99 protein-coding genes, 2 riboswitches and 1 other annotated feature (1 of these 102 running past the window's edge) are annotated in these 115,343 nt (G+C 34.5%); of the genes, 67 read left to right on the top strand and 32 right to left on the bottom strand.

Going from position 1 to position 115,343, the window contains the following annotated elements:
* The 3 genes from RT412_RS00490 to RT412_RS00485 form a co-directional block, all read left to right on the top strand.
* Positions 1-651, top strand: partial view of an ABC transporter permease gene (locus RT412_RS00490; RefSeq protein ID WP_313339212.1) — the 3' portion only. Its footprint begins 528 nt before the window's first position; only the last 651 of its 1,179 coding nucleotides appear in the window; its start codon lies off the left edge, out of view; it ends in the stop codon at positions 649-651.
* Positions 652-732: 81 nt separating this feature from the next.
* Entirely contained in the window at positions 733-945 is a 213-nt protein-coding gene (locus tag RT412_RS17135; protein ID WP_398438627.1) for a putative holin-like toxin, read from the top strand.
* A 129-nt stretch (positions 946-1,074) separates the two neighbouring features.
* On the top strand, positions 1,075-3,537 hold the full coding sequence (locus RT412_RS00485) for an ATP-binding protein (protein ID WP_313339210.1): 2,463 nt from the start codon (positions 1,075-1,077) through the stop codon (positions 3,535-3,537).
* Between the two features lie 23 nt (positions 3,538-3,560).
* On the opposite strand, the gene RT412_RS00480 is transcribed toward RT412_RS00485, so the two are convergent.
* Positions 3,561-4,817, bottom strand: coding sequence for a competence/damage-inducible protein A (locus RT412_RS00480; RefSeq protein WP_313339208.1), 1,257 nt, complete (start codon positions 4,815-4,817; stop codon positions 3,561-3,563).
* 172 nt (positions 4,818-4,989) lie between these two features.
* Positions 4,990-6,018 (bottom strand): M14 family zinc carboxypeptidase, encoded by a 1,029-nt coding sequence (locus RT412_RS00475; RefSeq protein ID WP_313339207.1) that lies wholly within the window; start codon positions 6,016-6,018, stop codon positions 4,990-4,992.
* Between the two features lie 134 nt (positions 6,019-6,152).
* On the opposite strand from RT412_RS00475, the gene RT412_RS00470 reads away from it, so the two are divergent.
* The 3 genes from RT412_RS00470 (at position 6,153) to RT412_RS00460 (ending at position 10,064) form a co-directional block, all read left to right on the top strand.
* Positions 6,153-6,647 (top strand): hypothetical protein, encoded by a 495-nt coding sequence (locus RT412_RS00470; RefSeq protein WP_313339205.1) that lies wholly within the window; start codon positions 6,153-6,155, stop codon positions 6,645-6,647.
* Positions 6,648-6,890: 243 nt separating this feature from the next.
* Positions 6,891-9,323: an S-layer homology domain-containing protein gene (locus tag RT412_RS00465; RefSeq protein WP_313339204.1), complete on the top strand. Its 2,433-nt coding sequence runs from the start codon at positions 6,891-6,893 to the stop codon at positions 9,321-9,323.
* 399 nt (positions 9,324-9,722) lie between these two features.
* Positions 9,723-10,064, top strand: a complete 342-nt coding sequence (locus tag RT412_RS00460) for an FMN-binding protein (RefSeq protein WP_313339202.1) — start codon at positions 9,723-9,725, stop codon at positions 10,062-10,064.
* 51 nt (positions 10,065-10,115) lie between these two features.
* On the opposite strand, the gene RT412_RS00455 is transcribed toward RT412_RS00460, so the two are convergent.
* A complete protein-coding gene (locus tag RT412_RS00455) occupies positions 10,116-11,609 on the bottom strand; it encodes a 2-thiouracil desulfurase family protein (RefSeq protein WP_313339200.1) in 1,494 nt (497 codons plus the stop codon).
* Between the two features lie 172 nt (positions 11,610-11,781).
* On the opposite strand from RT412_RS00455, the gene RT412_RS00450 reads away from it, so the two are divergent.
* Together RT412_RS00450 and RT412_RS00445 are read left to right on the top strand one after the other, a co-directional pair.
* Positions 11,782-12,444: a hypothetical protein gene (locus RT412_RS00450; RefSeq protein ID WP_313339199.1), complete on the top strand. Its 663-nt coding sequence runs from the start codon at positions 11,782-11,784 to the stop codon at positions 12,442-12,444.
* Between the two features lie 18 nt (positions 12,445-12,462).
* A complete protein-coding gene (locus tag RT412_RS00445) occupies positions 12,463-13,353 on the top strand; it encodes a polysaccharide deacetylase family protein (protein WP_313339197.1) in 891 nt (296 codons plus the stop codon).
* A 108-nt stretch (positions 13,354-13,461) separates the two neighbouring features.
* On the opposite strand, the gene RT412_RS00440 is transcribed toward RT412_RS00445, so the two are convergent.
* From RT412_RS00440 to RT412_RS00425, 4 genes are all read right to left on the bottom strand, one after another.
* A complete protein-coding gene (locus tag RT412_RS00440; protein ID WP_313339195.1) occupies positions 13,462-14,601 on the bottom strand; it encodes an HD-GYP domain-containing protein in 1,140 nt (379 codons plus the stop codon).
* A 710-nt stretch (positions 14,602-15,311) separates the two neighbouring features.
* Positions 15,312-15,842: a ribosome hibernation-promoting factor, HPF/YfiA family gene (gene hpf, locus RT412_RS00435; RefSeq protein ID WP_313339193.1), complete on the bottom strand. Its 531-nt coding sequence runs from the start codon at positions 15,840-15,842 to the stop codon at positions 15,312-15,314.
* A 135-nt stretch (positions 15,843-15,977) separates the two neighbouring features.
* Positions 15,978-16,475, bottom strand: coding sequence for an HD domain-containing protein (locus RT412_RS00430; RefSeq protein WP_313339191.1), 498 nt, complete (start codon positions 16,473-16,475; stop codon positions 15,978-15,980).
* Between the two features lie 238 nt (positions 16,476-16,713).
* Positions 16,714-18,432: a peptidoglycan DD-metalloendopeptidase family protein gene (locus RT412_RS00425; RefSeq protein ID WP_313339189.1), complete on the bottom strand. Its 1,719-nt coding sequence runs from the start codon at positions 18,430-18,432 to the stop codon at positions 16,714-16,716.
* A gap of 252 nt (positions 18,433-18,684) precedes the next feature.
* Between RT412_RS00425 and RT412_RS00420 the strand changes: the two genes are divergently transcribed.
* Genes RT412_RS00420 through RT412_RS00410 form a run of 3 tightly spaced genes read left to right on the top strand, consistent with a single transcriptional unit; the run spans position 18,685 to position 22,368 of the window.
* A complete protein-coding gene (locus RT412_RS00420; RefSeq protein WP_313339187.1) occupies positions 18,685-19,755 on the top strand; it encodes a DnaD domain protein in 1,071 nt (356 codons plus the stop codon).
* Entirely contained in the window at positions 19,748-20,731 is a 984-nt protein-coding gene (locus RT412_RS00415) for an ATP-binding protein (protein ID WP_313339185.1), read from the top strand. Before RT412_RS00420 ends, RT412_RS00415 begins: the two co-directional genes overlap by 8 nt.
* A gap of 14 nt (positions 20,732-20,745) precedes the next feature.
* Positions 20,746-22,368: a putative manganese-dependent inorganic diphosphatase gene (locus tag RT412_RS00410; RefSeq protein WP_313339183.1), complete on the top strand. Its 1,623-nt coding sequence runs from the start codon at positions 20,746-20,748 to the stop codon at positions 22,366-22,368.
* Here RT412_RS00410 and RT412_RS00405 read toward each other — a convergent pair whose 3' ends face one another.
* Complete coding sequence (locus RT412_RS00405; protein ID WP_313339181.1) at positions 22,369-22,914, bottom strand: putative ABC transporter permease; 546 nt, start codon at positions 22,912-22,914, stop codon at positions 22,369-22,371. It abuts the gene before it with no gap.
* Positions 22,915-23,122: 208 nt separating this feature from the next.
* Positions 23,123-24,658 (bottom strand): polysaccharide biosynthesis protein, encoded by a 1,536-nt coding sequence (locus tag RT412_RS00400; protein WP_313339179.1) that lies wholly within the window; start codon positions 24,656-24,658, stop codon positions 23,123-23,125.
* A 253-nt stretch (positions 24,659-24,911) separates the two neighbouring features.
* Here RT412_RS00400 and RT412_RS00395 point away from each other — a divergent pair, with 253 nt between their 5' ends.
* From RT412_RS00395 to ilvB, 6 genes are all read left to right on the top strand, one after another.
* On the top strand, positions 24,912-25,460 hold the full coding sequence (locus RT412_RS00395) for an XRE family transcriptional regulator (protein WP_313339178.1): 549 nt from the start codon (positions 24,912-24,914) through the stop codon (positions 25,458-25,460).
* A gap of 111 nt (positions 25,461-25,571) precedes the next feature.
* Positions 25,572-27,941: a formate C-acetyltransferase/glycerol dehydratase family glycyl radical enzyme gene (locus RT412_RS00390; protein WP_313339176.1), complete on the top strand. Its 2,370-nt coding sequence runs from the start codon at positions 25,572-25,574 to the stop codon at positions 27,939-27,941.
* Complete coding sequence (locus RT412_RS00385; protein ID WP_313339174.1) at positions 27,928-28,680, top strand: glycyl-radical enzyme activating protein; 753 nt, start codon at positions 27,928-27,930, stop codon at positions 28,678-28,680. Before RT412_RS00390 ends, RT412_RS00385 begins: the two co-directional genes overlap by 14 nt.
* Positions 28,681-28,769: 89 nt before the next feature.
* Positions 28,770-29,014 (top strand) — a binding site (T-box leader).
* A 116-nt stretch (positions 29,015-29,130) separates the two neighbouring features.
* Complete coding sequence (locus tag RT412_RS00380) at positions 29,131-29,367, top strand: ACT domain-containing protein (RefSeq protein WP_313339172.1); 237 nt, start codon at positions 29,131-29,133, stop codon at positions 29,365-29,367.
* 28 nt (positions 29,368-29,395) lie between these two features.
* Positions 29,396-30,406: a ketol-acid reductoisomerase gene (gene ilvC, locus RT412_RS00375; protein WP_313339170.1), complete on the top strand. Its 1,011-nt coding sequence runs from the start codon at positions 29,396-29,398 to the stop codon at positions 30,404-30,406.
* 9 nt (positions 30,407-30,415) lie between these two features.
* On the top strand, positions 30,416-32,068 hold the full coding sequence (ilvB, locus tag RT412_RS00370) for a biosynthetic-type acetolactate synthase large subunit (protein WP_313339168.1): 1,653 nt from the start codon (positions 30,416-30,418) through the stop codon (positions 32,066-32,068).
* A gap of 156 nt (positions 32,069-32,224) precedes the next feature.
* Here ilvB and RT412_RS00365 read toward each other — a convergent pair whose 3' ends face one another.
* Entirely contained in the window at positions 32,225-33,358 is a 1,134-nt protein-coding gene (locus RT412_RS00365; RefSeq protein ID WP_313339166.1) for an aldo/keto reductase, read from the bottom strand.
* Between the two features lie 180 nt (positions 33,359-33,538).
* Here RT412_RS00365 and RT412_RS00360 point away from each other — a divergent pair, with 180 nt between their 5' ends.
* The 12 genes from RT412_RS00360 to RT412_RS00305 all read left to right on the top strand — a co-directional run bounded on the left by RT412_RS00360 (position 33,539) and on the right by RT412_RS00305 (position 49,128).
* On the top strand, positions 33,539-33,805 hold the full coding sequence (locus RT412_RS00360) for a metal-sensing transcriptional repressor (protein WP_313339165.1): 267 nt from the start codon (positions 33,539-33,541) through the stop codon (positions 33,803-33,805).
* 4 nt (positions 33,806-33,809) lie between these two features.
* Entirely contained in the window at positions 33,810-36,380 is a 2,571-nt protein-coding gene (locus RT412_RS00355; protein ID WP_313339163.1) for a heavy metal translocating P-type ATPase, read from the top strand.
* 346 nt (positions 36,381-36,726) lie between these two features.
* A complete protein-coding gene (locus RT412_RS00350) occupies positions 36,727-37,902 on the top strand; it encodes a DUF819 family protein (protein ID WP_313339161.1) in 1,176 nt (391 codons plus the stop codon).
* A gap of 120 nt (positions 37,903-38,022) precedes the next feature.
* Positions 38,023-38,352 carry a DUF3870 domain-containing protein gene (locus RT412_RS00345; RefSeq protein WP_313339159.1) on the top strand — a complete coding sequence of 110 codons (330 nt, stop codon included), beginning with the start codon at positions 38,023-38,025 and terminating at the stop codon, positions 38,350-38,352.
* Positions 38,353-38,524: 172 nt separating this feature from the next.
* A complete protein-coding gene (gene pepV, locus RT412_RS00340) occupies positions 38,525-39,898 on the top strand; it encodes a dipeptidase PepV (protein ID WP_313339157.1) in 1,374 nt (457 codons plus the stop codon).
* A gap of 46 nt (positions 39,899-39,944) precedes the next feature.
* Positions 39,945-41,036, top strand: a complete 1,092-nt coding sequence (locus RT412_RS00335) for a dipeptide epimerase (RefSeq protein ID WP_313339155.1) — start codon at positions 39,945-39,947, stop codon at positions 41,034-41,036.
* A gap of 112 nt (positions 41,037-41,148) precedes the next feature.
* Positions 41,149-42,210, top strand: coding sequence for a DUF3810 domain-containing protein (locus RT412_RS00330; protein ID WP_313339153.1), 1,062 nt, complete (start codon positions 41,149-41,151; stop codon positions 42,208-42,210).
* Between the two features lie 109 nt (positions 42,211-42,319).
* Positions 42,320-42,640: a DUF1540 domain-containing protein gene (locus RT412_RS00325; RefSeq protein ID WP_313339151.1), complete on the top strand. Its 321-nt coding sequence runs from the start codon at positions 42,320-42,322 to the stop codon at positions 42,638-42,640.
* A 206-nt stretch (positions 42,641-42,846) separates the two neighbouring features.
* Complete coding sequence (locus RT412_RS00320; RefSeq protein ID WP_313339149.1) at positions 42,847-45,054, top strand: beta-propeller domain-containing protein; 2,208 nt, start codon at positions 42,847-42,849, stop codon at positions 45,052-45,054.
* Between the two features lie 252 nt (positions 45,055-45,306).
* Positions 45,307-47,628, top strand: a complete 2,322-nt coding sequence (locus RT412_RS00315) for an FMN-binding protein (protein ID WP_313413077.1) — start codon at positions 45,307-45,309, stop codon at positions 47,626-47,628.
* A gap of 172 nt (positions 47,629-47,800) precedes the next feature.
* Positions 47,801-48,898, top strand: coding sequence for an FAD:protein FMN transferase (locus RT412_RS00310; RefSeq protein WP_313339145.1), 1,098 nt, complete (start codon positions 47,801-47,803; stop codon positions 48,896-48,898).
* Positions 48,898-49,128: a DUF3343 domain-containing protein gene (locus RT412_RS00305; RefSeq protein WP_313339143.1), complete on the top strand. Its 231-nt coding sequence runs from the start codon at positions 48,898-48,900 to the stop codon at positions 49,126-49,128. Before RT412_RS00310 ends, RT412_RS00305 begins: the two co-directional genes overlap by 1 nt.
* Positions 49,129-49,284: 156 nt before the next feature.
* Here RT412_RS00305 and RT412_RS00300 read toward each other — a convergent pair whose 3' ends face one another.
* Positions 49,285-50,022 (bottom strand): ZIP family metal transporter, encoded by a 738-nt coding sequence (locus RT412_RS00300; RefSeq protein ID WP_313339142.1) that lies wholly within the window; start codon positions 50,020-50,022, stop codon positions 49,285-49,287.
* A 213-nt stretch (positions 50,023-50,235) separates the two neighbouring features.
* Here RT412_RS00300 and RT412_RS00295 point away from each other — a divergent pair, with 213 nt between their 5' ends.
* The 23 genes from RT412_RS00295 to RT412_RS00185 all read left to right on the top strand — a co-directional run bounded on the left by RT412_RS00295 (position 50,236) and on the right by RT412_RS00185 (position 72,144).
* Entirely contained in the window at positions 50,236-51,309 is a 1,074-nt protein-coding gene (locus tag RT412_RS00295) for an L-threonylcarbamoyladenylate synthase (protein ID WP_313339140.1), read from the top strand.
* A gap of 74 nt (positions 51,310-51,383) precedes the next feature.
* Complete coding sequence (locus tag RT412_RS00290) at positions 51,384-51,866, top strand: low molecular weight protein arginine phosphatase (protein WP_313339138.1); 483 nt, start codon at positions 51,384-51,386, stop codon at positions 51,864-51,866.
* Between the two features lie 79 nt (positions 51,867-51,945).
* Positions 51,946-52,398, top strand: a complete 453-nt coding sequence (rpiB, locus tag RT412_RS00285; RefSeq protein WP_313339136.1) for a ribose 5-phosphate isomerase B — start codon at positions 51,946-51,948, stop codon at positions 52,396-52,398.
* 1 nt (position 52,399) lies between these two features.
* On the top strand, positions 52,400-53,428 hold the full coding sequence (locus RT412_RS00280; RefSeq protein WP_313339134.1) for an MraY family glycosyltransferase: 1,029 nt from the start codon (positions 52,400-52,402) through the stop codon (positions 53,426-53,428).
* A 17-nt stretch (positions 53,429-53,445) separates the two neighbouring features.
* Positions 53,446-54,561 (top strand): non-hydrolyzing UDP-N-acetylglucosamine 2-epimerase, encoded by a 1,116-nt coding sequence (gene wecB, locus RT412_RS00275; RefSeq protein WP_313339972.1) that lies wholly within the window; start codon positions 53,446-53,448, stop codon positions 54,559-54,561.
* 203 nt (positions 54,562-54,764) lie between these two features.
* Complete coding sequence (acpP, locus tag RT412_RS00270) at positions 54,765-54,995, top strand: acyl carrier protein (RefSeq protein ID WP_313339133.1); 231 nt, start codon at positions 54,765-54,767, stop codon at positions 54,993-54,995.
* Between the two features lie 199 nt (positions 54,996-55,194).
* Positions 55,195-56,154 (top strand): enoyl-[acyl-carrier-protein] reductase FabK, encoded by a 960-nt coding sequence (gene fabK, locus RT412_RS00265; protein WP_313339131.1) that lies wholly within the window; start codon positions 55,195-55,197, stop codon positions 56,152-56,154.
* On the top strand, positions 56,147-57,088 hold the full coding sequence (gene fabD / locus RT412_RS00260) for an ACP S-malonyltransferase (protein WP_313339129.1): 942 nt from the start codon (positions 56,147-56,149) through the stop codon (positions 57,086-57,088). Before fabK ends, fabD begins: the two co-directional genes overlap by 8 nt.
* 32 nt (positions 57,089-57,120) lie before the next feature.
* Positions 57,121-57,852, top strand: a complete 732-nt coding sequence (gene fabG / locus RT412_RS00255; protein ID WP_313339127.1) for a 3-oxoacyl-[acyl-carrier-protein] reductase — start codon at positions 57,121-57,123, stop codon at positions 57,850-57,852.
* Between the two features lie 8 nt (positions 57,853-57,860).
* Positions 57,861-59,099: a beta-ketoacyl-ACP synthase II gene (gene fabF / locus RT412_RS00250; protein WP_313339126.1), complete on the top strand. Its 1,239-nt coding sequence runs from the start codon at positions 57,861-57,863 to the stop codon at positions 59,097-59,099.
* 3 nt (positions 59,100-59,102) lie between these two features.
* Positions 59,103-59,528: a 3-hydroxyacyl-ACP dehydratase FabZ gene (gene fabZ, locus RT412_RS00245; protein WP_313339124.1), complete on the top strand. Its 426-nt coding sequence runs from the start codon at positions 59,103-59,105 to the stop codon at positions 59,526-59,528.
* Between the two features lie 290 nt (positions 59,529-59,818).
* Entirely contained in the window at positions 59,819-60,223 is a 405-nt protein-coding gene (locus tag RT412_RS00240; protein WP_313339122.1) for a helix-turn-helix domain-containing protein, read from the top strand.
* Positions 60,224-60,536: 313 nt separating this feature from the next.
* Positions 60,537-60,863 carry a hypothetical protein gene (locus tag RT412_RS00235; RefSeq protein ID WP_313339120.1) on the top strand — a complete coding sequence of 109 codons (327 nt, stop codon included), beginning with the start codon at positions 60,537-60,539 and terminating at the stop codon, positions 60,861-60,863.
* The gene (locus tag RT412_RS00230; RefSeq protein ID WP_313370044.1) at positions 60,850-62,832 is read left to right on the top strand and encodes a V-type ATP synthase subunit I; all 1,983 of its coding nucleotides are present in this window, start codon (positions 60,850-60,852) and stop codon (positions 62,830-62,832) included. The genes RT412_RS00235 and RT412_RS00230 overlap by 14 nt, the downstream gene beginning before the upstream one ends.
* On the top strand, positions 62,833-63,315 hold the full coding sequence (locus RT412_RS00225) for a V-type ATP synthase subunit K (protein ID WP_313339116.1): 483 nt from the start codon (positions 62,833-62,835) through the stop codon (positions 63,313-63,315). It begins immediately after the preceding gene.
* Between the two features lie 34 nt (positions 63,316-63,349).
* Positions 63,350-63,931: a V-type ATP synthase subunit E family protein gene (locus RT412_RS00220; protein ID WP_313339114.1), complete on the top strand. Its 582-nt coding sequence runs from the start codon at positions 63,350-63,352 to the stop codon at positions 63,929-63,931.
* Positions 63,932-63,958: 27 nt separating this feature from the next.
* Positions 63,959-64,966 carry a V-type ATP synthase subunit C gene (locus RT412_RS00215; protein ID WP_313339112.1) on the top strand — a complete coding sequence of 336 codons (1,008 nt, stop codon included), beginning with the start codon at positions 63,959-63,961 and terminating at the stop codon, positions 64,964-64,966.
* Positions 64,959-65,279 (top strand): V-type ATP synthase subunit F, encoded by a 321-nt coding sequence (locus tag RT412_RS00210; protein ID WP_313339110.1) that lies wholly within the window; start codon positions 64,959-64,961, stop codon positions 65,277-65,279. The genes RT412_RS00215 and RT412_RS00210 overlap by 8 nt, the downstream gene beginning before the upstream one ends.
* Before the next feature lie 35 nt (positions 65,280-65,314).
* The gene (locus RT412_RS00205) at positions 65,315-67,087 is read left to right on the top strand and encodes a V-type ATP synthase subunit A (RefSeq protein WP_313339109.1); all 1,773 of its coding nucleotides are present in this window, start codon (positions 65,315-65,317) and stop codon (positions 67,085-67,087) included.
* A gap of 1 nt (position 67,088) precedes the next feature.
* A complete protein-coding gene (locus RT412_RS00200; RefSeq protein WP_312814357.1) occupies positions 67,089-68,465 on the top strand; it encodes a V-type ATP synthase subunit B in 1,377 nt (458 codons plus the stop codon).
* An 18-nt stretch (positions 68,466-68,483) separates the two neighbouring features.
* Positions 68,484-69,179, top strand: a complete 696-nt coding sequence (locus RT412_RS00195) for a V-type ATP synthase subunit D (protein ID WP_313339106.1) — start codon at positions 68,484-68,486, stop codon at positions 69,177-69,179.
* Positions 69,180-69,318: 139 nt separating this feature from the next.
* Positions 69,319-70,362, top strand: coding sequence for a nitronate monooxygenase (locus RT412_RS00190; RefSeq protein WP_313339104.1), 1,044 nt, complete (start codon positions 69,319-69,321; stop codon positions 70,360-70,362).
* A 225-nt stretch (positions 70,363-70,587) separates the two neighbouring features.
* Positions 70,588-72,144 carry a sodium/proline symporter gene (locus RT412_RS00185; protein ID WP_313339102.1) on the top strand — a complete coding sequence of 519 codons (1,557 nt, stop codon included), beginning with the start codon at positions 70,588-70,590 and terminating at the stop codon, positions 72,142-72,144.
* 57 nt (positions 72,145-72,201) lie between these two features.
* On the opposite strand, the gene RT412_RS00180 is transcribed toward RT412_RS00185, so the two are convergent.
* The 6 genes from RT412_RS00180 to aroF are packed head-to-tail and all read right to left on the bottom strand — an operon-like array spanning position 72,202 to position 77,326.
* Positions 72,202-72,726, bottom strand: coding sequence for a shikimate kinase (locus tag RT412_RS00180; RefSeq protein WP_313339100.1), 525 nt, complete (start codon positions 72,724-72,726; stop codon positions 72,202-72,204).
* The gene (locus RT412_RS00175) at positions 72,723-72,977 is read right to left on the bottom strand and encodes a chorismate mutase (RefSeq protein WP_313339098.1); all 255 of its coding nucleotides are present in this window, start codon (positions 72,975-72,977) and stop codon (positions 72,723-72,725) included. The genes RT412_RS00180 and RT412_RS00175 overlap by 4 nt, the downstream gene beginning before the upstream one ends.
* On the bottom strand, positions 72,968-74,059 hold the full coding sequence (gene aroC / locus RT412_RS00170) for a chorismate synthase (protein WP_313339096.1): 1,092 nt from the start codon (positions 74,057-74,059) through the stop codon (positions 72,968-72,970). The genes RT412_RS00175 and aroC overlap by 10 nt, the downstream gene beginning before the upstream one ends.
* Complete coding sequence (aroA, locus tag RT412_RS00165) at positions 74,040-75,230, bottom strand: 3-phosphoshikimate 1-carboxyvinyltransferase (protein WP_398438605.1); 1,191 nt, start codon at positions 75,228-75,230, stop codon at positions 74,040-74,042. Before aroA ends, aroC begins: the two co-directional genes overlap by 20 nt.
* Positions 75,231-75,251: 21 nt before the next feature.
* Positions 75,252-76,316 carry a 3-dehydroquinate synthase gene (gene aroB / locus RT412_RS00160; protein ID WP_313339094.1) on the bottom strand — a complete coding sequence of 355 codons (1,065 nt, stop codon included), beginning with the start codon at positions 76,314-76,316 and terminating at the stop codon, positions 75,252-75,254.
* A complete protein-coding gene (gene aroF / locus RT412_RS00155; RefSeq protein ID WP_313339092.1) occupies positions 76,313-77,326 on the bottom strand; it encodes a 3-deoxy-7-phosphoheptulonate synthase in 1,014 nt (337 codons plus the stop codon). The genes aroB and aroF overlap by 4 nt, the downstream gene beginning before the upstream one ends.
* 149 nt (positions 77,327-77,475) lie before the next feature.
* Between aroF and RT412_RS00150 the strand changes: the two genes are divergently transcribed.
* Both RT412_RS00150 and RT412_RS00145 read left to right on the top strand, forming a co-directional pair.
* Entirely contained in the window at positions 77,476-79,311 is a 1,836-nt protein-coding gene (locus RT412_RS00150; RefSeq protein ID WP_313339090.1) for an S-layer homology domain-containing protein, read from the top strand.
* On the top strand, positions 79,311-80,534 hold the full coding sequence (locus tag RT412_RS00145; RefSeq protein WP_313339088.1) for an NAD(P)/FAD-dependent oxidoreductase: 1,224 nt from the start codon (positions 79,311-79,313) through the stop codon (positions 80,532-80,534). Before RT412_RS00150 ends, RT412_RS00145 begins: the two co-directional genes overlap by 1 nt.
* Here RT412_RS00145 and RT412_RS00140 read toward each other — a convergent pair.
* Positions 80,526-81,263 carry a folate family ECF transporter S component gene (locus RT412_RS00140; protein WP_313339086.1) on the bottom strand — a complete coding sequence of 246 codons (738 nt, stop codon included), beginning with the start codon at positions 81,261-81,263 and terminating at the stop codon, positions 80,526-80,528. The two genes, RT412_RS00145 and RT412_RS00140, sit on opposite strands and share 9 nt — an antisense overlap.
* A gap of 69 nt (positions 81,264-81,332) precedes the next feature.
* Positions 81,333-81,425: riboswitch (THF riboswitch) on the bottom strand.
* Between the two features lie 103 nt (positions 81,426-81,528).
* Between RT412_RS00140 and RT412_RS00135 the strand changes: the two genes are divergently transcribed.
* From RT412_RS00135 to fdhD, 7 genes are all read left to right on the top strand, one after another.
* Positions 81,529-83,214 (top strand): formate--tetrahydrofolate ligase, encoded by a 1,686-nt coding sequence (locus tag RT412_RS00135; RefSeq protein WP_313339084.1) that lies wholly within the window; start codon positions 81,529-81,531, stop codon positions 83,212-83,214.
* An 82-nt stretch (positions 83,215-83,296) separates the two neighbouring features.
* The gene (gene nuoE / locus RT412_RS00130; RefSeq protein ID WP_313339082.1) at positions 83,297-83,791 is read left to right on the top strand and encodes an NADH-quinone oxidoreductase subunit NuoE; all 495 of its coding nucleotides are present in this window, start codon (positions 83,297-83,299) and stop codon (positions 83,789-83,791) included.
* A gap of 3 nt (positions 83,792-83,794) precedes the next feature.
* On the top strand, positions 83,795-85,387 hold the full coding sequence (locus tag RT412_RS00125; RefSeq protein WP_313339080.1) for an NADH-ubiquinone oxidoreductase-F iron-sulfur binding region domain-containing protein: 1,593 nt from the start codon (positions 83,795-83,797) through the stop codon (positions 85,385-85,387).
* A 10-nt stretch (positions 85,388-85,397) separates the two neighbouring features.
* Positions 85,398-86,351, top strand: coding sequence for a 2Fe-2S iron-sulfur cluster-binding protein (locus tag RT412_RS00120; protein WP_313339078.1), 954 nt, complete (start codon positions 85,398-85,400; stop codon positions 86,349-86,351).
* 4 nt (positions 86,352-86,355) lie between these two features.
* Positions 86,356-89,040 carry a formate dehydrogenase subunit alpha gene (gene fdhF / locus RT412_RS00115; protein WP_313339076.1) on the top strand — a complete coding sequence of 895 codons (2,685 nt, stop codon included), beginning with the start codon at positions 86,356-86,358 and terminating at the stop codon, positions 89,038-89,040.
* A gap of 52 nt (positions 89,041-89,092) precedes the next feature.
* Positions 89,093-89,701, top strand: a complete 609-nt coding sequence (locus RT412_RS00110; RefSeq protein ID WP_313339074.1) for a molybdenum cofactor guanylyltransferase — start codon at positions 89,093-89,095, stop codon at positions 89,699-89,701.
* On the top strand, positions 89,701-90,480 hold the full coding sequence (gene fdhD, locus RT412_RS00105) for a formate dehydrogenase accessory sulfurtransferase FdhD (protein ID WP_313339072.1): 780 nt from the start codon (positions 89,701-89,703) through the stop codon (positions 90,478-90,480). Before RT412_RS00110 ends, fdhD begins: the two co-directional genes overlap by 1 nt.
* Before the next feature lie 25 nt (positions 90,481-90,505).
* Here the strand turns inward: fdhD and RT412_RS00100 are convergent, their stop codons facing one another.
* The 4 genes from RT412_RS00100 to RT412_RS00085 form a co-directional block, all read right to left on the bottom strand.
* A complete protein-coding gene (locus RT412_RS00100; RefSeq protein ID WP_313339070.1) occupies positions 90,506-91,390 on the bottom strand; it encodes a DMT family transporter in 885 nt (294 codons plus the stop codon).
* Positions 91,391-91,413: 23 nt separating this feature from the next.
* Positions 91,414-91,911 carry an SEC-C metal-binding domain-containing protein gene (locus RT412_RS00095; protein WP_313339068.1) on the bottom strand — a complete coding sequence of 166 codons (498 nt, stop codon included), beginning with the start codon at positions 91,909-91,911 and terminating at the stop codon, positions 91,414-91,416.
* 123 nt (positions 91,912-92,034) lie between these two features.
* A complete protein-coding gene (gene mscL, locus RT412_RS00090; protein ID WP_313339066.1) occupies positions 92,035-92,457 on the bottom strand; it encodes a large-conductance mechanosensitive channel protein MscL in 423 nt (140 codons plus the stop codon).
* Between the two features lie 95 nt (positions 92,458-92,552).
* Positions 92,553-95,150 (bottom strand): phosphodiester glycosidase family protein, encoded by a 2,598-nt coding sequence (locus RT412_RS00085; RefSeq protein ID WP_313339065.1) that lies wholly within the window; start codon positions 95,148-95,150, stop codon positions 92,553-92,555.
* 240 nt (positions 95,151-95,390) lie between these two features.
* A riboswitch (SAM riboswitch) is annotated at positions 95,391-95,487 on the top strand.
* Between the two features lie 93 nt (positions 95,488-95,580).
* Here RT412_RS00085 and metK point away from each other — a divergent pair.
* Positions 95,581-96,759, top strand: coding sequence for a methionine adenosyltransferase (gene metK, locus RT412_RS00080; protein ID WP_313339968.1), 1,179 nt, complete (start codon positions 95,581-95,583; stop codon positions 96,757-96,759).
* A 59-nt stretch (positions 96,760-96,818) separates the two neighbouring features.
* A complete protein-coding gene (gene malQ, locus RT412_RS00075) occupies positions 96,819-98,255 on the top strand; it encodes a 4-alpha-glucanotransferase (protein ID WP_313339063.1) in 1,437 nt (478 codons plus the stop codon).
* On the opposite strand, the gene RT412_RS00070 is transcribed toward malQ, so the two are convergent.
* The 10 genes from RT412_RS00070 to RT412_RS00025 all read right to left on the bottom strand — a co-directional run bounded on the left by RT412_RS00070 (position 98,234) and on the right by RT412_RS00025 (position 110,896).
* Positions 98,234-100,021 carry a glycoside hydrolase family 13 protein gene (locus RT412_RS00070; RefSeq protein ID WP_313339061.1) on the bottom strand — a complete coding sequence of 596 codons (1,788 nt, stop codon included), beginning with the start codon at positions 100,019-100,021 and terminating at the stop codon, positions 98,234-98,236. The genes malQ and RT412_RS00070 overlap by 22 nt on opposite strands.
* A gap of 24 nt (positions 100,022-100,045) precedes the next feature.
* Positions 100,046-102,478: a glycogen/starch/alpha-glucan phosphorylase gene (locus RT412_RS00065; protein ID WP_313339059.1), complete on the bottom strand. Its 2,433-nt coding sequence runs from the start codon at positions 102,476-102,478 to the stop codon at positions 100,046-100,048.
* Positions 102,478-103,914 (bottom strand): glycogen synthase GlgA, encoded by a 1,437-nt coding sequence (gene glgA / locus RT412_RS00060; RefSeq protein WP_313339057.1) that lies wholly within the window; start codon positions 103,912-103,914, stop codon positions 102,478-102,480. Before glgA ends, RT412_RS00065 begins: the two co-directional genes overlap by 1 nt.
* An 11-nt stretch (positions 103,915-103,925) precedes the next feature.
* Positions 103,926-105,044, bottom strand: coding sequence for a glucose-1-phosphate adenylyltransferase subunit GlgD (gene glgD / locus RT412_RS00055; protein ID WP_313339055.1), 1,119 nt, complete (start codon positions 105,042-105,044; stop codon positions 103,926-103,928).
* 1 nt (position 105,045) lies between these two features.
* On the bottom strand, positions 105,046-106,203 hold the full coding sequence (locus tag RT412_RS00050) for a glucose-1-phosphate adenylyltransferase (RefSeq protein ID WP_313339053.1): 1,158 nt from the start codon (positions 106,201-106,203) through the stop codon (positions 105,046-105,048).
* A complete protein-coding gene (gene glgB, locus RT412_RS00045; protein ID WP_313339052.1) occupies positions 106,190-108,112 on the bottom strand; it encodes a 1,4-alpha-glucan branching protein GlgB in 1,923 nt (640 codons plus the stop codon). Before glgB ends, RT412_RS00050 begins: the two co-directional genes overlap by 14 nt.
* Before the next feature lie 89 nt (positions 108,113-108,201).
* Positions 108,202-109,050 carry a hypothetical protein gene (locus tag RT412_RS00040; protein ID WP_313339050.1) on the bottom strand — a complete coding sequence of 283 codons (849 nt, stop codon included), beginning with the start codon at positions 109,048-109,050 and terminating at the stop codon, positions 108,202-108,204.
* Positions 109,051-109,064: 14 nt separating this feature from the next.
* Positions 109,065-109,835: a hypothetical protein gene (locus RT412_RS00035; RefSeq protein ID WP_313339049.1), complete on the bottom strand. Its 771-nt coding sequence runs from the start codon at positions 109,833-109,835 to the stop codon at positions 109,065-109,067.
* Positions 109,828-110,535 carry an ABC transporter ATP-binding protein gene (locus tag RT412_RS00030; RefSeq protein ID WP_313339047.1) on the bottom strand — a complete coding sequence of 236 codons (708 nt, stop codon included), beginning with the start codon at positions 110,533-110,535 and terminating at the stop codon, positions 109,828-109,830. The genes RT412_RS00035 and RT412_RS00030 overlap by 8 nt, the downstream gene beginning before the upstream one ends.
* Positions 110,528-110,896, bottom strand: coding sequence for a GntR family transcriptional regulator (locus RT412_RS00025; RefSeq protein ID WP_313339045.1), 369 nt, complete (start codon positions 110,894-110,896; stop codon positions 110,528-110,530). Before RT412_RS00025 ends, RT412_RS00030 begins: the two co-directional genes overlap by 8 nt.
* A 171-nt stretch (positions 110,897-111,067) precedes the next feature.
* Here RT412_RS00025 and RT412_RS00020 point away from each other — a divergent pair, with 171 nt between their 5' ends.
* The 4 genes from RT412_RS00020 to lysS all read left to right on the top strand — a co-directional run bounded on the left by RT412_RS00020 (position 111,068) and on the right by lysS (position 115,003).
* Positions 111,068-111,862 carry a biotin--[acetyl-CoA-carboxylase] ligase gene (locus RT412_RS00020; RefSeq protein ID WP_313339044.1) on the top strand — a complete coding sequence of 265 codons (795 nt, stop codon included), beginning with the start codon at positions 111,068-111,070 and terminating at the stop codon, positions 111,860-111,862.
* Positions 111,852-112,832 (top strand): tRNA dihydrouridine synthase DusB, encoded by a 981-nt coding sequence (gene dusB / locus RT412_RS00015; protein ID WP_313339042.1) that lies wholly within the window; start codon positions 111,852-111,854, stop codon positions 112,830-112,832. Before RT412_RS00020 ends, dusB begins: the two co-directional genes overlap by 11 nt.
* A gap of 190 nt (positions 112,833-113,022) precedes the next feature.
* The gene (gene greA / locus RT412_RS00010; RefSeq protein WP_313339041.1) at positions 113,023-113,493 is read left to right on the top strand and encodes a transcription elongation factor GreA; all 471 of its coding nucleotides are present in this window, start codon (positions 113,023-113,025) and stop codon (positions 113,491-113,493) included.
* Positions 113,494-113,527: 34 nt separating this feature from the next.
* Entirely contained in the window at positions 113,528-115,003 is a 1,476-nt protein-coding gene (lysS, locus tag RT412_RS00005; protein WP_313339039.1) for a lysine--tRNA ligase, read from the top strand.
* Positions 115,004-115,343 lie beyond the last annotated feature (340 nt).

Raw genomic sequence — 115,343 nt, 5'->3', positions numbered from 1 at the left:
ACCGTTTCTGTCGAAGCAACAGTTGCTGAAACCGGCATTCAGACAGGATATGACGGACTGATGCATTCCATGATCGGATTTACGTTATTTTTCTCAATGTATACCATGGTTTTCGGTATAGGAACAATTCTTTACGACAAACAGCATAAAACATGGGAAAGAATGCTCATATCGCCGGTTTCAAGAACCGGCATTCTCGGAGGAAGCATGATAGTTGCTTATATTACGGGAGCAGTTCAAATGGGTGTGTTGATTTTAAGCGGGAAATATCTGATAGGAATCGATTGGGGCAGCAGCATGGCAGGAGTTTTATTGGTTTCAGCAGCATTCATATTTGCAGTTACTTCATTGGGATTAATGATGACCGGATTTATAAAAACTCAGGCGCAGCTTGGCTCAATAGCTCCCATAGTTTTAACGAGCACATCTATGCTGGGCGGCTGTATGTGGCCCTTAGAAATAGTAAATAACAAAGCGCTGCTGCTATTGGCTGAGCTGACACCGCAAAAATGGGCTATGCAGGGAATAGAAGGTATAGCAAGCAGTGGAATGGGCTTTGAAGCAGCCATATTGCCCTCAATAGTTTTAATGGTAATGGGAATTACTTTCTTTACAATCGGTGCTTTTTCACTTAACAAACAGTCGGTATAGTTATGCCTAAATTTTATTTAATGAAAAATCTTTGAACTTAAATGATCAAAGATTTTTTTATTGCATAGCTGATCCATCCTGATGAAAGGAGGCAACTCTTTACATAAGGAGGTGAAGCTTATGTCTGCATATCAGGCTATTTCACTAATGATTGCATTTGCAATATTAGTTTTAGCGATAGATAGACAAAAAAACCAAAAACCCTGTTCACGGCAGGGTAATTACAATTACAAAATTTTGATCATCAGCTATGCCGACTACCTATTTATCTTATACATATATTACCACATTTAAATCAATAAGTTTTTATAAACTCTTGAGACTGGGAATATCATCTCTTTTATTCCATAAATTTATAGTTTAGCAAAATATTTTTGAGGGTATATCCTATTTATATGATTTTAATTTTATAGGAGGTTCATTATGTCTAATCCCAACAAATACAAAATCTCTACGGAAAAACTTAAGAAAGTATGCAATATAGAAGAGGAATTGCATTTTTGCCAGACATCCAAGGATGTGGAAATATTGCAAGGGGTTATAGGTCAGGACAGAGCAGTTAAGTCAATGGAGTTTGGTCTATCCATGAATGCTCCCGGCTATAATATTTTTGTATTAGGCCCTCAAGGAACAGGAAAAAGCACATATACACAATCAGTTGTGTCAAAGGCAGCAGAAAAAGGACCGATACCAAATGATTGGTGCTATATCAATAATTTCAGTGAATGGGATAAACCTCTTGCCATATCCCTGCCTCCCGGCAAGGGAAAAGAATTTCAAAAGGATATGGATAAATTAATTTCTAATTTAACTATATATATACCTAAGCAGTTTGAAGGAAGCACTTTCTTACAGCAAAAAGATACTTTAATTCAAAAAACCAATGAGAAAATGAATGTTATCCTTAGAAATATAGAAAAGCTTGCTCTTGATTCCGGTTTTGGTATACAACAATCAGGACAAAGAGTGCTGCTAATACCCCTTAAGGGAGAAAGATTAATAACTTCCGAAGAATATCAACAGCTTTCGGTAGATGAAAGAGAAGCAATAGACAATAAGAGAGGTAAAATAGCAAAAGAAATAGATGAAAAAATACGTGACGTGCAGATATCTCAAAAAATAGCAGAAGAACAATATATGGATTTAGAAGAGCAAACAGCTCGAAATGCAGCAGAACCGCTTATTAATCAATTAAAAGAAAAATACGCTGATATTTCGGAGATATTAAACTATTTAGATAAGGTTCTGAAGGATGTAGCAGAAAACCATTCAATATTCAGAAATGCAAGATCTGTAATAAATGAAGAATTTGCGACAGAACCTCAGGATGATGGAGAGAATTCGGATGAGGAGGAAAATTTATTTGATTCAAAGCTGTTGGAATCAAAGGACAGTAAAAATCCGTTTACCCGATATAAAGTAAATTTGTTCGTCAATAACGAAAATGCAAAGGGAGCGCCCGTCGTTGTAGAAAGTAACCCGTATTATTATAACCTGTTCGGAAAAATCGAATATAAAAGTCATATGATGACTACCATGACTGATTTTACGATGATTAAATCAGGCGCTTTGCAAAGGGCAAACGGCGGTTATTTAATATTGCAGGCAAAAGATTTGCTGATGGACCCATACGCATGGGATTTTTTGAAAAAGACGCTTAAATACAGACAGGCATTAGTTGAAAATATAGGAGAACAAAGCCGGTTTGTACCTACGGTGACATTGAAACCCGAGCCCATACCTTTGAATGTAAAGGTAATATTGGTGGGAAGCTTTTTATATTACCGATTTCTTTCAGCAGATGAGGACTTTAAAAAGCTGTTTAAGGTTAATGTGGATTTTGATGTTGAAATGGATAGAACGAACGAAAATATACAGCATTATGTTTCCTTTATAGGTTCCATGTGCCAACAGGAAAATTTAAAGCATTTAAACTGCGCAGCAATGTCCAAGGTTATAGAATTCGGATCAAGATTAGCTGATGATCAGAATAAGCTCTCTACAAAATTCAACGTTGTAAGTGAAATATTATATGAGGCATCAGCACTTGCAGATAGTGATAATTCAGAATTTGTAGATGCCCAACATGTGGCAGGAGCTATAAAAAACAAAAAATACCGTTCAAATATGATTGAAGAAAAAATGCAGCAGCAAATAGTTCAGAAAAAGGTGTTCATAGATATTGAAGGAGCAGTGGTAGGTCAGGTAAACGGACTGTCGGTAATGAGTGCATCAGGATATTCCTTCGGTTTGCCTTCAAGGATAACTGCCAGAACGTATTCAGGCAGAGAAGGTATAATCAACATCGAACGGGAAACAGAAATGAGCGGCAACATTCATTCCAAAGGGGTGCTTACTCTGAACGGTTACCTTGGAGGAAAGTTTGCACAGGAAAAACAATTGGGATTGACTGCTCAGGTAACCTTTGAACAGCTGTACGGTGGAGTAGAAGGAGACAGCGCATCAAGTGCGGAGCTGTATGCTATATTATCAAGCTTAGCAGAAGTTCCTATAAAACAAAGCATGGCAGTTACCGGCTCAGTTAACCAGATGGGAGAAATTCAGCCCATAGGAGGAGTAAATGAAAAAATAGAGGGATTTTTTGATATTTGCTCATTAAATGGGTTGACAGGAGATCAAGGAGTTATAATTCCCGAAAGCAATGTTACCAACCTTATGCTTAAGGATGAAGTAATAGATGCCGTAAATGAAGGTAGATTCCACATTTATTCAGTTAAAAAAATAGAAGAAGGGTTAGAATTATTGACAGGAATCCATGCAGGTGAGCCGGATAAATTCGGCGAATATCCAAAGGACAGTATTTTCTATTTAGCAAATCAAAAGATAAATGAACTCAATAAAATTTTAAAAACAGCAGAAGCGTAATAAAATAAATTTAGGGACGGATTTTAAAATCCGTCCTTTTCAATACAACTTCTCACCAAATCCAATGCCGATGTAGCAGCCCTTTCTCTTATGGTATCGCGGGCACCTGTTGATTGTAACCTTTTCGACTTGTAATCACCCTTATAATAAACACAAACATAGACTAATCCAACCGGTTTTTTTTCGGTTCCTCCGTCAGGACCGGCTATACCTGTGGTTGCCACTCCTATATCTGTATCAGCTATTTTTGCAGCACCATAAGCCATTTCCTTGGCGGTTTCTTCACTGACAGCACCGTATTTCTCTAAGGTTTCTTTTTTAACATTTAAAGTATGTATTTTTGCTTCATTGCTATATGCAACAAAGCCCTCTTTAAATACCTTTGAAATACCCGGATAGCTTATTAATCCTGATGAAATCAAACCACCCGAACATGATTCCGCAACGGCAATGGTTATATTTTTTTCCATCAGCAGCTTTGCGGTTCTGTCCTCTACCCTTCCGGTTTCAGTAACGTAAGCATTATCTTTTCCGAACCTTTTTATTAATTCTTCCTTTACCGGTTTAATCATTTCGATGCATTTTTCTTTACTTTCAGCTTTAGCGGTAATTCTGAAAATTACCTTGCCTGCACTTGCATAAGGAGCAATAGTAGGATTTGTTTGTTTTTCTATTATGTCCAAAATCATTTCTTCCGCTGCTGATTCACCTATATTCATAACAATTAATTTTTCTCCGTAAACCACATCATTAGAAAATTGTTTTAAATAAGGAATAACCTCATTATCCATCAAAGGTTCCATTTCCTTCGGAGGTCCCGGCAGCAATACTCCAATTTTAGATTTTCCGTCAATTTCACCCTTCATAATACATGCATTTGCAGTTCCGTTAGGGTTATTGAGAACTATCGAACCCTCTGGGAAATATGTCTGTCTCATATTATTTTTAGGAAAATCCCTTCTGAAACGAGAGTATATATTTTTTACATGCTGATAGCTTCCTTCGTCATAAACCATTTTGACACCGAAATATTCAGCCAACACATCCTTTGTTATATCATCCTGGGTAGGTCCGAGACCTCCCGTGCATATAACAATGTCAGCTCTTTGGAAAGCAATACCAAAGCAGTTCTTTATTCTTTTCGGATTATCTCCCACAACGGTCTGATAATGAACATCAATAGCTATTTCAGCTAATTTCTTAGATATATATTGAGCATTTGTATTGACTATATCACCATGCAAAAGCTCAGTACCTACACAAAGTATTTCACACTCCATTTTTTCCTCCAAAGTCAGTAAATTTCATCAAATTGGGGACATTCCTCCTATCCCTCAAAGACTATCCATATTAAAAAGAGGTGTGTCCCTTTCCTCTAATACTATAATCTTAAGTCATAATATTTTCAAGGAGTATTTATGTCATCCTGAACGCAGTGAAGGACCTCCCTTCTTACTTCGTCATCGCAGCATATTTTTCAACATCAGCATAAATTTCATCATTTACTTCAATTGCTTTCTGTGCAAAAAACAGTCCTGTTGTCTTAGCATGCTGCCACACCAATTCATCAAACATACTGTCTGGATGCTGCTTTCCACCCTCCTGATAAGGCGACAATTCTATACAAAATGCAGGTCTTTTCATTTTAACTCTGAACCAATTTTCAAATCCGCATCCGTAAATTTTCGGGTCAGTACTAATTTTTGTTTTTCTGTAAATATATTTTTCAGCTAATTCATCCATTATTCTTTCATCCAAATCGTTAAACATATCATGTGTGCCGCTGTCGGCCCAAAAAGTACAGTTTCCTGAACAATGATATGTCACCATCAATGAAAAATTATTTTCATTGCACAAATTAATCAAAGCAGCTGTTTCCGGCTCACTGTTCGGCTCAAATCCTTTAAACCTATCGGAGCAGGGAACATCGGTTCCGGGAACACATATCCTGATTTCCCAATTGCCGTCATCAAAATTTTTATTTAAATCCACACCGTTAGCATTTGCCTTCCAATAAGAATAATCATCACCCCAAATTTTCATACATTTAAGCTTTTCATAATTTTTTGAAGCTTCGATACCTTTATGAACTATATTAAGTCCGTCAGGATTTACTGCAGGTACAAAATACATATCAATTTTATCAATTATACTCTTAACGTTAAACCCGTCAAAATTTTTGCTTCCATCATAATAATAACAATAATATTCAAGCATCTTCATACAAAGCATAACCGAAAAATCTTCTCTTGCATGAATTCCCCCCACCAACAAAACAGCCGGTTTGTCATCCCGAGCGAAACTAAGGATTTCATCTTTTTTATTATGTAATCGCAACCCAATAATATCCCTTCCCTCAACCGACTTACCGATAACCTCTTTATTCAATATTATATTATATCTATCGCATAACTCATCTATATTCTTATATATATTTTCCAAATAATATGTATCCGAAGTATCAACTATAAGCTTATCCATAACCACCCTCATCATTCGTAATAAAGTAATTTATGAAATTTATTATAATATAAATATTTTAAAATATACAATGTTATTCTTTCATTGCCACCCAAAAACATAAGTGCTATAATTATCAAAAGGAGGTAAAGCACATGCCGATTCATAGTTTAAAATACAATTCAAAAACCTTATTAATAATCAGCTTATTACTTACACTGACCGGAATAATTTTTATATTGGCAGCTAAATTCATCGGTTCAATAGCAATTCGTATTGCCATACTTATATTCTTAGGATTTTTAGTGCTCAATATTAAAATGACTTATAGCTATATATCTAATAAAGAAAGATTAAATTACATTATAGCTTTTTCAGCTTCTGTTTTAGGACTTATAAAACCTGAATTCACTATGCTTTTAATAGGCATTATAATTCTTTGCTTTGTATTGCCTCCATATATCAATATAATCAAATCCGGAAATTACTCAGATATGGTAAGCTTAATCATCAACGGTACGGGTATCCTGTTTGCTTTTTATTGCATAATCAATTCCAAAGCAGCTCTTAACACAGTTATAATAATTATAGGTATAATTCTTACAATCTCAGGCTGCCTTCTTTTATATAATACTTTAACATCTGAATAATCCCCACAACCCCTTAATACCTGTAACATTACTGTAATATTAACATCAAAAACATGTGTTATATTATATACATAACATGTTAGCACTGATGCCGCGAATATTACAAGAAGATTACAAACAAACTATCAATATTGACTACATAATATTCCGGTGTTATAATCTTATAGTCGTTGTGCTGACACAATGAAGGTATTGGGGACCTAAACACCCGCAAAAAAACAATCTCATAGGAGGAAATAAAGAATGAAAAAAGTGTTATCACTTGTCTTGGTAATCGCAATGGTATTATCAAGCATGAGTTTTGCTTTCGCAGCAAAATTCGAAGACGTAGCTGATACTGATTATGCAGAAGCAGTCGATACATTATTTGCTTTAGGCGTAATTACTGGCTATGAAGATGGTACTTACAGACCTGAAAAAACTGTAACAAGAGCTGAAATGGCTAAATTGATGGTTGAATTACTTGGATACGGAGATTTAATCGCAGGGTCAAAAAGCAATTTCTCTGATACTCAAGGACACTGGGCAGACCAATGGATAGCTTTAGCAGCTGGAAGAGGAATAGTTATTGGTACAGGAGATGGCAAATTTAATCCTGACGGAATAGTAACTTATGACCAAGTTTTAACTATGTTGGTTAGAGGATTAGGTTATACTGATAATTCAAACGAATTAAAAAATATGACTTGGCCGACAAACTTCAAAGTAAAAGCAGCTGAATTAAATATTACTAAAAATGTTGATATGAGCTCAGCTAACGCTGACAGAGGCGGAGTTGCACAGGCAATGTATAACGCTTTAGATCAGCAACTTGTTAAAGTTAATGCTGACGGAGATATAGTAAAAGAGTACAGAACTGTAGGAACTCGTACAGACATTCCTGTAAATCTTATAACAAGAGTTGCTAACCTTAAAGAAACTGAAATTGGGTTCGAACATATAACTCCTGAAGATAAGAAATATGCTGGGGATAAAGTGGATTTAACACAATATTTATTCCAGACAGTTGAAGCATACTTCAACAAAAACAATGACGAAGAAATTGTTTATGTAGGAGAGGTTATCAGTTTAACTTATACAGATGATTTTGAAGAACTTGTTCGCGGGACAGGAACTAATCCTGATACTTTAGAAGTTGGAGATTATACTTTTGACGTATACAGCGCTCAAGTATCTTATAACAATGTAGAAGAATCATTTGGTGATTTCAACGATAATAATTTAGAAGACGCTAAAATTACTGTTGTTCTTGAAGATGACGAAACAAGAGTGAGAACCGGAGCTGAAATTAAAGGTATTGTAGTTGAAAAAGCAAGTGCTTATGTTCAAATTGAAGGTGAATACAAAGCTGATGCAACTAAAATAGACGAAATCTTCTTACCTGTTAAGAGCAGTAAAGTTGACTCTGCAAACTTAATCGTTAAGGGTGCTGTTACAGATTTAGCTGATATCGAAGAAGATGATATAGTTGCAGCTTACGCACCTTTTGATGAAGACCCAACAGTTGAAGCTACTGACAAATTAACACTTGTAGTTACAAGAGACACTGTAGAAGGTAAAGTAACTGGTATATCTGGCAGTGATTACTTTATAGACAGAGTAAAATACAAACTTAACAATGGTTTGAATATAGGGGAACTTGATATTGACGATGAAGGTACATTCTTCTTGGATGAAAACGGAAAAATTATAGCTTTCGAAGGTGAAGACGGCGGCACTAAAACATATGCTGTAGTATATGATGATGTTATTGAAGGTGAATTTAGACGTACAGCAAGAGGATATCAGGTAACAAAAGCTCCTACTATAAGACTTTCAACATCAAGTGATGAAAGAATAACTTACGAATTTGATATAGAGTTAGATAGCACTGGAGCTATTAAAAATGATGACCTTGCTGAATTGTTTGATGTTGAATCAATATCCGTAGGTGAAACTGGTGTAATAACATGGGATGATGATTTTGATTTAATAGAGTTCGATAGCACTGAGAACGAGTACTTTGGTATATTAGTATCTTATAATTTGAATAAAGATGCTGAAATCACTAAGTTTGCTGAAGCTGGAAGAGCTATAAACGTGAGAACTAACAGTTCAGCGTTCGAATTAGCTTCAAACGTTGTTATATTTGACAGAGAAGGTAGAGTAATAGATGAAGATGATCTTGGTTCAACAGTTGTAGGTACTGCAGTTTACCAAAATGGTAAAATAGTTGCACTTCTTACAGATATTCAAGCTGAAGACGGAACTTTATACTATGCATATGTAACAAAAATTGGTAGAGATACAGATTCTAGCGGAGATAAAATACAAAGATTAACAGCATACATCAATGGTTCTAAAGACGAAAATCTTTATACAGATGACGAAGGAATGGTTCCTAACACAGCAGATGAAGTCTACATTCTTGAGTTAGATGACGATGGAGTAGTAATAAGTGATGCAGTTTTAGCAACAGCAGTTACAACATCAGCAATAGCAACAAAGGTTGATGTAAGAGCTGGAGAATTGGAGATTGAAGGAGATAAATTCTACTTTGATCAAGGTGCTACTGTAATAGAAATTGATGAAGAAGATGACGTATATGTAAGAAACTTAAATGCTATTAAAAAAGATGTTACAGAATTTGATTTCTATGCTGAAGGTAATGTTATTAAATTCATAATCATCAGATAATAATAAAACCTTTAAAAATCAATTAAAAGAATGAGCTGTTTCAATTAGAATTAATTCTAAGAGAGATGGCTCTCTTTTTTATTACTTTTATGATGTTCTGGCTCTTTGTCAATAGTTGGGGTTAGAAAATCTTAACATTGAATAAAGGTAATAAAAAAAGATAGTAAATAAGGGCGGTTAAGCGATTTTAAGCTTAACCGTTCATTATTTGCAAATGAGTTTAAATTCTGAAATATGTCAAGGAAAACTACTATACATAGGAGTTCATTTTATTCTTGATAATTCGGTTAGTTTAAGAAAAACAAAAAGGTCATTAATTCGTTAATTAAATAACAATACTTCCTTTTCTGAGAAATTGTGGTATAATTTTATAGTACAAATATGTATAAGGAGGTAGAAATGAAAAAATTATCTTTATTATTAGTTTTAGCGTTAATGCTGTTTAGTTTTGCCGGATGTGCTAAGGATGAACCAACAGCAGGCGGCGAAGCTAAAACAGTAACAGGTACTGCTGAAGGATTTGGCGGAGAAGTTAAAGTTACAGTGACTGTTAATGGTAACGATATAACAGCTGTTGAAGCAGTAGGCGAAGGTGAAACTCCGGGTATCGGCTCTGAAGCAATCGATAAATTACCTGATTTGATAGTTGAAGCTGATTCTACAAATGTTGATGGCATAGCAGGCGCTACTGTTACAAGTGACGCTATAAAAGCGGCAGTTAATAACGCTTTAGGTAATTAATCTACATAAAAATAAATTCCGAGGACTGATTTGCCCTCGGAATTTATTATATCATTCTATATATTGCTCATCGCTTATTACTTCTATGTTATTCAATCTTAACAACCTTGTAGTTATACCTTCGCCGGGGATGAGCTTTTTGGTAAATGAACCGTCGTAAATGCAGCTGCTTCCGCAGGAAGGGCTTTTTTCTTTTAATATGGCTTTTTTAATGCCGTATTTGCTGGCTGTTTTTAGTGTTTCTATTGCCCCGTCAACAAAATGATTGGTTTTGTTATCAGAAGAAATATTAACAACTCTGCCGTTTTGTATTTCGCATGGAAGGCGCGGTACTGACATACCTCCTAAAATTTCCGGGCAGACCATTATTGCTTTGTTATCATCAACTAATTTTTTTATCTTTTCATTGATAAATACTTTGCCGTCATATCTTGTTTTTTCGCCGCAGAGGCAGGAGCTTACGATGTATTCGTAAGAATGCCCTGTACCTGTAATGCCTGTATCCTGATTTTCTTCGTATAATAAATTTAATTCATCACCCAATGTACCGTCTTGGTTAATTATTTTGACTACGGGTCGTAATGGTTTTTCCGTATTATTTTCATATACCAAGGCAGTTTTACTGTTATTTAGCTTTACATATTCTCCGACAGGATATATTATAATGTTTTTTAGAAATACCTCTGCTATTTCAGGGTCAAATTTTGTGTTAATACTTTCTGCTATATAATTGTATGCTTGCGCCTTGCTTATAGCTTTTCTGTAATAAAAGTCGGTGGTTAATGCCTGGTACGAATCACAAACAGCAATGATTTTTCCGAATAGATGTATTTTATTTCCCGTTAAAGCATAAGGATATCCTGTACCGTCAACATGCTCGTGATGGTTTAATATTCCTCTTAAAATATCATTTGAAACGAGGGATTTAAATTCTTTTACCGCCTTGATGGGATGTTGTCTTATAGCCTGAATTTCTTTTTTGCTTAGATTATCCTCTTTGCAAATTATTTCTTCAGGAAAAGTTAACATGCCGATATCATGCAGCAGGGCGGCCATGGCTAATTCCTGCAGCATACGACCTTTTAAATTCAGAGAATCACCCAAGGATATGCTTAAAATGCATGCATTTAGACAATGCTGAAAATAATAGTCATCGTAGCTGTTAAAATTAAGGGTATTGTAATATAATGTTTTGTTAACTATGCTTTCTTTAATCAGATTATCTGCCAAATCACTTATATCCCAGATTAATTTTTTTTCTACCGTGTTATTCAGTTTATATTTATAAAATATATCTTTTATTCTGATTAAAAGTTCTCCTTCGAATTCATCATCAATATTATTATTAAATAAATTTTTGTTTAACTCTTCATTTTTAATGTATACACCCGAAATATTATTAGACCTGATTTTATTTATTATTGAATTACTAAGGGATTGACCTCCTTTTAGAAGGAGTGTCTTAAAATTATATTTATTATATAAAGTTAAATCCATAGCTAATACCATGCCGGGCTTTAGATTTTCTGATGTTATAAATAACATAGGCAACTCCTGATAAGGTTTATTAATAATTTTAGCATATGTTATGATGTTTTTCCATATAGAATGGATAAAATTTTCGACAAGAAATCGTATTTATTGACTTTTTTGTAATATGATGTTATTATAAATTGATATAATGTAATTTTTATTAAACAGGGGAGTGGTTGCTGTAATGGAGAGAAGAAATATATTAGAAAAGTTAGGGCTTATTGAAAAAGTCGAAAATGAAAATCAAGTAAATAATGCAAACGAAGAGATAGCAGAAGAGCAAATTGCCAAGACAGAAATTGAAAAACCACAATTTACAGAAGTAATAAAAAATAAAGTACAAAATGATGTTAAAGAAGCTGAAACGGAAGTTGAAACTGTCGTTACTGTCAGTGATGACAGCGATCCGATAGATGTTGTTAAGAGGAAGAGGCTGCTTAAAATTGATGAAATTTATAGGAATTTTGATATTTTAACAGAAGGAATAAATTCCTTATCAATAGTTGAAAGCTTCCAGAAGGCTTTGCCTGATTATTTACCAATGGACGTAAAAAGACAATCAATACTGAATATCATTTCTTCATCCAATGTAAAGGTTGAGAGTTTATTGAGGGATGGAAATGACAAATTAAGATGTCTTAATGATTTCTCGGAGGCATTTACCAAGGAATCAAATGAAGTTGTTTCTGACTTTGAAAAGGAAATAAAGAAGCTTACCGAAAAAATTAATAATTATAAAACTGCTATAGATAACATGAAGAAATTACATACCGAGCAGGATTTCACCGTTAAATATGAGATAGAAAAGATAAATAATATATTACAGTTTATTGACCCTGAAAAATAATATTATGAAGGTGATACAGTGCATAGTTATAAGCTTACAAGACGCGGAAAAATTGTTTTAACTATGTTTGTTATGATGTTATCTTTAGTTGGCTCATTATTTATCAAAGATATTGCCATAGCAAGCGACGTTTCTGAAATTATACTTCAAAAACCTGTATATTTGAGCAATGTAAATAGCAATGACCAATCAATTTCTTTTAGCAATGAATTAAAAAAGCTAAGGGATAATGTTGCTGCTGAAATCTTGATAGCTGATGATTTAAAAGTTGAAGATAAAAAAGAAATATTAAGTATCAATGTGGAAGATGTTAAAAGCTATGAGGGAAAAATAGCTTTTTTGACCTTTGATGACGGTCCTTCTCATAATGTAACTCCACTCGTCTTAGAAACTTTAGAAAGATACAATATTTATGCAACCTTCTTTGTTTTAGGCAACATGTGTGAAAAAAACGGATATATGTTAAAAGAAATAAAAGACAGAGGGCATTCTATCGGTGTTCATTCATACACCCATGAATTAGATCAATTGCTTAAAAGTAAGGATAGCTTTATTAATGAAATAAAAATGACTGAAGCTGCCATGAAAAAAAGTCTTGGAGAGGATTTTACCACAAGATTATTCAGGTTTCCGGGCGGTGGGTTTGAAGCTTATAAAAGACAGTATATGAATGATTTGCATGACTTAGGTTATGTAAGTGTTGATTGGAATGCACTTACCGGAGATTCGGAATATATTAATCCGCAGCCGGAAAAGCTTATGGAAAGATTTAGGGCCACAATAATTAACAAGGACAGGATAATAGTTTTGATGCACGATTCAGACACTAAAGAGGTTTCGGCGGAAATATTACCTGAAATTATAGAGCATTTAAAATTTGAAGGGTACGAATTTGCAGTTTTAAAATAAGAGATAAGCAGATGACCCCAATTTTTAATTTGGTGTCAGTCGTTTATACTGTAGGTGCAAATTTACAGGCAGTCAATTGACCGCCTGTTTTGTTATTCAAAGCACAAGCTAATTGCTTACACTCACTTCATATATTGATTTTAGTACTCCGGATAAACCGAAATTTTCATAGTCATATCCCATATCTACGATGGTTATGTTCATATAATCATTGTCAAAAAGGAGATCAATGTCATCACCAACCGTACCGTCTGAATTAACAATCCTGATAAGCGGTCTCATTATATTTTCCGTATAATTCTTGACAACGACCGCTAACTTATCGTTGCTTAATTTAACGAATGTTCCGACAGGGTAAGCTACAATAATTTTAATGAAATGCGATAATATTTCATGGTCGAAGTGGGTATCTCCACAGCCCATTATATATTCGATTACTTCGCTTGGAAAAACTGTTTTTCTGTATGCCCTGTCTGAGGTTAAAGCATCGTATACATCGCATACTGCTAATATTTTGCTGTAATAATGTATATTGTCCGCTTTTTTTCCATATGGGTATCCGGTTCCGTCTAATTTCTCGTGGTGACCTTCTATTGCTCTGATAATATCGTTAGAAACATAATTTTTCAATAATTCCGCAGCACTTACCGGATGAGTTTTTATTATTTCATATTCTTCATCTGTAAGTTTTCCGGGCTTATTTAATATTTCGGCGGGAATAGTCATTTTGCCTATATCGTGTAATAAACCTGCCATACCTAAATCATGAAGCTGCCTTTCTGGCAACTTGAGTGAAATGCCTGTTGATATGCTTAGTGTTGCTACATTCAAACAATGTTGAAAGGTATAGGTATCGTAGTTTTTAAAATCAATAACGTTATATGATAAATCATCCTTGTTCAGCAGCTCGGTTATTAAGCTGTCAACAATAGATGAAAGCTTCCTTATGTAACTTGTAGTTATTTTACCTGAACTCATTTTGAATTCAAAATAAATGTCATTTATTTGTATTAATGAATCCGAAGTTAATTTATCATCAATATACGGTTCTACGTCTATATCTGCGAAAGCTTCGCTTTCTATGTATGCACCTTCAATATTGTGATATACAATTCTTTTTATATATGTATTATTAAGAATTTGTCCTTTAGTCAGGAGCAAGGTATTAAAATTACTTAAGTTATATAATGTAATATCTTTTGCTAATATCATGCCTGGTCTAAGATGTTTTCTTGTTATATATAACATGCTGAACTCCGTTGATTAATTTTATGTATAGAAAAAGTATAGCATAAGTAATTACATATTTCTACATTTTTTTTATCTTAACATAATTATACAGTCATGATTAAATATATATTTTTGATTTGCCGGTACTTTGATAGAAAATGCTCAACTCTTTAAATTTAAATAAAAGATTTTTAAATTTATTTAATAAAACTTTAAAAACAGAATCTTTGTTCATAATTTATGCAAGTTATCCACATCTGTGGATAGAATTGTTAACAACTTTATAATTTGATGATTTTAATAACCGTTTATGTCAAGTATTTTTTTAATATAAAAGCAAAAAATTTGCAATTGAAATTTCAATGTAAAATTAACGTAAAATAGAAGTAACAATTTAACAGCTTATCCACCGTTGTGGACAACACTAAATTTATAACAGGCAGTATAAATATTAATAAAAATTTAATAAAAACTACATGTTTCGACAAATGTGCTTCAATAGGTAGTATATAATATAAGCATTCCGGAAATTCATTTGCAGCAAATGAAACATAATAAGTGCATGAGTGAACGATAAACTAATGATACATGCACTATGAGGTATGGGAATATTCGGGGGAATATGAACGTAAAAGTTAATTACTTAAAGTAAAAATGCGCAATTACTAATTGCGCATTTTTGCTGATTTCACTTATTTAATTAAGAGGAAAAATTATATTACTTTATGTTATAGCTCCGGCTCTATTAAACCGTAATTACCGTCTTTTCTTTTGTAAACAACATTTACTTCTTCTGAATCTCCGTTTAAGAATACGAAGAAATTATGTTTTAAAAGATCCATTTGCAGTATTGCTTCTTCAATACCCATTGGCTTTATTGCAAACCTTTTGGTTTTTACTACCTTGAACTCCTGGTCGTCTTCTATATCAAGCGGTTCTATATTTTCAAATTTTATTGATTCGTTAGAATGCTTCTTGTTTTGCAGCTTTGTCTTATATTTTCTGATTTGTCTCTCTAATGATTCCACTGCTTCGTCTACGGCATTGTACATGTCATCTGAGGATTCCTCCACACGTACTATTCTGCCATTGAAAGGAATAGTCACCTCAACTTTATGTAGTTTCTTTTCGATGCTTAATACAATTTTAGCTTCAATATCCTGCTGGAAAAATTTATCCAGCCTCTTGATTTTTTTAATTGCAGCCTCCCTTAACGCATCTGTAAGTTGCATGTTCTTCGCATAGATAGATATTTTCATGCAGTCAGCCCCTTTCAAGTTATTTATTATTAATATACTTAAATGTTACCCAAATATGAAACAAATAAACAATCAAAAAAAATAATTTCGCTTGTACATTACAAAGAACAATAAAAAAAGATGTTTTTCACATCTTTATTCAACGCTATAATTATATGCGGCCTGTTTTCTTCTCTGAGTCATTTTTTTAAAGTTTGAAGCGTATTCAAATACGGCAATGTATTTGTCCACAAAGCTTACAATCCATGCTTCCTTTGATTTTGGGGCGCCAAAAGGAAACATGTGACCTTTTATAATATTTTCTTCTTTATCGTTTAAATCAAAATATTTGATTGCATTATCAAAAGCTATAATCGGATGAGATATTGCATGCTTTATAGAATCCGTTATTAACCTTAGGCTTAAGCACTTCTTAAATTTATATAGAAAGAAGTCGTGAAGCAAAGCCCCTCTGATTGTTGACTCCCAGTCTAAATTGCGTTTATAAGCCATTTGGTACGCATGGAATGCGACTTTTACAGAGTGATCAAAAACACTTTCATCATGGTGTTTGATGTATCTCATTTGTTGATATTGTTCATGCTCTATGATTGGTCTTGCAACTTCCATAAATCTGTAATCAAAATATATCATCGTACCATCCTATGATTTTGGATTTGCATTAAGTTTTTAAAAAAACAATAATACTTTTTAATAATATTATTAATCAGCAAAAAAAGCAAGAGTAAATTTATATAAGTATTTGTAAAATTTTGATAGTTTGATGAAAAGATATGTTTTAAAATATCAAACAGAGGTATAAAAATATTAATTAAGTGATGCGGGAATATAAAAAGCCGCTTATGTAAAGCGGCGATTGACAGTGTTAAAATTATCTATATTGAATACCTATATATGCTGCAGGGTTTACTACGGACCCGTATTTTCTTACCTCAAAATGTAAATGAGGTCCTGATGAAACTCCTGTGGAGCCAACAGCTGCTATTACTTTGCCTTGATATACTTTTTCACCCACTGATACGTAAATTTCGCTGCAGTGTGCATATCTTGTTGTAAAACCGCCGCCGTGGTCTATATCTACCATATAACCATAGCTTCCGTTCCAACCGGCATATGTTACGGTACCGCCATCAGCTGCTTTTATAGAAGAACCTGATGCTTTTGCCATGTCCTGACCTAAATGGAAGCCACCTGATCTCGAACCGAATCTTGACGATATAACTGAGCCCGGAAGAGGATTAATAAAATAACCTGTTCCTTTTTTTGGCGGTGGATCTTGAGTACCTGTAGTGACAACTTCTGTTGTCGGTAATTCTATAACTTCTTCGGATAATATTTCTTTTGCTATTTGAATACCGTTTTGTTCTGTAACAATTGATTCTATTTTTGACAGTCCATACTTACCTTTTTTCTCAACAATTTCTTCGTCATTGAACATGTAGGATACATATTTGTATTCGGTTTCGTAAGGGGTTTTTTCTTCCTGTTCCAATTTTCTTGTAACTTGTACATTGATGAATGGTTTAGGTACGACTAAATTCAACTCATCTCCGATTTGAATTCTTTCAGGGTCCGATGTAGGATTTGCCTGTATCAGGTCATCTAATGACATATTGAAATATTCTGCGATATTCCAGTAATTGTCACCTTTTTCTACTATGTATTTTTTCTCTTCTTCTGTTCCTTTAATTATGTAGTTGACTAAGGCTTCTTTGTCTTTGATTTCATTGTTTGATGCTTTTATTTGCTTTATTTCTACATTTTCAGCAGTGTTTACTTCAATTATTGTTTCTTCGTCGTAATACTGTGTAAAGTAATCCTTTACTTCTTCTATTATGCTGATTGCTTCATATTCCGAATTAACTACACCGATTTGTTGCCCGTCAACATTTATTGAATATGCTAATATTGAATAATTTATATTATCTTTTAAAATATTATAGAGATCTTCCTCAGCAATTATTTCCTTATCCTTTGCCGTGGATTCCACTATTTCAAATTTGCTTTCTATCGCTAATTCATGATTATGGATTTTTTCTAAATTCTTTTCTAATTTAACGAGCGTTTTTTCTAATAAATCCTTATCTCTGACCTTACAAAGCTCTTTATCATTTTTTAAGATAGTAAAGCTATCTGTTGAAAATACATTATTTTCGTGAGTGTTAAGATAATTCATGGCGTATGTACCGCTTAAAATCAAGGCTGTTGCCGTTAATAAACATACAGCTCCTTTTATTTGCTTAGAAAGCGGCTTTGAAAATTGAGTTTTTTGAATCTTATCAAAGAATTGCTCAACTTTCGGGTGCTTTATAAAATTAAATTTTGGAAATTGGATTTTTCTTATCTTCCTGAAAACCTGCTCTGTCTTTGCTTGGTCCGTATGAACAAATTTTAGAAGTGGAATTTTTTTAACTTTATCAAAAAATTGCCCGATTTTCGTTTTAATTATGAGCTTGTATTCCGAAAAGGAGATCTCTTTTATTTTATCAAAGACTTGTCTATATTTTTTTTCAGGGAGTTGTTTGAAGATTTCAATGGTTTCTTTTTTTATAATTGGTTTCTTTATAGGGGGTAAATTTATTTTTTTCATAGTTTACTTCCTGTTTGTTTATCGTTGTTAATTATATCACTATAAAAAGTTGTTTTGCTTTTAAACAAAAAATGATATAATTAAAATAGTAATTACTGTTCTTTTAATTAAATCATCTGACAACATTATAATATTAAATATGATATGTTGTCAATTGTTTAAATAGTAAAATGTTTTCACAAATTCATAACAATATTGTTACAATTATATTACAATTTCCTGTAAAATATTGTTACCAAAAAGGAGCTTTTTATGTATTTTATTCTTCAGGAAATGCAAATAGATTTGGGGGATACCCCTATAGAAAATATATTTATAGACGATTATATGCCTGATGCGGCTGGAACATACGTAAAGGTGTACATCATGGGATACAAGTATGCCAAGGACAAGCAATATAGTTTTAACAATGAAACAATTTCTAAAAATTTAGATATTCCTTTGTCTGATGTTCTGGAAGCATGGGATTATTGGGAGAAGGAAAAAATTGTAATTAAGCATCAAACAGATGATGAATATAATTACTGCATTGAATTTGTCAATCTTAAGCAGCTTTATATAGACAAAGTATATAAATTTGTAAAAATCAGCGATAATGATAAGGCTAATATAAATGATGAGCTCATTTCTTCAGCAAAAGGTTCCGAGAATAAAAAAATGATGGAAGAAATAGAGGATATGTTTGGCAGACCGTTAAAGATTACTGAAAAAAAGAAAATAATAAAGTGGCTTAACGACTATAAGATGAAGCCGGAAATAATGGCTCAGGCATTCAGCTACTCCATCAATAATAAAAAGAAAAAAGGATTCAGCTACATAGAATCTGTTGTTACTGCATGGTATGATGCAGGTGTAAATGATATTGACACTATGGTCGAATATTTGGAAAAGAGAAATGACAGGTTCTCAATTTATTCCCGCATAAGCAAATCCCTCGGATTCAACAGAACGTTGACTGAAGCTGAAATGAAATTAATTGACAGATGGGTTGACGAGTGGTCGTTTTCAATGGAAATGATATTAAAATGCCTGGATAATTCAACTAAAATCAATAATCCGAATTTAAATTATTTTGATAAAATATTGAGTGAATGGTATAAAAACGGCTTTAAAACTATAGAGGATTTAAAAAATGACAAAAAACCCGAATCCAAAACAAAGATAACAAAAGAAACAGCTAAAACAAAAAATAAATTTCATAATTTTATTCAAAGTGATGACTACACCGGTGACGACTTAGAAAAAATCGCAAGAAAAAGATTTGAAAAGAAGCTGAGTAAGTTGGGATTAAGCATGCCAGAGGAGGCTGAAGGTAATGAATAAACAAATCCTTGAAAATATAATGACCGAATATAATAAAAAACGTCTCAAAGCCGGTTATAACGCAGATGTTAAAAAAGAAAAGCTTTATGAAAAAATCCCGCAGTTAAAAGATGCAGATGATGAGATTAAGTTTTTGAGTATTAAATTATCTAAATTATTTTTATCCAAGCCGGATGATTTAAATGAAAGGGTATTACAATTAAAAGAAGAAATAGACGATTTAAAAAAATATAAGGCTGAAATTTACGCAAAGCATGACATATCTGAAGATTATCTGGACATTGAATATGAATGTAAAAAATGCAATGACACGGGTTATTATTCTGACGGTAAAAAATGCAGCTGTCTAAACAAGCAGATTATCAGCAGCTTATATACTATGTCTAACATGGAGTATATGCTCGGCAAGGAAAACTTTGATACTTTTGATATTAATGTTTTCAGCAACGAAATTTATAAAAATGAAAAGCTTACTCCGAGACAAAATATGTATTACATATTAGAAATAAGCGAAGATTTTTGTTCTAACTTCCATGATTCTAATATGAATCTTCTGCTGTACGGAAGCACCGGTTTGGGAAAAACATTTATGTGCAACTGTATAGCTAATGCACTTATAAACCGGGAAATTTCGGTTCTTTACCAAACAGCTTTCTCTTTGTTTGAAATAGTAGAGAATCATAAGTTCAACAAACAAAATGAAAGTGAAGAAAATTTAATTAATTACAATATGATTTTTGAATGCGAGCTACTTATAATCGATGATCTTGGTACCGAAGTGAGTAACTCATTTACAAATGCAGAGCTGTTTAATATAATTAACGAAAGGTTGATTAATAATAAAAGAATTATTATTTCAACCAATTTATCCTTAGAGCAGCTGAGGGATACTTATTCGGACAGAATTACATCAAGGATTTTTAATAATTTTGTACCGCTTAAATTTTATGGCGATGATCTACGATACAAAAATTAAATGAGAGGAATTATATGAAACATAATTTAATATTCGGTCATAAAACACCCGATACCGACAGTGTTTGCTCGGCAATTGTATTGTCATGGCTGAAAAATCAACTTAATGAACTATCGGTGCCGTATATACTTGGCAGTATAAATAAAGAAACAGAGTTTGTGCTCAACTATTTTAAAGTTGATACTCCAAAAATATTAGATAATGTAAAAATACAGCTGAAGGATTTGGATTATGACAGGGTAAAGCCCTTTAGTAAGGACAGATCCGTTCATTTTGCATATTTTCATATGAATGAAAACAAGCTGAGAACACTTCCCATTGTAAATGATGACGGATTATTGACAGGCATCATAACAATGAAGGATATTGCAATGAGTTTAATTAATACAGATCAGCAGCATATATGCACTTCTTATGACAATATCATAGAAACATTGTTGGGAAAAAGCTTGTTGAGATTTGATGACATTATTGACGGAGAAATAATCGTTGCTTCATTTGAAGAAGAAACCTTAAGAAAAATGTCTTTTATCAATAAAAATTCCATAGTAATCGTAGGTGATCGATACGATGTTATTAAGTATGCAATTGAAACAGGCGTTAAGCTGATTATTGTAACGGGAGATATGGAAGTTCCGTCTGAGCTGTTAAACTCAGCATTTGAAAATAAAGTAAATATTATCGGAACATCATACCACACTTATTATACGGCAAAGAATATTTCCTTATCTAAATATGTTAAGGACATTATGAAGGATAAGGATATTATGATGTTTGTTGAAGATGATTATTTAAATGATTGCAAGGAGGATATTGAGCAATCAAAGCATTCCAAATTTCCGATAATATCAAAGGACAATAAGTATTTGGGAATGCTCAGCAGAAATCATTTAATTAATCCTAAGAGGAAAAAGGTCATACTTGTTGACCACAATGAAATGAATCAAAGCGCAGAAGGGTTAGAGGAGGCGGAAATACTTGAAGTAATAGATCATCATAAAATCGGCGATATAAGAACTTCTATTCCGATTATTTTCAGGAATATGCCTGTAGGAAGCTCTAACACAATAATTTACTATATGTATAAGGAAAATAACATCGAAATTACTAAAGAAGCTGCAGGACTTATGCTGTCAGGAATTATTTCAGATACATTGCTGTTTAAGTCTCCGACAACAACCGAAAAGGACAGATCAGCGGTTGAAGAGCTATCAAAAATAGTCGATTTAGATTTATATAAGTATGCAATGGAAATGTTCAAGGCAGGAACTTCTCTTGAAGGCAAAACGATAGAGGAAATTCTGTTCCAGGATTTCAAGAAGTTTAATCTGGTTTATAAAAACGTAGGAATATCTCAGGTTTTCACATTGGATATTAATCAAATAATGAACAGCAAGGATGATTATATCAGGCTAATAGACAATATAACATATGATAAGGATTATTTTCTGATAATTATGGCAGTTACAGATATTGTCAATGAGGGCTCATATATTTTCTATACTTCAAATAAAGAAAGATTGGTTAAGGGAATATTCGAAGAAGAAAATGCATTTCAGGGAATGTATGTGGATAAATGTGTTTCAAGGAAAAAACAAATAGTACCGGCGGTAATTAGTGTCATCCGGAGCGTTTAGTTACGCTCTGAATGACAAATGGTACATCTTTCTCATATTGTAGGATGCATTTACAAACAATACAGAAAAAGTTAAGAAGGCAAAAACTATTTTTAGTGTGTCGGGTATTGCGTACACTACTATTTCAATCAGAGGATGTATTACATTGGCAAGAATTAATGCTACAATTCCCCAGCCAAGTGAAAAATCCAAGCATATATATGAATGAAGATTATAGGGTGAATCCTTATAATCCCATAATTTGCAATGAAAAACCTGATCTAAAATCCTGCCTGCAGCATATTCTAAAAATGTTACGGCAAATATGCTTGCAATGGTTGCAAATATCAAACCTGAAAGCCGGTCCATGGTGATTTCGCTCAGTGTAAAAATCATTATTATTATTATCCCGCATAAGCCATACAACGGCAAGAAGTAATTTGTCAGGAAACCTCTGCTTATATATAACTTTTTATTGATTATGCTTCTAAAGATGGTTTCCAACAAAAATCCTAAAAAACCATATATAAAAAAGAATACTGTCATATTTATTAAGTCATATTGCATATTATCTCTCCTATCTATGTTATACAAAATATTTTTTGAAATTATAGGAGAAATATCCTTAGGACATTGTGCCAATTTGTTGTAATATATCAACATTTTTACTGTTTTTATTTTAAAATGCGGACAAATATTTGCCCGCGATATATAGGAAAGCAATATATACTAATTTGCTTCAAGGGAACTAATTTAATGCGAATTAGTATATACATTATCTGTGCATATATTTTTGTATTTCATTAATTGAAGATAAATGAATACTTTTGGTAAAAATCAAACCCATCAAATACAAAAGACACAATATTATTATGGAAGAAACTAATGAAATTATGTTGTTTGAAGAATTTAACATAAACATATTATATATCGCTTTAGATAAAAATCCTGCAGCTGCGGCTGCGATAATCGGCTTGAATATCCAATTCCCGACCTCAAAAACGATGCATGATACTTGCAGCAATCTTATTAAGTATAAAATTGTATTAAGTATAGTAGTTAAAAACAGTGCAAACAAATATGCATTAAAACCATAAACCGGGACGAAGAAATAAATTATTGAAATTTTTAGTATGGACTCAATGATATTAACCTTGAAAGAACTCATTTGCTCGCCTAAAGCATGCAGCATAGAGGAAATAACCATGTTTAAGTACATAAAGGGGCAGACGTAGGATATTATTCTAATCATTAATCCAACCTGTGAATCGTTGTATACGGCAATGGCAACCTCGTTGGGAAATGCAACAAACACAGCTACAACCAAAATGCCTGAAATAGACGTAAAATGCAAAACCTTTGATAAAGTGTTTGATACCTTTCTTTCATTGGCTAAAGCATTGTCCCCTGCTACGGAAGGTATGAGTATGGAAGAAAGTGAGGTAAGAAATGATGACGGGAAAAACAATATAGGCAAAACCATTCCTTTAATCATACCGTACAAGCTCATGGCTGTTTCCGCCGAAAGTCCGTATACCAATAAACGAGCAGGAATCATTGCATTTTCAACAGTTCGAAGAATTGCATTTAAGTATGATGTTGCTGATAGAGGCAATGCAATACCAAGAATTTTAAACATCATTACATCAGATTTTTGATTTGTTTTAATTGAAAATGGTTTTTTTTCAAATATATAAAAGAACCAGGTTAAAAACAATGAAAACAGTTCCTCTGCTGTCATACCTATAGCAATTGCAACACATCCATATTCGATACCCTTTGGCAAGTATGCATTCATAATTGAGAAAATAACAAAGATCCGTACTAACTGCTCGGTTACTTGAACTATAGCCGGCTTAGTTATTTTTCCGACTGCATAAAAATATCCCTTATAACAGTTTGAAACCGCTATTAAAGGCAAGCTTGGAACTAAGTAAAGCATCGGCATAGCTGTCCTGCTGTCTTTTAATATATTGACGGCTATATAATCAGCAAAATAATAAAGTAAAAACGCAGATAAAAGGCCTGTAAACAAAGAAAGACCTATTGATTGTCTGAGAACTTTTTTAGCATTTGCATAATGCTTTAAAGTAAGTTCTTCAGATACTAATCTTGAAACGGCTACTCTTATGCCGGATGTTGCTAAAGTAACCATCAGCATGTATATGGTAAGTATCAGCTGGTACAAACCAATGCCTTCAGCGCCAAGGATATTTGCAAGATAGATTCGAAAACCCATACCTACTATTCTTACAATTGTTGTAGCAACAGTCAATATTAATGTACCAATAATTATACCATCTCTTTTCATGCTACACCTCGAAAATTATATTCACATATAAATAATATGCTGTGGAATGCATTCTATGTCGATAAAGTGGTGTGGGGACCTTTACTATAGGGTTAGTCCCTGCAGTTAAAAGGAATGTCCCCAAATGCACAAAACACTATAACGCACATTTGCGGTCATTTGTATAATTTATTAGATATGTTGTTGCGAAAAAGCAGGGGATAAGGTATAATATATATGACAGGATGATTTAATATTAATGACAGGGGTTATCATGAATAGTTTATTAATAAATATCGGAAGTACTTTAAAGAAAACAAGGACTGAAAAGGGATTGACGTTAGAGGCAGCTTCTAATTTGACCGGCGTGAGCAAGGCAATGCTTGGTCAGATTGAAAGGGCCGAATCGACTCCTACTGTTTCAACCCTTTGGAAGATAGCAACAGGTCTGAAAATTCCATTTTCAGAATTATTAAATGATAATTATAACGAAGACAGTGCTTTATTAATTGATAATGTTGATCCTGTTTATGAATCAGAAGGAAAAATGATATTGTACAATGTGTTTCCGTTCAACCCCTTAACCGGATTTGAATATTTTTATATAAAAATGCTGCCGGGTGCAAAACATACATCATCTCCTCATAAAACTTCAACGGATGAATATGTTGTAGTAACTAAAGGAACTCTTGAGATGATAATTAAGAATAAAAAATATGTATTAAAGGCACCTTCGGCAATATTCTTTAAAGCGGATGAATTTCATTCTTACAACAATCCATATGAGGAGGAAGCTATTTTTCAAAATGTAGTTAGATATTAGGTTGCTGATGAACGTTTTAAGCAGCCTATGAATGTTTAATTTGGTATATTTTTTTAAAATCACGGTGCGTTATAACGCACACATGCAACATATAGCATACAGGAGGCAATTATGGTAACTGATAGAATAGAAAAAATAAGACAGAATTATATTAATTCAAAACCTGCTATTTCATATGAAAGAGCAAGAATCTGGACTGAGTCACACAAGAAAACCGAAGGAGAGGCTATTTCCATCCGAAGGGCAAGGGCATTCAAGGATACCTGTGAACAGTTAGCTGTTCAGATATTTGACGGTGAGCTGATAGTTGGTGCAACAGGAGAATTCAGAAAGTGCGGTATTTTAACACCTGAATTTTCATGGACCTGGGTTGACAGAGAAATGGATAATTTTGATAAAAGAGTTCAGGACCCGTATATAATGACTGATGAGCAGAGAAAATTTGTCAGAGAAAATATATTCCCGTATTGGAAGGGTAAATCGTTGGAGGAAATGTTTTTGGCACAGCTTCCTGAAGAAACCGCTAAGGTTGCAGTTGATACCGGTATAGTAGATAATGATTCCAAGTGGAGACAGGCAGTAGGAGAAATAACGCCTGATTATCAGGATGTGTTGTTTAAGAAGGGTTTCGGTGGAATTATAAAGGAAGCAAAGGAGCATATCTTCAAGTTAGATGATATAACGGCGGAAAATATTAAGAAAAAAGAATTTTACGAATCTGTTATATTAACATCAGAGGGAATTATAATATTGGCCGGAAGATATGCAGAAAAAGCCAAGGAAATGATTCGGAATGAACAAGATGAAATCAGAAAAAATGAATTGCTGAAAATAGCTGATATTTGCAGCAGGGTTCCCCAAAATCCGCCTACGACCTTCTATGAAGCAATGCAATTTGTGTGGTTTACTCAGATGGGAGGAATCTTGTCAGAAAATCCGCTGGCATTGAATGTAGGACGATTTGATCAGTTTATGTATCCTTATTATAAAACTGATATTGAAAAGGGAATTATTACAAATGATGAAGCTCAAGAATTAATAGAAGCACTGTGGCTTAAGCTTTCCGAATGGGTTTGGACTATATCGGCCAATACGGCTGAATTCTTTGCGGGCTATAACCAATTCCAAAACCTTACTGTAGGAGGTAAGACAAGAGACGGTAAGGATGCTACCAACGAATTATCTTATATGGCATTAAAGGCAACTGAAAAGGTTAAAACACATCAACCGGGATTAAGTGTAAGGATTCATCAGGATTGCCCAAGTGATTTTTTGGATGCGGTGACTCATTTAGTAAGTAAAGGAACAGGATTCCCGGCCATTCACAGCGATCAGGCAGGTTATCAAATGCTGATAAATGCCGGATACAAACCGGAGGATGCAAGGGATTGGAACAACTGCGGCTGTGTTGTGCCCCATTTTAGAAAGACAGGTGAATGGACCTCTGCAGTAAACATTAACTTTTCGGCTGCATTGGAATATGCTTTGAATCAGGGCTATTCAAGAATTATCAAAGAAAAAATAGGGCTTGACGAAAAAGACCCGAAATCTTTTGAAAGTTATGAAGAAGTGGAAGAAGCTTTTTACAGGCAATTTGATAATTTAATTAAACATTCCGTTATATCAACCCTGCACGCGCAAAGATTGCATAAGGAATTGGTACCGAGACCGTTTTTGTCCTCATGTATAGAAAATTGCTTAAATGAAGGTGTGGACCTGGTTGATGCAGGAGCTAAATACAATTTAGGACCTGTGTTGACAGGCATCGGTCTGGCTGTAACTTCAAATTCGTTGGCAGTAATTAAAAAATTAGTATTTGAACAAAAAGCCGTATCAATAGGAACATTGATAGATGCAATGGATGCAAATTGGGAAGGTTATGAGGAACTCAGACAAATGGCATTAAAGATTCCTAAGTATGGCAATGATGATGATTATGTCGACGATATTGCAATTAAAATGGCAAATTATTACTACGATGAAGGTCACAAATATAAAGATATAAACGGAAACAATTTCAATACTGCTTTCATGGGAATATCAAATTATCTTCCTACGGGCAAGGTAGTTGGAGCAACACCGTGCGGCAGAAAGGCAGGGGAACCATTATCCGAAGGAGTATCACCATTTGCCGGCTCAGACACATCCACTCCGTTAGCCGCAATGCGATCAGCAGCAAAATTAAATCAGGACGTTCATTCGGGAGGAACTTTATTAAACCTAAGATTAAACGAGGAATTGGTTAAAACAAAAAGAGGTCAACGAAACCTTGGAAATATAATTCAGACATTTTTCAGCTTAGGAGCATTCCACGTACAGTTCAATACCATATCAACCGAAACATTGAGAAAGGCACAGGAAAATCCTGAAAACTACAAGGATTTATTAGTGAGAGTTGCGGGATACAGCACTCAATTCGTTAATTTATCAAGAAGCATGCAGGATGCAATTATAGCAAGGACAGCGCATGAAAACATGTAACACAGGTTTTTTCATGTCGCCTCAGAATTTTTCGGTTAATGATGGTGATGGTATCAGAACTATAATATTTTTTGCGGGATGTCCCTTGAAATGCAAATGGTGCTCTAATCCTGAAAGCCAAAGCTGCAATAACTGTTTGGTAAAAGAGTATTCGGTTGAACAGCTCTTAAAAATAATAGAACGACAGGAGATATTTTACAGAAACTCGGGAGGTGGGGTTACCTTCTCAGGAGGAGAAGCGACCCTTAATCAGGATATTTTAAGAAAATTGACAAATACCCTTTACGACAGAGCGATTAATTTAGCCATAGAAACCTCCGGATATTTCAACTTTGAAGAAATTAAGGACATTCTGGAAAAAATGGATTTAATATTTGTTGACATAAAGCACATGGATGAAAGTAAGCATATTATTTTCACAGGAAAGAGCAATAAAATTATATTAAACAATATTAACAAAATGAATGATTTAAATGTTCCGATAGTCGTCAGAATACCGGTCATTGAAGGAGTAAATGCGGATGATTTCAATATATCCGAAACGGCTGAATTTGTAAAAGAAAATATTGATAATCCTAAAATTGAGCTTCTTCCTTATCACAGCTTCGGAGATGAAAAATATGAAGCTTTAGGAATTGAGAAACCTTCAAGAGCTTTTAAAACACCTCCGGTTGATAGGCTGAAGAAATTAAGAAAATTGATTGAAGAGCAGGGTGTGAAAGTGGTAAGCTACAGCTAAAAGTAATCGAGGTTAATTTAACCCCGATTATTTTTTTAAAAAAGGTGTTGACAAGATTATTAATGTGTGCTTATAATATTATTTAAATATAAAAAGCTTTGACGGAGACAAAAATATCCGAAAAATAACAAAGAGAGCCGGTGGTTGGTGCGAACCGGTGTTATGGGATATAATGATCACTCCCGAGCTTCCAAGCCGAACTTCAGTAGGTAAGGACGTATTTCTGCGTTATAAGAATAGAGTTCAAAAAACAAACAGTTTTTTCGACTTGAAAGAGGCGATATTTTTTTATCGTAAAATAGGGTGGTACCGCGAAAGACCTTTCGTCCCTATATACATCTATCTGTATGTATATAGAGATGAGAGGTTTTTTTATTATCTAACCCCATTTTTCAGAGTTTTTTATCATCTCCTCTATCCTCAAGTCAAATAATGAAAAAGGAGGATTTTATGAACAGGACAATCAGCTTTAAAATGAATAGGGGAATTGATTCAGCAGTAAGAGTACTGACAACCTTAAGGAGAAAACAGTTTGATGTACAAGGTTTTAGCATGGTTAGTACCGACGGGAAGGATTCTGAATTTAAAATTACCTTAGCGGACAAAAAACAGGAAAGCTTTGAAAAAGCAATGCTTCAAATGTGCAAGTTCGTAGATGTTTATGATGTATCAGAAGCAGCAGAATAAAAAAATAAAATTATTTGGAGGAAATGAAATGGGAAAAATGTATTATGATAGTGATGCAGATTTAAAATATTTAGAAGGAAAAACAGTGGCAATTGTGGGATATGGCAGTCAGGGACACGCTCATGCATTAAATCTGAAAGAAAGCGGTGTTAATGTTGTGGTTGGTTTGCAGGAAGGAAGCAAATCAAAGCAAAAGGCAGAAGCTCACGGGTTAACTGTGAATACAGTGGCGGAGGCAGTAAAAAAAGCAGATGTAATTATGATGCTTGCCCCGGATACAGTTCAAAAGCAAATTTATGATGAAGATGTGGCTCCGAATCTTGAGGCAGGAAATGCTCTTGCATTTGCACACGGATTTAATATTCATTACCATCAAATATTACCGCCTAAAAATGTTGATGTATTCATGGTGGCTCCAAAAGGTCCGGGTCATCTGGTAAGGAGACAGTATCTTGAAGGCATGGGAGTGCCTGATGTATTTGCCGTGCATCAGGACTATACAGGAAAGTGCAAGGAGCTTACATTAGCTTATGCAAAGGGTATAGGAGGTACAAGAGCGGGTGTTATTGAAACAACCTTCAAGGAGGAAACAGAAACCGACTTATTTGGTGAGCAGGCAGTGCTTTGCGGTGGTATCACCGAATTGATTAAGGCCGGCTTTGATACATTGACTGAAGCAGGGTATCAGCCGGAAATTGCATATTTTGAGTGCTTGCATGAAATGAAACTCATAGTTGATTTAATCTACGAGGGTGGATTTGAAAATATGAGATATTCAGTAAGCGATACTGCAGAATACGGTGATTATGTAACCGGAAAGAAAATCATAACAGAAGAAACAAGAAATGTTATGAAAAAGGTTTTATCAGATATACAGGACGGAACATTTGCATATGATTGGATTTCAGAAAACAAAGCGGGAAAACCAAGATTCCTTGCTATGAAAAACATGGCGCTCGAGCATCCGTTAATAGAAACAGGAAAGAAATTGAGATCAATGATGTCTTGGATTGCAAAACCGGCAGAAGGACAGGAATAGGAGGAAAACATGAAATTATCCGGCTCACAAATAATACTCAGAGTTCTTAGAGAAAAGGAAATTGATACTTTGTTTGGTTATCCCGGAGGAGCTGTTATACCTTTCTTTGATGCTCTGTATGATGAGCTTGATTATTTCAAGGTATATAGACCGGCACATGAACAAAACGGAGTTCATGCCGCAGATGGATATGCAAGGAGCACAGGGAAATTAGGGGTGTTTATAGCAACCTCAGGGCCCGGTGCCACCAATACTATAACAGGTATTGCAAATGCCTACATGGATTCAGTGCCACTTTTAGTTATAACGGGGCAGGTTGCAAATGTTCTGATTGGGAAGGATTCATTTCAAGAGGTAGATATAACGGGTATGACATTATCTGTTACCAAGCATAGCTATATGGTTAGAAATGTTGAAGATTTAGAAAATGTTATGAGAGAGGCAATTGAGGTTTCTATTGAAGGAAGACCGGGTCCTGTCGTTGTGGATGTGCCGAAGGATGTATTTTTAGATACATGGGAGTATAAGGGTGATTCAGTAAACATACAAGCTGAAAAAAAATTGCCTGAAAAGGATGATCTGGATTTGGCCGTAAATCTGATTAATGAAGCAAAAAAGCCGATTATTTATGCCGGCGGAGGTGTAAGAATTTCCAAAAATGATGATGTATTACTTCAATTTGCTGAAAAAACCCAAATCCCTGTTTGTAACAGTTTCATGGGACTTGGAACTATACCGAGAAGCAATAAATTATCCCTTGGATTTGTTGGGATGCATGGATTTGTAGAAACAAACATGGCCGTCACAAATTGTGATTTGCTTATAGCTGTTGGTGCGCGGTTTAGTGACAGAGTAATAGGACGCCCTGACAAATTTGCCCCCAAATCAAAAATAATTCATATAGACGTAGATAATACGGAGGTTAACAAAAATACATATGAATGTTTACCCTTGATTGGTGATATGGAAATCATATTGAAGAGGCTGTTAAAAGAGGCAGATTCAAAAGACAGGAGTAATTGGCTTAGTGAAATTTATTCAAAAAGGCGGAGAGATAGTATCGAGGGTGAGTTTATACCTGAAAATATCCTAAAAGAAATAAATAAATATTATAATGACAATACTGTGGTTACCACAGATGTAGGGCAGCATCAGATGTGGACGGGACAGTTTTGGAATTTTAACAAATCAAACGAATTTATATCTTCCGGAGGTCTTGGTACAATGGGTTTTGGTCTTGGTGCAGCCATAGGCGCTCAAATAGGAAATCCAAATAAAAAAGTAATTTTGATAACAGGAGACGGAAGCTTCAGAATGAACAGTCAGGAATTAGTTACTGTATCAAGGTACAAGCTGCCTATTAAGATGGTAATGCTTAATAACAGTTCTTTGGGAATGGTAAGGCAGTGGCAGAGGATGTTCAGCAATGCAAGATATTCTGAAACAGACAATTATGAGGATGTGGATTATTTAATGCTGGCAAGGGCATATGGTATAAATGCATACAAAGCTGAATCAATGGAAGAGTTAACTAAAATACTTAATGAATGCAGTAATGTAAATGAACCGATATTTCTTGAATGTAAAATAGACAATAACTGCAGTGTCTACCCCATAGTACCGCCCGGCAGACCCATAGATGAAATGGAGGTTCAGTTATGAGAAGTGATCAAATGAAAACAGGTGCAGAAAGGATTGCTCACAGATACTTGTTTAATGCGCTTGGTCTTACGGATAAAGAAATTGTACCTAATTGAAAAACAGAAGGTATTCGGTTAACCGAATGCCTTCTTTAAATATATACTTATTAATAAAACATTACATATCAGATTTAATTCCTATCATTTCCTTATGTATTATCTTCAGTTCGTCAGGTATATTTATTTGCTGCGGGCATTTAGTCACACATTCACCGCATTCCTGACATTTATCAGCCTTTTTCTCATCACTTGTAAAGATAAAATAACTTCTGTGGGCTATTTGTTTATTTTCTGATTTTTTATAGTCGTTATAAATATCAAATATACCCGGTATATCAACGCCATATGAGCATTCCATACAATAGCGGCAACCGGTACATGGAACCGGCTTGATTTTCCTTAAATCCTCTACAACATTATCAATTACCTTTTGTTCATCATCTTTAATTGGCTTTAGGTCAGTGAATGTTTTTATATTATCATTTAATTGTTCCATGTTTGACATTCCGCTTAATATAATCGCAACATTAGGTAATGAAGCTACCCATCTGAGTGCCCAGGATGCTATGCTTGCATCTGGACTATAATTATTGAAATTCTGCATAACGTGAGGAGCGAAAGATGCTAAGAAACCGCCTCTTACAGGTTCCATAACGAAGCAAGGGATATTTAATTTTTCTATTGTTTCATATTGAGCCTTTGCCTCGTCTTCTTCCCAATCCCAATAATTTATTTGAAGCTGAACAAAATCCCACTTGTAGGCAGCTGCAAATTCTTTTAAAACCTCATTGCTGTCATGAAATGAAAACCCGATATGCTTTATCTTTCCTTCAGCTTTTTTATTTGCTATAAAATCATATAAATTGAATTTTTTTACTGTTTCAATGGTTTTCTTATTTAATGAATGCAGCAAATAAAAATCGAAATATTCAGTATTGCATTTCTGCAATTGTTCGTTAAATAGTTTTTCAGCATCTCCTTCTTCATTCACCTTCCATACAGGAAGCTTGCTTGTGAGATAATAGCTTTCTCTTTTGAATTCAGGCAATACTTTACCTAAAAATGTTTCAGATTCACCGCCATGGTAATTGTAAGCCGTGTCAAAATAATTAATGCCTGAATTATAGGCGTGGTGTATTAATTCTTTTGCTTTATCAAAATCGATTTTATCATCTTTTACAGGAAAGCGCATACAGCCGTAACCTAATCGAGGCATGCTTTTGCCCAATTGCTCTACGTACTTTTTATCCATTAAATTCCCACCTTTATTATAATTTTGTATTAATTAATAATACTAATTATAGCATTTATAGAAAAATATGCAACCGGTGGGGTCAATAGAAAAATATTTATTAAAAGGATTGACATTATTAAAAATGTAGTATAATATATAGACATACCCCCACCCCGGGGGTGGGAATGGAGGATTTTTATGAAAGCTGATAGAGATAAAATAAACCGATTATTAAAGACAGCTTCCGGTCAAATTGAAGGGATTTCAAAAATGGTTGAAGAAAACAGATATTGTATAGATATTTCAAACCAAATATTGGCTGTGCAGTCAATATTAAAAAAAGCAAACAATGAAATACTCAAGGCACATATGCATATGTGTGTTAAGCAAGCATTTCAACAAGGCAATGAGGAAGAAAAAATTGATGAAATTATTTCATTAATCAATAAATTAAACAAGGAGTGATAACGTGAAGACCAAAAAGTTTAATATAACAGGCATGACATGTTCTGCATGTTCTGCAAGGATAGAGAAAAATATAAATAAAACGGAAGGTGTCATAGAGGCAAATGTAAATTTACTAAGTAACAATATGACTGTTAAATATGATGAAACTATTTTAAGCGAAGGGGATATCATTAAAGTAGTATTAAATACCGGATACGGAGCTTCATCAACTGAAAAGAAAAAAGATGCACCGGATAAAAGTGATAAAACTGATGCAGAAAAAGAATTTACGGAAATGAAAAAAAGGTTATTTATTTCGTTTATATTTGCAGTGCCTTTGTTTTATATTTCTATGGGACATATGCTGAAATGGCCGTTGCCGGATATTTTTCACGGGACGGAAAACTCTGTTGTTTTTGCATTTACACAATTATTGCTTGCCCTTCCTGTTATGATAGTCAATAAGAAATATTATTCTGTTGGGTTTAAGACATTGTTTAAGGGTTCACCGAACATGGATTCTTTAATTGCAATTGGTACGACTGCAGCAGTTGCCTACGGAGTATTCGCAATTTATAAAATCGGTTACGGCTTGGGACACATGGACATGGACATGGTAATGCAGTATTCCATGGATTTGTACTTTGAATCTGCGGCCGTAATACTTGCTTTGATAACCTTAGGCAAATTTTTAGAAGCAAGAGCTAAAGGAAGAACATCTGATGCAATTAAGAAATTAATGGATTTATCTCCGAAGACGGCGCTTGTTGAAAGAGCCGGACAGGAAATTGAAATCCCGGTGGAAGAGGTTGAAAAGGGAGATATTATAATAGTTAAGCCGGGTCAGTCGGTACCTGTTGACGGAATAATCATATTTGGCAACTCATCCATAGATGAGTCGATGCTGACAGGGGAAAGCATCCCCGTAGAAAAGAAAATCGGTGACAAGGTAATAGGTGCCAGCATTAATAAATCAGGTTATTTTAAATTTGAGGCACAAAATGTCGGCGATGATACAACATTGTCTCAAATAATAAAATTGGTTGAGGAAGCAAGCTCATCAAAGGCTCCGATTTCAAAATTAGCCGATAAAATAAGCAGTATTTTCGTTCCGATTGTTATCGTTATAGCTATCGTATCAACCATAGTATGGCTTATATCAGGAGCAACCTTTGAATTTGCACTTTCAATAGGAATTGCAGTACTGGTAATTTCTTGTCCGTGCGCATTAGGCCTTGCAACACCAACGGCTATAATGGTAGGTACCGGAAAGGGTGCTGAAAACGGAATATTGATTAAATCCGCAGAAGCCCTTGAAATAGCTCATCAGATTAAAACTGTAGTAATGGACAAAACAGGAACAATTACCGAGGGAAAACCAAGGGTTACCGATATAATAGTGAACGGTATAAACGAAACAGAAATGCTTAAAATTGCAGCATCTGCGGAAAAGAGTTCTGAACATCCGTTGGCCGATGCAGTTATTGAAGAAGCAAACAAGAAAAAATTAGATCTATATAATGTAGCAAATTTTGAAGCAATACCGGGCCAAGGTCTTGAAGCAATAGTCAATAACAAGAAATACTATATAGGCAATTTAAGATTAATTGATAACAAAAATATCAGTATTAATAACTTTGAAGAAAAAAGCTCAAGGTTAGCTGATGAAGGAAAAACGCCTTTATATTTTGCAGATGAAAAAAATGTATTAGGTATAATAGCTGTAGCTGATGTTGTAAAGCCAACCAGTCAAAAAGCAATTCAAGAATTTGAAGCTATGGGAATTGAAGTTGTAATGCTTACAGGTGATAATAAAAAAACAGCTGAAGCTATAAGAAAACAACTGGGAATTACAAGAGCAATAGCTGAGGTTCTCCCTCAGGATAAGGAAAGAGAAATCAGAAATATTCAGGAGCAGGGCAGAAAGGTTGCAATGATCGGTGACGGTATCAATGATGCCCCTGCACTTGCAAGAGCAGATGTCGGCATAGCCATAGGGGCAGGTACGGATGTAGCCATTGAATCAGCAGATATAGTTTTAATAAGAAGTGATTTGCTGGATGCTGTTACAGCAGTTCAATTGAGCCATGCGACTATCAGAAACATTAAACAGAATTTATTCTGGGCATTTATCTACAACACAATTGGTATACCTTTGGCTGCAGGAGTGTTCTATGGAGTGCTTGGATGGAAGCTGAATCCAATGTTTGCTGCAGCGGCAATGAGCTTAAGCTCTGTATCGGTGGTATCAAATGCATTGAGGTTAAAATTCTTTAAACCTGTAAGAACAAAAAATGATGATACAAGTATTAATAAAGAACCAAGCAATGATGAAATAAAAGTCAATGTTGAATCTTTATCAGATAAATCAAATAATAATGGAGGAAATAACATGAAAAAAACATTTATAGTTGAAGGAATGAGCTGCGGACATTGTAAAGCAGCTGTTGAAAAAGCATTAAAGTCAGTTGACGGAGTTGAAAATGCAGTAGTGAATTTAGAAAACAAATCAGCTGAGGTAACATTATTAAATGAAGTAGATGATGATATTTTGAAAAAGGCAATTTCAGACGCAGGATATGAAGTAGTTTAACAGGAAACAGCGGGGACGGTTCGAACCGTCCCTAAATTTTTAAATTTTATAAATTTTTTTCTTGAACAATTGTAAAAGTTAATATATAATGAATACTTAAGAAAATGTTTACATATAATTTTATATAGGATTTACTAAAGAAATAAAATATTAAAAGCAAATTGTATATTTAGCTGCTTTGTTTATATGATGTAGCAACAACTATATCGGAATAAATAAAACCCAGCGAGAGACTGTAAAATAAGACGGTCTTTTGTTGGGTTTTGTTATTTTATAATATGTTCTACTTAGGATCCCGACTTCGTGAACATAAAAATAACCGGGAAAAAATTTTAGGAGGTTTTTTATGATTACAAACGGCTTTACTTATTTTGCAGTTTTATGTGCACTTTGCGGCGGTTTACTTGCAGCACAGAAGTACATCAAAAACAAGTATGTACAAAAATTCTTTGGACTTTTACCACCTATTGTTCTTGTTTATTTAATCGGTATGATTCTTTGTACCATCAACTTCTGGGATTTGGAAGCAACTAAGTCAACCTATAGCGGTCTTAAAAATAACATTCTGTATGGAATGATATTTTTGATGTTGTTACGCTGTGATATCCGCAAGATGATTAAGCTTGGTCCCAAAATGATCATTGGCTTCTTCGTTGGTAGTATCACCGTTATGACCGGCTTCATAGTTACCTTTCTTATCATGAAAAATATTTTAGGTCCTGACTCTTGGAAAGCATTAGGTGCTTTGTGTGGTAGTTGGATTGGTGGTTCCGGAAATATGGCAACTTTACAGGAAATTTTCCAAGTAAGCGAAGGTGATTATGCATACGCATTAGTTGTGGATTCCATAGACTATTCTATTTGGGTTATGCTTCTGTTGTGGTCTACCCGCTTTGCCCCGATGTTTAATAAATGGACGAAGGCGGACACATCCCGTTTAGATGAAGTCAGCATGAGTATAGGAGAGGAAATGGCTGAAAAGAAAGAGGGAATTACCTTTGTCAGCTTAATGGTGTTGATCGGTTCGGCTCTTTTGGTATCTGCAGTTGGACAGAACGTGGGAGCATTACTTGCTAATAGCATAGGATTACTGGATAAGGCCACATGGATTGTTTTATTTATTACTGCATTGGGCTTGATATGTGCACTAACTCCTTTCGGAAAAATTGCCGGTGCGGCAGAACTTTCCAATGTATTTCTTTATGCAGTAGTTGCCTTGTTGGCATCTCGAGCAAACTTTATGGAACTAAATGACGCACCTATGTGGATTATATCCGGCTTTATTATTTTGGCAATACATGGCATTCTGTTTACGATTTTTGCTAAGCTCCTTAAAATGGATATGTTCACATGTGGGGTTGCCTCTTTGGCTAATATCGGAGGTGTAGCTTCTGCACCGATTTTAGCAGGTACTTACAGCGGATCTTTGGTACCTGTAGGTGTGCTGATGGCACTGTTCGGAACTGTGTTCGGCACATACTTAGGTATGATTACCGGTTATATAATGAAGTTTTTTGCATAGCTCGTGAGCAAATTACTTAATATTGCAATTTAAAAATATTTATAAAAATTATTTGTTCTATTATTAAGGTTGGGATATAATATATTGTAAAAGATGATTTCTTAAAGTTGTGGTGATTTTATGAAACAAAGAAAAGAAACGATATATATTATAGGCGAATCCAGAACTAATATGGATAATGCCATTACTGTAATTTACAATTCTTTCTATGTAGCATTTGAAATTGATGTAGAAACTAATACGATTATTGACGTTGGCTGTACTCATACAATTAACATAACAGAGAGTTTTATTAAAAAAATTTTTATCGGAAAAGATATCACTGACCTTGCTGCCATAGAAGAGGAGGTCAAAAGAAGGTATCACGGGACATCACAAAAGGCAGTAATTGTTTCTCATAAGGATGCTATAAAAAAATATCTATTTGTTAAAGAAAAATACTATAAATAGCTGCTTTGTTTATATGATTTAGCAAAACTATGTCGGAGTAAATAAAACCCAGCAAAAACAAGTATATTGTTTTTGCTGGGTTTTTATATTTTAATCATAATATAATTATGCCATACTGAGGGGCTTTTCTATTTACCTTGGGATGACATGTAATAAAGATGGGAGTGATTATGTGGTAGATGAGAAAATTTTAGATATGAAGGATGAAATTATTAAAAGTGTTCAGGATTGCGTAAGAATAAAAAGCGTTGAAGAAGAACCGAAAGACGGAATGCCATTCGGGGAAGGCGTGCATAAGTGTCTGGAATATTGTTTACAGCTTTCTGAATCCTTAGGATTTACAACGGTAAATGTGGATAATATGATCGGTTATGCTGAGTATGGAGAAGGTGATGAAATGGTTGCCGTACTGGGACATTTGGATGTTGTTCCTGAAGGAGACGGATGGTCATATCCGCCATATGGCGCAGAAATTCATAATGGTAAGATTTACGGCAGAGGAACAACTGATGATAAGGGACCTATAATCGGTGCTCTTTATGCATTAAAGGCAATAAAGGATTTAAATATTCCATTAAAAAGAAGAGTTAGATTATTTTTCGGATTAAATGAAGAAACAGGAAGTAAATGTGTAAAGCATTATGTTGATATCGGTGGAGAAATTCCTGTAGCAGGCTTTACTCCGGATGCAGAATATCCCATTATAAACGGTGAAAAGGGAATAGTAACATGCAAGTACAACAGACAATTAAGTCAAGAAGGGGATTTAATACTAAAATCCATAAATGGCGGAATTGCTGCAAACGTAGTACCTGATTATGCGGTTGCAGAAATAATGCTTCCAGAACAAATGCTTCAAGAAATCAAAGGTTTTGCTGAGGAAGACGAGAATTTAAAAATTGAAGAAAAGGATGATTCAATAGTTTTAAAGTACTACGGCACTTCAGCTCACGGAAGCACTCCTGAATTCGGTAAAAATGCCGTTACTCATTTATTGTCACTATTAGGAAAACTAAAAATTAAAGGAGATTTTAAAGAATTTTTAGATTTCTTTAATAAATACATAGGCAATGAATTAAACGGTCAAAGCTTAGGTATTTACCTCGAAGATGATATATCAGGTAAGTTTATCTTTAATTTAGGTAAAATTACGGGAAACGAAAAAGAAATAGCCTTAGATATCAACATGAGATATCCGGTTAAAAAATCTTATGAAGATTTCATCGATACCTTTAAAGAAAAAATGGAATCAGGAAAGCTCCAAGAAGTATTTATAAGACATAAAAAGAGCTTGTACGTATCACCGGATACGGAGTTTATTAAAAAGCTTCAAAAGGTTTATGAAAAATACTTTGGAGAAAAAGCAGAGTTAATTTCAATAGGCGGAGGAACATATGCAAAAACGATGAACAATATAGTGGCATTCGGACCTATATTTAAAGGACAGCCAATGGTAGAGCATAAGCCGGATGAATACATAGAAATTGATTCATTGATGAAAAATGTTCAAATTATGGCGGCTGCAATCAGAGAGCTTGCTAATTAAATAAATCAAACCGTCTTCTGTTTTGGGAGAGGTATAGGAGGTCAAAATGAAAATTACGGACATTAGAATAGGTGAGATATCAGTGCCTTTGAAAACACCATTTAAAACAGCGCTTAGAACAGTGAACAGCGTAGAGGACATAATTGTTGAGATTCATACTGATACAGGACATATAGGATATGGAGAAGCACCTCCAACAGGAGTTATTACCGGAGATACGAAGGGTTCTATAGTTGGAGCCTTAAAGGATCATATAATAAAAAGCATCGTAGGTATGGATGTTGAAAATTTTGAAGAAATTATGATTAAGCTGGATAAATGTGTTATTAAGAACAACAGTGCCAAGGCGGCTGTTGATATAGCATTATACGATTTGTATGGTCAGCTGTATAATGCACCTTTATACAAATTGTTTGGCGGATATAAAAAAGAAATAATAACAGACATAACCATAAGTGTCAATGATCCTGAAGAAATGGCAAAGGATAGTATTGATGCAATTAACAGAGGTTTTGAAACACTGAAAATCAAGGTCGGCAAGGATGCTTCAAGAGATATTGAAAGAATGAAGGCAATCAGAAAAGCTGTCGGATATGATGTTAAGCTGAGAATCGATGCCAATCAGGGGTGGAAACCTAAGGAAGCTGTTAAAGCTCTTAGAAAAATGGAGGACGAAGGTCTTGATATAGAATTCGTTGAGCAGCCGGTTATTGCACATGATATAGCAGGTTTAAAATATGTTACTGACAATGTATCAATTCCTGTTTTAGCCGATGAAGCTGTATTTTCACCTGAAGATGCATTGAAAATCATGCAGCAAAGAGCAGCAGATTTTGTTAACATTAAATTAATGAAGACAGGCGGGTTGCACAATGCATTAAAGATTTGCTCCGTTGCTGAAATTTATGGTGTTGAATGCATGATAGGATGTATGCTTGAGGCAAAGGTAAGTGTAAATGCCGCGGTTCATTTGGCAGCAGCAAAAAGCATTATAACTAAAATAGATTTAGATGGCCCTGTTCTTTGCAGTGAGGATCCCGTAGAAGGCGGAGCTGTATTTGATGAATTCAGAATTACATTGAAAGATGATCCGGGACTTGGAGTTAGAAAAGTGAACGGAATCAGATATATACTATAAATAAGTTCGCAAGAAAACTATTGTAAAATATGTATAAATTATATTAAAAAATTTTTTATAACAGAACATTTATATGATATAATAATTTAAAAATTTAGTTCAGGTGATTATTATGAGGAAGAAAGTTTTGATTCTGCTGCCTGTTTCATTGGTTTTGACATTATTTACGAAATACAGCACCGGCTTTGCTGAATTTTATGCTTTGAATATATATCCTATCTTTGCGGGTTCAATATCCTTTTTTACATCCAAAGTAAAATTTTCATTGGCGGAGTTTATTATAGGAGTTTTAATTATAGGATTAACTGCATACTTTTTCTTTGCCACGATAAAGGCAGTGCTGGAAAAGGACCTGAATTATATTAAAAATTTCGTTTTAAATATAGCGGCTGCAATAAGCATAATGTATTTTCTGTTTGTATTATTCTGCGGAATAAATTATCACAGAAATGAGTTTACATATTACAGCGGTTTAAAAATCAAAGAATCCTCGACAAATGAATTAATTAATTTGTGTGAAATACTCATAAAGGATGCAAACGAAAGTAGAGCCCTTCTGAATACAGGAAACGAGGGAACAGCAGAGCTTCTTGATGAGGATTATTATAAAACGGCTGTAAGAGCGAAGGATTCCTTTGACGGTGTAGCGGGAAAATACAGTGTTTTGAAGGGAAGCTACCATGCTCCCAAGCCGGTGTTATTTTCCGATATCATGTCGTACATGGGAATAACCGGCATGTTTTTCCCTTATTCGTTTGAAGCAAATGTCAATGTCAGTGTACCCCCATACCAGCTGCCTGCCGTAATGCTCCATGAATTAGTGCACTTGAGAGGATTTATGCGTGAGGATGAGGCAAACTTTATATCGTATCTCGCGTGTATTAATTCAGGTTTTGACGATTTTTATTACAGCGGAACGATGCTTGCTCTTACTTATAGCATGAATGCACTTTATGGAGAAAATTATGAAGAATTTGCAAGATTGTACGCTACATATTCAGAGGATGTGAAAAATGACCTTAAATATTCATCCGATTACTGGAGGATGTTTGAAGGCAAGACAGCGGAAATATCCAATAAAGTAAATGATGCGTATTTAAAAGCAAACAATCAAAAAGACGGAGTCAAAAGCTACGGAAGAATGGTGGATTTATTGATTGCATACTATGATTGAATTAGTATATACTAATTCGCTTCAAGGGAACTGATTAATGCGAATTAGTATTATAAAAATGTGTTAATTGGATAAACTATAAAAAATAACATAAAAAGGAGTTTATACAATGGCACATATAGTTTGTACAGTATCAAATTGCTACTTTAATAAAAGAGAAGGGTGTACGGCATCGGCATTAAATGTTGACGGGGAGCATGCTGATGAAAGCCGTTTTACATGCTGCGACACATTTATAGAGCAAAAATCCGGTGTAAGAAGCTCATTAAGCGAGCCGAAAAATAATACGTCAATAAGCTGCAAAGCTACTCATTGCGTATATAATGAAAATGAAATGTGTGAAGCTGACAGGATAGTAGTAAACGGTAAAAATGCAGATAATCCTGAGGAAACCTGCTGCAGCACTTTTATGCCGCCGGAGTTTAAATAAGAGCCTTGTTGTTTCACAAAAGTAATTTGAGGGTATTAAAGAATAAATAAAAATTCTTTAATACCCTTTTTTCCTATCACTTCGTTCAGGATAAGCGACCGACACCAAATTAAAATTTAGGTCATCTGCCTGATTCATAGGAACAAAAGAATATAAATGAACGTCTAAATATTAATGAAATCCATAAATAAAGGAAGGAGAAGAACATGAAAACAACAGGTTATTTAAAAATATTTCCTATTTTGCTGATACTGATATTTGCATTTAATTTCAATGTTTTTGCAGATACAAATATTTCGGTATATGTAGATAATGAAAAAATTGATTTTGATGTTAATCCCATAATTGAAAATGGGAGAACCTTAATACCTTTAAGAGGAGTTTTTGAAAAGCTTGGCGCAAAGGTTGACTGGAACAAAAATATTTCAGAGGCAGTAATAAAGGATAAAAGCAATGAGATACAAATGCTTTTAGGTAAAAACAAGGTTATGGTCAACGGAGAAATAAAGGACATAGATGTACCTACAAAAATGATTAATTCAAGAACCTTTGCTCCGCTAAGATTTATAACAGAAAATTTAGGCCATGATATAAAGTGGGACGACAGCACAAATTCTGTGTATATTACTAAAAAAGACAATGTACCGATTTCTCAAAATAAAATACTGACAGTCGGGTCAAAAGAAAACTTAATAGCTTTGTTGGAATACAATTCTAAGCTTTACAATTATATATGGCGTGAAGGCAGAGCTGTATTAGACAACAGTGTTTCAATGGACAAGAGTGAAGCTGAAACACCTGCACCTGCAGCAGGTCCTGAAAGTGACAGCTCTGATACAAACAATCAGGTTGAAGGAGTTCAGGAAGGAGATATTATAAAAAATGACGGAAAGTATATTTATATAAATGCTTCCACAGGTCTTAAAATAATTGATTCAAATCCTGCAAATCCTAAAATTGTTTCAACTGTTGAAGTTCTGGAAAATACAAGTATAAGTGAAATATTTATCGTAGATAAAAAGCTTATAATTATAGGACAAAACAATATGTTTCATATTATGGACGATGCAGTGGAATCAAAAATCATGATTTGGCCGCCAAGACAGTACGACGACAGAACTAATGTCTTGATTTATAATGTTGAAAATATAGAAAAACCCAAATTAGAAAAAGAATATTTGTTTGACGGTAATTATTTATCAGGCAGAACCATAGAAGACAAATTATATTTAGTCAGTACAAAGTATATAAATTATTACAATTATGATATTTATAACAAAGATGCAGATATACCTGTGCCTTATTATACAGATGTATTAACAAATTCAAAATATGAATTTGCATATGACGAAATTAAGTATTTTCCAAATTATATAGACAGCAGATTTATGTATACTGTAGGAATTGATTTATCAACCGAGGCGCAACCTGATGTTGATGTATATTTAGGTGGTTCCGATACCATTTATGTTTCAAAGGACAGCATGTATGCGGCGATAGCTGATTATTCTTACGATTATACAGCCGAGCAAACTGAAGTTTTCAGTCCTGTGTACACATACAGCACAGTATTATACAAATTTAAATTACATGACGGTAATATAGATGTTGAATCGCAGGGCAGGGTACCCGGAAATATTATTAATCAATTTTCCATGGATGAACACGAAGGATATTTTAGAATAGCGACGACTACGGGAGAAATATGGCAGAATACATCTAAAAATAATGTCTATGTATTAAATTCCGATATGCAAATTGCAGGTAAGCTGGAGGGCTTGGCACAGGGAGAAAGAATTTACAGCACAAGATTTGCCGGAGACAGAATTTATATGGTAACATTCAGACAGGTAGATCCGTTATATGTAATTGATACCTCTGATCCTATAAAACCAACTGTTATGGGAGAGCTTAAAATACCGGGATACAGCACATATCTTCACATGGTTGACGAAAATCTCATACTTGGTTTTGGTTATGATACCGAAGTAAATCAATGGGGAGGTACAGTAACAGGCGGCTTAAAGCTGACCCTGTTTGATGTAACAAAGCCTGATACACCTAAAGAAGTTTATACGGATGTTATCGGTAAATCAGGAACATATTCAGATATATTGTATAACCATAAAGCACTTATGTTTTCATTACAAAAGGGCTTGATGGCATTCCCTGTAAATGTTATGGGAGATAATTACAAAACTGAATTTAATGGTGCATATGTGTACAATGTGAAAAATGACGGACTAAGCTTTAATAATAAAATAAGTCACATGGCTGCAGATTATTCTTATAGAGATGAAGTTAAAAGAATAATTTACATCAATGATTATCTATATACATTTTCTGACAATAAGATGCAGGTTCACAGCATAGAAAATAATAAGAAAATCAGTGAGTTAAGTATTAAACAATGATTACTTAATATTAACAGTTGTGGGATGTATTCCTACAGCTGTTTTTTTATTGATTTTCGACAAAGTTTTTTAACTATAACGCCGTAATGATACTAAATGCAATGAATTTGGAATATATATCTTTATATAAATTTATGTCTATTTATAAAAAAATTGCACTTAAAATTAAAGAAACATATTGTCAAAGAAAAAACGATATGATATAATCAGCTATGTTTCAATATATAATATAAACATAATTTGGAGGATATCATGAAAAAAGCATTATCATTAATATTAGTTGTACTAATGGTAACAGCATTATTTGGATGTGCACAAACAACAAACACACCTGGAGGAGAAACTGTAACTTTGACAGGAACAGGTAAAGGATTTGGAGGAGAAGTAACTGTAACTGTTACAAAAGAGGGAGACAAAATTACTGACGTTGAAGCAGTTGGTGCTAATGAGACACCGGGAATCGGAGACAAAGCTATCAATGAACTTCCCGCTAAAATAGTAGAAGCAAATTCACCGGACGTTGATGTTATAGCAGGAGCTACTATTACAAGTAATGCTATAATCTATGCAGTTAAAAATGCATTAGATCCTGCAGCTAACCCATGGCCGGTAGCTAAAGAGGAAGTTCCTCCAGTTGAAGTTCCAAAAGGAGAAGCCGGTCCAATCGTTAAAGTAGGTTTGGGACAAAACATATCAATAGGCAAATCAAAGAGTGCTACAGCAGATGCTACAGCAGTTGCTCAAGCAGATGTAACTATTGCAGCAGTTGGATTTGATGCTGACGGTAAAGTAGCAAGCGTAAAAGTTGACGTTGCTCAAACTAAAGTTGCTTTTGATAAAGATTTGAAGGTTACTTCAGACAGAGCAGCAGAAGTTAAATCTAAAAAAGACTTAGGTCCTGACTATGGAATGGTAGGAGCATCATCTATAGGTAAAGAATGGTTTGAACAAATGGCAGCATTCGAAAACTGGATGATTGGTAAGACAGTTGGTGAAATAACAGGATTAAAGGTTAAAGAAAGAGACGAATCTCATAAAAATGTACCTGATATTCCTGAATTAACATCATCTGTAACTATAACAGTTGAAAGCTATTTAGCAGCTGTTAAAGAAGCTTGGGAAAATGCAGAAGATGCAAACGGAGCAGTAGCGATTGGTTTAGGAGTTGAAACTCATATAGGAAGCTCAAAAGATAAAACGGCTGATGTAAAACCAATGGCTCAAATGGATACTTATATGACTGCAGTTGCAGTAGACGCAGATGGTAAAGTAGTTAAATCAATAGTTGACGTTGCTCAGGTTAAAGTTAACTATGATGAAAACGGAACACTTACTTCTGATTTAGCAGTTGAACCTCAAACTAAGAAGGAGCTTAAAGAAGGCTACGGAATGGTAGGAGCATCATCTATAGGTAAAGAATGGTATGAACAAATGTATGCATTCGAAGACTGGATGGTTGGTAAGACAGTTGAAGAAATAACAGGATTAAAGGTTAAAGAAAGAGATGCTTCACATACAGCAGTACCTGATGTTCCTGAATTAACATCAACAGTAACTATAACAGTAGACGGATATCAGGCAGTAGTAAAAGAAGCAATGGCTAATGCAATAAAAGCAGGTCCAATCGTTAAAGTAGGTTTAGGACAAAACATATCAATAGGCAAATCAAAGAGTGCTACAGCAGATGCTACAGCAGTTGCTCAAGCAGATGTAACTATTGCAGCAGTTGGATTTGATGCTGACGGTAAAGTAGCAAGCGTAAAAGTTGACGTTGCTCAAACTAAAGTTGCTTTTGATAAAGATTTGAAGGTTACTTCAGACAGAGCAGCAGAAGTTAAATCTAAAAAAGACTTAGGTCCTGACTATGGAATGGTAGGAGCATCATCTATAGGTAAAGAATGGTTTGAACAAATGGCAGCATTCGAAAACTGGATGATTGGTAAGACAGTTGGTGAAATAACAGGATTAAAGGTTAAAGAAAGAGACGAATCTCATAAAAATGTACCTGATATTCCTGAATTAACATCATCTGTAACTATAACAGTTGAAAGCTATTTAGCAGCTGTTAAAGAAGCTTGGGAAAATGCAGAAGATGCAGTAGGAGCCGCAAAAATTGGTTTAGGAGTTGAAACTCATATAGGAAGCTCAAAAGATAAAGCGGCTGACGTGAAACCAATGGCTCAGATGGATACTTATATGACTGCAGCTGCAGTAGATAAAGATGGTAAAGTAGTTAAATCAATAGTAGACGTTGCTCAGGTTAAAGTTAACTATGATGAAAACGGAGCTCTTACTTCAGATGTAAAAGCTGAATTACAAACTAAGAAAGAACTTAAAGATGGTTACGGAATGAAGGGTGCATCATCTATAGGTAAAGAATGGTATGAACAAATGTATGCATTCGAAGACTGGATGGTTGGTAAGACAGTTGAAGAAATAACAGGATTAAAGGTTAAAGAAAGAGATGCTTCACATACAGCAGTACCTGATGTTCCTGAATTAACATCAACAGTAACTATAACAGTAGACGGATATCAGGCGGTAGTAAAGGAAGCAATAGCTAACGCAAGATAATATTAAAATTATGATGACATAAACGAAGTTTGTCAATATTCTGACTCCCCCAAAATGGGGGAGTTAAATTTTTGCACTTACAGTATAAGCGACTGACACCAAATTAAAATTTGGGTCATCTGCCTATTGATATAATTAAGTTTTTTAGTTATAATATTTTAGGGTGATAAATATGAAAAAAATAATTCCTTTATTCTTAACAGGAATTTTAATTTTTGCTTTTTTAGCAGGATGTGAAAAACAAAATCCAATTGTAGAACCAGAGTATGAAAAATACAGTTACTCTTTTTTAAATGCTTTTGATACTTTAACTCAAATTGTTGGCTATACAAAATCGGAAGAAGAGTTTAATAATTATGCGAAGAAAATGGAAAATAGATTTTATGAGCTTCATAAGATTTACGATAAGTATAATGATTATGAAGGTATTAATAATATCAAGACAATAAATGACAATGCAGGTGTTAAGCCCGTAAAGGTTGATGATGAAATCATTGATTTGATATTATTTTCTAAAAAGATGTATGAGGAAGTAGGTCATAAAACTGATATCGCAATGGGTTCTGTTCTTAAAATCTGGCATAATTACAGAGAAGAAGGATTGTCAGACCCTGCAAATGCCAAAATACCTCCTATGGAAGAATTAATCAAGGCAAGTGAACATATGGATTTAGACAATGTAATTGTGGATGTTGAAAACCGTACTGTTTATTTAAATGACCCTTTGATGAGCCTTGATGTCGGTTCTGTGGCTAAGGGATATGCTACGGAAATTGTAATTGATGATGCAATAAAGGATGGATTCACATCAGGTATAATCAGCGCGGGAGGTAACGTTAAAACCTTCGGTAAGCCAATGGACGGTATCCGAGAAAGATGGGGTGTCGGTATCCAGGATCCTGATAAATTCAGATTTTCAGATAATAATCTTTTAGATACTATTTATATAAACGATGCTTCTGTAGTAGCAAGCGGTGATTATGAGAGATTTTACATGGTTGGCGATAAGGTATTGCATCATTTAATAGATCCTGACACATTGATGCCCGGCGATCATTTCAGAGCTGTTACCGTAGTTACAGAAGATTCAGGAGAGGCGGATTTTTTATCTACAACAGTATTTTTAATGCCATATGAGGAAGGAAGAGAATTAGTGGAATCCATGGATGGCGTTGAAGCATTATGGGTTTTAAAGGACGGAACAGTAGAAGCAACTGATGGAATGAAGCAAATAATGAGAAGTCAGGGCGCAACAGGTGCAACAAATTAATGAAAATGAATGAATTTAATTACATGACTTTCAAATCGGTTTCTTATGCAATGAAGGTAGAAGCTGCTTTAAAAAAATATAATTTCAATTATAAAATAATTCCTGTTCCAAGAAGCATAAGTTCAAGCTGTGGATTGTGTATCAGATTTTATAAAGAAGATATGGAAAAATTAATTACTATCATTAAAAATAATAATCTTCAATATGAAAATATATATACTAATTGTTGATTACACTGTTTTAATCGCACATACAGTATAAGCGACCGACACCAAATATAAAATTTGGGTCGTATGCTTAAAAATGTGTACAAATATTTGTACGCGGCAGAGGAAAACAGTATACACTAATTCGCTTCAAGGGAACTAATTTAATGCGAATTAGTATTATACTGCAAATGATAGGTAGCAGCCGCAAATAAAACCTATTAAAATAAAAACAGCGTTACTTTTTCCCCTGTGTAATATATTTGCTTCCGGTATAAGCTCGTTTGATGTAACATAGAGCATGCTGCTTGCTGCGGCAGAAAGACAAAAGCCGATGAAGTACTTGGATATGCTTCCAAGCAGTGCTCCAAATACTGCTCCGAAAGCGGTCGGCATACCGGTCAGCAATGTTATAAGAAGAACTGAAAGGGGCGAAGCACCAGCCATAATTAAGGGAATACCTACGCTCATGCCTTCGGGAATATCATGGGCAGCTATGAGTATTCCTATTTTAATGCCTAAATTTTCGGAATAAACTGCGCTTGAACCAACAGCAATACCTTCGGGAAAATTATGTAAGCTCATGCTTATTATTATAATTAAGCTCATTTTTATATAGTTTAGCTTTTTACCGGTGTATTTATTAAATTTATTCATTGGTACTAATTTTTCAGCAAAAAATACTATTAATAAACCAAATACAAGACCTAATGTAACTATAAAAAAGCCGCCGATTTTATATGCTTGGGGCATGAGGTCAAAGGAAATAACAGACAGCATTATGCCTGCCGCAAGCATGAGCATTGCAGCTGTAGTTCTGTCATTAGGTTTTGGAATTATAACAGATAACAGTCCTCCTATAAATGTTCCGGTACCGCCGACTATAAATCCGATTATAAAATAATATAGTATATCCAACTTAATCCTCCTAAATATCATTTATTAATATATATGTACATGTTGTTCTTTTAAGTAATAAAATATTAAGAAGTAAAATCTTGTTTATGGGGATAATGTAGTATATAATAAAACAGTAGATTGGCAATGGATAAGCTATAGATTTGCAATAGATAAGCAATAGGTAAGAGAATAGTAGGAGAACTATAGGGAAACTATGGAGAACAATTGTAAATGAAGGTAAACAAAGATAATGAAGTGATTAATACAAAAATTGTCAAGTTGGATCCTGACAATATTGATTATAATATAATAAAAGAAGCTTCTGAAATTATAAATACGGGTGGAGTTGTTGTTTTTCCTACTGAAACTGTTTACGGTATCGGTGCAGATGCATTAAATGATGCAGCTGTAGATAAAATTTTTAAGGCAAAGGGAAGACCTCAGGACAATCCTTTGATTGTACATATAGCTGATTACAGCGAATTATATAATTTAGTTTCTGATATTCCGGAAAACGCAAGGCTGTTAGCTGATAAATTTTGGCCGGGTCCGTTAACCATGATATTAAATAAAAAGGATGTTTTATCTGATAAGATAACCGCAGGGCTTAAAACTGCAGCCATTCGGCTTCCGATAAATAAAATTGCATTGGCACTTATAAAGGAAAGTAAAAAACCAATAGCAGCACCAAGTGCAAACATATCAGGAAAACCAAGTCCGACAGAAGCGAGACACGTAATAGAGGATTTGATGGGCAAGGTTGACATGATAATTGACGGTGGAAGCACCGATATCGGACTTGAATCAACAGTTATTGATATGACAAGCGAAGTGCCTATGATTTTAAGACCCGGCAAGGTTACAAAGGAGGATATAATAAATGTACTTGGCAAATGCGATTATGATCCTTCGATAATAAAAAATGACGACAAATTAATTCCTAAATCTCCGGGTCAAAAATATATACACTATTCACCTAAAGCAAAGGTAATTTTATATAAGGGTTCAATTGAAAAAATTATTGAAAAAATAAACAATGATTATGAAAAATTCAGTTCCGAAGGTTATAAAGTGGGAATAATGTCCACTATTCAATCGGATACATATTATATAGGAAAAACAAAAATAATAGTTGGGGACAGAACAAAACCCCTTACAATTTCGTCTAACTTATTTAGAGTATTAAGAGATTTTGATCATATGGAGATTGATTTAATACTTGCCGAACAAATTGATGACAGTGGCTTGGGAAAAGCTATAATGAACAGATTAGGCAAGGCATCCAGTCAAACTATTATTCTATAAGGAGGGGCGACACACCTCTTTCACAGGGTGAGTCTCTGTGGGATAGGAGGAATGTCCCCGTAAGAAGGTGAAATATGAACATTTTATTTGTTTGCACCGGTAACACCTGCCGCAGCAGTATGGCAGAGGGAATATTGAAATTTCTCTTAAAAGAAAACAATATTGAAAATATAAATGTTTCTTCAGCGGGAATAAGTGCTTTTGAGGGACAACAAGCAAATCAAAATGCAATTAAAGTGTTAATTGATAAAGGTATTGATATAAAAAATCATAGGGCAAGACAGTTAACTGAAGAAATCATTAAGGATTCTGATTTAATATTAACTATGACGGACAGTCACAAAAAAATTATTACAAACGTATTGCCCGAATATTCGGATAAAATATATCCTTTAAAAGAATATGCTCTTATTGTAAATAATGAAAGTACAGAGGATGTAAATTTAGATATTGAAGATCCGTATGGCATGGACTACAATATTTATAAGCAATGCGCCGAAGACATAGAATTTCAAATAAGTAGATTTATAAATAAGATAAAAGATACAATTGAATAAAATAATGTAGCGTATGGAGGAATCAACAGCTAATCAATAGCTACTCCATTGCTAATCAATCGTTATGAGGAGGGTTATAATGAAAATAGTACTGGGCTGTGACCACGGAGGATTTGAACTAAAGGAAGCAATAAAAAAGCATCTAATAAAGATGGGGTATGATATAATGGATATAGGAGTTTACAATACAGATTCTGTTGATTACCCTGATTTTGGAGAAAGAGCAGCACAGATGGTAGCAGATAACGAGGTTGATAGAGGCATTATAATTTGTGGAACAGGTATAGGTATATCCATAGCTGCAAACAAAGTAAAAGGAATAAGATGTGCTCTTTGCGCCAATGAATATATGGCAAAAATGTCAAGAATGCACAATAATGCCAACATGCTTGCATTGGGAGAAAGAGTTTTAGGTAAGGGAGTAGCAACAGATATAGTCGACATATGGCTTTCAACCGAGTTTGAAGGTGGAAGACATGAGAATAGAGTAAATAAATTAATGGATATCGAAAAACTTAGAGTAGAGGAATAGTATGGCTAATTATTTTGTAGCTTTTATTTCAGCTGTAATAATATCATTTGTTATGACTCCGCCTGCAAGGCATCTTGCTATTAAGGTTGGAGCAATGGATGTACCAAAGGATTCAAGAAAAATACATAGTAAGCCAATGCCTTATTTTGGAGGTTTGGCAATTTATATAGCAATTATGGCCTGCATGTTTGTATACATGCCTCATACCAGGACCAACATATCAATTATGATTGGTGCTACAATTGTGGTATTAGCCGGTATAGTGGATGATATGTATGATATGCCTGCCAAGGTAAAGCTTTTATTACAAATTGTTGCGGCACTTATTGCCATACAGGGAGGAGTAAGGATTCATTTCATTACAAATCCTCTTTCTGCTACAGGTGTGAGTTATTTATTGAGCTGGTTATCATATCCCGTAACATTGTTTTGGCTGGTTGGAATAACAAATACAATAAATTTAATTGATGGTCTGGATGGGCTTGCTTCAGGAGTTGCAAGTATTGCAGCCACAACACTTTTATTTACCGCGGCAAATTTGGGATATGATTTCATTGTTATGCAATGCGCAATTATTGCAGGTGCTTCCTTAGGGTTTTTGCCATTTAATTTTAATCCTGCAAAAATATTTATGGGAGATACAGGTGCCTTGTTGTTAGGATATATGCTTGCGGTCACATCTGTTCTTGGTATGGTTAAAAGCGTCGCCGCTGTTGCGTTGGCAGTTCCTATATTCGCTCTTGGATTACCCATATTTGACACAGCCTTTGCAATTATCAGAAGATATATAAACAAAAAACCTATAATGCAGGCTGACAAAGAGCATCTTCATCATAAGCTGATGAAATCGGGACTTAATCAGAGACAGACAGTTTTGACAATGTATTTTATCAGTATGATGCTTGGCATTGTTGCGGTTATAATAGCTGATGCCGATCCTTTCAAGGGAATTATGCTTGCAACAATTTCTGTCTTAGTTGTGTTTTATTTTGCTAAAAAGGCAGGTTTGTTCAGAAGGAAAGAACAGTAGGAGGATACATGAGAAGAATTAAGGTGCTTGTTATTTTTGGGACACGTCCTGAAGCCGTAAAAATGGCTCCCATAATAAAAAGCTTAAAAAATGAGGAAGAATATTTTGACACTAAAATTTGTGTAACAGCTCAACATAGAGAAATGCTTGATCAGGTATTAAGAATATTTGAAATTAAACCTGATTATGACTTAAATATTTTTAAAAGCGGTCAAACATTGACTGAAATAACATGCAGAGCACTTATGGGATTAGAAGGAGTTATAGAAGATTTTAAACCTGATATAGTTCTTGTCCAAGGCGATACAACCACAGTTTTCTCAGGAGCTCTTGCTGCTTTTTACCATCAGGTTAAAATCGGACATGTGGAAGCCGGCTTAAGAAGCGGTAATTTATATTCTCCTTACCCTGAAGAAGCAAACAGAAAGCTAACAGGAATAATAACCGATTTTCATTTTGCTCCGACCGAAACTTCAAAAGAAAATCTTTTGAAGGAGGGCTATGATGAAGAAAAAATTTATATAACAGGCAATACATCCATAGATGCTTTAAAATGGGTTATAGATAGCAATTATAAGTTTGAAGACGAAATACTCAACAACATAGATTTCGAAAACAAAAAAGTTATTTTGTTAACTGCACACAGAAGAGAAAATATAGGTGAGCCAATGGAAAATATTTTTTCTGCAATAAGTGATGTGCTGCAAAAAAACCCTGATGCGGAAGTAATCTACCCAATGCATTTAAATCCGAAGGTAAGAGAAATAGCAAGAGAAGTTTTTAAACATACAAAGGGAGTTTATTTAATTGAACCGTTAGACTATCTGCCCTTTACAAATTTAATGTCAAAATGCTACCTAATTGTAACGGATTCCGGAGGAGTACAGGAGGAAGCCCCTTCATTAGGAAAACCGGTTCTTGTAGTACGAAGAGAGACGGAGCGTCCCGAAGGAATAGAAGCGGGAACCGCAAAGCTTGTGGGAACAGAAAAGGATGTTATATTTAGTGAAGTAGATACTCTTCTTAATAATGAGTTGGAGTATAAAAAGATGGCAAATGCAGTAAATCCTTATGGAGACAGCAGAGCCGCAGAATATATAGTCGAAGCAATAAAAGGAAATATGATAAGATGATATTTTGCATATATCGACAAACAAAACAAGCAAGTTAATTTTGTAACAATTTTTCGTTAAAAAAATATTGACAAACTTATTTTTTTATTATATACTTCGATTATCAAAATATTAGATATTAAACAAATATCAATATCAAAATATTAGGAATAATAAATACCAAAATCGAAATTACAGACATTAAAACATATTTGGAGGATATAATGGTTTTAGAAAAAGTTAAAGAAATATTGGTTGAAGAATTAGATGTGGAAGAAGATACAATTACTCTCGAAAGTAAAATAAAAGATGATCTTGGAGCAGATTCTCTGGACTTATTCGAATTAATAAGCAAAATTGAAGACGAATTAAATATAACAATTGAAGAAGATGATTACGGTAAACTTGTTACAGTAAAAGACATAGTGGATTATATTACAGAAAAACAAAAATAATATAGGTTGCCGAAAACGCCCGCCTGCATCGTTGCCGCTGCGCCGGTCAATCCTCACGTATGTTTGAATACGCTGCGGTTGCCCGTCTTCCGGCGCCTTGCTGGACGAACTTTTCAACAACCTACAATCTTGAGAAAACGCCGGTCAGGCGTTTTCTCTTTAAAAAGTAAATTAAAATAAGATACATAAAGGAGCTTATATGATTAATTCAAATATATGCAGCTTGTTAAATATAAGGTATCCGATTTTTCAAGGCGGAATGGCTCAAATATCAGATGCGGGATTAGCTGCGGCAGTTTCGGAAGCAGGCGGTCTCGGGGTTGTGGCAGCAGGCAACAATACAGCCGAAGCATTGAAAGTACAAATTGATAAAGTAAAACAACTGACTGATAAACCGTTTGGTGTAAATGTAATGCTTCTAAGCCCATATGCAGAAGAAGTAGCAAAGTTACTTGTTGACGAAAAAGTTCCTGTAATAATAACAGGTGCAGGAAATCCGGGCAAGTATATAAAAATGTGGAAAGAAGCCGGTTCAAAAGTTATACCTGTTGTTCCGTCGGTTGCATTTGCCAAGCACTTGGAAAAGATAGGATGTGATGCTTTGATTTGTGAAGGTACCGAAGCCGGAGGACACGTTGGAGAAATAACAACTTTATGTTTAACACCTCAGGTTGTTGATGCGGTTAATATTCCGGTTATTGCTGCAGGAGGCATAGGAGACGGCAGAGGTATAGCTGCGGTTATGTGCTTAGGAGCACAAGGCGTACAGATAGGGACAAGATTTTTATTAACCAATGAATGCAGCGTACATCAAAACTATAAAAACAAAGTTAAAAAAGCAAATGATACAGATACAATAGTTACCGGAAGAAAAACAGGTCATCCTGTAAGAGTTTTAAAAAACAAGCTTTCAACACAATTTAAGGAATTAGAAAAAAACAACGCAACCGTTGAAGAAATGGAGCAGCTGGGCAGAGGCAGATTGTATAAAGCTGCCATTCAGGGCGATGTAGATTACGGCTCGGTAATGTCAGGTCAAATTGCCGGTTTGGTTAATAAAGAGCAAAGCTGTTATGAAATGATTAAAGAAATGTTTGATGAAGCAGAAAAAATAATGAAAGGTATAGGTTCAATTATATCAGGAGGCAAAAATGAATAAAACTGCTTTTGTATTCCCGGGACAAGGCGCTCAATACGCAGGAATGGGAAAGGACTTTTATGATAATTTTAAAGAAAGTAAAGAAATATTTCAAAGAGCAAACGAAGCACTTGGTTTTGATATAACTAAGTTGTGCTTTGACGGACCTAACGAAGATTTGAGTATAACTAAAATTACACAGCCGGCTTTACTGACGGTTTGTATGGCAATTTATGAAATTATAAAGAAGAATTCAAACAATAATTCTGTTGTAATGGGCGGCTTAAGCTTGGGCGAATACTCTGCTTTGACGGCAGCCGGTGCGATGGATTTTGAAACGGCAGTAAAACTTGTTTACAACAGAGGAAATTATATGCAAAATGCTGTTCCTGTGGGTGAAGGCGGAATGCTTGCGCTTATGGGATGCTCCGACGAAGATGCAATTCGTTTCTGCAAAACCGTTACAGAGAGATTTGGATTATTGGAACCGGCAAATTTTAATTGCCCGGGACAGATAGTTGTTGGAGGAAAGAGTACCGCAATTGAAAATGCACTTAGTCAGACGGCAGAGTTTAACATTAAAAAAGCTGTAAAATTACAGGTCAGCGCACCGTTCCACACTTCAATGCTAATTTCCGCAGGAAATAAACTGAAAGAAGATTTATCAAAGATAAAATTTAAAAAGCCTTCTTGTGATGTTATTTCAAATGTAGATACGGAATATTACAATGACGATTTAATAATAGCGGACAAATTAGAAAAACAAGTTTATAATCCGGTAAGATGGGAAGCTTGTGTCAGAAAAATGATAGCTGACGGGGTTAATACATTTGTAGAAGTAGGACCGGGAAAGTCATTATCAAGCTTCTTAAAGAAAATAGATAAAAGCGTTAAATCAATAAATATAGACAGTATTGCCACCTTAGAACAATATCTTCAATTTTCTTACGCTTAATGTAAAGCAAATCATTTAAAGAAAGGAGAAATATGAAAACTGCAATTATTACCGGTGCTTCAAAAGGTATTGGTGCAGTTATTGCTTCAAGACTAAATGAACTTGGTTATAATTTAATTTTAAATTACAGAAGCAATACAAGCTCCATGGAGGAATTAGTAAATAGTTTTATAAATAAAGAAACTAAGAACATTATAGTCCAATGTGATGTTTCCAGTTATGATGATGCAAAAAAACTGATTGATGAGGCATATGATAACTTTGGCTCTATAGATGTTTTAGTTAACAATGCGGGTATTACAAAGGACAATATTCTCCCGTTAATGTCAGAGGAAGAATTTGATCAGGTAATCGACATTAATTTAAAGGGAACATTCAATTGCTGCAAGCATATAGCTAAAAGGATGCTTAAGCAAAAAAACGGAAGGATTATTAATATATCATCCGTTGTGGGACTTGCGGGAAATGCGGGACAGGTAAACTATTCTGCTTCTAAGGCAGGCATTATCGGTATGACAAAATCTATGGCAAGAGAGTTAGGAAAGAAAAATATACTTATAAATGCCATAGCGCCCGGATTTATTCAAACAGATATGACAGATAAAATTCCGGAAGAAATAAGAAATGAAATGATGAAAAACATTCCTTTGCAAAGATTAGGTCAACCTGAGGATATTGCAGATGCAGTTGAATTTTTAATTTCTGATAAAGCGTCATATATAACAGGACAGATATTGTCTGTTAACGGCGGATACTATATGTAGGAGGATTTATGAAAAAGAGAGTAGTAATAACCGGTATTGGGGTTGTAAGCCCTATTGGTTCCGGTGATTTGTTTTGGGAAAATGTGAAGATGGGCAAATGCGGTATAAGCCCGATTGAATCTTTTGATACAACAGATTTCAGTGTTAAATTAGCAGCTGAAATAAAAGACTTTGACCCAACGATATATATGGATAAAAAAGAATCAAAAAGGATGGACAGATTCAGCCAATTTGCTCTTGCTGCAGCTGAGATAGCTGTAAAGGGTTCCGGACTGGATGTAGAAAGCTTAGACAGTAAAAGATTCGGCTGTGTTGTAGGAAGTGCGGTCGGTGGTATTCATACTATTGAAGCAGAACATGAAAAGCTTCTTACTAAAGGACCAAATAAGGTTTCAACATTTTTTATTCCAATGATGTTATCTAACATGGCATCCGGCTTGGTGGCTATTAAATATAAAGCAAAAGCGATTAACTATTCACCTGTTACCGCATGTGCTACGGGAGCAAATGCCATAGGTGAATCATACAAAAGAATTCAGGACGGAATTTGTGATGTAATGATAGCAGGTGGTTCCGAAGCTGCTATAACACCTTGTTCAATAGCAGGATTCTCCGCTTTGACTACACTTTCAACTACATCTGATATTAACAGAGCTTCAATACCTTTTGATGCTGAAAGACACGGTTTTGTAATGGGAGAAGGTGCCGGAATAATGGTTCTTGAAGAGTATGAACATGCAGTTAAAAGAGGAGCAAAAATATACGCGGAAATAGTTGGATATGGTGCTACTTGTGATGCATATCACATGACTTCGCCGGATCCGAGCTCAGAAGGTCAATCTGCTGTAATGCTAAATGCAATTGAAGATGCAGGATTAAAGCCTGAAGATATAACTTATATAAACGCTCATGGAACGAGCACTTTGTATAATGATAAATTTGAAACACAAGCAATAAAAAATATATTTAAGGATAGCTCCAATGAATTGCTGATCAGTTCGACTAAGTCGATGACAGGTCACTTACTGGGAGCTGCAGGTGCGGTAGAAGCAATAATATGCGCTAAAGCCCTTGAGGACGGTTTTATACCCGCTACAATTAATCATAAAGTGACTGATCCTGAATTGGGACTGAACTTTGTTCCGAATGAAGGTATTAAAAAAGAATTTGACTATGCTCTGTCAAATGCCTTTGGTTTTGGCGGACATAATGCTGCTTTAATTTTGAAAAAACATAAGGGACAGTAAGTTATGATTTATGATACTAAAGATATACAAAAAATAATACCTCACAGATATCCTATGCTGCTAATTGACAAGATAATAGAGCTTACCGAAGGAGAAATGGCAGTAGGTTTAAAAAATGTAACCTTTAACGAGGAATTTTTTCAAGGTCATTTTCCGGGAAATCCTGTGATGCCCGGTGTTCTGATTATTGAAGCGCTGGCGCAGACAGGTGCCGTAGCAATTTTATCTTTGGATAAATTTAAAGGTAAGACGGTATACTTCGGGGGCATTAAAAGTGCCAAATTTAAAAGAAAGGTATGCCCGGGAGATACCTTAAAGTTAGCTACAAAAATATCAAAATTAAAGGGAAGCTTTGGTATCGGAGAAGCTTTTGCCTATGTAGATGATGAAATTGTTGCTGAAGCAGAGCTTATATTTGCTGTAGAATAAAAATATAAAGAAAACTGTGTTGCGCCTGTGCGACACAGTTTTTATATATACTAATCTTATTTTAAGATTTTTCCCCATATTAGATTTACATATTTATAAATTTTAATATAGCAAAATCTATCAAGATATGATAAAATATTAACAAGCATTAAGAAATTGTTTTCAAAAAAATATTGTTATTTTATAATGTCCATGCTATGATTATACTGTACTATAAAAATAGATACGTAAGTAATAAATTAGGCTATAGAGTTCAAAAAGATACTTAATATTGATGATGAGGTGATAATATGTTTAAGGAATCAGAAAGACACAACAGTTGTCATATGAGTGATAAATGTATAAGATACAAGGTTTGTCCCATGGTATTGGTTCAACAACTGTTGTCAGGAAAAAGAAAAATATTGATTTTATGGTATCTTAGCGGCAAGGTATTAAGATTCAATTATATTAAGAAACGTCTGCCTGATGTTACACAAAAAATGCTTACCCAGCAGCTCAGAAGCTTAGAGGAAGATAATCTTATTTATAGGAAGGTTTATCCTGTTGTTCCTCCGAAGGTTGAATATGGATTAACAGAGCTTGGAGAAAAAATAATACCAATTCTTGAAATGATGCATGGCTTTGGTGCTGAATATTTAGAAATTAAATGCAATGAAAACATTTCGCAAAAGAAAGCAGCAAATATAGATTAATATACTAAGTTACTTTTTAGGTACTAAAGTACAAAAAAGTGCGTTATTGATAAAAATTTAACTTGTTATTATACTATTAAAGGAATATTAAATAGGGCTTTTCCCATCTATTTTTTGTAACCATGGTTACGGAAAATATGAAAAGGTTTTATTATCATTATTGTACGAGTTAAACTTGAAAAACTCGTAGGAATATGAATAACTGCATAATTTAGTGGGAATAGTTATTCTATTGACATTTTTAATATAATAATTTATAGTAATATAAGGAAAATGCATATGTTTTCCCGACAATAAAAAAGGTGGTGGTATAGTGTCGATTGAAATCATCAAGGTGATTAAGGAAGCTGAGGAAAAGGCTGAACTTATTAAGAAGGAAGCAACTCAACAATCTAAACAGATTATAGCTGACGCTAATGCAGCAGCCAATCGAATTTTAGATGAAGCAAGAGAATTTGCTGAATCTAAAAGTACAGAAATCCTTAAAGCTGCTGAGTCAGAAGGACAGATCTTGTATGATGGAATAATTAATGATGCTTCAAAGGAATGTGAAAATATTCTCTCTAATGCTGAAGGTAAAATGGACAATGCAGCTTCAATAATACTTGAAAGGATAGTGAAAGTCGGTGTCAATAGTTAAGATGAACAAAATCAGCATCATTGGACTGAATGCTCATAAACCATCTGTTATAAAGGAAATAATGGACTTAGGTGTTGTAGAAGTAAGTTCACAGGATTTAAAGCTTACAGATCCTGAATGGATTTCCATTGTTAAAAAAGATGGCAATGAAAATGAAGTATTAAACTATGATGCTAAGATTTCCAAAATCAATGACGTTTTAGTAAGCTTAGAAAGTTATGACAAAAGTAAAAAACCATTATTCAGTACAAGAAATACAATAACACTAAATGAATTTGAAAATAAGGTGCAAAACAAGGAAAGTACTGAGGAAATTGTTTCAAAATTGCTTGAATTAAACAAGACATACAATGATTTAAGCTCAGAGGAAAATAAAATTGAAGCATCAATTATGAGTTTAAAACCGTGGATAAAATATGAACTGCCGCTTGAGCTTAACGAAACTGAGTATACGAGTATATTTATCGGAGTTTTTCCAAATATAATTGATATAGAAAAACTGAAAAGCGATTTGAAGGATAGGACCGATAAATGTTATATAAATTTGATTGAAAGTGATAAGGATCAATATTATTTTTCAATAATTTGTTTAATAAGTGAAAAAGATATTGCTTATGAAACTTTAAAGCAATTTGGTTTTAACATTGTAAATTTCAAAGAACTCACTAAAACAGCAGCAGAAAATATAGCGCAATATGAGAAAACGTTAAAAGAAATTTCGGATAAAAAAGAAGCTATTGAAAAAAGTATTTCGGATTATGTACCATTCAAAGAAGAAATTCAAATATATTATGATTATCTTGTAATTGAAAGAGATAAAAATAAAATATTTAGCAATATTCTTAAAACAGATACCACATTTTATATACAGGGATGGACTCCGGAAGTCAGTAATGATAAGGTAGAACAAATATTAAAAAAATATGAATGCTGGTATGAAATTTCAGAGCCGGAGGACGGAGAACAATATCCTATTTTATTAGATAATAAATCTTTTTCACAACCTTTTGAAGCCATTACCGAGTTGTATAGCTTGCCTTCATCATCGAATATTGACCCAACAGCGATAATGGCTCCATTTTATGCGATATTTTTTGGGCTTATGCTTGCTGATGTCGGATATGGCTTAATTATGGCGGTACTTTGCTTCCTATTGCTTAAGAAATTCAGCTTGGAAGGTACTATGCAAAAAATGATGAAGCTATTCTTCTACTGCGGATTGTCTACAGCATTCTGGGGAGTTATGTTCGGCAGCTGGTTCGGCGATGCCATACCTGCGGCAGCAAAGTTAATATTTAATTCTGATTTTACAATAAAGGCTGTCTGGATTAATCCAATGGAACAACCCATGACCTTATTGGTTTTTTCCTTTATATTCGGTGTAATCCATCTGTTTACGGGAATGGCTATACAAGCATATATGCTGATTAGAGATGGAGATACAAAAGCCGCGGTATTTGACATAGGCTTCTGGTACGGTTTTATTATCGGTATTGCATTATGGTTATTCGGTAATACTATAATACCGGGATCTGCTGAGGTCGGAAAATGGATGACTATTATTTTTGCCATCGGATTAATTTTAACTCAAGGCAGAAGCAAGGATAATATAGTAGGTAAATTAATAAGCGGTGTTTTAAGCTTATACAATATTACAAGCTACTTAAGTGATATACTTTCATACTCAAGATTGCTTGCACTTGGATTAGCTACAGGCGTTGTATCTTCGGTTGTAAGTATTTTGGGAAGCATGGGAGGCAGAAATATATTCGGAATTTTGCTTTTCATAGTGGTTTTATTAATTGGTCATGTCTTCAACTTTGCTATTAATGCACTTGGAGCATTCGTACATGCAGCAAGGTTACAATATGTTGAATTTTTTGGAAAATTTTATGAAGGCGGAGGAGAATCCTTTAATCCTTTAGCTAAAAAAACTAAATATAATAAGATTATCAAGGAGGAAATTTAAATGAACAACATATTAACAAACGGAAATTTTTTAGCAATTTTAGGCGCTTCAATTGCGGCATTAGCAGGTATAGGAAGTGCTATAGGTGTCGGTATTGCAGGTCAATCAGCATCGGGAGTTGTAGCCGAAGATCCTAAGAAATTCGGTGCTACATTGATTTTACAAGCATTACCGGGAACTCAAGGTATTTACGGACTTCTTATTGCCTTTATAATACTAAATAAAATAGGATTATTAGGTGGAGATATGGCAGCTTTAACGGCTGCGCAGGGTGGTTTCTTCTTAGCGGCTTCACTTCCTATGGGAATAGTTGGTACTATTTCGGCAATTAACCAAGGTAAGGTTGCTGCATCAGGTATTATGTTAGTGGGTAAAAGACCTGAAGAAATTGCAAAAGCAATGGTTTATGCGGCGATGGTTGAAACATATGCTGTATTGGCACTTCTTATTTCTTTCCTTATGATAAATGGTATTGCAATATAACATGTATTTAAAACTATAATAAGGATGTGAGGAAATGAGCATTGAAAATATAACAGCTACTATTTTAAACGATGCTAAATTAGTTGAAGAAACCTCCGTTAAAAATGCTGAGAAAACAATGGAGGAAATTATAAACAAAGCAAAAATAGAAGCTGAAGAAATAATGAAGCAAACAGCGGAAAAAAGTACAAAGGATGCGGAAAGCTTAAAAAGCAGAAAGGTATCAGCTGCAGAACTTCAAGCAAAAAAAATGATTCTTGGCGCAAAGCAGGAAGCTATTCAGAAAAGCTTTGATTTAGCACTTGAGAAGTTAAAATCAATGCCCGAAGATAAATATTTAAACTATTTGACAGAAGAAATAATTAAAATTCCTGTAAATAAAGGAATAATAATCTTAAATCAAAGAGACAGGGATAAAATAGGCGAGAAATTAATAAAAGCAGTTAATCAAAGATTGAATGTTCAAAGTTATGAATTAAGCGACAAAACGATAAATGTAAGCGGCGGATTTCTATTAAGAAGCGGCAATATAGAAATTAACAATACCTTTGAAACGTTACTTAATTCAATAAAGGATGATTTGACTACCGAAGTTGCAAATGCACTTTTTAATTAATTTTCCTGCCTGAAAGGAGGAATGGCTTTGGCAAAAATTAAGGATACAGATTATTTGTTTTCCACTGCAAGAGTCAGAAGTGTTGAAAAATACATGCTTACTCGTGAAAGAGCAGAGAAAATGATTGATGCAAAGACCACATTGGATAGCTTAAGGGTTTTAAATGATATAAATTACGGATATGACAACGAAATTACCGAACCAAATAATTATGAAAAACTTTTAAGTGAAGAGCATAAAAAAACATATGATTTTATATCATCTATCGCACCTGAATTAGATTACTTCAATATGTTTTTATATCCATACGATTATCATAATTTAAAAGTTATTATGAAATCCGAATATTTAGCTTTTGATTCTTCCGATATTTTGGTTGATACCGGCTCGATTGATTTAAAAACACTTAAATATGCCGTAAAAGAGAGAGATTTTTCATCTTTGACAGAAAGTATGGGTAAAGCATTAAACGAAGTAATTGAAACATTTCCAAAAACTAATGATCCTCAGCAGATAGATATTATCTTTGATAAATATTGCTATGAGGAAATGTTAAATACTGCGAAGGAAACCAAAAATGATTTTATAATTGACTATATTAAATTACAGATTGATGTAATCAATATAAAAACTTATGTAAGATTAAAGAAAATGAATAAATCCTGGGACTTTTTCACCAAGGTTTTCATAAGCGGCGGTGATATCAGCGAACAGGTATTCATAAAAAATTATGATGATTCATTTGAAAAATTTGCTGAACAGTTGTCGGCATACGGTTTTAGGGATTTATTACTTGAAGGAACTGAAGAACTGATTGAAACGGGAAAATTCACAACCTTGGAAAAGCTTTTGGACAATAAACTGATTGAATATGTTAAGTCAGCTAAATATGTTCCTTTTGGCATAGAGCCCCTTGCAGGATATTTGATAGCAAAGGATAATGAGATAAAAATTGCAAGAATAATTTTGGCAGGCAAGCTTGCAGGTATCTCTCCTGAACTTATAAGAGAAAGGTTGAGAGAAATGTATGTATAAGATAGGTGTTATCGGTGATAAACAAAGTGTCCAGGGTTTTAAAGCGGTTGGTTTAGATGTATATGACTGTATATCGAAGGAAGATGCAAAGCAAAAGTTGCAAAAAATCGCCAATGAGGACTACGCTATTATTTATATAACGGAAAACTTCTATGCTGAGATAACGGATGCTGTATATGAATATAATGAAAAACGCCTGCCGGCAATAATTCCTATACCGGGTATGAGCGGTTCAATGGGAATAGGATTTGATAATATTAAAAAAGCTGTAGAAAAAGCAGTTGGTGCTGATATATTGTTTAGCAACGACTAATTGAGTTATTAAAATGAAAGCAGGTGATTAATTTAATGAGCCAAGGAAGAGTAGTAAAAATATCCGGTCCGTTAGTTATAGCTGAAGGTATGAAAGATGCAGACATGTTTGACGTTGTACGTGTCAGCGAACAGGGACTTATCGGCGAGATTATAGAGATGCGCGGTGACAGGGCATCAATTCAGGTATATGAGGAAACAGCAGGATTAGCTCCGGGAGCACCTGTAGTTACAACCGGAGCACAGTTGTCGGTTGAACTTGGACCCGGACTTATAGAAACCATATATGACGGAATCCAAAGACCACTTGAAGAAATCAGAAAAATGGCCGGACCTAACATTGCCAGAGGAATAAGTGTTCCATCACTTAACAGAGAGAAAAAATGGGAGTTTGTACCTGTTGTTAAAGCAGGCGACAAGGTTCAGGCAGGAGATATTATTGGAACAGTTCAGGAAACGATAGTTGTAGAACAAAAAATAATGGTTCCGTATGGTATAAGCGGAACTGTACAAGAAATAAAATCAGGCAGTTTCACGGTGGAAGAAACAGTATGTACTGTTTTAAAAGAAAACGGTGAAAATATTAATTTAACAATGATGCAGAAATGGCCTGTAAGAAGAGGCAGACCTTACAAGGAAAAATTGGTTCCCAATACTCCTTTGGTTACAGGACAAAGAGTTATAGACACGATGTTCCCTATCTCAAAGGGCGGTGTTGCAGCAGTTCCGGGACCATTCGGAAGCGGTAAGACAGTTGTTCAGCATCAGTTGGCTAAATGGGCCGATGCGGAAATAGTTGTTTATATAGGATGCGGTGAACGCGGTAACGAAATGACAGACGTTTTAATGGAATTCCCTGAATTAAAAGACCCAAGAACAGGTGAATCATTGATGAAACGAACGGTGTTAATTGCCAATACATCAGATATGCCGGTTGCTGCGCGTGAGGCAAGTATTTATACAGGTATTACAATTGCAGAATATTTCAGAGATATGGGCTATTCGGTTGCTTTAATGGCTGACTCCACATCAAGATGGGCAGAGGCACTTCGTGAAATGTCCGGACGTCTTGAAGAAATGCCGGGTGAAGAAGGTTATCCCGCATATCTTGCATCTCGTCTTGCACAATTCTATGAAAGAGCAGGAAGAGTTATAAGCTTAGGAGCTGAAGGAAGAGAAGGAGCATTATCTGCTATCGGAGCAGTTTCACCTCCGGGTGGAGATATTTCAGAACCGGTATCTCAGGCAACTCTTCGTATAGTAAAGGTATTCTGGGCTCTTGACGCACAGCTTGCATACAGACGTCACTTCCCGGCGATTAACTGGTTAAACAGTTATTCATTGTATGTTGACAGAATAGGAAAGTGGTTTGATGATACAGTTGCACGTAATTGGACTTCAATGCGTTCAGAAACTATGAGGCTGTTACAGGAAGAAGCTGAATTAAATGAAATAGTTCAACTTGTTGGTGTTGACTCCCTTTCAGTTGGAGACAGATTGAAGCTTGAAGCAACTCGTTCCATAAGAGAGGACTACCTGCATCAAAATGCGTTCCATGATATAGATACCTATTCATCACTTGAAAAACAGCATAAATTATTAACATTAATCTTAAAATATTTCCATGATGGCATGGATGCATTAAGAGATGGTGCTGACTTTAAGAAATTATCCGAGCTTCCTGTAAGAGAAAGAATCGGAAGATTTAAATATACGGAAGAGAAAGATATTCAAGAAAACTTTGACAATATTAAGAAACAGATAGAAACAGAAATTTCAGCTTTAATTGCAGGCAGGGAGGTTCAATAGTATGATAAGAGAGTATAAGACGATATCAGAGGTAGCAGGACCTTTAATGCTTGTTAAAAATGTTGAAAATGTATCTTACGACGAACTTGGTGTTATTGAGCTTCCTAATGGTGAAACAAGGAGCTGCAGAGTTCTTGAAATTAACGGAAGCAATGCGTTGGTACAGCTTTTTGAAAGCTCCGCGGGAATAAATCTTGCAGAAAGCAAGGTAAAATTCTTAGGAAGAGGAATGGAGTTAGCAGTTTCATACGATATGTTAGGACGTGTATTTGACGGTCTTGGCAGACCTATTGATAACGGTCCGGCTATAATTCCGGAGAAAAGATTAGATATTGCGGGACTTCCTATGAATCCGTCGGCTCGTGACTATCCGGATGAATTTATACAAACAGGTGTATCTGCAATAGACGGATTAAATACATTGGTTAGAGGACAAAAGCTTCCTATATTTTCCGGATCCGGTTTGCCTCATGCTGATTTAGCGGCGCAAATTGCACGTCAGTCAAAGGTTTTAGGTACTGATTCCAAGTTTGCGGTTGTATTTGCGGCTATAGGTATCACATACGAAGAAGCAGACTTCTTTATTTCAGACTTTAGAAAAACAGGGGCTATTGACAGAACCGTATTATTTATGAATTTAGCGGACGATCCTGCAATTGAGCGTATATCAACTCCTCGTATGGCACTTACCGCAGCAGAGTTTCTTGCTTTTGATAAGGGAATGCACGTGCTTGTTATATTGACAGACATAACAAACTATGCAGAAGCTCTTCGTGAAGTATCGGCTGCTCGTAAGGAAGTACCCGGAAGACGCGGATATCCCGGTTATTTATATACTGACTTAGCAACCTTGTATGAAAGAGCAGGCAGAAAGAGAGACATAGAGGGCTCAATTACAATGATTCCTATCTTAACAATGCCTGAAGATGATAAAACACATCCTATTCCTGACTTGACGGGATACATCACTGAAGGGCAGATAATTCTTTCCCGTGAATTATACAGAAAGAATATCAAGCCGCCTATAGATGTTCTTCCGTCGTTGTCACGTTTAAAGGATAAAGGTATAGGCAGAGGCAAGACAAGAGAAGATCATTCAGACGTATTAAATCAGCTTTTCGCGGCATATGCAAGAGGTAAGGAAGCAAAAGAGCTTATGGCAATACTTGGTGAGGCAGCTCTTTCCGATGCAGATAAATTCTATGCAAAATTTGCTGACGAATTTGAAAGAAAATATGTTTCTCAAGGTTATGAAACAAACAGATCAATTGAAGAAACATTGACTATAGGCTGGGATTTATTGACGCTTTTACCAAAGAGCGAATTAAAACGTATAAGAGACGAATATCTTGAAAAATACTATCCCAAAAATGAATAAAACGAGGGGTGAAAAGTTATGGCAAGGTTAAATGTAAATCCGACCAGAATGGTATTAACCTCTCTGAAAAAGCGTTTGAAGGTGGCCGTTAAGGGTCATAAAATGCTTAAGGATAAACGTGATGAGCTTATGAAACAATTTTTGGAGCTTGCCAGAGAAAACAAAAGCTTGCGTGAACAGGTGGAATCCTATTTGCAGAATGTTTATTCCAACTTTGTAATTGCAAGTGCGGTTATGTCAACAGAAGTTTTAGAGGAAGCACTTATGTATCCTAAACAAGGAGTAGCAATCGACGTAAGAAACAAAAATGTTATGAGTGTTGATGTTCCTGTGTTTGACTTTAAAACTACAACTGATGATGCTTCAAATATTTATCCTTATGGTTTTGCCAATACTTCAGCTGAGCTTGATAATGCCATTGAAAATTTATCTGAAATTTTTCCTGAAATGTTAAAGTTAGCTGCAGTAGAAAAGGAAGTACAGCTTCTTGCGGCAGAGATAGAAAAAACCAGAAGAAGGGTTAATGCCCTCGAATACGTTATGATTCCTCAATTTCAAGAAACAATCAAGTATATTCAAATGAAACTTGATGAAAATGAAAGAGGTAATCAAACGAGATTAATGAAGGTCAAGGACATGATGATTCAAGAAATCATCGAGGAAAAACAGGCAAATACCAATGCCGCCCTTGATGAGTACAGTCAAAAACAATAATTTAGTAATTTGGGGGACGGTTCTTTCGTTTCATTATTGACGAATAGAATCGTCCTTTTAAATTTTCCTTGACAAATTCAATGATTATCTATATACTTTGAATATCAAATAAATTGATTTTTAAAGTATTGGAGAAAAAATGGAACTGAAAGAATTAAGAATAGGCGATTTAATTGCCAAGATTCCAATTATCCAAGGAGGTATGGGTATTGGTGTATCCTTATCAAATTTAGCAGCTGCCGTAGCCAATGAAGGTGGTATAGGAACCATATCAGGAGTACAGATTGGATTCAGAGAGCCGGATTTTGCAATGAATCCATTAGAGGCAAACTTAAGAGCTATAGGCAAGGAAATACAAAAAGCAAGAGAAAAAACAAAAGGTATTATAGCCATGAATATAATGACGGCTATCACCAATTATGAACTTTATGTAAAAAAAGCAGTAGAAGAAAAAATAGATTTAATAATTTCCGGTGCCGGACTTCCCTTGGCACTGCCTAAATTGGTTAAAGGAACATCTACTAAAATTGTTCCGATAGTGTCATCTGCAAAGGCAGCAAAGGTAATAATAAAAAGTTATTTAAAGCATGACAGATTACCTGATGCTCTTGTAGTTGAGGGACCGTTAGCAGGTGGGCATTTAGGATTTAAAATGGATGAAATGCTTGAAAATAAATGTATGGCTTTAAAAGACATTGTAAAGGAAGTTAAGGAATTAATCAGCAGTTTTGAAGCAGAATGCAATGTTAAAATTCCTGTGATTGCCGCCGGAGGAATAAGAACGAAGGAAGATTTAAAAGAACTTAGCGATGCAGGTGCCGACGGATTTCAAATAGCAAGCTTGTTTGTACCAACTGTTGAATGTGATGCAGATGAAAACTTTAAATTAGCTTATATTAATGCAACTGAAGATGATGAAATGATTATAAAAAGCCCCGTAGGAATGCCCGCCAGAGCAATCAGGACAAACTTTCTGACAGAATCAATGGCCAGCGGAAATAAGGCAAGCAAATGCTACAGATGTTTATCCGGATGTAATCCCGCGTCAATTCCCTATTGCATATCAACCGGTTTAATAGATGCGGTAGAAGGAAGAGACGGGTTGATATTTGCAGGTGCTAATTTAAAAAGTGTAAATAAGTTAACAACCGTTAAAGAAGTAATTAATAATTTAATAGGATAAAATGTAAGACAGATGTGTATATTAATACATATCTGTCTTTTGTTTGCAAACAAGAGAGCATATTAATCAAGTGTTCAAATCTTAGGATTGTTAATTCGGTGACAACGTTAACAATTCTACATTTATCGCTATTATTTATGCTTGACTTTATGTAATTCTGCAATTATACTTATATAAATATCTTGCCGTAAAAAATGGTAAGAAAAAATAAAAGGAGGTTAGTTAATGAGAGGAGACACATTACAAATTTTTATTTCAATGATTGTGTACATGGCTGTTGTTATAGGTATCGGATTGTATTTTGCAAAACGTGCCAATGAAAGCAGTGAAAACTTTTTTTTAGGAGGCAGATCTTTAGGCCCCTTAGTTACTGCAATGAGCGCCGAAGCTTCAGATATGAGCGGTTGGCTTTTGATGGGCCTTCCCGGAGTTGCATATTGGTATGGTCTTAGTGATGCTGCTTGGACAGCTATTGGTCTTGCCGCAGGAACTTATCTTAACTGGTTGTTTGTAGCTAAAAGGCTGCATGATTATTCCGTTATAGCAGGCGACTCAATAACTCTTCCTGATTTCTTCAGTAATCGCTTTAAGGAAAAAAACAAAGTAATTATGACTATTTCCGCAGTATTTATTCTTGTATTTTTTACGGTGTATGCATCCAGCTGTTTTGTAACGGTAGGTAAGCTTTTCAGTACATTGTTTGGATTTAAATATCAGGTGATGATGGTGTCGGGCGCAATATTTGTATTGATATACACGTTCTTGGGTGGCTTTTTAGCTGAAACCGCTTCAGATACATTGCAAGCATTCGTAATGATAATTGCTCTTGTAACAATCTTGATTATTGGTACTTCAGTTGCAGGAGGAACATCCGTTGTTGTTGAAAATGCTAAATCAATTCCCGGCTTTTTTGAATTTTTCGGAATTGCATCGCCTGCATTAGGAGCCGATGGTACTCAAATAGCCGTAAACGGAGTACCGCAGTTTAACGCAGCAGGAAAATACGGATTATACACCATATTATCTACATTGGCATGGGGTCTCGGATATTTTGGTATGCCTCAGGTATTGTTAAGATTTATGGCAATCAGAGATGCAAATGAGCTTAAAACTTCAAGAAGAATAGCAGTTGTATGGGTAATTATTTCACTTGGAGCAGCAGTTGCAATCGGAATTATAGGAAGAAGCTTATTCCCAACCGAGTTAACTACATACAGTGCTTCAGAAAGTATATTTATAGTTCTTTCTTCAAACTTGCTGCCGGCAATGCTTGCAGGTTTTGTAATGGCAGGTATTTTAGCTGCTACAATCAGTTCATCTGACTCATATTTGTTGATTGCTGCATCAGCATTTTCTAAAAATATCTATCAGCATTTAATCAAAAAAGATGCGACAGATGATCAGGTAATGAAAATTTCAAGAATTATATTGTTAGTAATTTCAGTAATCGGTATTGTAATAGCACTTGATGAAACCAGTGTTATCTTTACTATTGTATCCTTTGCATGGGCAGGATTTGGAGCTACTTTCGGACCTATAACAATATTCTCATTGTTCTGGAAAAGAACAACAAGAGAAGGTGCTATCGCAGGTATGTTATCAGGCGGTATAGCAGTATTTGTTTGGAAGCTCTTACTTAAGCCAATGGGAGGATTATTCGGAGTTTATGAACTTCTGCCTGCATTTATAATTTCATGTATTTTTATTTATGTAGTATCAAAAATGACAGCAGAGCCATCAGCTGAAATTCAAGAAGAATTTGAAATGGTAAAAAATAAATAGGAATATTATTTGGAGATTCACGTTAGGGCATCTTTTACTGCCTTCAGGATGATACAGTTATTTGTCATCCTGAGCATTAACGAAGGATCTCCTTTTGAGTTTTTGTATAATATCTTCTACTGAATCATTAATTTCTTTATCATTAATCACTTCAATATCACAATATTTTTTATATAAATCTATTCTTTCATTGTAAAGCTTATATATATTGTCGATACCATTACTTAGTAAGGGTCGCTTTTGAATATCAACATCCTTTACAATGTTATCAGGATGTCTGTTTATAAAAACTACAATAGAGTTTCTTTTTAAATAATCAATATTTTCTTTTCTTTTAACAATTCCTCCGCCTGTAGAAATTATTAAGGAATTTTTATTGCCCAATTCTTTTGCACAGTCGGTTTCTAAGCTTCTGAAATATTCTTCTCCGTCTTTGAATATTTCTGCAATACTTTTACTTTCTTTTGCTTGAATCATTTCGTCCATATCAACAAAAATCATGTTTAATTTTTTTGCTGTTTCTTTTCCTATGACAGTCTTACCGCTCCCGGGCATTCCGATTAATACGATATTTCTGCTCATAGCTGTAATTCCTTGCTTGAATCCATAATCTGTTTATAGATATTTTCTATATGCCTTGCGTAATTCTTATTGCTTAAATAACCGATGCAGTTTTCTATTACCTTTTTTTCTCTGACTTCATCATATATGGGAAGATTGTTTTCACTTTTGTATTTGCCTATTTCGAGAGCTAAGTTAAATCTTTTTTCTAAACAGGAAACTATTTCTTTGTCTACTTCATTTATTTCGATTCTTGCAGAATTTAAATCCATAATTCACCGTCTCTTTCTAAAATCAGATCAAGAATTACCAAAGCAGCAGCGCCGTTTATTGCGGGTATCACTCTTGGAACTATGCAGGGATCGTGCCGTCCCGCAACATTAATTTCTGTTTCCTTCATTTCATGTAAATCTACTGTGTGCTGAGATATGCCTATGGAGGAGGTTGGTTTTATGGCAGTTCTGAAGACAATGGGCATGCCGTTCGTTATTCCCCCTAATATTCCGCCGTTATTATTTGTCGTTGTCGTTATTTTATTGTTGGTTATAATGAATTCATCATTAGCATTATTGCCTGTAAGCTTAGTTATATCAAATCCGGCACCAAATTCTATACCTTTAACTGCAGGTATTGAAAATATCATATGAGATAATTTACTTTCAACAGAATCAAAAAACGGCCCTCCATAACCGGCAGGTACATTTACTATATAAGTTTCAATTACTCCGCCGACGGAATTATTGTTTTCTTTAGCTTCTGATATTTTTTCCTGCATCAGTTTTAATTTATCCGAAGATAATACGGGAAAATTCATTTTTGTTAATCTGTTAATTTCATTTTCATGTAAATTTATTCCATCATCATCTGAAATATCTTTTATGCTTTTGATTCTGCTTACTATATATATTTTTTTGCTTTGCAGAATTTGCATGGCAATGGCTCCGGCGAAGGTTAGGGGAGCTGTCAGTCTGCCTGAAAAATGACCGCCGCCTCTGAAATCGTTGAATCCCTTATATTTAATAAATCCTGTGTAATCTCCGTGACCGGGGCGTATTTTTGATTTTATTTCGTTGTAATCCTTGGAGTTTATATTTTCGTTGTAAATTAGGGCACAAAGGGGTGTGCCTGTAGTTTTTCCTTGGAAATAACCGCTCACTATGCTGTATTTATCTTCTTCTCTGCGGGGAGTTGATAATACGCTTTGTCCGGGCGCCCTTCTTTTCATATGCTCGTCTATATATTCTAAATTAAGCTCTATTCCCGGAGGCAGACCGTCAATGACTATGCCTGCTGCCTCACCGTGTGATTCACCGAATAAGCTGATTTTCAATTTATTACCTATTATTGAGCTCATTGACCTTACCTCCTAAATATTTATAATCATCCCAAAAGCTTGGATATGATTTATTAACGGCTTGGCAATTTTCAAGTATTATTTCCTTTTCACAGTTTGTTGCGGCAATAGCTAATGACATTGCTATACGATGGTCATTCCAGCTGCTTATTTTAGCTGCGCCTGATAATTTTACGACTCCCTTGATAATCAGGCCGTCCTCAGTTTCATTAATATCAGCGCCGATTTTTTTCATTTCTGTTGAAATTGCTTTTAATCTGTCTGATTCCTTTACTCGAAGGCGCCCTGCATTTGTTATTTTAGTTATGATACCGTTTTTTAGCGATGCAAGTACGGATATTATCGGAACTAAGTCAGGTATTTGGGATGCATCGATTATAATTTCTTTCTTGGTATTTTTGTATCTTTTTATTATATTAACTATTTCCTTATCACCCTGTAAAGAATTATCATTTAATCCTATGGTTTCAATATTATTTCCCAATTCATTTGCCACTAAGAAGAAGCTTGCCTGAGAATAGTCGGCTTCTATGGTATAAGTGCTGCTTTTATAATTTTGACTACCTTTGATATAAAATTCATTTGTATTTATTTGTTGTATTACAACTCCGAATTTTTTCATTACATCAATTGTCATATATACATAGCTTTTAGATTCCAAGCTGTCTGTAATTATGATATTAGAATCATCAGATAAAAGAGGAAGGGCAAAGAATAAACCTGAAATAAACTGTGAACTGATTCTACCTGACATTTTATATGTACCTGCTTTTAAATTTCCCTTAACATATAAAGGTATATCTTTATATGTTATATAAGTAATATTCTGCTCATTAAAAATATCGAAATATATACCCAAGGGTCGTTCAAACAACCTTGAACTTCCCGTAAAGCTGCATTGATTATTTACCGCAAGAGAAATGGGAATTAAAAATCTTAGAGTTGAACCGGATTCCCTGCAATCAATCACCGGATGAGGAGTATGTCTATCGGTTAGCTGCTTCATGCCTTCTACAGTTGCTTTTATGTCTTCTGATAAAATAAGATTATTGACTATGCTTTCTCCGTCTTTACATAAAGACGCACAGATAACAGCCCTGTGACTTAAGCTTTTTGAAGGAGGCATATTTAATTTTCCTTTTAGCTTTGTCGGCTTAATTAAAATATCCATAATTTCTCCTGTCTCCTGTCATTAGGGGGTTATAAATTCATCAACTGCATTAACGGGTACATTGTGTATAAAGCTTTCACCGATTTTCTTCAGCAATATCAAATTTATATTATTATTTAAATTTTTTTTATCAGATAAAATATATTTTTTAATTTCTTTTTTATTGTAATTGTCTAAATTGCATTGGATATTGAAATTATCCGATATAGCTTTTAATTTTTCGTATGTCCCGATTTCTGTATATCCGATTCTTTCACTGTTTTTTGTTATTATGAGCATACCTGCAGCTACCGCCTCTCCGTGAGTTATTTGGAAGCTGTAATACTTTTCAATGGCATGACCTATTGTATGACCGAAGTTTAAGAGCATTCTTATCCCCTTATCCTTCTCATCAAATTCAATCAGTTGTTTTTTTATGCTTAAGCACGTATGTACAATTTTTTCTATATTTTCAAAAAGCTCATGCTTTGATTTAATATTCATTAAAAATTGAAACAATGATAAATCCTTTATGCACGCATATTTTATAATCTCACCCATACCGTCCTTAATGTATTTATCACTTAAGGTTAACAAAAAATCAGTATCAATCAATACTGCTTTTGGGTGGTAGAAGCTTCCGGCTAAATTTTTTCCTTCTGCTAAATTAACTGCCGTCTTACCTCCGATACATGAATCTGTTTGTGCAATAAGTGATGTGGGCACTTGTATATAATCTATGCCTCTTAAGTATGTGGAAGCCGCAAAGCCGGTTAAATCACCTACAACGCCGCCGCCAAAGGCAATTATCAAATCACTTCTTTGAATATTATACTCTGAAAGCTTCGCATAAACAAATTCCAAAACGCTGAGTGTCTTACTGTTTTCACCTGTCTTTATTATAATAAAGCTGACATCAAACTGCTCGTTTAGACTGCTTTCCAACTTGCTGCAGTACAGTTCAAATATATTCTCATCTGTCAGGACAGCTATTTTTTTGCCGCTATAAACATTTTTAATTTCCTCTGACAGATTTTGAATTAAACCGTTTTTTATAATTACTTCGTATTTCGCCGCGTTTTTTTCTATATTAATATCTAATTTCATATATCTCTTCCCGTTGCTTTTGCAATAAGCTTTAATTTTTCCATAAGCTGTTTTAATTTATCTGGTTTTATTGATTGATTTCCGTCACACAGTGCATTTTCAGGATCATTATGAACCTCAATAATTAAACCGTCGGCTCCTGCCGCTATAGAAGCAAGTGCCATTGGCTCTACCATCCACCATCTGCCTGTTGCGTGACTCGGATCAACTATAACGGGAAGGTGGCTTAATTTTTTTATTACGGGAACTGCGCTCAAATCCAAGGTATTTCTTGTATAGCTTTCAAATGTTCTTATGCCTCTTTCGCACAATATAACATTTTCGTTTCCGCCAAGGAGTATATATTCCGCCGACATTAACAGTTCTTCCACCGTTGAGGACGGTCCTCTTTTTAATAATATGGGTTTGTTAATTTTTCCAAGCTGCTTTAACATTTCATAGTTTTGCATATTGCGTGCGCCAACCTGTATAATATCCACATTTTCAACATATTCATCCAAGAAATCCAAGGATGTTAATTCAGTTACTATAGGAAGACCTGTTTGTTGTTTGGCAAGCTTTAAAAGGTCTAATCCTTCTGTCTTCAATCCTTGAAAGCTGTATGGAGACGTTCTTGGTTTGAATGCTCCGCCTCTTAAAAATTTAGCGCCGTATCTTTTGACATCGTCGGCAATGCTTAATATTTGTTCCTGATTTTCTACAGAACAGGGACCTGCTATTATATTTACTCTATTTCCACCGATAATTTCATTGTTAACTTTAATTTCAGTATTGTTGGGATGCAAAAGACGATTTGCCTTTTTATACGGCTCCTGAACAAATATTACTTTATCGATAGCTTTGTATGCTTCAAAAATACCGGGATCAAGCTTGCTGACATCACCGATTAAACCAAGTATATGATAGTTTAATTCCTTGATTTCGTTAACCTCTAACCCCAACTTATTTATTTTATCTTTTATTATAGATATTTCTTTGTTATCAGCATTTTTATTTAAAATTAAAAGCATATGGTACTCCGTTTATTTGTTATGATTAAAATTTATCATAAATTGACAATATGTCAATAGTAAAATTGAATTGTCGAATCAAGAATTAATTGCGGGAATGATTGTTTTATGATATAATTTTATAAAAACATGGGTATTTAGGAGGCACTATGAAAAAGGTTATATTGCTGGTAATTGTTCTTTCTTTAGTCCTTGCAATGACAGTAAATGCATTAACATTCACAGACATTTCAAATCATTGGGCTAAAGGATACATAGAGAGAGTTGCAAATAACGGTTTGGTTGCAGGTTATGATGATAAAACATTTAAACCGGATAACAATGTTACTGTTTTAGAAGCATTGATAATGATGTCAAGATTATATGAAATTGATGAAGATTTAAGAGAACAAATAATTGAAGAATATGAATCAAGTTTTGATCGTATGCTTAATACGATGGGCTATGATTGGTCATTCGAATATTTATCGGTAATAATTGAATTGGGAGTTGTTTCTGAAAAGGGTATTGAAGATATGTTTTCCAAAAAAACAATTTTTCAGGATGCAACAAGGGAAGAAATAGCTGTACTTTTAACGAAAGCAATGCTATTAGGAAAAGAAGCACAGGATTTAAAGGTATATTCGCTGCCTTTTACTGATGCAGCCAAAATATCTGCTGCAGCAAGACCATATATCTATATAATGTATGATAAGGAAATAATGCAGGGAGACGATAAGAAAAACATTAATCCTACGAATAAAATAACAAGAGCTGAAGTAGCAACTGTTATAGATAAAGCTTACGATTATTTGCAGGATAATGACGTGTATCCCGAATTTGACGATTATTTGAAAATGACAGTTGAAAGCGGTATAATCTCCCAGCTTTCATCATCTAAAAACGAAACATACATATATATTAAAAATGAAAGCGGCAAAGAAAATATAGTAAGAATAAATGACGATACAAAGATAACTATAAATAAAAGAGCGAGAGATTTTTCTGATTTGAAAAAGGACATGATTGTAAGTTGCAAGATAGACGAGGACAGAACAGCTGTAAGTATAGAGGTTGATAATTCAAAAGAGGTTAAAATCGGCAGAATATCCATAGTTGCTTATGCATCACCTGCATCCTTGACAATAATTGATGGAGACAAGGATAAGCTTCAATACAGAATACCTTCGGACGCTAAAGTTTATCTTGACGGCAAAGAGGTTGAATTAAGAAAATTAAATAAGAATGATGAAGTTACGTTGCTGTTAGAGGATGGAAAGGTTTATCAGGTTAATGCTGTCAGCCGTATTAAATATTATGACGGCGTAATTTCTAAAATAGATTATTCAAAATATCCTATTACAATTTCTATAAAGATGGAAAATGATGAAGTAAAAACATTTAAGTTTAACAGTGATGTTGAGGTTACGAGAAATGATAAGGCATCAAGCTTTGACCAGGTAAGAGTTGGAGATGAAGTTACTATTACGACTGAGTATGATGATATGATTGAAATCAATACTGTTGCCAAAGAAGCTGAAATTAGCGGAATCATAAAGGAGATTATATTAGGTGCAGAAAGTAAATTGAAAATTGCTGATGAGGATGGAGATGTTGAACAATACTTCATAAGTAAAAATGTTATCGTAACACTTGGAAATAAAACTGCATCTGTTAATGATCTGAGAGTAGGATACAATGTCAACGTTAATACTTCAGGAGGTGAAATTGTTACAATTGAGGCATCAGAGCTTCAGGCTGTAACAAATTTTTCCGGTAAAGTAATTTTTATTAATGAAAAAGACAAGATAATAATGATGCAAAATACAAGTACCGGAAGCGGTCAGCCTGAACTCGTATATTTAAAGGTAACAGATAGTACGAGAATAATTAATATATCAGGCAATACAAAGTATTTGAAGAACATAGAAGAAGGACAATATATATCGAGCTCGGCTGTTTCTCAGAACGGAGAATATGTGGCTGTAAGCATAATAGTACCGTAATGATATACGATGTAATAATAATAGGAGCAGGAGCAGCAGGATTATTCAGCGCACTTTCTATTAAAAATAAAAAGGTTTTATTAATTGAAAAGAATGCGGCACCGGGTCAAAAGCTTCTCATATCAGGTGCAGGTCAATGCAACTATACAAATAATTGTAATTTAGACGAGCTTTTAAAAAGATATGGCAATAGGGGCAGGTTTTTAAAATCTGCCCTTTTTAACTTTTCAAATACGGCTGCTATAGAATTTTTTAATAGGCATGGTGTTAAAAGCTTTATAAGAGAAGACGAAAAGGTATTTCCGGAATCATTAAAAGCGGATGATATATTAAATATATTAATTTCCTGCTGCAAAAAAAACGGTGTGAAATTTATATACGATTCACCGGTGGAAAAGATAATGTACCATGAAGATAAATTTTTTATAGTAAAAACTACAAATTCTTCCTTTGCCGGCTCTAATGTAATAATTGCCACAGGAGGAATGTCATATCCAAACACAGGTTCAACAGGTGACGGATATAAACTTGCCCAATGTATAGGCCACAAAATTGAAAAACCAACGGAAAGCTTGACTCCTGTTTACACGGACAATTATGATTTTAAGGATATACCGGGAATTTCGTTTAAAAATATAAGCGTGACATTATGGAGAAACAATAAAAAAATAAATGAATTCAGGGGAGACCTTCTGTTTACTCATGTGAATATATCAGGTCCCGTTATATTGAATAATTCAAGGTATATAGAAAAGGGAGATATATTAAGAATTAATTTTACAACCTTTAAAAACAGTGAAGAATTTAAAAACGATTTTGAGGATTTAATTTTAGCTTCCGGCAAAATGAATATTAAAACTGTTTTAAAAAAGTATAATTTGCCAAAACGTTTCATAGGAAAGGTTATGAAGCTAACAAATGTTGATGAAGAAATGATATGTAGTCAGTTAGATAAAAACAAAAGAAAGAAATTAATCGAATTAATCTCAAATTATCCTTTCAAGGTTGAAAAGTTAGGCGGTTTCCATGTAGCCATGGTTACAAAGGGTGGAATATCAACAGAAGAAATTAATCCAAAAACCATGGAATCAAAAATAATACCCCACCTTTATTTTGCAGGTGAGGTAATTGATTACGATGGTGATACAGGTGGTTTTAATATTCAGGCTGCATTTTCAACAGGAAGGTTAGCCGCGGATAGTATTAACAGGGCTTTATTCTAACTTTTTATATGCATTTAGAATCGCCGCAATTATTATTGAATACAAAGGTATCATGAAAAAGTTGGTTAACACTCTTGCCGGCAACCATGCCATTATTCCCTTTCCGTATAAAATTGTTAAAAAGTAAGTGTTCAATATAATTGAGGTTATCAGTTGTGTCACACTAACCGTAAAAACAATTTTATTCATATTGTAATCAATATTCTTGGATGTTATTTTTACGGGAATAATTAAATAAATTAAAACTAAAGTAAAAAATCCTGCTATATAAATAGGGTTTAAGGGTTTTCCGTTATACATTATACCGTTATCAAAGGTTAATAGACCTTGATAAATGAATATTGATACAAAACTAACAGATAAAAGTGATATAAAAATTGTATTTAAAAAATTATAATTTATATCCTTTTTTGTATACTTATAAATCAAGCCGGGCAATAAACCGGTTAAGCCGCTAACTAATGTAAAACCGGGGAAAAACGGACCGTTGGGTTTAACCATAAAATTAATTAAGTCTGCCGATGCACCTGCCAAAAATCCGGTTACCGGACCTAAAACTATTCCTGATAACATTAAGGGTATCGATGCGAAATTTATACGCAGTGCGGGAATTCCTCCAAGAGGTATATAAACCTCAAACATAACCTTAAGAACTAAGCTCATGGCTATAAAAAGCCCGGCTCGCACAATTTTTAATGATGTGAATTTTTGTGCTGTATTATTTCTCATATTATCCTCCTTCTTGAGCAATAATACCTCCGCACAATATAGGAGGATAACACTGTAATTATCCTCAAATACAGCGGAAGCGACAAGATACCGCAGCGTAAAGCTTTCGTTTAAGGGCGACATCCCATCCCCTAACACTTAACGCATCTTGTCTACTCTGTTAAATATTAAATAAATTGTATTTTATACTATCATACTTTATAATATAATACAAATATATTTTTTATAAATATTATAAAAACGATAACATTTTTTAGGAGGAGCAATGCCAGATAAATTTTTAAGTGATATTGAAATTGCACAGCAAGCAACTATGCAGGTAATTAACAACATAGCTGAAAAAATAGGTATACCTGATCAGTATGTAGAAAATTACGGTAAATATAAAGCTAAAATAGACTTTAGATATTTACAGAACGAATTAAAGGATAATGAAGATGCTAAGCTTATATTAGTTTCAGCCATTAATCCTACTCCTGCAGGGGAGGGTAAAACAACTACAACCATCGGCTTGGGAGATTCACTTTCAAGTTTAGGTCATAAAACAATAATCGCACTTCGTGAACCATCCTTAGGACCTGTATTTGGTGTTAAAGGCGGGGCTGCAGGCGGAGGATATGCTCAGGTTGTTCCAATGGAAGATATTAATCTTCATTTTACAGGTGATTTCCATGCAATAGGTGCGGCAAACAATCTTCTTGCGGCAATGATTGATAACCACATTCATCAAGGCAATCAATTGGATATAGATACAAGAAGAATTGTATGGAGAAGAGCCGTTGATATGAATGACAGACAGCTAAGAAGGATAGTTAACGGTCTTGGCGGAAAAACAGAGGGTGTAGTAAGAGAGGATGGATTCGATATTACTGTTGCTTCGGAAGTAATGGCTATTTTCTGCTTATCTAACGATATATTGGAATTAAAAGAAAACTTATCAAAGATAGTTGTTGCGTACAGTAGAAGCGGTGAAGCAATTACAGCAGGTCAGCTAAAAGCAGAAGGTGCCATGGCTGCTTTATTAAAGGATGCATTAAAACCAAATTTGGTTCAAACATTGGAGGGAACTGCCGCATTTATACACGGAGGACCTTTTGCAAATATAGCTCATGGCTGTAACAGTGTTATTGCTACGAAAATGGCAAGCAAAATTGCTGATTATGTAGTTACTGAAGCAGGTTTCGGAGCAGATTTGGGAGCTGAAAAATTTATAGATATAAAATGCCGTAAAACAGGTTTAAAACCAAGTGCCGTAGTTATCGTTGCTACAGTAAAAGCTTTGAAATATAACGGCGGAGTTGCAAAAGCAGATTTAGGTGCGGAAAACTTAGCTGCATTAGAAAAAGGACTTCCAAACTTATTAAAGCATGTTGAAAATATTACTCAGGTATTTAAGCTTCCTGCAGTTGTCGCTATAAATAAATTCCCGACAGATACAGATGCGGAACTTAACTTAATTAAAGAAAAATGCAAGGAATTAGGTGTAAATGTTGCATTGTCCGAGGTTTGGGGCAATGGAAGCAAGGGCGGTCAGGAACTTGCTGATGAAGTTATAAGATTAACTGAAAAGTCAAGTGATTTAGAATTTGCATATGATTTAGATTTATCCGTAAAAGAAAAAATCAAATCAATTGCAACTAAGCTTTACGGAGCATCTGATGTAGAGTTTGCTCCAAAAGCAAACAAGGAAATAGCTAATCTTGAAAAGCTTGGATTTAGCAATATGCCAATATGCATGGCTAAAAATCAGTATTCATTAACTGATGATCCTAAGGTATTAGGAAGACCGACTAATTTCAAAATTACAATAAGAGATATTACAATATCTGCCGGAGCAGGATTTTTGGTAGCACTTACAGGAGATATAATGAAAATGCCGGGACTTCCTAAGGTTCCTGCAGCAGAAACCATAGATGTTGACGTAGACGGAAAGATAAAGGGACTGTTTTAGACAGTATTTATTATTTAAACATCTGAATACAGCCGACACTAAGTAATTGTGTCGGCTGTCTCATTTCATAAAGGAGAAAAAGATGGAGTTTGTATTTGACAAAGAGAAAAATAAAGAAAAAATTGAAAGCTTCAAAATGTTCATACAAGATCATAAGGAAACTCCCGGAGTGCTTATGCCGGTATTACAGGAGGCACAGGAAATCTTTGGTTATTTGCCGAGAGAAATCCTGCAATTAATATCAAGCTCTTTAAGAATTCCAATGGCTGAAATTTATGGAGTGGCAACATTCTATTCACAATTTTCTTTTATACCTAAAGGAAAAAATACTATAAGCGTATGTCTTGGTACGGCTTGCTATGTAAAAGGTGCACAAGCTATATTAGAGGAGATAGAAACGGTTCTTGGTATAAAAGCAGGCAGTACTACACCTGATTTGAAGTTTTCAATTGATTCTACAAGATGTGTCGGTGACTGCAGCTTAGCACCGGTTATAGTTATTAATGAAGATGTATATGCTAAGGTTACGAAGGATAAGGTAAAAGAATTAATTGAAAAGTATAGAAGCGAGGTGTAGAAATTGTTAACACTTGACAGATTGCAGCAAATACGTGAAGAGCATAGACCAATTCTTGAAGCACGTGTCAGAGAAGCAGGAAATGCAGATATAAATGAGGATGGTTCTATCGTTTTAAACGGAGATTATTATAAAAAGCAAGTAAGGATTGCATTGAAGAATTGTGGGATTATAAATCCATTAATGATTGAGGATTATATAGCGGTAGACGGTTATTCGGCACTGGCAAATATCTTGTTTAATAAACTTAGCGGTGAAGTTATAGATGATATGATGGCTTCAAATCTCAGAGGCAGAGGCGGTGCAGGATTCCCGACAGGAAGAAAGTGGAATGAGGCCTTTAAATATGATTCCGATCAAAAGTTTATGATTTGTAATGCCGACGAAGGCGACCCCGGTGCATTTATGGACAGGTCTATTTTGGAAAATGACCCTCATGCAGTGTTAGAGGGAATGGCAATAGGCGGTTATGCGGTTGGAGCCGACAAGGGCTTTATATATGTAAGAGCGGAGTATCCCATAGCTGTAAAACGGCTCAAGACAGCAATAGAGCAGGCCAAGGAGCTTGGAATACTCGGTAGCGACATTTTAGGAACAGGATTCAGCTTTGATATAGAATTGCGTCTGGGTTCAGGTGCTTTTGTTTGCGGTGAAGGTACAGCACTTATCGAATCTATTGAAGGTAAAAGAGGGATGCCGAGAACTAAGATTCACAGAACGGCACATAAGGGTTTGTGGCAAAAACCTACCATTATAAATAATGTTGAAACCTATGCGAATGTACCTGTAATATTTCAAAAAGGTGTTGATTGGTTCAGGAGTATAGGAACTGAAAAATCCCCGGGAACAAAGGTGTTTTCCTTAGTGGGCAAGGTTCAGAATGCAGGGCTTGTTGAAGTTCCCATGGGTACACCCCTCAGAGAAATTGTATATGATATCGGAGGCGGAGTACAGGACGGAAAAGGCTTTAAGGCGGTTCAGACAGGTGGTCCTTCAGGAGGGTGTATACCGGCATATCTGATTGATACTCCCGTTGATTTTGAATCCTTGGGAAAAATCGGTTCCATAATGGGTTCAGGCGGCATGGTGGTCATGGATGAAGATACATGTATGGTTGATGTAGCAAGATTTTTCTTGGAATTTACTGTTGATGAATCCTGTGGGAAATGCGTACCTTGCAGAGAAGGTACAAAGAGAATGCTTGAAATTCTTGAAAGAATAGTGGTGGGTCACGGTGAAGATGGAGATATTGAGCTAATGGAGGACCTTGCCGAGACAATAAGTAAGTCATCATTGTGCGGGCTTGGACAGACCGCGTCGAATCCGGTAGTAACTACCATTAAATATTTCAGAGACGAATATGAAGCACATATTAAAGAGAAGAAATGTCCTTCCGGCTCCTGTAGACCATTAATAGAATATTTTATAACAGAAGCTTGTATTGGATGTACAAGATGTGCTAAAAGCAGCCCTGTTTCATGTATTACAGGCAAGGTAAAGGAAAGACACATAATAAACCAGGATGCTTGTATTAAGTGCGGTACCTGCTATGAGGTATGTCCTGTTAAGCCGGTAAAGGCAGTAATGAAAGGATAGAGGTATTAAGATGGCAAATGTTACAATTACAATAGACGGTCAGAAGATTACGGTACCTAATAATATTTCTATATTGGAAGCTGCGAAAAAGCTTGACATTAAAATACCTGCTCTTTGTTATGATCCCAACCTTGAGGTAGTGGCTGCCTGTCGTTTGTGCGTTGTTGAAATAGAAGGCAGCAAGAAGCTTGAGACATCGTGCTCTACAAGGGTTAGAGATGGTATGGTAATTCATACCGAAAGCGATTCGGTTGTAAAGACGAGAAAGGATATATTACAGCTATTACTGGACAGCCATCCAAATGATTGTCTTACGTGCCAGAAGGCAGGAGAATGCTATTTACAAAAATACGCTTATGAATATGGTATGAAATTCAGAGATCATAATGGTGCTATGAGACCACAGCTGCTGGATACTTCAAGTCCATACATTCTTAAGGACAATGCAAAATGTATTCTGTGCGGTAAATGCGTAAGAACCTGTGCTCAGGTAAGCGACAGAATGGTTCTATCCTTCTCTGAGAGGGGATATGATACCAAAATAATTGCAGATTTTGATCAAACACTTGAAGAATCAAGCTGTGTGTCCTGTAATAGATGCGTTGCGGTATGTCCTGTAGGTGCCTTGGTTGATAAGAGAGCCATGGGAAAAATAAGAGTATGGGACGGTTCATCAAAAGTAATAAATTGTAAATCCTGTCAGTATGGATGTGAATTTGAAATAAAATCAAAAGGAAATGCGAATGTGGCTGTTGTGGCCAAGCCGCCTGCCAATGGTCGCCCGTTATGCTTAAAGGGTCGTCTTACAACAGAGCTTTTATATGTTGATAAACCGGAAGCTCCGTACAGAAAGATAAACGGACAATTTATCAAAACTAATTGGATGAAGATGTTAGGTATAGAAGATATATTGGAAAAGATTGACAGAATAAATGCAGAAAAGGAAAATGAAGTGAAGGAGTGATAGAGTGAATATTATTATAGACGGCATTCAGTATGAGGTAAAAAAGAATACTACAATTTTACAAGCGTGTAAAGATGCCGGCATAAATATTCCTACTTTGTGTCATGATGAAAGGTTGAATCCTTCCTCAGCATGCAGATTATGTTTAGTTGAAGTGGAAGGGGTTAAGAATTTGGTAACCTCCTGCAGTACTGCGGTAAGGGATAACATGGTAGTGCATACAAAATCTAAGGATGTTATAAAAGCAAGAAGAGACGTGCTTAATTTAATAATATCAAATCACCCGATGGAATGCTTAACCTGTGATAAATCCGGAAATTGTAAGCTTCAGGATTACAGCTATGAATACGGTGTTCTTGAAGGAACCTTTAAGGGAGAAAAGAGAGCACCTAAAATAGATACATCCAATCCGTTTTATGATTATGATGCAAGAAAATGTATCCTTTGCGGATTATGCGTCAGAGTTTGTGATGAACTACAGGGAACTGCAGCCATCGGGTTAGAGAACAGAGGATTTGATGCGGTTGTTACTACTCCCTATAATGAAGGTCTGATTAATTCAAAGTGCGTTTCCTGCGGAAATTGTGTATCCGTCTGTCCTGTGGGAGCATTAAGTCCCAAGAGACAAAAATACAGACATTGGGAAACCAAAAAGGTAAGAACTACTTGCTCCTACTGTGGCGTCGGCTGTCAGATGGATTTAGTCGTAAAGGGAAATAAGGTAGTTGACGTTGAACCTGCAAAGAATGCGTTAAATAACGGTCTTCTTTGCGTAAAGGGTAAATTTGCATATAAATTTATTAATCATTCCGACAGGTTGAAGACACCTCTTATTAATAGAAACGGCAAGTTTGAAGAAGCCACATGGGATGAGGCCTATAGATATATCAGAAAAAAAGTAAACGAACTTAAATTAGAATACGGAGCCGACAGTTTTGCAGGGCTGACTTCGGCGAGATGTACCAATGAAGAGAACTATTTATTCCAAAAGCTGTTCAGAGCAGTTATAGGTACAAATAACGTAGACCACTGTGCACGCCTCTGACATTCCTCTACAGTTGCAGGTCTTGCAACTACATTAGGCAGCGGTGCTATGACAAACAGTATAGAGGAAATAACAGATACAGACGCCATGTTTGTAATCGGTTCAAACACTACAGAAAACCATCCCATCATCGGTGCAAGAATGAAGCAGGCTGTAAGAAAAGGCTCTAAGCTTATAGTGGCTGATCCGAGAAGGATTGAGCTTGCTGATTATGCAGATGTATATTTGCAGCTGAAGCCGGGAACAAATATTGCTTTGTTAAACGGTATGATGAACGTAGTCCTTGAGAAGGGATTGTATGACAAGAAGTATATAGATGAAAGATGTGAAAACTTTGAGGAATTAGTTAATGTAATCAAGGAATATACACCTGAAAGAGCAGCAGAAATCTGTGGAGTCAAGACGGAAGATATAATAAAGGCAGCAACAATTTACGGTGAGGCAGATAAAGCCGGTATTTATTATACTATGGGTATCACTCAGCATACTACAGGAACAAATGCAGTTATGAGTGTTTCCAACTTAGCAATGTTATGCGGAAATATCGGTAAGGAAGGTGCAGGTGTAAATCCTTTAAGAGGGCAAAACAATGTTCAAGGTGCCTGCGATATGGGTGGGCTGCCGGCAGATTTACCGGGATATCAGAAGGTTTTTAAACCTGAGGTAATAGAAAAATTTGAAAATTCCTGGGGCGTAAAACTTTCGCCAAAGCCGGGACTGACTATTCCGGAAATATTCAACGGTGCCCATGACGGTTCAATAAAGTTCTTGTACATTATGGGAGAAAACCCAATGGTTTCTGATCCGGATATAAATCACGTAAAAGAAGCTTTAAAGCATGTGGATTTCCTTGTAGTTCAGGATATATTTATGACAGAGACTGCTGAATTTGCCGATGTAATACTTCCTGCAGCATCTTTTGCAGAAAAGGACGGAACCTTTTCAAATACTGAAAGAAGAGTACAAAGAGTAAGAAGGGCAATTCAGTCTGTTGGAGAATCAAAACCGGATTGGCAGATTCTTATGGAATTAATGAATTATCTCGGATTTGAAAAGAAATATTTGCATCCGGAAAAGATAATGGAAGAAATAAGTTCACTCACTCCATCCTATGGTGGAATTACCTATGACCGATTAAATAATGGCGGAATTCAATGGCCTTGTCCCGATAAGCAACATCCGGGAACAAAGTATTTACACAAGGAAGCTATGGCGAGAGGAAGAGGATTATTCATGCCTGCCGAATATGTTGAAAGCGCGGAAATGCCGGATAATGAATATCCGTATGTATTTACGACCGGAAGAATTCTATATCACTACCATACGAGGACTATGACAGGAAGGGTGGAGGGAATAAACATAATTGCTCCATCATCCTATGTTGAAATAAACGAAGTAGATGCCAATAAACTTGGAATAAGGGATGGAGACAGAGTTAAATTAACTTCAAGAAGAGGACAGATTGAAACTACTGCAAAAATTTCTGAAATAATCGATGAAAATGTATTGTTTATGCCATTCCATTTTGCGGATGGAGCAGCTAATTATCTTACTAACTCTGCTACCGATCCGATAGCAAAAATTTCAGAGCTGAAGGTAGCGGCAGTCAGAATAGAGAAGGTTAAAGGATTAATCGTTGAATGACGGGCAAAGCCCTTATTGAACACAGTTGAAAGCTTAAGGAACGGTGATTAAAATGAAAAAATTTGGAACAGCAATTATATTGGCCGGAGGAAAAAGCTCCAGAATGGGCTTTGACAAGCAGCTCCTTAAAATAAATGAAAGGAGCTTAATGGATAAACTGATTCAAAAGCTTAGACAAGAATTTGAGGAAATAATAATTGTGACCAACAAGACAGAGTTATATATCGGGTTATCTCATAAAATTACAAAGGATATATTGAAGGATATGGGAGTTCTTGGAGGTATACATGCAGGGCTAAATCATTCCTTAAGTAGATTCGCCTTTGTAGTTGCATGTGACATGCCAAACATCAATATGGAATATGTACGCTATATGAAGGATAGGTTGACTGATAATAATTCTCTTGGCTGTGTTACTAAGTTCGGAGACTGGATTGAACCGTTCTGCAGTTTCTATTCGGTTGATCTCATAAAAAATATTGAAAAATACCTTGAATCGGGAAGACGTTCCGTTAATGGACTAATTAAGGATGTTAATATAACCTATATAAAAGAAAAGGATGCACGCAAATTCAGTCCTAACTGGGATATGTTCCTTAATTTAAATACAAAAGAGGATTTAAACAAATTCTTGTTAAATGCAGGTGGTTGGAGCAGCTGATGGATACAACAAAGAAATATGAAATAATAAAAATTCAAGGTGATATTTCAAACAGATTTGAGGATGAAGTAATAATCGAATACCCCTTTACCATATTTATAGACGATGAGGAAATAATTACGCTTTTATGTACTCCTAAGTCCTTAGAGGAGCTTGCTATAGGATTTTTGTATTCCGAAGGATATATTAATTCCTTGGATGCGGTAGAAAAAGTTTTTTTGAATGAAGAAAAGGGAAGAGCATACGTATATTTAAAATACAGAAAAATGCTGAATGAGAATCTATCAGGTAAACGAGCCATAACATCCGGCTGTGGTAAGGGAACTGTATTTTATAATGTGCTTGATTCTATAAAGTGTAAGAAGATTGAGAAAAAAATAAATATCCGTAAAGAAACGGTAACGAAATTAAGCAAATTATTCAATCAAAAATCAGAGCTTTTTTTAAACACGGGAGGAGTTCACAGCTGCGGACTATGTGACGATGAAAAAATTCTGTATTTTGAAGAGGATATAGGGAGACACAACGCTTTAGATAAAATTTTAGGAGTCAGCTTAATCGAGGGAATCGATTTATCAGATAAAATAGTAATAACAAGTGGCAGAATATCCTCGGAAATGCTTATAAAAACCGCAAAGAGAGGAATACCTGCTATTATTTCACGGTCGGCTCCAACCAGCTTGGCTATTGATATGGCAAGAGAACTAAATATATTATTGATTGGCTTTGCAAGAGGAGAAAAAATAAATGTATATACGAGCTTTCAAAGCATGAGCTAAGTCACTATTGGATACTGATTATTTATTATATACTAATTTCAGTATCATTTTTTTTATCTTTAAATAATGATACAATTAATACTCCCGCTAATATCAATATACATGCTATTATATTACGAGCGGTTAAAGGCTCTTTTAAAAATATAATTCCAAGTATAATGCTTGTTATGGGCTCAAACATACCTACTATGGATGTAATAGTAGGTCCTGCGTATTTTACACCGATTGGTATAAAAGAATTTGCTAAGAATGATGCAAAAAATGCAACTGATAATGTAAATAACCAACCTACAGGGGTTATGTTAAACACTAATGTCTGACTTAATATGCCGAATAAAAATAAATAAACAGATGAAAAGATAGACAGATAAAAGGTTATTTTAAAGGGATACATAGAATTTAATCCGCTTTTATCGATATAAATCAAATGTGCTGCAAATATTACACCTGAAACAAATGAAAGGAATACACCAAACAAGCTGAAATTTCCTTCTAAAAACATCATTACGCCTATAGTTGAAAGAATTAATGCAACGATTATTTCTTTACTGACTTTCTCCTTAAATATCATAATGCATGCGGCAGTAACGAGTACAGGATAAATATAATGAATGGTTGTAGACATGCCTACCGATATATAATTGTATGAGCCGTAAAGGGTAAGTGCTGTTAATGTAGGTCCTAAAGAGCTTAAAACTGCTAATTTTTTAGCTTCTGTTTTATTTATTTTCACAGGAACGTTATTGAATTTCAGCATAAAAAAAAGAAGGGGAATAGAAAGGAAATTTCTATAAAAAGTCAGGGATAAAGAATTACTTCCTTCCATATATGACATTTTGCCGAGAATCGGCGTAAATCCATAGATAAAAGCTGCTAATATTCCAAAAAATATACCTTTTGTTTTATTCATTCATTTATCCCTCAAAATTGCGGTTATTTACCACAGCATTTTTTATATTTTTTACCTGAACCGCATGGACATGGGTCATTTCTTCCGATTTTATTTTCATTTATAACTATTTTTGATCTGTTATAATCCTTCTTAATTTGTTTTCTTTTTTCTTCGTCAAAAATTCCTTCCCATTCCTTCATGCCGTAAAGCCATTCAGCTTTTGCATCGTGCATGTTCCATAATAATTTTTCAAAATCAAATTCTGCTTTAATTTCAGAATCTTCGGTTAAATCATCCAATACCAATGATTCTTTAAAGCTGTTGTTAGCACCGTCAAGAAAACCAACAAATTGAACTGTCGTCATATCTTTTTTTTCGGCTAAATCCTTAATTATCCCTTCAACAACAGGGTTTTTATTTTCAAGAATATTTTTATAGAATTCCGCCTCTTTTCCCATGTAATCTTTGAAAAAATCGTTATATTCTTGCTGAGTTTTAATATTTTCTAAATTTTCAGTCCATTCTGTATATAAACTCATAAAATCCTCCATTAAATTTAATATCTGCTAAATGTATTTTAACAGTATTATTTTAAAAATTCAAGGAAAATTGACAGAGCCACATAAAATGTGGCTCTGTCATCATGAACGCAGGGAAGAATCTCACTGCTTAAGTAAATCTCTGATTTCTGCAAGAAGTTCTTCTTGAGTAGGTCCTTTTGGCTCTTCCGGAGTCGGTGCAGCTTCTTGCTGTTTTATAAATTTGTCTTTTGATTTATTTATTAATTTTATAAAAATGAAGATGGATACTGCAACAATTAAGAAATCAACTACATTTTGTATAAAGTTACCGTACATTATTGCAGCTTCCGGCTTAACTATAGTTTCACCTTCCATTACAGCAGGGCTCATAATATATTTCAAAGATTTAAAATCCATGCCTGCCATCAAAAATCCAAGTAAAGGCATTATTAAATCATTAACTACCGATGTTACGATTTTACCGAAGGCACCACCCATTATAACACCCACTGCTAAATCTAAAACATTTCCTTTGAATGCGAATTCCTTAAATTCTTTCCACATAAAATTCCTCCGAAAGTATAAAATATTATTACACTTACAGTATAAGCGACTGACACCAAATCAAAACAATTTACTAATTTATCAGTAAAAATATGTTAATTTTTATATTTTACACCCGAATCAGTTTTAGCTATTTCTATGCTGTCATCGTAGGAAATATATCTTATGCCTTTTTCAATGAATGTATTTTCTTCCTGACCTTTAAAAACTACAAATACTTGATTGTCAACTGCTGCCTTTTCTAAAATATCCTTAAGTATTTTTATTTCTCTTTCGTCGTTAATGCTGTCTAAACTGTTGTTTAATGATAGAACCAATACTTTATCTTTGTAGTTTACCATATTTTTAATATTGTTCCACATCGTCGTATTGCTTGCACTCATAGTTCCGCTTGAAATTATACCGTCAATAGAAACTATATTTCCCTTATCCTTAAGATTTTCTTTTTTGCTGTCGGAAATAATTAATTTTTCTGTAAAATCGGAAATTCCTTGCATTTTCATTGAATCGACAAATACTGATTCTTCACGAAGTCCTAACTGCTTATCGTTTGGTTCATACATTATTCTTAAATTGTCAACGTAAATAGTTCCTGAATCTTTTCTTGTTTCGTTGATTTCAGCAAGATATATGTTGTTTAATGTAACAGGATATGTTGTTCCTTCCGGTATGTGTGCCTCAACCCACTTCCATCCTGTCCAGTCAACTTCATCAGCAAAAGTAAGTTTAATCTGGTTATTGTAAGCATCTGTAATTCTTGTTCTCAGCCAATGATTTTTACCGTCGCCGTAAACCCACATTCCGATTGCCTTCGGTTTATCTTCAAGCTTGATCCCTTCTTGATTCTTTCCGAATTCTATAAATGCAATGCTTTGGTCCGTCATATTTGTAAAATCATAATCCAACTTAATTGCATTTGAGCCTTCTTTTACAAAATCCCCTGTTATAGATATGTTTCCTTTGGAGCCCTCGGGATATAAATTTAATTTAAGATCATTTAAATCCTCAAAACGGTTTAGTGTTTTATATCTGTAACCAACCTTTACAATTATGTGCTTAACTGCACCTTCAAATGAAGCAGTTATTGCACCTATATTGCTTACATCTCCCGAAGTGAATATTCCGTTTTCAACCTTTCCGACTTTGTTTCTGTATGAGTAGGAGAGATACTTTGAAGGTATATATGCGGAATTTCCATCCTTGTCTACACCGAGCACGCTTCCCATTTCATATTTTTCTTCGAAGCCCATAACCAAAATTTCTTCATTAAATTTAAGTGCAACAGGCGTATCCAATATATTTATTTGAACTTCTCCGACAGCACCGTCTGCTGATGCGGTAATAACTGCCTTTCCGGGTTTTTCAGGAAAAAATACATTGTTTACTATCTTTCCTGCCCCCTCGGGATATACAGTATATTTTATATCTGCCGGCTTAACCTCTAAAGGTGTGAAATATTCGTTGTAGAATTTAAGATTTAAATTTGTTTCTGTATTGTTAAATATCGATTCATGCTCGGGAATTATTTCAATTATATCCACTTTTTCGCTTTCCGGGGATGTGTTAAATACTCCGACACCTGATGCAACTTTTCTTTCTCTTCCGTCCGAAGGAATATTAACAACTGTTATATTGGAATTTTTCAAGAAATCAACACCCATGGTGGTAGAACCTCCGCCATCCATGTTTACTGCATTATAAGCGCCAAGACCCATCATAATCTCTGCAAGCTCGGTTTGCTTAACACCTGTGTAGTCTTTATTTCTTCCGTCAATTGTAACCATTATCATTTCAGTATTATCTCTGTTAAAACCAATTGCGGTTCTTGGGTGTGCACCTAATACTTCGCTGCTTACATCGTTTAACTGACCGTCCTTCACTAAGTAATTCAAAGCACCGTAGGACCAATCAACCTGATCGGGACTAAAATCAAGCTCTATATCAAGAGATACGGGTTGTCCCGGTATGAATGAATTTTGCAGATGTTCCATAGTTGCTGCATTGCTGCTTGCTACAATATATCCATTATCAGGGATTACTACAGATGGCTGATTTTTTCTAACCTCTGTAACTATATTGTTTTCTACAACAACTTCAACTATGTCCTTGTTTTGAAAACCCGGTGAAGTTTTATTCCAATCTGTTGTTAATATTGTTGGTCCCCATTCTAATGAGGAGGTTTTATTAAGCACTATTATATCAAATGCAGTTGAATCAGCTGCGTACAATGTAATCTTAGGATTCCAAACGGAAATATTAAGGTCACCGTTTAAAAGCCTTGAAACAGTGGGATAACCATAGCTGTATGGAAGCGGTGAAGTTATTAAATTTCCTTCTTTAATAAGTGCTCCGTATGTATATGTGGGGTCCCCCATATAGAAAAAGTCACCGTTTACTCCTGCTATAGCACCTGAAGACTTTATCATAGCGCTTAATGATGCACGGTTAGAAACTCCGTTTTCATTATTAATTGGTTCAACCTTAGTATATTTATCTGTTAAATCAGCTCTGATAACATTAATATTAATCCACCCGATTGAAGTATACCTTTCAATACTTTCGTGAGTAACTCCTGTTGACAACCTTGTTTGACTTGTCAGGTCATAAACATTATAAAGCGAGTTACCGTATGCGGTAGCGCTGAACATTAATGCTAAGCCGACAGAGAATGCTGTAATTTTTTTAATACTCAAATATCTCATTCCTTTCAATCATAAATTTAACCTAAACTTATTATAGCATATGCTGAATAATAAAACATTACAATACTGTTTAATTCTTCATAGAAAATTATACTAAAAATGGATTATAACTTTAATATAGACGAAAATTTAAATGTCTTTGTTCCAAAATCGAGTATATTAATTGTTGTTAATAAAATAATAATTATTGACAACAAAAAATGTATATGCTATTATGATGAAAAAATAAACTCCTTATCAAGAGTGGTGGAGGGACGAGGCCCAATGAAACCCGGCAGCCTGTTAAATCAAGGTGCCAATTCCCGCGGAGAATTCCGATAGATGAGGCAATACATAAAGTGTACCTCTTCTGCGGAAGAGGTTTATTACTTTTTGAAGTTAGTTTAAATTATACTTTATGATAAAAAGAAAGGGAAAAAATATGAAGAAATGGTTATTTACATCTGAATCGGTTACTGAAGGTCATCCGGACAAAATGTGTGATCAGATTTCAGATGGTATTTTGGATTCTATATTAGAGCAGGATCCAAACGGAAGAGTTGCATGCGAAACTGTTACTAAGACAGGTTTTGTGCTTGTAGCAGGAGAGATAAGCACAAGCTGCTATATTGACATACCCAAAATAGTAAGAAATACTATAAAAGATATAGGCTATGACAACGCAGATTATGGCTTTGATTTTAAAACATGCGCCGTATTTACTTCAATCGAAGAGCAGTCACAGGATATTGCCATGGGTGTCAATGAAGCAGATGAATACAAAAAGGACAATCTTGATGCGAAGGATATGATTGGTGCGGGAGATCAAGGTATGATGTTTGGATTTGCATGCAATGAAACACCTGAGCTAATGCCTATGCCAATATCATTAGCGCATAAATTAGCACTCAAATTAACGGAAGTAAGAAAAAATAAAACTGTAAACTATTTAAGACCTGACGGCAAAACTCAGGTTACAGTTGAATATCATGACAACAAACCGGTTAGAATCGACACTATCGTAATTTCTACACAACATAACCCGGAAGTTGACAGAAAGACAATTGAAAAGGATTTAATAGAATACGTTGTTAAAACAACAGTTCCGTCAGAACTGCTGGACGAAAACACAAAATATTTTGTTAATCCGACAGGCAGATTCGTTATCGGAGGTCCTCAGGGAGATTCAGGCTTAACAGGAAGAAAGATTATAGTAGACACTTATGGCGGATATGCGAGACACGGAGGCGGTGCTTTTTCAGGAAAAGATCCTACAAAAGTGGACCGTTCGGCTGCATATGCGGCAAGACACATTGCTAAGAATGTTGTTGCTGCCGGCTTAGCCGATAAATGTGAGGTTGAGCTTGCTTATGCAATAGGAGTTGCTAAACCGGTTTCAATAATGGTTGATACTTTTGGTACAAATAAAATTGACAATGAAAAAATAGAGAAGGCAATTATTGAAAACTTTGATTTAAGACCGGCTTCCATAATAGAAAAATTCGATTTGAGAAGGCCTATTTACAAACAGATTGCTGCTTACGGACATTTTGGAAGAGACGATTTAAATCTTCCCTGGGAGCAAACAGATAAGGTTAATATGTTGAAGAAATATTTATAAGTGGACATTGTGGACGGTTCTTTTTGACCGTCCCTTGATTTACCCATTAAGGAGAAGATATGTTTAACAGAAGTTCAGGCATCTTGTTGCCTGTAAGTTCACTTCCGTCTAAATACGGCATAGGAACCTTTGGAAAAGCAGCATATAAATTCATAGATTTTTTGATTTCATTCGGACAAAAATATTGGCAGGTTCTGCCCTTGGGACCTGTTTCATTTGGTGATTCACCATATTCGACCTTTTCCGTATATGCCGGGAATCCGTATTATATAGATTTGGAAATGTTGGTGGAAGAGGGACTTATAAAGGGTGATGATTGTGAATTATTAAATTCGGATGAAAATTATGTAGATTATGAAAAACAGTTTAATTATAGATATAAGATACTTTTTAAGGCATATAAAAATTCAATAAATAAATATTATAAAGAGATATCGACGTTTAAAGCTGAAAACAAATGGGTGAATGATTATTCTTTGTTTATGGCATTAAAATACAAAAATAATCAACAACCATGGTATAAATGGAATGAGCATATTAAAAACAGAGATGTGGAAATCCTTAAAGGGGAAGAGAAAAATTTATCACAGGAAATTGACTTTTGGGTATTTCTTCAATATTTATTTTATGAGCAGTATTTTAAATTAAAAGAGTATGCTAACTTAAAAGGTGTTTCCATTATAGGTGACATGCCGATTTATGCTGCTGAAGACAGCGTTGAAGCTTGGGTTAACAGAAGATTGTTTGCTACAGATGAAAATATTAATTTTACAATGGTTGCAGGCGTTCCTCCCGATTATTTTTCTTCAGAGGGTCAGCTTTGGGGAAATCCTGTTTACGACTGGGGATACCTTAAAGAAAATTCATATAAATGGTGGATAGATAGAATTAAATGGTCGCTACAACTGTATGATTTAGTCAGAATTGATCATTTTCGTGGTTTTGATGAATATTGGGCTGTATCTTACGGTTCTGAAAATGCAATAAAGGGCAAGTGGTATCCTGCATATGGAAAAGAGCTTTTTAATAAAGCACTTAAGGAGATAGGAAGCTTAAATATTATTGCAGAGGATTTGGGGACTATCACGGACAATGTAATTAAATTAAAGGAAGAATTTAATTTCCCGGGAATGAGAGTCTTGCAATTTGCATTTGACGGCAATCCTGATAATCCGCATCTGCCCATAAATTATGAAGAAAATACAATTGGCTATACCGATACCCATGATAATGATACATTAAAAGGCTGGTACAACAAATTAAGCAAAGAAAAACAACAATATGTATTGAAAGTATTAAATATCGCCGCAAAAAAAGAAGATGAAATATTGGACGAATTAATTCAAAGTGTGATAAACAGCAAAGCTGACATTGTTATCATACCCCTTCAGGATTATCTTCATTTGGGTTCCGGAGCAAGAATTAATATTCCGTCAACTGTTGGCGGAAATTGGACCTGGAGAGTGAAAGAAAGTCAACTAAAAAGTATTAAATAATTTTCTTGATTAATAAGAAAATTGTTATTAGTTATACCTTTTTTATATTCCTTCATGTTTTCTTTAAATTTTAAGGTTATTGTTTCATTAGACAGATTGACTGCAATTATAACCCTGTTTTTCTGGTTATACCGTTCAAAAGCAAATACTTCCCTGTCGTGTATTATGCACTTGTATTTTCCATCTTTAAAGAGATTGTTTTTTCGTAAAGACGACAGAAATTTGTAATGATTTAAAATTCCTAAGTTTTCATTTCCCCAGGGATAGCATAATCTGTTAAAGGGGTCTTCAAAGCCCTCTGCACCTGCTTCATCTCCGTAATAAATACAAGGTACACCGGGAAGGGTAAATTGGAGTAAGCTTGCGATTTTTAACAATTCAATTCCTTTTTTTATTTCTTTGTTATTTAACTTATATTTTGCTCTTTCCTCTTTGCTTTTCGGTCGTGCTTCACTTCCTAAAACTGTGAGAATTCTTTCCGTATCGTGAGTGCCTATTATGTTCATAAGTCCATTCACTGCTTGCGGAGGGTATTTTTCAACAATTGAATTCATAGTTTCATATAATGCACCACAATCCTTGTTTTTGACATAATGTATTAGGGCATCCTTTAAAGGATAATTCGTTACGGAATCAAGCTGGTTTCCGCAGAAATATTCCTTTAATTTGTTATAGGAAAATTTGTTGGCTGCGTCTTCCCAAACTTCGCCGACTATGAAAGAATCAGGATTATGAGATTTAACGGAATTTCTGAGAATGTTCAGGAAATTATCGGGAAGCTCATCGGCAACATCTAAACGCCATCCCTTAATGCCTACGTTTTGCCAGTGTTTTATAACTCCATTTTCACCTGTTATAAAATCAATATAGATTTCGTTTTCTTCGTTTACTTCAGGCAGCGTCTTGATCCCCCACCAGCTTACATAATCATCGTTCCATTTATTGAAGGTGTACCAATCATAATAACGTGACAGCTTGCTTTGATATGCGCCTATGGAATTATAGCTGCCATATTTATTAAAATAAATGCTGTCATCGCCTGTATGGCTGAAAACTCCGTCTAAAATCACGCCCATACCATATTTCCCGGCTTCCTTGCATAATTGTGAAAGAGCTGCCTCGTCACCAAACATAGGGTCAATTTTTAAATAATCACCTATATCATACTTATGATTAGAATATGCCTCAAAAATAGGAGACAGGTAGATAGCTGTAACTCCAAGCTCATTAAGGTAGGGAAGTTTTTTTATTATTCCTTCTATATTGCCGCCGAAAAAATCATTGTTATTGATTTTTTCATTTTCATCAGGAATATAATTCGGTATGCCTCCCCAGTCATTTCTTATAATAATTTTTCTTTTAGTATTTTTGTTTAATAATTTTTCTCTGTAAAATCTATCGATAAATATATGATATATTATTCCTCCCTTTATCCATTTAGGGGTTTCATAATCTTCGGTATAAATAAGCATCTCATAGGTTGGTGAAGAATTATTCTCATTAAAAATAAAGGAATAAAAATAATGACCATATTCCTTTATTGCAAATATTCCTTTATATAAGTCATAAGAATTTTCTGTTCCGATCCAGCTTAACGGTATTTCCTTATAGAAAATCTTATCATGATTATTTCTTTTTTCTATAATGATTTTTGGATTGTGTGAAGCATTTTTTTTAATATGGATTTTAATAGTTATTTCGGTGTTTGTTCTGATTCCCCCTTGAGGGTACCTGAAAAATTCTGATTGATTGTCGAAAATATACATTTTACCCCCTGAAGGTATTCTTAGTTATTGCATGTAATGTGAGGACAGTCTCCAGATATTATCTGCATATTCATTTATAGTTCTGTCTGAGGAAAAAAATCCGGCAGATGCAATATTCATTAAAGACATCTGATTCCATCTCCTTTTGTCATTGAAATAAATTGAAGATGCTTTGTTATGAATATCCAAGTAACTGTCAAAATCAGCAAAGCACATGTATGGATCACCAACCTGAGAATCGCCTAACAGGTATTTGCTTATAGATTGGAAGGATTTTGCAGGAATTCCCTTGTTTAAAAAATCTATAATCTTCCTTAACCTTAAGCTTCTCTGGTAATATTGTATAGAGGAATAACCTGTTTTCCACAAGTTTTCCACTTCGTAATCTCTCATTCCAAACAAAAAGAAGTTTTCTTCTCCAACCTGATTAATAATTTCCACGTTGGCACCGTCATAGGTTCCGATAGTTACGGCTCCGTTAAGCATGAATTTCATGTTTCCTGTTCCGCTGGCCTCCTTACCTGCCAATGAAATTTGTTCACTTAGCTCTCCGGCAGGTATTATTATTTCAGCTAAGGATACTGAATAGTTTTCAACAAAGACAACATTTATAAATTTTTTTATAAACGCATTTTTGTTTATATAATCGCTTAATGCAACAATCAGCTGTATAATTTCCTTTGCCCTGTAGTATCCGGGTGCTGCTTTTGCTGCGAATATAAATGTTTCAGGCTTGATGTGTTCTGTATTTCCCTCATTTATATCGATTATCAAGCTTATTATTCTCAGTGCATTCAGGAGCTGCCTTTTATATTCATGCAACCTTTTCGCCTGTATGTCAAATATTGAATCTACATTTATATCTATATGATAAGTATTATGAATAAAATCTGCTAACAGATTTTTGTTTTCATACTTAATCTCATTTAATTTATTTAAGACGGTGTCATCATTTATATATTTTTTCAGCTCCGACAGCTTCGATGGATACTTTGTGTAATCAGATCCAATTAAATCATCCAAAAGATTTTTGAGGTTTGGATTGGCCTGATTTAACCATCTTCGATGTGTTATGCCGTTAGTAACATTGATGAACTTATCCGGGCTGTATTCATAAAACTTTTTAAAAACAGTTCTTTTTAATATTTCTGAATGAAGCTTTGCAACTCCGTTGACGGTATGGCTTCCTATTATACATAGGTTAGCCATATTTATTTTGTCATATCCGAATATGGACATTTGCTCAGCTTTGTTAAAGTCGTTATATCTTGAACCTGCCTCCTGCAAAAATCGTCTGTTTATTTCGCTTATAATCATAAAAATTCTTGGCAGCTTTGTTTTTACTATGTTTATATCGAAGGTCTCCAATGCTTCAGACAATACGGTATGATTTGTATAGGATACGGTGTTAACAACAATATACCATGCTTTTTCCCACGAATATCCGTAGTCGTCCATTAAAATACGCATAAGCTCCGGAATAATTAATGCAGGATGAGTATCATTTATGTGAATTGCAGCCTTTTCACTTAAATTATTTAGAGTTTTATATTTCTTATAATGTTTTTTTATAATTGTCTGTGCTGAAGCTGAAACTAAGAAATACTGCTGTTTTAATCTCAATATTTTTCCTTCGTAATGGTTGTCTGCCGGATACAATACTTTTGATATTGCTTCGGCCATAGAATCCTCAGACAGAGCTCTTATGTAATCGCCTTGTGAGAATAAGTTCATATCAATAGAATTCAAGCTCTTTGATTCCCATAATCTTAACAAACTGACTCCATCACCGTCATAACCGGATATGAACATATCATATGGTATTGCTTCAATTTCAGTGGGGTAATCGTAATGTATCACTAAGCCGTTTTGAGTCCATTCTTCTCTGATTTTACCGTCAAACTTAACTACAACTCTTTCCTCTGTCTTTGCAACAAGCCATACATCAGAGGTTGTGAGCCAGTCATCCGGCAATTCGGTCTGCCATCCGTCAATAATTTTTTGCTTAAACAGACCAAACTCATATTTTATGGAGAATCCGGTTGCGGGATAACCCTGAGTTGCTAAGGAATCCATAAAGCAAGCCGCTAATCTGCCTAAACCGCCGTTTCCGAGTCCGGGGTCCTTTTCTATTGCATAAAGCTCTTCTAACTTAACATTATATTTTTCTAAGGCAATTTCGGTTTCTTTCTCAATTTTCAAATTATATAGGTTGTTTCTAAGAGATTTACCGACTAAAAATTCCATGCACATATAGTAAACCTGCTTTTGTTCATTCTTATTCACCAAGCTCTTAAAATAATTATGTTTTTTCAGAAGCATATCTCTTATTACAACCGAAAGTGATCTATAAATTTGAATTGAATTTACGCTATTGGGCTCTATGTTCCAATATCGAGAAATTTCTTCGTCTATCAGTGAATTGATGTGCTTTGCTTCGATGTTTTTTTCCCGCATTATCTATCTCCTAACAAATTATTATACATGTCATAGTATTTTTCAGCTGATTTTTCCCAGCTGAAATCAACCGACATAACTGTTTTAACTAAACTTTCCCATTGACCTTTATTATTATACACTGATAGAGCTCTTTTAACTGCATTTATCAGATTTTCAGGAGTTTGCTCATAAAAAGTGAATCCGTTTCCTGTGCCTAAGCTTGCATCTTTTATTGAATCCTTAAGTCCTCCTGTTTCACGCACAACCGGAACTGTGCCGTATCTTGATGAAATCATTTGTGCTATGCCGCATGGTTCACTGATTGAGGGCATTAAGAAAATGTCAGCACCTGCATACAATTTTCTTGCAAAGTCGGAATTGAAATCTATTCTTACTGCTATTTTGTCATGATATTTATCTTGCAGAGATTTAAAGCATAATTCATAATTTCTGTCACCTTTGCCTAATATTATTATTTGAATCTTTTCCCTTAAAAGTTCTTCTATTGCATTTATTATTAAATCAAAACCTTTATGCTTAACCAACCTTGAAATAATTGCAATAACAGGGACTTCCTTCTTTTGGGGCAATCCTGCCATTGATTGAAGATTTATTTTATTCACGTATTTAGCTGATATGTTTTCTGAATTATAATTTTCAAACAATGCACTGTCAGTATCGGGATTATAAAAATCCGTGTCAATACCGTTTAATATTCCTCTGATTTTTATTGAATTTTTATTTATAATCGATGCTAAGCCATGAGCATAGAAATCATCAGATATTTCCTTAGCATAGCTTTCGCTTACTGTGCTTATTATATCGGAAGTTTCTAACGCACCCTTTAACAGATTAATTGAACCGTTATATTCAATTATTGATTTTTCGTTACCCGCAAGATCAAATATATCTTCGGCTATATTTAAATCATATTTTCCCTGATATTCAATGTTATGAATAGTCAGTACTGTTTTAATATTCTTATATTCATCACGGTTGATGTACTTGGTTTTTAAATAAATAGGTACTAATGATGTCTGCCAGTCATTGGAATGAATAATGTGAGGTATAAAATCAATCACAGGCAATATCTGCAGAACTGCTTTAGAAAGATACGCAAATCTTTCGCCATCATCAAAATGACCGTAGCACTCGCTTCTTTTGAAGTAATATTCATTATCTATAAAATAATATGTTATTCCCATTATTTCTTTTTTAAATATTCCGCAGTACAGCTGCCTCCAAGCCAAAGGAACGGTTGTTTTTCCTATAAACTCAAGGTTGTGTCTATTTGCTATTTCCTGATAAAGAGGAATTATAATTCTTATGTCTGTTTCATCCTCGTACTTTTCTTTCAATGCTTTAGGAAGTGAGCCGGCTACTTCTCCCAAACCGCCTGTTGTTATAAAAGGGGCGGCTTCAGATGCCACATATAAAATTTTTAGTTTCTTCATAATTTCACCTCCTAAACTATCGAATATTTTTTAATAAAGAACGGACAATTTGAATAACCAAGCAGCACTCTGTCATTTGTTACCTGCACATATGTATCTGTTATAATAGAATTCAGCTGAGCATTTTCACCTATGATTCCATGCTGCATTATAATTGAATTTTTGACTACCGTATTTTTTCCTATTTTTACATTCCTGAAGATTATGCTGTTTTCCACTGTACCCTCGATAATACATCCGCTTGCTATTAATGAATTTTTTACATTTGAATCATTGCAGTATTTTGTAGGAGTTGAATCCTTTGTTTTAGTATAAATTGGTCCGGTCTTAGAATAAAAAAGTTTTGATAAATTATCATTTTTCAACAACCCGATACTGTTGTCATAATAGCTTTGAAATGAATCAATATGAGCATAATATCCCTGATACTCGTAACCGTAAATTCTTAAGGAATGAACTTTCCTTGCAAGCACATCATAGCTGAAATCCTTATAATTTCTTGCTATTGCATCATGAATCAGTGATTCTAAAAAATCCTTGTTCATCACCCATGTATTTAATCCTATATCGTGAACTCCGTTGGTGACAGGATATACTAAAATGTCGCTTGCTCTCTTATCATCATCAAATCTATAAATTATTTTATGGGTTGAATTGTTATTATTTATGTTTGTTTTAATATAAACGGCCGTAATATCTGAATTTTTTTCTTCATGATATTTTATTACGTCCTTGTAGTTTATATTGTAAATAATATCGCAGTCAGACAAAATAACATATTTTTCTTTTGAAGAAGAAATATAATCAAGAACTCTTTTAAGAGCATCTAATCTTCCTTGAAACAATCCATGGTTTTCTCCCACTGCATATGGAGGAAATATCAGTATTCCGCCCTTTTTTCTTGATAAGTCCCAGTCCTTTCCCGAGCCCACATGCTCCATCAGGGACCTGTAATTACTTTTTGTAATAATGCATACCTTGTTTATGCCGGAATTAACCATATTGGACAGAGGGAAATCTATCAGCCGGTATCTGCCGCCAAACGGTATGGCAGATACCGAACGATGTGATGCAAGTTCTGTCATGCTCCAATCCTGCATATCAGAAAATATAATTCCTAAAGCATTCATATTATTTCTCCTCCTTCATGCAATTTATAACACTTTCTCTTGGTATAACCGTAATTCCTAAATTTAAATCCTTTGGAGTACCTATTTTTAACCCTGGTCCGATAACAACCATTTCGTCTATTATAGAGTTATTAATTATTGAATCTTCCTTTATTTCAACATCCGCCATAATTACAGAATCTTTAACAACCGCATTTTCGCCGATTTTAACTCCAGAGAAAATTATTGAATTTTCAACGGCGCCGAAAATTACTGCGCCTTCTGAAACGATGGAATTTTTAACATTAGAGTTTTCGCTTAAATATTGAGGAGGTCTTTCGGTATGTCTTGAATAGATAACCCAGTCACCTGACAAATCAAAACCGTTGCATCCCAATAAATCCATGTTTGCTTCCCATAATGAATCAATAGTTCCTACGTCCTTCCAGTATCCTTTAAATTCATAAGAGTACAATTTTTCTTTTGAACTTAACATTAATGGAATTACATCCTTTCCAAAATCCTTTGAAGAATTGAGATTATTGTCGTCCAAACTCAGATACTTTTTGAGCTTTTGCCAATTAAAAACGTATATTCCCATGGATGCCTTAGTGCTTCTTGGTTTCTTGGGTTTTTCCTCGAAATCTATAATTCTGCCTTCGCTGTCGGCATTAAGTATTCCAAACCTTGATGCTTCTTTAAGAGGAACATTTATAACGGAAATTGTGCAATCGGCATTTTTTTCCTTATGATATTTTATCATCAAGGAATAATCCATCTTATATATATGGTCCCCCGATAATACCAACACATATTCCGGATCATACTGATCTATATAATCAATGTTTTGAAATATTGCATTTGCAGTTCCTGAATACCATTCGGAATCACCTACCCTCTGATAAGGAGGAAGTATTTGAATGCCACCGTACATCCTGTCTAAATCCCAGCTTTTACCGTCACCTATGTATGAGTTTAAAATTAACGGCTGATACTGTGTTAAAACACCTATTGTATCAAGTCCGGAGTTTATACAATTTGACAATGTAAAATCAATAATTCTGTATTTTCCGCCAAATGGTACGGATGGTTTTGCTATTTTTTTTGTAAGATCACCGAGACGGCTTCCCTGACCGCCGGCAAGCAGCATAACGACACATTCTTTTTTAGTTAATTTCATATATTCTACCTCCCATTTTGTTCATATTAACCTTTTTATCCTTCTTAAGAAATAATACGGAAAGTGGTGGTACAGTCAAAGATATGTTATAATCATATCCGTGCATTTTTCCGGCAGATGATGTTAAAATTCCTTTGTTGCCTGAACCTGTTCCTCCAAATTCTGATTCATTAGAGTTAAAAATCTCAGTATAAATTCCTTCTTCTGCACCTATTAAATAATTTTGTCTTTCAACAGGAGAGAAATTAATAACTGCTATTAATTCATCGCCTTTTTTGTTTATGCGTTTAAATGAAATAATATTCTGTTCAAAGTCATCGTTGGAAATCCACTTGAAACCTTCCCATGAAAAATCTATTTCCCAAAATTCAGAGTTATTTATATACAATTCATTCAAACTTTTAATATATATGTTTAATTTTTTATGATATTCATAATTTGTCATAAACCATTCTATTTCTTTTTCATGGTTCCATTCAGTAAATTGTCCTACTTCATATCCCATAAAATTAAGCTTTTTACCGGGATGTGCCATCATAAAACCAAGAAGAACCCTAAGGTTTGCAAATTTCTCTTCATACGGCTCAGGCATTTTGTCAAGCAGTGATTTTTTTCCGTGAACAACTTCATCGTGAGACAGGGGAAGTACAAAATTTTCACTGAAAGCATAGTGCAATGAAAATGTTATGTTTTTATGCTTATATTTTCTGAAAAGCGGATTAGTTTCCATGTAGTCTAAAATATCGTTCATCCAACCCATGTTCCATTTAAAATTAAAACCTAATCCTCCAAGGTAGACAGGTTTAGTAACCATCGGCCATGCAGTGGATTCCTCGGCAATCATCATGGTATTCGGATGCAATTTAAATACCGCTTCGTTTAATTTTTTTATGAGATCTATTGCTTCAAGGTTCTCGTTTCCCCCGTATTTGTTTGGAGTCCATTCTCCCGGTTTTTTATCGTAGCTTAAGTAAAGCATGGAGCTTACCGCATCAACTCTTAAACCGTCAGCATGGAACTCTTCCAACCAGTATATTGCATTAGATATTAAAAAGGATTGCACCTCAGGTTTACCGTAATCGAATTTATGAGTACCCCAGCTTTTGTTTTCTCTTTTGTTTATATCTTCATATTCAAACATGCTGCTTCCGTCAAACATATATAAGCCATGAGCGTCCTTAGGAAAATGAGCAGGAACCCAGTCGAGTATTACACCTATTCCATTTTGATGGCACTGATCTATGAGATATTTCAAATCATTCGGCTCTCCATAACGTTTAGTAGGGGCATAGTAGCCGGAAATCTGATAACCCCAAGAGCCGTCAAAAGGATGTTCCATTACAGGCATAAGTTCTATATGTGTAAAATTATGTTCCTTAACATGATTTATTAATATTTCAGTTATTTCTCTGTATGTATATAATTCACCGTTTTCTTTATGCTTCCAGGAGGATAAGTTAAGTTCATAAATGTTTATGGGAAGCTCATATATGTTGTATTTATTTTTATAATCCTGCCAGCTTTGGTCATTCCATTGATACGTATTTATATCATACACTATGGAGGCAGTATCTTCCTTAGTTTGAGAATAAAATGCAAACGGGTCTGATTTAAACGTTTCGTTACCGTCTTTGCCCGTAATCAAATATTTATAAAATTCCGCCAATGCAATAAAAGGCAGATGCAATTCCCATATGCTGCTGCCTTTTATTTTTTTCATTTTATATTTATCTTTTTTTTGCCAATTGTTAAAGCTGCCGACTACATGTACACTTTTTGCATTGACTGCCCAAATTCTGAAAACAGTACTATTGTTTTCGCTATTAACATGTGCTCCTAAAAATTTATATGCATAATAGTTTGTACCTTGATGAAATAAGTAAATAGGCAAGTCATTGTTATTTTTCATGTTAGGCTCCAGCGTAATTTTTCTTTTATGTTCATTATACCACCATTTAAGCAAAACAAAACGAAAAAAAGATGCGTTTGCATCTTTTTTTATTTAAAGTTTATATCTCCCACACCTGTCTTAAGTTCTATTTTTGTATTTTTGTTCTCTTTGTATACTACCATTTTATCTTGCATGAATTCATCTATTTCAGCTTCATAGCTTGAGTTATCGGGAGTTGTTATTTCAATATCGCCTACACCTGTTTCGGCTTTAATGGTTCGAGCATCAGAAATATCCGAAAATACAGCTTTTATATCACCGGTGTTCGTTTTTAATTCAGTCTTGTTTAATGGTGTACAGCTGTTTAATACAATTTCACCTACATCAGCTTTTAGATTGAATGAACCGACGGAATTATTAATTTCAATATTTCCCACATTATTGTTTATTTCAAATTGACCGTCAGTATTATTAACGGTTATTTCTCCTACATTTAATGCTATAATGAAGCTTTCTATATTTTTCGGAATATTTATTGTAAGCTCTGTCTGTATATTATCACTATTCAGTATTTTTATGTCGTCCTGTATTGTATTGATTTCTATTGCATCCCATTTTTCCATGACTGAATAACTGAAGTTATCGACTAATTCCTGGGACCTTTCCTTTGAACTTGATTTTGCGGTAATTTTAATATCAACTGTTGCCTCACTTGAGTCGTGTGCAGCTATAAATATATCTCCCACCGAGCTTTCTATTTTTAATTTACTTAAATTTTTTGCTTCTAATTTGTGAGATTCTTGTCTTTCCGCATTTTCTTTTCCTACGGAATCTATTATTGTCTGCGTTATTTTATCAGAGACATCCTTAACCTTATCCGCATCAACTTCATTAAATGATGCACATCCGCTTAATGAAAGCATTAAAATTATTAAAATACATATAACTCTTTTCATAAATTCCCCTTATTCTATAAATTAATTTTATTTTCTAAAAGATACCCAGAACAAAATGTTAAGGCTATACTTTGAATTATTGAAAATGTGTTTACAGGTAAAGACATGTAAAATGCTTGAACGGTTGTACTGGGTGATGAATATATTATCGGTTCATACCAAGGTGTCATAAAGCTGTATATATTAGATGACAGATACATTATTACCCAGTTTAATACCAAGAATATTAAAAAACTTAATAAGGCACCAAATTTTACTTCGGAGAATAAACTTTTTCTGATTGTCATAGATGTATATACGGTTGTTATAAAGGCGATTAGAAATACAAAGAGGGTAAATAAAGCTAAGAATACATGAAATAAATTAATACCTAATTTTCCCGTTAAGGTATCATTGATAAATTTTATTACTTCATAGAAATTCATATCAACACTGCTTGAATACATTATATAAGCGCCATTTAAAAGAATGAATATAAAATATATAACCAATATGGCTAATACTTCAAGCACTGCAGTCATAAGCTTCGATACAACTATTTTATATCCGCTGTTCGGAGTCATAAACAACATATAACCTGATTTCTTATTTAAATCGTCACTGTACATTTTTATAATATCAACAATGTACAAAATTGCAATAACTATCGGAAAAATTGCTATAAATAATGTGCTTCCTGCTGCGCCTTTTGTCAAAAGATATAGATTAAGCACTAAAGATGAAATAATTGTTATAATAAATAATTTATATTTCTTTATTAACTCATATTTTATTAAATTAAGCATTCCTGAATACCTCCTTATAAAGTCCCTCTACGGACATTCCCTTTGCTGATCTCAATTCCTCGGCATCACCGTGAAGCTCTATGTTACCGTCTTTTAAAAAGATTACAGAATCAAGTATTTTTTCTATTTCACTGACTAAATGAGTTGAAATGATTATTGTTTTGTTTTCATTGTAGGATTTTGTTATTAAATCTATTATCACATCTCTTGATAATACATCAACACCGTTTAACGGCTCATCCAGCATATAAAACTCAGTGTTTCTTGATAAAGTCAGAGCTACCTTTAATTTTCCGATTAATCCGGAGGATAGCTTTGATATTTTAAATTCAGTATCAACTTTTATGTCGTTGAGTATTTTTAAAGCAGTGTCTTCCTGAAAATCTTCATACATATCTTTATAGAATTTTACAACCTGCTTAACCTTAAATTCACCGTACATATAATTTTCTGTAGGCATATAAGAAATTACAGCTTTTGTCTTGTACGACAGTGGTTCACCGCTGATCAAAACATTGCCTGCAGTTTGCTTGTGCAATCCTGCGATAATTTTCATAAGAGTTGTTTTACCGCTGCCGTTAGGACCTAAAAGTCCATATATTTTACCCTTTTCGATCGATAAATTTATATCATTTAAAGCGGTCTTGTTATAATATCTTTTACTTAAATTTTCTATCCTTAATAGTTCCAATTTACTCATCACCTTCCGTATAATTTTCTGTTTCAATAAATTTAATCATATCTTCTTTTGTGTAGCCGATTTGCTTCATATTGAATATAAAATTTTCTATTTGTTTTTTTGCCATTTCGTATCTGAGCTGACCTACTCTGTCCTCGGATTCGGTAACGAATGTTCCCAATCCCCTTTTTGTAAATAATAATTCTTCCATTTCCATCTCCTTATAAACCCTTGCTACCGTATTGAAATTTATTCCAAGTTCATTGCCATAGTCTCTTGAGGAAGGCATCTTTTCTCCTGATTTTAATTTGCCTGTGACTATTTCCTGCTTAATTTTCTCAATGACCTGTATATAGATTGGTATATTATTATTAAATTCCATGTTTCACCTTCTTCTTTATTATTAGTGAATTAGTATCATAGTTCAATAGTACACTAATGCATAAATGCTGTCAAGATTACTTTGTGTTAAATAATTGTAACATTTTTTGCAAGTTTTCTTGACGAAAATGTATCTATATAGTAATATATATCGGAAGAAAAGGTGATTAAAATGTATGATTTAAACAAAATTAACGAATGTTTGAACACTGATACAATAGGACGGGCTATAATTCAATACGACTTCTTATTATCCACTGCCACAAAGGCAAAAAGTATATTCAATACATGCCCTGAGGGTTTAATTGTTTTATCTGAAAACCAATCAAAATGCATTATGAGAATGGGTAATGAATGGCACTGCCTTCCTGACAAGAATATTTATTTAAGTATAATTTTAAAATCTTTGGTAAATAATCTTTTAATATCAAAAATGGATATGATAAGCTGTGCAGCTTTACATAAAACAATACTTGAATTATATAACATAGATTGTAAAATAAAATGGCCAAACGATATATTAATAAACGGTAAAAAGACATCCTCTATTATAAGCAATTTTATAGGAAAAAATTCTGATGGAGTTACTATTTCTTTTGGAATTAATGCTAACATGGATAATGAAGATTTCAATATAGATGAAGGCATTAAAAATACGTCTACATCTTTAAAGATAGAATCGGGGGATAATATTGACAGGGAATTATTCATAGGAAGCTTACTCAATAATTTTGAGATCTATTATAATAATCTGATTAAAAACAACCTAAAGGAGCCGATAGAAATCTGTACAAATAATTCATCTATTATTAACAAGGAAATTGAAGTAATGAAAAAAGGCAAGAAAACCAAGAGAAAGGTTTTTGTTGAAGGAATAGATGGAGAGGGGCGGCTTATAGTAGCAAATGAAAAAGGTAACGAAGAAATTTTAGATCCGGGAGAAACTATATTAATATATGAAATTTAAGATAGGGAATATAGAATTAGATGAAAATGTAGTTCTTGCACCAATGGCAGGGGTAACAGACATAACCTACAGAACAATATGCAAAGAAATGGGAGCCGTCTTAGTTTATACGGAAATGGTCAGTGCAAAGGGATTATATTATAATGACATAAAAACCAATAGATTAATGAAAATAAATGAAAATAACAGACCCGTATCATTGCAGATTTTTGGAAGCGATCCGGATATTATGGCTTATGTAGTTGAAAATTACATCAATAAAAGAAAAGATATCGATATAATAGATGTTAACATGGGATGTCCGACTCCGAAAATAGTGAAAAACGGTGACGGAAGCGCACTTATGAAAACCCCTGAGTTAGCAGGCGATATAATAAATAAAATAAAAAAGGTTTCAAATAAGCCGGTTACCGCTAAAATAAGAGCAGGATGGGACAGCAGAAGTATAAATGCGGTAGAGATCGCACAAAATTTAGAATATAACGGAGTCGATTTAATTGCTGTACACGGCAGGACGAGAGAACAGTTTTATACAGGCAAGTCATCTAACAATATAATTAAGGAAGTAAAAGAAAAAGTTAATGTTCCTGTCATAGGAAACGGAGATATTTTTACACCTGAGGATGCGGTTAAAATGATTAAAGATACTAACTGTGACGGTGTAATGGTGGGAAGAGGAATTTTAGGTAATCCGTGGCTTATAAAAAATATAGTAAAAGCATTTAACGATGATTATAATTTCTATGTGCCGACAGCGACTGATAAAATTCAAATAATAAAAAAACATGCTGAAATGCTTATAAAAGAATTGGATGAGAAAATCGCCATACTGGAAATGCGTAAGTTCGCTGCCTGGTATATGAAGGGTATGAAAGGCTCATCAGAGGCAAGAAATAAAATTAACAAAATTTCAAAAGCAACCGATTTATATAATATATTAGATGAATATATGCAATGCATTGGAAATTAAAACAATTATTCTTGACTTTTTTATCATCGTTGATTATAATGTTTTAATTAATTAAAAAGAATTGCTATCTAATTATCATATTATATTAAATTTATAATAGAATAGATTAACATCATGTACTGAACATAATATATATAATATGTAAATTGCATTAATTGTAACAAGCAACATTATTAAAAGGAGCAATAGTATGAAAAATAATGAAACTTTGATTACTGCTGAGGGTTTGGAAGAATTAAAAAATGAATTAGAATTTTTAAAGCTTGTTAAAAGAAAAGAAATTTCCGAAAAAATTAAGGTTGCTTTAGCTTTTGGGGATATAAGCGAAAATGCAGAATATGATGAAGCCAAGAATGAACAGGCTAACGTGGAAACTCGTATAGCAAAATTAGAGCAAATGATTAAGAATGCTAAAATAATAAAGGCAGTCAAACAAAAAGGGGTTGTAAGTGTAGGCTCCAAGGTTTCCATAAAAGATTTGGAATTTGACGAAACTATGGAGTATACGATAGTTGGCTCAGCTGAGGCAGATCCTTTTAAAGGTAAAATTTCAAATGTATCACCATTGGGAAAAGCTCTTTTGGGCAGAAAAGTCGGTGATGTAATTGAAGTTGCATCTCCTGTCGGAGATATGATAAAATATGAAATACTAACTGTTTAAAAATATAATAACAAAAGATAAGGTGGTGTAGTGATTGAGCGAACAGCAAAACACTGGTGATTTAAGACAGGTTAGGGTAGATAAGTTAAAAGACTTAATCAATGCAGGAAGGGACCCGTATAAAGTATCTAAATATGAAGTAACTTCCAATTCTCAATATATAAAAGATAATTTTGAAGAAATGGAAGGTAAAATAGTTTCTATTGCAGGAAGGATAATGTCTAAAAGAGGACAGGGTAAGGTCGGATTCTATGACGTTCAAGACCATTCAGGCAGAATTCAAATGTTCGTTAAACAGGACGCAATAGGTGAAGAAGAATACAAATGGCTTAAAACTTACGATATCGGTGATATAATTGGTTTAGCAGGTGAGGTATTCAAAACTAAGACAGGTGAAATTTCTGTAAAGGCAAATGAAATAAAACTTCTATCCAAATCATTGCAGACATTGCCTGAAAAATTCCATGGATTAAAAGACATGGATTTAAGATACAGACAAAGATATGTAGATTTAATTGTTAATCCTGAAATAAAAGATGTGTTTTTAATGCGTAATAAAATTATAAGAGGCATCAGAGAATATTTGGACGGCGAAGGATACTTAGAGGTTGAAACTCCTATATTAAGTCCTATAGCAGGCGGTGCTAATGCGAGACCTTTTATTACACACCACAATACATTAGATATAGACATGTATATGCGTATTGCAAATGAATTATTTCTGAAAAGATTAGTAGTAGGCGGTTTGGGTGACGGTGTTTATGAAATGGGTAAAATGTTCAGAAATGAAGGCATGGATGCAAATCACAATCCTGAATACACAGCAATGGAAGTTTACAAGCCATACGCAGATTTCAATGATATGATGACATTGACTGAAAATATAGTCGCTTATGTAGCTAAAAAAGCAAGAGGAACTACAAAAATTGAATTTCAGGGTAAGGTTATAGATTTTACTCCTCCATGGAGAAGAGTAAGAATGCAAGACATGGTAAAGGAATATGCAGGTGTCGATTTTGACCTGATTAATACAGATGAAGAAGCGATAGAAATTGCAAAGAAAAAGGGAATAGAAATTAAACCTTTGATGACAAGAGGTCATGTTATAAGTGAATTATTCGAAGAATATTGTGAAGAGCATTTAGAACAGCCGACATTTGTTACGCATCATCCGGTTGAAATTTCTCCGCTTGCAAAAAGAAATGCTGAGGATCCAAGATTAACAGACAGATTTGAAGCATTTGCCAATACATGGGAAATTGCTAATGCTTTCTCGGAATTAAATGACCCTATAGATCAAAGAGAAAGATTTGAAGAACAAGTAAAACAAAAAGAAGCCGGAGACGATGAAGCTCACATGATGGACAATGACTTCATTAATGCCATAGAGGTAGGACTTCCTCCCACAGGCGGACTTGGAATCGGTGTTGACAGAGTTATAATGCTTATAACCAACCAGCCGACAATCAGGGATATTATATTGTTCCCAACAATGAAACCTATAGATTAGTATATTTGAGAGAATTTTTTATAAACAAGGATGTTTTGGGAGAACCAAGCATCCTTGTTTTCTATGCCAAATTTGTGCGAGTAGCAACGAGCAAACAAATTTGATCCATTCCCCTGAAATTTTAAGTAAAAAATTGGCAGTTGACATAAGTATAAACAAATGGTAGCATAATCAAGCTGTCACAAGCTAAGTGCCTACCGAGAGGGGGTACGGAACAACAAGAAAAAATTGACAGTTGACAGAAGACATGATTCGTGTTAAACTGACATTCCTGTCTCAAAAGAGCAGGGAGCAACAAGAAAAAATTAACAGTTGACACCATCAAAAAGATGTGATAAAC

Origin of the sequence: Sedimentibacter sp., from assembly GCF_032080165.1 — a bacterium.
Classification (GTDB): domain Bacteria; phylum Bacillota; class Clostridia; order Tissierellales; family Sedimentibacteraceae; genus Sedimentibacter.
The sequence above is the reverse complement of the archived record's forward strand: the minus strand, read 5'-3'. Positions and strand labels throughout refer to the sequence as shown.

Excerpts from the sequence above, each read along its gene's own strand:
- RT412_RS00120 (WP_313339078.1), top strand. The coding sequence starts at position 85,398 with ATGGCAAATGTTACAATTACAATAGACGGTCAGAAGATTACGGTACCT.
- RT412_RS00465 (WP_313339204.1), top strand. The coding sequence starts at position 6,891 with ATGAAAAAAGTGTTATCACTTGTCTTGGTAATCGCAATGGTATTATCA.
- aroF (WP_313339092.1), bottom strand. The coding sequence starts at position 77,326 with ATGCTTTTAATTTTAAATAAAAATGCTGATAACAAAGAAATATCTATA.
- aroB (WP_313339094.1), bottom strand. The coding sequence starts at position 76,316 with ATGAAATTAGATATTAATATAGAAAAAAACGCGGCGAAATACGAAGTA.
- metK (WP_313339968.1), top strand. The coding sequence starts at position 95,581 with ATGAAGAAATGGTTATTTACATCTGAATCGGTTACTGAAGGTCATCCG.
- RT412_RS00100 (WP_313339070.1), bottom strand. The coding sequence starts at position 91,390 with ATGAATAAAACAAAAGGTATATTTTTTGGAATATTAGCAGCTTTTATC.
- RT412_RS00295 (WP_313339140.1), top strand. The coding sequence starts at position 50,236 with ATGAAGGTAAACAAAGATAATGAAGTGATTAATACAAAAATTGTCAAG.
- RT412_RS00350 (WP_313339161.1), top strand. The coding sequence starts at position 36,727 with ATGATTACAAACGGCTTTACTTATTTTGCAGTTTTATGTGCACTTTGC.
- RT412_RS00325 (WP_313339151.1), top strand. The coding sequence starts at position 42,320 with ATGGCACATATAGTTTGTACAGTATCAAATTGCTACTTTAATAAAAGA.
- RT412_RS00020 (WP_313339044.1), top strand. The coding sequence starts at position 111,068 with ATGTATGATTTAAACAAAATTAACGAATGTTTGAACACTGATACAATA.
- RT412_RS00095 (WP_313339068.1), bottom strand. The coding sequence starts at position 91,911 with ATGAGTTTATATACAGAATGGACTGAAAATTTAGAAAATATTAAAACT.
- ilvC (WP_313339170.1), top strand. The coding sequence starts at position 29,396 with ATGGGAAAAATGTATTATGATAGTGATGCAGATTTAAAATATTTAGAA.
- RT412_RS00280 (WP_313339134.1), top strand. The coding sequence starts at position 52,400 with ATGGCTAATTATTTTGTAGCTTTTATTTCAGCTGTAATAATATCATTT.
- RT412_RS00420 (WP_313339187.1), top strand. The coding sequence starts at position 18,685 with ATGTATTTTATTCTTCAGGAAATGCAAATAGATTTGGGGGATACCCCT.
- fdhD (WP_313339072.1), top strand. The coding sequence starts at position 89,701 with ATGGATACAACAAAGAAATATGAAATAATAAAAATTCAAGGTGATATT.
- RT412_RS00360 (WP_313339165.1), top strand. The coding sequence starts at position 33,539 with ATGAAAGCTGATAGAGATAAAATAAACCGATTATTAAAGACAGCTTCC.
- fabG (WP_313339127.1), top strand. The coding sequence starts at position 57,121 with ATGAAAACTGCAATTATTACCGGTGCTTCAAAAGGTATTGGTGCAGTT.
- fabF (WP_313339126.1), top strand. The coding sequence starts at position 57,861 with ATGAAAAAGAGAGTAGTAATAACCGGTATTGGGGTTGTAAGCCCTATT.
- RT412_RS00025 (WP_313339045.1), bottom strand. The coding sequence starts at position 110,896 with ATGGAATTTAATAATAATATACCAATCTATATACAGGTCATTGAGAAA.
- hpf (WP_313339193.1), bottom strand. The coding sequence starts at position 15,842 with ATGAAAATATCTATCTATGCGAAGAACATGCAACTTACAGATGCGTTA.
- RT412_RS00150 (WP_313339090.1), top strand. The coding sequence starts at position 77,476 with ATGAAAAAGGTTATATTGCTGGTAATTGTTCTTTCTTTAGTCCTTGCA.
- RT412_RS00395 (WP_313339178.1), top strand. The coding sequence starts at position 24,912 with ATGAATAGTTTATTAATAAATATCGGAAGTACTTTAAAGAAAACAAGG.
- RT412_RS00145 (WP_313339088.1), top strand. The coding sequence starts at position 79,311 with ATGATATACGATGTAATAATAATAGGAGCAGGAGCAGCAGGATTATTC.
- fabD (WP_313339129.1), top strand. The coding sequence starts at position 56,147 with ATGAATAAAACTGCTTTTGTATTCCCGGGACAAGGCGCTCAATACGCA.
- RT412_RS17135 (WP_398438627.1), top strand. The coding sequence starts at position 733 with ATGAAAGGAGGCAACTCTTTACATAAGGAGGTGAAGCTTATGTCTGCA.
- fabZ (WP_313339124.1), top strand. The coding sequence starts at position 59,103 with ATGATTTATGATACTAAAGATATACAAAAAATAATACCTCACAGATAT.
- glgB (WP_313339052.1), bottom strand. The coding sequence starts at position 108,112 with ATGAAAAATAACAATGACTTGCCTATTTACTTATTTCATCAAGGTACA.
- RT412_RS00385 (WP_313339174.1), top strand. The coding sequence starts at position 27,928 with ATGAAAACATGTAACACAGGTTTTTTCATGTCGCCTCAGAATTTTTCG.
- RT412_RS00330 (WP_313339153.1), top strand. The coding sequence starts at position 41,149 with ATGAGGAAGAAAGTTTTGATTCTGCTGCCTGTTTCATTGGTTTTGACA.
- RT412_RS00315 (WP_313413077.1), top strand. The coding sequence starts at position 45,307 with ATGAAAAAAGCATTATCATTAATATTAGTTGTACTAATGGTAACAGCA.
- rpiB (WP_313339136.1), top strand. The coding sequence starts at position 51,946 with ATGAAAATAGTACTGGGCTGTGACCACGGAGGATTTGAACTAAAGGAA.
- RT412_RS00110 (WP_313339074.1), top strand. The coding sequence starts at position 89,093 with ATGAAAAAATTTGGAACAGCAATTATATTGGCCGGAGGAAAAAGCTCC.
- RT412_RS00240 (WP_313339122.1), top strand. The coding sequence starts at position 59,819 with ATGTTTAAGGAATCAGAAAGACACAACAGTTGTCATATGAGTGATAAA.
- RT412_RS00410 (WP_313339183.1), top strand. The coding sequence starts at position 20,746 with ATGAAACATAATTTAATATTCGGTCATAAAACACCCGATACCGACAGT.
- RT412_RS00290 (WP_313339138.1), top strand. The coding sequence starts at position 51,384 with ATGAACATTTTATTTGTTTGCACCGGTAACACCTGCCGCAGCAGTATG.
- RT412_RS00430 (WP_313339191.1), bottom strand. The coding sequence starts at position 16,475 with ATGATATATTTTGATTACAGATTTATGGAAGTTGCAAGACCAATCATA.
- ilvB (WP_313339168.1), top strand. The coding sequence starts at position 30,416 with ATGAAATTATCCGGCTCACAAATAATACTCAGAGTTCTTAGAGAAAAG.
- RT412_RS00400 (WP_313339179.1), bottom strand. The coding sequence starts at position 24,658 with ATGAAAAGAGATGGTATAATTATTGGTACATTAATATTGACTGTTGCT.
- dusB (WP_313339042.1), top strand. The coding sequence starts at position 111,852 with ATGAAATTTAAGATAGGGAATATAGAATTAGATGAAAATGTAGTTCTT.
- RT412_RS00335 (WP_313339155.1), top strand. The coding sequence starts at position 39,945 with ATGAAAATTACGGACATTAGAATAGGTGAGATATCAGTGCCTTTGAAA.
- RT412_RS00415 (WP_313339185.1), top strand. The coding sequence starts at position 19,748 with ATGAATAAACAAATCCTTGAAAATATAATGACCGAATATAATAAAAAA.
- RT412_RS00190 (WP_313339104.1), top strand. The coding sequence starts at position 69,319 with ATGGAACTGAAAGAATTAAGAATAGGCGATTTAATTGCCAAGATTCCA.
- RT412_RS00135 (WP_313339084.1), top strand. The coding sequence starts at position 81,529 with ATGCCAGATAAATTTTTAAGTGATATTGAAATTGCACAGCAAGCAACT.
- aroA (WP_398438605.1), bottom strand. The coding sequence starts at position 75,230 with ATGGATATTTTAATTAAGCCGACAAAGCTAAAAGGAAAATTAAATATG.
- glgD (WP_313339055.1), bottom strand. The coding sequence starts at position 105,044 with ATGAATGCTTTAGGAATTATATTTTCTGATATGCAGGATTGGAGCATG.
- RT412_RS00175 (WP_313339098.1), bottom strand. The coding sequence starts at position 72,977 with ATGGATTTAAATTCTGCAAGAATCGAAATAAATGAAGTAGACAAAGAA.
- nuoE (WP_313339082.1), top strand. The coding sequence starts at position 83,297 with ATGGAGTTTGTATTTGACAAAGAGAAAAATAAAGAAAAAATTGAAAGC.
- RT412_RS00405 (WP_313339181.1), bottom strand. The coding sequence starts at position 22,914 with ATGCAATATGACTTAATAAATATGACAGTATTCTTTTTTATATATGGT.
- RT412_RS00185 (WP_313339102.1), top strand. The coding sequence starts at position 70,588 with ATGAGAGGAGACACATTACAAATTTTTATTTCAATGATTGTGTACATG.
- RT412_RS00425 (WP_313339189.1), bottom strand. The coding sequence starts at position 18,432 with ATGAAAAAAATAAATTTACCCCCTATAAAGAAACCAATTATAAAAAAA.
- RT412_RS00470 (WP_313339205.1), top strand. The coding sequence starts at position 6,153 with ATGCCGATTCATAGTTTAAAATACAATTCAAAAACCTTATTAATAATC.
- RT412_RS00455 (WP_313339200.1), bottom strand. The coding sequence starts at position 11,609 with ATGTTATTTATAACATCAGAAAATCTAAAGCCCGGCATGGTATTAGCT.
- RT412_RS00460 (WP_313339202.1), top strand. The coding sequence starts at position 9,723 with ATGAAAAAATTATCTTTATTATTAGTTTTAGCGTTAATGCTGTTTAGT.
- malQ (WP_313339063.1), top strand. The coding sequence starts at position 96,819 with ATGTTTAACAGAAGTTCAGGCATCTTGTTGCCTGTAAGTTCACTTCCG.
- greA (WP_313339041.1), top strand. The coding sequence starts at position 113,023 with ATGAAAAATAATGAAACTTTGATTACTGCTGAGGGTTTGGAAGAATTA.
- RT412_RS00220 (WP_313339114.1), top strand. The coding sequence starts at position 63,350 with ATGAGCATTGAAAATATAACAGCTACTATTTTAAACGATGCTAAATTA.
- RT412_RS00205 (WP_313339109.1), top strand. The coding sequence starts at position 65,315 with ATGAGCCAAGGAAGAGTAGTAAAAATATCCGGTCCGTTAGTTATAGCT.
- aroC (WP_313339096.1), bottom strand. The coding sequence starts at position 74,059 with ATGAGCTCAATAATAGGTAATAAATTGAAAATCAGCTTATTCGGTGAA.
- RT412_RS00345 (WP_313339159.1), top strand. The coding sequence starts at position 38,023 with ATGAAACAAAGAAAAGAAACGATATATATTATAGGCGAATCCAGAACT.
- RT412_RS00035 (WP_313339049.1), bottom strand. The coding sequence starts at position 109,835 with ATGCTTAATTTAATAAAATATGAGTTAATAAAGAAATATAAATTATTT.
- RT412_RS00180 (WP_313339100.1), bottom strand. The coding sequence starts at position 72,726 with ATGAGCAGAAATATCGTATTAATCGGAATGCCCGGGAGCGGTAAGACT.
- RT412_RS00305 (WP_313339143.1), top strand. The coding sequence starts at position 48,898 with ATGAAAATGAATGAATTTAATTACATGACTTTCAAATCGGTTTCTTAT.
- RT412_RS00200 (WP_312814357.1), top strand. The coding sequence starts at position 67,089 with ATGATAAGAGAGTATAAGACGATATCAGAGGTAGCAGGACCTTTAATG.
- RT412_RS00365 (WP_313339166.1), bottom strand. The coding sequence starts at position 33,358 with ATGGATAAAAAGTACGTAGAGCAATTGGGCAAAAGCATGCCTCGATTA.
- RT412_RS00065 (WP_313339059.1), bottom strand. The coding sequence starts at position 102,478 with ATGCGGGAAAAAAACATCGAAGCAAAGCACATCAATTCACTGATAGAC.
- RT412_RS00320 (WP_313339149.1), top strand. The coding sequence starts at position 42,847 with ATGAAAACAACAGGTTATTTAAAAATATTTCCTATTTTGCTGATACTG.
- RT412_RS00225 (WP_313339116.1), top strand. The coding sequence starts at position 62,833 with ATGAACAACATATTAACAAACGGAAATTTTTTAGCAATTTTAGGCGCT.
- glgA (WP_313339057.1), bottom strand. The coding sequence starts at position 103,914 with ATGAAGAAACTAAAAATTTTATATGTGGCATCTGAAGCCGCCCCTTTT.
- RT412_RS00380 (WP_313339172.1), top strand. The coding sequence starts at position 29,131 with ATGAACAGGACAATCAGCTTTAAAATGAATAGGGGAATTGATTCAGCA.
- acpP (WP_313339133.1), top strand. The coding sequence starts at position 54,765 with ATGGTTTTAGAAAAAGTTAAAGAAATATTGGTTGAAGAATTAGATGTG.
- RT412_RS00050 (WP_313339053.1), bottom strand. The coding sequence starts at position 106,203 with ATGAAATTAACTAAAAAAGAATGTGTCGTTATGCTGCTTGCCGGCGGT.
- RT412_RS00070 (WP_313339061.1), bottom strand. The coding sequence starts at position 100,021 with ATGTATATTTTCGACAATCAATCAGAATTTTTCAGGTACCCTCAAGGG.
- RT412_RS00030 (WP_313339047.1), bottom strand. The coding sequence starts at position 110,535 with ATGAGTAAATTGGAACTATTAAGGATAGAAAATTTAAGTAAAAGATAT.
- RT412_RS00450 (WP_313339199.1), top strand. The coding sequence starts at position 11,782 with ATGGAGAGAAGAAATATATTAGAAAAGTTAGGGCTTATTGAAAAAGTC.
- RT412_RS00440 (WP_313339195.1), bottom strand. The coding sequence starts at position 14,601 with ATGTTATATATAACAAGAAAACATCTTAGACCAGGCATGATATTAGCA.
- RT412_RS00040 (WP_313339050.1), bottom strand. The coding sequence starts at position 109,050 with ATGAAAAGAGTTATATGTATTTTAATAATTTTAATGCTTTCATTAAGC.
- RT412_RS00140 (WP_313339086.1), bottom strand. The coding sequence starts at position 81,263 with ATGAGAAATAATACAGCACAAAAATTCACATCATTAAAAATTGTGCGA.
- fabK (WP_313339131.1), top strand. The coding sequence starts at position 55,195 with ATGATTAATTCAAATATATGCAGCTTGTTAAATATAAGGTATCCGATT.
- RT412_RS00485 (WP_313339210.1), top strand. The coding sequence starts at position 1,075 with ATGTCTAATCCCAACAAATACAAAATCTCTACGGAAAAACTTAAGAAA.
- RT412_RS00210 (WP_313339110.1), top strand. The coding sequence starts at position 64,959 with ATGTATAAGATAGGTGTTATCGGTGATAAACAAAGTGTCCAGGGTTTT.
- RT412_RS00310 (WP_313339145.1), top strand. The coding sequence starts at position 47,801 with ATGAAAAAAATAATTCCTTTATTCTTAACAGGAATTTTAATTTTTGCT.
- RT412_RS00475 (WP_313339207.1), bottom strand. The coding sequence starts at position 6,018 with ATGGATAAGCTTATAGTTGATACTTCGGATACATATTATTTGGAAAAT.
- RT412_RS00480 (WP_313339208.1), bottom strand. The coding sequence starts at position 4,817 with ATGGAGTGTGAAATACTTTGTGTAGGTACTGAGCTTTTGCATGGTGAT.
- RT412_RS00390 (WP_313339176.1), top strand. The coding sequence starts at position 25,572 with ATGGTAACTGATAGAATAGAAAAAATAAGACAGAATTATATTAATTCA.
- mscL (WP_313339066.1), bottom strand. The coding sequence starts at position 92,457 with ATGTGGAAAGAATTTAAGGAATTCGCATTCAAAGGAAATGTTTTAGAT.
- RT412_RS00195 (WP_313339106.1), top strand. The coding sequence starts at position 68,484 with ATGGCAAGGTTAAATGTAAATCCGACCAGAATGGTATTAACCTCTCTG.